100 protein-coding genes, 2 tRNA genes, 1 other RNA gene, 3 pseudogenes and 2 riboswitches (1 of these 108 only partly in view) are annotated in these 113237 nt (G+C 70.1%); of the genes and pseudogenes, 75 read left to right on the top strand and 31 right to left on the bottom strand.

Features of this window, described 5'->3' with window-relative positions; genetic code table 11:
• Both QMK30_RS05960 and QMK30_RS05955 read right to left on the bottom strand, forming a co-directional pair.
• Positions 1-986, bottom strand: the 5' portion of a protein-coding gene (locus tag QMK30_RS05960; RefSeq protein WP_283516078.1) for an ABC transporter substrate-binding protein. 397 nt of this gene lie to the left of the window's left edge; only the first 986 of its 1383 coding nucleotides appear in the window; the start codon lies at positions 984-986; its stop codon lies off the left edge, out of view.
• A gap of 166 nt (positions 987-1152) precedes the next feature.
• Positions 1153-5097, bottom strand: coding sequence for an FtsK/SpoIIIE domain-containing protein (locus QMK30_RS05955; RefSeq protein WP_283516077.1), 3945 nt, complete (start codon positions 5095-5097; stop codon positions 1153-1155).
• A gap of 434 nt (positions 5098-5531) precedes the next feature.
• Here QMK30_RS05955 and QMK30_RS05950 point away from each other — a divergent pair, with 434 nt between their 5' ends.
• The 4 genes from QMK30_RS05950 (at position 5532) to QMK30_RS05935 (ending at position 10975) form a co-directional block, all read left to right on the top strand.
• Positions 5532-7160 (top strand): serine/threonine-protein kinase, encoded by a 1629-nt coding sequence (locus QMK30_RS05950; protein WP_283516076.1) that lies wholly within the window; start codon positions 5532-5534, stop codon positions 7158-7160.
• Positions 7161-7293: 133 nt separating this feature from the next.
• Positions 7294-8532: a serine/threonine-protein kinase gene (locus tag QMK30_RS05945; protein WP_283516075.1), complete on the top strand. Its 1239-nt coding sequence runs from the start codon at positions 7294-7296 to the stop codon at positions 8530-8532.
• Positions 8533-8658: 126 nt separating this feature from the next.
• Complete coding sequence (gene prfB, locus QMK30_RS05940; RefSeq protein WP_283516074.1) at positions 8659-9765, top strand: peptide chain release factor 2; 1107 nt, start codon at positions 8659-8661, stop codon at positions 9763-9765.
• A 268-nt stretch (positions 9766-10033) separates the two neighbouring features.
• A complete protein-coding gene (locus tag QMK30_RS05935; protein ID WP_283516073.1) occupies positions 10034-10975 on the top strand; it encodes a hypothetical protein in 942 nt (313 codons plus the stop codon).
• A 194-nt stretch (positions 10976-11169) separates the two neighbouring features.
• Here the strand turns inward: QMK30_RS05935 and QMK30_RS05930 are convergent, their stop codons facing one another.
• Positions 11170-11361: a hypothetical protein gene (locus QMK30_RS05930; protein ID WP_283516072.1), complete on the bottom strand. Its 192-nt coding sequence runs from the start codon at positions 11359-11361 to the stop codon at positions 11170-11172.
• A gap of 306 nt (positions 11362-11667) precedes the next feature.
• On the opposite strand from QMK30_RS05930, the gene ftsE reads away from it, so the two are divergent.
• The 16 genes from ftsE to QMK30_RS05850 all read left to right on the top strand — a co-directional run bounded on the left by ftsE (position 11668) and on the right by QMK30_RS05850 (position 30291).
• Positions 11668-12357, top strand: coding sequence for a cell division ATP-binding protein FtsE (ftsE, locus tag QMK30_RS05925; RefSeq protein ID WP_283516071.1), 690 nt, complete (start codon positions 11668-11670; stop codon positions 12355-12357).
• A gap of 9 nt (positions 12358-12366) precedes the next feature.
• Positions 12367-13284, top strand: a complete 918-nt coding sequence (ftsX, locus tag QMK30_RS05920) for a permease-like cell division protein FtsX (protein WP_283516070.1) — start codon at positions 12367-12369, stop codon at positions 13282-13284.
• Between the two features lie 68 nt (positions 13285-13352).
• Positions 13353-14528 (top strand): S41 family peptidase, encoded by a 1176-nt coding sequence (locus QMK30_RS05915; RefSeq protein WP_283516069.1) that lies wholly within the window; start codon positions 13353-13355, stop codon positions 14526-14528.
• An 18-nt stretch (positions 14529-14546) separates the two neighbouring features.
• Positions 14547-15026, top strand: coding sequence for an SsrA-binding protein SmpB (smpB, locus tag QMK30_RS05910; RefSeq protein WP_283516068.1), 480 nt, complete (start codon positions 14547-14549; stop codon positions 15024-15026).
• A 129-nt stretch (positions 15027-15155) separates the two neighbouring features.
• Positions 15156-15526, top strand: a transfer-messenger RNA (tmRNA) gene (gene ssrA, locus QMK30_RS05905).
• Between the two features lie 714 nt (positions 15527-16240).
• A complete protein-coding gene (locus QMK30_RS05900; RefSeq protein WP_283516067.1) occupies positions 16241-16975 on the top strand; it encodes a hypothetical protein in 735 nt (244 codons plus the stop codon).
• A gap of 86 nt (positions 16976-17061) precedes the next feature.
• Positions 17062-19185 (top strand): bifunctional polysaccharide deacetylase/glycosyltransferase family 2 protein, encoded by a 2124-nt coding sequence (locus QMK30_RS05895; protein WP_283516124.1) that lies wholly within the window; start codon positions 17062-17064, stop codon positions 19183-19185.
• Positions 19182-20429, top strand: coding sequence for an acyltransferase family protein (locus tag QMK30_RS05890; protein ID WP_283516066.1), 1248 nt, complete (start codon positions 19182-19184; stop codon positions 20427-20429). Before QMK30_RS05895 ends, QMK30_RS05890 begins: the two co-directional genes overlap by 4 nt.
• A 105-nt stretch (positions 20430-20534) precedes the next feature.
• The gene (locus QMK30_RS05885; protein WP_283516065.1) at positions 20535-21866 is read left to right on the top strand and encodes a nitrate/nitrite transporter; all 1332 of its coding nucleotides are present in this window, start codon (positions 20535-20537) and stop codon (positions 21864-21866) included.
• Between the two features lie 138 nt (positions 21867-22004).
• Complete coding sequence (locus QMK30_RS05880) at positions 22005-23183, top strand: uroporphyrinogen-III synthase (protein WP_283516064.1); 1179 nt, start codon at positions 22005-22007, stop codon at positions 23181-23183.
• A gap of 103 nt (positions 23184-23286) precedes the next feature.
• Positions 23287-23871: a CGNR zinc finger domain-containing protein gene (locus tag QMK30_RS05875; RefSeq protein ID WP_283516063.1), complete on the top strand. Its 585-nt coding sequence runs from the start codon at positions 23287-23289 to the stop codon at positions 23869-23871.
• Positions 23872-23932: 61 nt separating this feature from the next.
• Positions 23933-24562 (top strand): sigma-70 family RNA polymerase sigma factor, encoded by a 630-nt coding sequence (locus tag QMK30_RS05870; RefSeq protein WP_283516062.1) that lies wholly within the window; start codon positions 23933-23935, stop codon positions 24560-24562.
• Positions 24559-25314 carry an anti-sigma factor family protein gene (locus QMK30_RS05865; protein WP_283516061.1) on the top strand — a complete coding sequence of 252 codons (756 nt, stop codon included), beginning with the start codon at positions 24559-24561 and terminating at the stop codon, positions 25312-25314. Before QMK30_RS05870 ends, QMK30_RS05865 begins: the two co-directional genes overlap by 4 nt.
• A gap of 96 nt (positions 25315-25410) precedes the next feature.
• On the top strand, positions 25411-27837 hold the full coding sequence (locus tag QMK30_RS05860; protein ID WP_502963071.1) for a HelD family protein: 2427 nt from the start codon (positions 25411-25413) through the stop codon (positions 27835-27837).
• A gap of 427 nt (positions 27838-28264) precedes the next feature.
• A complete protein-coding gene (locus QMK30_RS05855) occupies positions 28265-29698 on the top strand; it encodes an NAD-dependent malic enzyme (RefSeq protein ID WP_283516060.1) in 1434 nt (477 codons plus the stop codon).
• A 311-nt stretch (positions 29699-30009) separates the two neighbouring features.
• Positions 30010-30291 carry an HU family DNA-binding protein gene (locus tag QMK30_RS05850; protein WP_003954777.1) on the top strand — a complete coding sequence of 94 codons (282 nt, stop codon included), beginning with the start codon at positions 30010-30012 and terminating at the stop codon, positions 30289-30291.
• Positions 30292-30443: 152 nt separating this feature from the next.
• On the opposite strand, the gene QMK30_RS05845 is transcribed toward QMK30_RS05850, so the two are convergent.
• The gene (locus QMK30_RS05845; RefSeq protein WP_283516059.1) at positions 30444-31076 is read right to left on the bottom strand and encodes an HAD family hydrolase; all 633 of its coding nucleotides are present in this window, start codon (positions 31074-31076) and stop codon (positions 30444-30446) included.
• Positions 31077-31119: 43 nt separating this feature from the next.
• Positions 31120-31860: a GntR family transcriptional regulator gene (locus QMK30_RS05840; protein WP_283516058.1), complete on the bottom strand. Its 741-nt coding sequence runs from the start codon at positions 31858-31860 to the stop codon at positions 31120-31122.
• Positions 31861-32168: 308 nt separating this feature from the next.
• On the opposite strand from QMK30_RS05840, the gene QMK30_RS05835 reads away from it, so the two are divergent.
• Both QMK30_RS05835 and QMK30_RS05830 read left to right on the top strand, forming a co-directional pair.
• Complete coding sequence (locus QMK30_RS05835) at positions 32169-33278, top strand: ABC transporter substrate-binding protein (RefSeq protein ID WP_283516122.1); 1110 nt, start codon at positions 32169-32171, stop codon at positions 33276-33278.
• Positions 33279-33280: 2 nt separating this feature from the next.
• On the top strand, positions 33281-33739 hold the full coding sequence (locus QMK30_RS05830; protein ID WP_283516057.1) for a hypothetical protein: 459 nt from the start codon (positions 33281-33283) through the stop codon (positions 33737-33739).
• Positions 33740-34031: 292 nt separating this feature from the next.
• Here QMK30_RS05830 and murA read toward each other — a convergent pair whose 3' ends face one another.
• Entirely contained in the window at positions 34032-35372 is a 1341-nt protein-coding gene (gene murA, locus QMK30_RS05825; protein WP_283516056.1) for a UDP-N-acetylglucosamine 1-carboxyvinyltransferase, read from the bottom strand.
• Between the two features lie 255 nt (positions 35373-35627).
• On the opposite strand from murA, the gene QMK30_RS05820 reads away from it, so the two are divergent.
• From QMK30_RS05820 to QMK30_RS05770, 11 genes are all read left to right on the top strand, one after another.
• Positions 35628-36227 (top strand): YqgE/AlgH family protein, encoded by a 600-nt coding sequence (locus QMK30_RS05820; protein WP_283516121.1) that lies wholly within the window; start codon positions 35628-35630, stop codon positions 36225-36227.
• A gap of 67 nt (positions 36228-36294) precedes the next feature.
• On the top strand, positions 36295-36612 hold the full coding sequence (locus tag QMK30_RS05815; RefSeq protein WP_283516055.1) for a DUF3039 domain-containing protein: 318 nt from the start codon (positions 36295-36297) through the stop codon (positions 36610-36612).
• 204 nt (positions 36613-36816) lie between these two features.
• Positions 36817-38121 carry an extracellular solute-binding protein gene (locus QMK30_RS05810; protein WP_283516054.1) on the top strand — a complete coding sequence of 435 codons (1305 nt, stop codon included), beginning with the start codon at positions 36817-36819 and terminating at the stop codon, positions 38119-38121.
• Positions 38122-38126: 5 nt separating this feature from the next.
• Complete coding sequence (locus tag QMK30_RS05805) at positions 38127-39095, top strand: carbohydrate ABC transporter permease (protein ID WP_283516053.1); 969 nt, start codon at positions 38127-38129, stop codon at positions 39093-39095.
• Positions 39092-39946, top strand: a complete 855-nt coding sequence (locus QMK30_RS05800; protein ID WP_283516052.1) for a carbohydrate ABC transporter permease — start codon at positions 39092-39094, stop codon at positions 39944-39946. Before QMK30_RS05805 ends, QMK30_RS05800 begins: the two co-directional genes overlap by 4 nt.
• A 4-nt stretch (positions 39947-39950) precedes the next feature.
• On the top strand, positions 39951-41600 hold the full coding sequence (locus QMK30_RS05795; protein ID WP_283516051.1) for a beta-N-acetylhexosaminidase: 1650 nt from the start codon (positions 39951-39953) through the stop codon (positions 41598-41600).
• Positions 41601-41902: 302 nt separating this feature from the next.
• Positions 41903-42802, top strand: a complete 900-nt coding sequence (locus tag QMK30_RS05790) for an FAD binding domain-containing protein (RefSeq protein WP_283516050.1) — start codon at positions 41903-41905, stop codon at positions 42800-42802.
• A complete protein-coding gene (locus QMK30_RS05785) occupies positions 42799-44322 on the top strand; it encodes a (2Fe-2S)-binding protein (protein ID WP_283516049.1) in 1524 nt (507 codons plus the stop codon). The genes QMK30_RS05790 and QMK30_RS05785 overlap by 4 nt, the downstream gene beginning before the upstream one ends.
• Entirely contained in the window at positions 44319-46634 is a 2316-nt protein-coding gene (locus QMK30_RS05780) for a xanthine dehydrogenase family protein molybdopterin-binding subunit (protein WP_283516048.1), read from the top strand. The genes QMK30_RS05785 and QMK30_RS05780 overlap by 4 nt, the downstream gene beginning before the upstream one ends.
• A gap of 121 nt (positions 46635-46755) precedes the next feature.
• Positions 46756-47934: a lactonase family protein gene (locus tag QMK30_RS05775; protein WP_283516047.1), complete on the top strand. Its 1179-nt coding sequence runs from the start codon at positions 46756-46758 to the stop codon at positions 47932-47934.
• A 101-nt stretch (positions 47935-48035) separates the two neighbouring features.
• A complete protein-coding gene (locus tag QMK30_RS05770) occupies positions 48036-49208 on the top strand; it encodes an SUKH-4 family immunity protein (RefSeq protein ID WP_283516046.1) in 1173 nt (390 codons plus the stop codon).
• A 138-nt stretch (positions 49209-49346) separates the two neighbouring features.
• Here the strand turns inward: QMK30_RS05770 and QMK30_RS05765 are convergent.
• Both QMK30_RS05765 and QMK30_RS05760 read right to left on the bottom strand, forming a co-directional pair.
• Positions 49347-49421: transfer RNA gene (locus tag QMK30_RS05765), tRNA-Cys, on the bottom strand.
• Positions 49422-49588: 167 nt separating this feature from the next.
• On the bottom strand, positions 49589-50455 hold the full coding sequence (locus QMK30_RS05760) for an alpha/beta fold hydrolase (RefSeq protein WP_283516045.1): 867 nt from the start codon (positions 50453-50455) through the stop codon (positions 49589-49591).
• A 103-nt stretch (positions 50456-50558) separates the two neighbouring features.
• Between QMK30_RS05760 and QMK30_RS05755 the strand changes: the two genes are divergently transcribed.
• The 6 genes from QMK30_RS05755 to QMK30_RS05730 all read left to right on the top strand — a co-directional run bounded on the left by QMK30_RS05755 (position 50559) and on the right by QMK30_RS05730 (position 56578).
• On the top strand, positions 50559-52112 hold the full coding sequence (locus QMK30_RS05755) for an MFS transporter (protein ID WP_283516044.1): 1554 nt from the start codon (positions 50559-50561) through the stop codon (positions 52110-52112).
• A 32-nt stretch (positions 52113-52144) separates the two neighbouring features.
• Positions 52145-52342, top strand: coding sequence for an Arc family DNA-binding protein (locus QMK30_RS05750; RefSeq protein WP_283516043.1), 198 nt, complete (start codon positions 52145-52147; stop codon positions 52340-52342).
• Positions 52339-52710, top strand: a complete 372-nt coding sequence (locus QMK30_RS05745; RefSeq protein WP_283516042.1) for a type II toxin-antitoxin system death-on-curing family toxin — start codon at positions 52339-52341, stop codon at positions 52708-52710. The genes QMK30_RS05750 and QMK30_RS05745 overlap by 4 nt, the downstream gene beginning before the upstream one ends.
• A 163-nt stretch (positions 52711-52873) precedes the next feature.
• Positions 52874-54655, top strand: coding sequence for a DEAD/DEAH box helicase (locus QMK30_RS05740; RefSeq protein ID WP_283516041.1), 1782 nt, complete (start codon positions 52874-52876; stop codon positions 54653-54655).
• A 361-nt stretch (positions 54656-55016) separates the two neighbouring features.
• A complete protein-coding gene (locus tag QMK30_RS05735; protein ID WP_283516040.1) occupies positions 55017-55658 on the top strand; it encodes an IclR family transcriptional regulator in 642 nt (213 codons plus the stop codon).
• A 128-nt stretch (positions 55659-55786) separates the two neighbouring features.
• Positions 55787-56578 (top strand): YlbL family protein, encoded by a 792-nt coding sequence (locus QMK30_RS05730; protein ID WP_283516039.1) that lies wholly within the window; start codon positions 55787-55789, stop codon positions 56576-56578.
• Between the two features lie 262 nt (positions 56579-56840).
• Here the strand turns inward: QMK30_RS05730 and QMK30_RS05720 are convergent.
• The 6 genes and pseudogenes from QMK30_RS05720 to QMK30_RS05695 form a co-directional block, all read right to left on the bottom strand.
• Positions 56841-57240: pseudogene (locus QMK30_RS05720) on the bottom strand (ArsR/SmtB family transcription factor); the annotation flags it as partial.
• 107 nt (positions 57241-57347) lie between these two features.
• Positions 57348-58328, bottom strand: coding sequence for a glycine betaine ABC transporter substrate-binding protein (locus QMK30_RS05715; RefSeq protein ID WP_283516038.1), 981 nt, complete (start codon positions 58326-58328; stop codon positions 57348-57350).
• Complete coding sequence (locus QMK30_RS05710) at positions 58325-59206, bottom strand: ABC transporter permease (RefSeq protein ID WP_283516037.1); 882 nt, start codon at positions 59204-59206, stop codon at positions 58325-58327. The genes QMK30_RS05715 and QMK30_RS05710 overlap by 4 nt, the downstream gene beginning before the upstream one ends.
• A complete protein-coding gene (locus QMK30_RS05705) occupies positions 59203-60447 on the bottom strand; it encodes a betaine/proline/choline family ABC transporter ATP-binding protein (protein ID WP_283516036.1) in 1245 nt (414 codons plus the stop codon). The genes QMK30_RS05710 and QMK30_RS05705 overlap by 4 nt, the downstream gene beginning before the upstream one ends.
• Positions 60440-61087 (bottom strand): ABC transporter permease, encoded by a 648-nt coding sequence (locus tag QMK30_RS05700; protein WP_283516035.1) that lies wholly within the window; start codon positions 61085-61087, stop codon positions 60440-60442. Before QMK30_RS05700 ends, QMK30_RS05705 begins: the two co-directional genes overlap by 8 nt.
• A gap of 44 nt (positions 61088-61131) precedes the next feature.
• A complete protein-coding gene (locus tag QMK30_RS05695) occupies positions 61132-61611 on the bottom strand; it encodes an Lrp/AsnC family transcriptional regulator (RefSeq protein WP_283516034.1) in 480 nt (159 codons plus the stop codon).
• A gap of 123 nt (positions 61612-61734) precedes the next feature.
• On the opposite strand from QMK30_RS05695, the gene hppD reads away from it, so the two are divergent.
• Positions 61735-62880 carry a 4-hydroxyphenylpyruvate dioxygenase gene (hppD, locus tag QMK30_RS05690; protein ID WP_283516033.1) on the top strand — a complete coding sequence of 382 codons (1146 nt, stop codon included), beginning with the start codon at positions 61735-61737 and terminating at the stop codon, positions 62878-62880.
• A gap of 87 nt (positions 62881-62967) precedes the next feature.
• A complete protein-coding gene (locus QMK30_RS05685) occupies positions 62968-63909 on the top strand; it encodes a phage baseplate protein (RefSeq protein WP_283516032.1) in 942 nt (313 codons plus the stop codon).
• Positions 63910-64088: 179 nt separating this feature from the next.
• On the opposite strand, the gene QMK30_RS05680 is transcribed toward QMK30_RS05685, so the two are convergent.
• Positions 64089-65630 (bottom strand): tetratricopeptide repeat protein, encoded by a 1542-nt coding sequence (locus tag QMK30_RS05680; protein WP_283516031.1) that lies wholly within the window; start codon positions 65628-65630, stop codon positions 64089-64091.
• Between the two features lie 97 nt (positions 65631-65727).
• On the opposite strand from QMK30_RS05680, the gene QMK30_RS05675 reads away from it, so the two are divergent.
• Positions 65728-67095 (top strand): FAD-binding oxidoreductase, encoded by a 1368-nt coding sequence (locus QMK30_RS05675; protein ID WP_283516030.1) that lies wholly within the window; start codon positions 65728-65730, stop codon positions 67093-67095.
• 4 nt (positions 67096-67099) lie between these two features.
• Here QMK30_RS05675 and QMK30_RS05670 read toward each other — a convergent pair whose 3' ends face one another.
• Complete coding sequence (locus tag QMK30_RS05670; protein WP_283516029.1) at positions 67100-67576, bottom strand: SsgA family sporulation/cell division regulator; 477 nt, start codon at positions 67574-67576, stop codon at positions 67100-67102.
• A 425-nt stretch (positions 67577-68001) separates the two neighbouring features.
• On the opposite strand from QMK30_RS05670, the gene QMK30_RS05665 reads away from it, so the two are divergent.
• Both QMK30_RS05665 and QMK30_RS05660 read left to right on the top strand, forming a co-directional pair.
• Positions 68002-69618: an RDD family protein gene (locus QMK30_RS05665; RefSeq protein WP_283516028.1), complete on the top strand. Its 1617-nt coding sequence runs from the start codon at positions 68002-68004 to the stop codon at positions 69616-69618.
• Between the two features lie 92 nt (positions 69619-69710).
• Positions 69711-70406 carry an RDD family protein gene (locus QMK30_RS05660; protein ID WP_283516027.1) on the top strand — a complete coding sequence of 232 codons (696 nt, stop codon included), beginning with the start codon at positions 69711-69713 and terminating at the stop codon, positions 70404-70406.
• On the opposite strand, the gene QMK30_RS05655 is transcribed toward QMK30_RS05660, so the two are convergent.
• Complete coding sequence (locus tag QMK30_RS05655) at positions 70395-70715, bottom strand: hypothetical protein (RefSeq protein ID WP_283516026.1); 321 nt, start codon at positions 70713-70715, stop codon at positions 70395-70397. The two genes, QMK30_RS05660 and QMK30_RS05655, sit on opposite strands and share 12 nt — an antisense overlap.
• Positions 70716-71205: 490 nt before the next feature.
• Here QMK30_RS05655 and QMK30_RS05650 point away from each other — a divergent pair, with 490 nt between their 5' ends.
• Both QMK30_RS05650 and QMK30_RS05645 read left to right on the top strand, forming a co-directional pair.
• Positions 71206-73563: an immune inhibitor A domain-containing protein gene (locus QMK30_RS05650; RefSeq protein WP_283516119.1), complete on the top strand. Its 2358-nt coding sequence runs from the start codon at positions 71206-71208 to the stop codon at positions 73561-73563.
• Between the two features lie 122 nt (positions 73564-73685).
• Positions 73686-74003 (top strand): hypothetical protein, encoded by a 318-nt coding sequence (locus QMK30_RS05645; protein ID WP_283516025.1) that lies wholly within the window; start codon positions 73686-73688, stop codon positions 74001-74003.
• A 78-nt stretch (positions 74004-74081) separates the two neighbouring features.
• Here the strand turns inward: QMK30_RS05645 and QMK30_RS05640 are convergent, their stop codons facing one another.
• Positions 74082-74675 (bottom strand): nicotinamidase, encoded by a 594-nt coding sequence (locus QMK30_RS05640; protein ID WP_283516024.1) that lies wholly within the window; start codon positions 74673-74675, stop codon positions 74082-74084.
• 235 nt (positions 74676-74910) lie between these two features.
• Positions 74911-76239 carry a nicotinate phosphoribosyltransferase gene (locus tag QMK30_RS05635; RefSeq protein ID WP_283516023.1) on the bottom strand — a complete coding sequence of 443 codons (1329 nt, stop codon included), beginning with the start codon at positions 76237-76239 and terminating at the stop codon, positions 74911-74913.
• 82 nt (positions 76240-76321) lie between these two features.
• Here QMK30_RS05635 and clpS point away from each other — a divergent pair, with 82 nt between their 5' ends.
• The 10 genes from clpS (at position 76322) to QMK30_RS05585 (ending at position 84200) form a co-directional block, all read left to right on the top strand.
• A complete protein-coding gene (gene clpS, locus QMK30_RS05630; protein WP_283516022.1) occupies positions 76322-76636 on the top strand; it encodes an ATP-dependent Clp protease adapter ClpS in 315 nt (104 codons plus the stop codon).
• The gene (locus QMK30_RS05625) at positions 76636-77229 is read left to right on the top strand and encodes a DUF2017 domain-containing protein (RefSeq protein WP_283516021.1); all 594 of its coding nucleotides are present in this window, start codon (positions 76636-76638) and stop codon (positions 77227-77229) included. Before clpS ends, QMK30_RS05625 begins: the two co-directional genes overlap by 1 nt.
• 347 nt (positions 77230-77576) lie before the next feature.
• Positions 77577-79010, top strand: coding sequence for an amino acid permease (locus QMK30_RS05620; RefSeq protein WP_283516020.1), 1434 nt, complete (start codon positions 77577-77579; stop codon positions 79008-79010).
• A gap of 89 nt (positions 79011-79099) precedes the next feature.
• Positions 79100-79516, top strand: coding sequence for a M67 family metallopeptidase (locus QMK30_RS05615; protein ID WP_283516019.1), 417 nt, complete (start codon positions 79100-79102; stop codon positions 79514-79516).
• Positions 79517-79706: 190 nt separating this feature from the next.
• A riboswitch (adenosylcobalamin (AdoCbl) riboswitch) is annotated at positions 79707-79798 on the top strand.
• 53 nt (positions 79799-79851) lie between these two features.
• Entirely contained in the window at positions 79852-80844 is a 993-nt protein-coding gene (locus QMK30_RS05610) for an ABC transporter substrate-binding protein (RefSeq protein ID WP_283516018.1), read from the top strand.
• 5 nt (positions 80845-80849) lie between these two features.
• Positions 80850-81890 carry a FecCD family ABC transporter permease gene (locus tag QMK30_RS05605; RefSeq protein WP_283516017.1) on the top strand — a complete coding sequence of 347 codons (1041 nt, stop codon included), beginning with the start codon at positions 80850-80852 and terminating at the stop codon, positions 81888-81890.
• A complete protein-coding gene (locus tag QMK30_RS05600; protein ID WP_283516016.1) occupies positions 81887-82696 on the top strand; it encodes an ABC transporter ATP-binding protein in 810 nt (269 codons plus the stop codon). The genes QMK30_RS05605 and QMK30_RS05600 overlap by 4 nt, the downstream gene beginning before the upstream one ends.
• A gap of 44 nt (positions 82697-82740) precedes the next feature.
• Positions 82741-82869, top strand: a complete 129-nt coding sequence (locus tag QMK30_RS05595) for a putative leader peptide (protein WP_283516127.1) — start codon at positions 82741-82743, stop codon at positions 82867-82869.
• A gap of 102 nt (positions 82870-82971) precedes the next feature.
• Entirely contained in the window at positions 82972-83250 is a 279-nt protein-coding gene (locus QMK30_RS05590; protein WP_283516015.1) for a MoaD/ThiS family protein, read from the top strand.
• A complete protein-coding gene (locus QMK30_RS05585; protein WP_283516014.1) occupies positions 83250-84200 on the top strand; it encodes a PLP-dependent cysteine synthase family protein in 951 nt (316 codons plus the stop codon). The genes QMK30_RS05590 and QMK30_RS05585 overlap by 1 nt, the downstream gene beginning before the upstream one ends.
• A gap of 327 nt (positions 84201-84527) precedes the next feature.
• Here QMK30_RS05585 and QMK30_RS05580 read toward each other — a convergent pair whose 3' ends face one another.
• A complete protein-coding gene (locus tag QMK30_RS05580) occupies positions 84528-84989 on the bottom strand; it encodes a type II toxin-antitoxin system PemK/MazF family toxin (RefSeq protein WP_283516013.1) in 462 nt (153 codons plus the stop codon).
• Positions 84990-85164: 175 nt separating this feature from the next.
• Between QMK30_RS05580 and QMK30_RS05575 the strand changes: the two genes are divergently transcribed.
• On the top strand, positions 85165-85917 hold the full coding sequence (locus tag QMK30_RS05575) for an MBL fold metallo-hydrolase (protein WP_283516012.1): 753 nt from the start codon (positions 85165-85167) through the stop codon (positions 85915-85917).
• Between the two features lie 86 nt (positions 85918-86003).
• Here the strand turns inward: QMK30_RS05575 and QMK30_RS05570 are convergent, their stop codons facing one another.
• Together QMK30_RS05570 and QMK30_RS05565 are read right to left on the bottom strand one after the other, a co-directional pair.
• Positions 86004-87269 carry a PTS transporter subunit EIIC gene (locus QMK30_RS05570; RefSeq protein WP_283516011.1) on the bottom strand — a complete coding sequence of 422 codons (1266 nt, stop codon included), beginning with the start codon at positions 87267-87269 and terminating at the stop codon, positions 86004-86006.
• 274 nt (positions 87270-87543) lie between these two features.
• Positions 87544-88854 carry a PTS transporter subunit EIIC gene (locus tag QMK30_RS05565; RefSeq protein ID WP_283516010.1) on the bottom strand — a complete coding sequence of 437 codons (1311 nt, stop codon included), beginning with the start codon at positions 88852-88854 and terminating at the stop codon, positions 87544-87546.
• Between the two features lie 222 nt (positions 88855-89076).
• On the opposite strand from QMK30_RS05565, the gene QMK30_RS05560 reads away from it, so the two are divergent.
• From QMK30_RS05560 to rdgB, 4 genes are all read left to right on the top strand, one after another.
• On the top strand, positions 89077-89310 hold the full coding sequence (locus QMK30_RS05560) for a PTS sugar transporter subunit IIB (RefSeq protein WP_283516009.1): 234 nt from the start codon (positions 89077-89079) through the stop codon (positions 89308-89310).
• 79 nt (positions 89311-89389) lie between these two features.
• Positions 89390-90130 (top strand): ribonuclease PH, encoded by a 741-nt coding sequence (rph, locus tag QMK30_RS05555; protein ID WP_283516008.1) that lies wholly within the window; start codon positions 89390-89392, stop codon positions 90128-90130.
• Positions 90131-90250: 120 nt separating this feature from the next.
• The gene (locus QMK30_RS05550; protein WP_283516007.1) at positions 90251-90637 is read left to right on the top strand and encodes a DUF8711 family protein; all 387 of its coding nucleotides are present in this window, start codon (positions 90251-90253) and stop codon (positions 90635-90637) included.
• 37 nt (positions 90638-90674) lie between these two features.
• On the top strand, positions 90675-91277 hold the full coding sequence (rdgB, locus tag QMK30_RS05545; protein WP_283516006.1) for an RdgB/HAM1 family non-canonical purine NTP pyrophosphatase: 603 nt from the start codon (positions 90675-90677) through the stop codon (positions 91275-91277).
• 43 nt (positions 91278-91320) lie between these two features.
• Here the strand turns inward: rdgB and QMK30_RS05540 are convergent.
• The 3 genes and pseudogenes from QMK30_RS05540 to bcp all read right to left on the bottom strand — a co-directional run bounded on the left by QMK30_RS05540 (position 91321) and on the right by bcp (position 92476).
• A tRNA-Leu gene (locus QMK30_RS05540) sits at positions 91321-91407 on the bottom strand.
• A gap of 246 nt (positions 91408-91653) precedes the next feature.
• Positions 91654-91884 (bottom strand): annotated as a pseudogene (locus tag QMK30_RS05530) (MFS transporter); the annotation flags it as partial.
• Positions 91885-92008: 124 nt separating this feature from the next.
• Positions 92009-92476, bottom strand: a complete 468-nt coding sequence (gene bcp / locus QMK30_RS05525; RefSeq protein ID WP_283516005.1) for a thioredoxin-dependent thiol peroxidase — start codon at positions 92474-92476, stop codon at positions 92009-92011.
• Positions 92477-92623: 147 nt separating this feature from the next.
• Here bcp and QMK30_RS05520 point away from each other — a divergent pair, with 147 nt between their 5' ends.
• The 3 genes from QMK30_RS05520 (at position 92624) to QMK30_RS05510 (ending at position 93832) form a co-directional block, all read left to right on the top strand.
• On the top strand, positions 92624-92944 hold the full coding sequence (locus QMK30_RS05520) for a DUF3618 domain-containing protein (protein ID WP_283516004.1): 321 nt from the start codon (positions 92624-92626) through the stop codon (positions 92942-92944).
• 53 nt (positions 92945-92997) lie between these two features.
• A complete protein-coding gene (locus QMK30_RS05515) occupies positions 92998-93333 on the top strand; it encodes a GroES family chaperonin (RefSeq protein ID WP_283516003.1) in 336 nt (111 codons plus the stop codon).
• A gap of 67 nt (positions 93334-93400) precedes the next feature.
• Positions 93401-93468, top strand: a riboswitch (guanidine-III (ykkC-III) riboswitch).
• A 43-nt stretch (positions 93469-93511) separates the two neighbouring features.
• Positions 93512-93832 carry a DMT family transporter gene (locus QMK30_RS05510; RefSeq protein WP_283516002.1) on the top strand — a complete coding sequence of 107 codons (321 nt, stop codon included), beginning with the start codon at positions 93512-93514 and terminating at the stop codon, positions 93830-93832.
• 14 nt (positions 93833-93846) lie between these two features.
• On the opposite strand, the gene QMK30_RS05505 is transcribed toward QMK30_RS05510, so the two are convergent.
• A complete protein-coding gene (locus QMK30_RS05505) occupies positions 93847-96291 on the bottom strand; it encodes a transglycosylase domain-containing protein (RefSeq protein WP_283516001.1) in 2445 nt (814 codons plus the stop codon).
• A gap of 207 nt (positions 96292-96498) precedes the next feature.
• On the opposite strand from QMK30_RS05505, the pseudogene QMK30_RS05500 reads away from it, so the two are divergent.
• Both QMK30_RS05500 and QMK30_RS05495 read left to right on the top strand, forming a co-directional pair.
• Positions 96499-97239: pseudogene (locus QMK30_RS05500) on the top strand (ABC transporter permease); the annotation flags it as partial.
• Between the two features lie 499 nt (positions 97240-97738).
• Complete coding sequence (locus QMK30_RS05495) at positions 97739-98452, top strand: DUF1707 SHOCT-like domain-containing protein (RefSeq protein ID WP_283516000.1); 714 nt, start codon at positions 97739-97741, stop codon at positions 98450-98452.
• A gap of 37 nt (positions 98453-98489) precedes the next feature.
• Here QMK30_RS05495 and QMK30_RS05490 read toward each other — a convergent pair whose 3' ends face one another.
• Positions 98490-99782, bottom strand: a complete 1293-nt coding sequence (locus QMK30_RS05490; protein WP_283515999.1) for an SGNH/GDSL hydrolase family protein — start codon at positions 99780-99782, stop codon at positions 98490-98492.
• Positions 99783-100047: 265 nt separating this feature from the next.
• On the opposite strand from QMK30_RS05490, the gene QMK30_RS05485 reads away from it, so the two are divergent.
• From QMK30_RS05485 to QMK30_RS05460, 6 genes are all read left to right on the top strand, one after another.
• Positions 100048-101352, top strand: coding sequence for a DUF445 domain-containing protein (locus QMK30_RS05485; RefSeq protein ID WP_502963075.1), 1305 nt, complete (start codon positions 100048-100050; stop codon positions 101350-101352).
• Positions 101353-101559: 207 nt separating this feature from the next.
• Positions 101560-101691, top strand: a complete 132-nt coding sequence (locus QMK30_RS05480; RefSeq protein WP_283515998.1) for a hypothetical protein — start codon at positions 101560-101562, stop codon at positions 101689-101691.
• 154 nt (positions 101692-101845) lie between these two features.
• The gene (locus tag QMK30_RS05475; RefSeq protein ID WP_283515997.1) at positions 101846-102274 is read left to right on the top strand and encodes a hypothetical protein; all 429 of its coding nucleotides are present in this window, start codon (positions 101846-101848) and stop codon (positions 102272-102274) included.
• Complete coding sequence (locus tag QMK30_RS05470; protein WP_283515996.1) at positions 102268-102549, top strand: helix-turn-helix transcriptional regulator; 282 nt, start codon at positions 102268-102270, stop codon at positions 102547-102549. Before QMK30_RS05475 ends, QMK30_RS05470 begins: the two co-directional genes overlap by 7 nt.
• Complete coding sequence (locus QMK30_RS05465; protein WP_283515995.1) at positions 102546-103562, top strand: NAD(P)-dependent alcohol dehydrogenase; 1017 nt, start codon at positions 102546-102548, stop codon at positions 103560-103562. The genes QMK30_RS05470 and QMK30_RS05465 overlap by 4 nt, the downstream gene beginning before the upstream one ends.
• Before the next feature lie 495 nt (positions 103563-104057).
• On the top strand, positions 104058-105044 hold the full coding sequence (locus tag QMK30_RS05460; protein ID WP_283515994.1) for a hypothetical protein: 987 nt from the start codon (positions 104058-104060) through the stop codon (positions 105042-105044).
• Here the strand turns inward: QMK30_RS05460 and QMK30_RS05455 are convergent.
• Complete coding sequence (locus QMK30_RS05455) at positions 105031-105231, bottom strand: DUF397 domain-containing protein (protein WP_283515993.1); 201 nt, start codon at positions 105229-105231, stop codon at positions 105031-105033. The two genes, QMK30_RS05460 and QMK30_RS05455, sit on opposite strands and share 14 nt — an antisense overlap.
• Complete coding sequence (locus QMK30_RS05450; RefSeq protein ID WP_283515992.1) at positions 105231-106076, bottom strand: helix-turn-helix domain-containing protein; 846 nt, start codon at positions 106074-106076, stop codon at positions 105231-105233. The genes QMK30_RS05455 and QMK30_RS05450 overlap by 1 nt, the downstream gene beginning before the upstream one ends.
• A 207-nt stretch (positions 106077-106283) precedes the next feature.
• On the opposite strand from QMK30_RS05450, the gene QMK30_RS05445 reads away from it, so the two are divergent.
• Positions 106284-106940: an ATP-binding protein gene (locus QMK30_RS05445; RefSeq protein WP_283515991.1), complete on the top strand. Its 657-nt coding sequence runs from the start codon at positions 106284-106286 to the stop codon at positions 106938-106940.
• A gap of 112 nt (positions 106941-107052) precedes the next feature.
• The gene (locus QMK30_RS05440; protein WP_283515990.1) at positions 107053-107982 is read left to right on the top strand and encodes a YDG/SRA domain-containing protein; all 930 of its coding nucleotides are present in this window, start codon (positions 107053-107055) and stop codon (positions 107980-107982) included.
• On the opposite strand, the gene QMK30_RS05435 is transcribed toward QMK30_RS05440, so the two are convergent.
• Both QMK30_RS05435 and QMK30_RS05430 read right to left on the bottom strand, forming a co-directional pair.
• On the bottom strand, positions 107979-111119 hold the full coding sequence (locus QMK30_RS05435) for a DEAD/DEAH box helicase (protein ID WP_283515989.1): 3141 nt from the start codon (positions 111117-111119) through the stop codon (positions 107979-107981). The genes QMK30_RS05440 and QMK30_RS05435 overlap by 4 nt on opposite strands.
• A 110-nt stretch (positions 111120-111229) precedes the next feature.
• Positions 111230-112255, bottom strand: coding sequence for an SEC-C metal-binding domain-containing protein (locus QMK30_RS05430; RefSeq protein ID WP_283515988.1), 1026 nt, complete (start codon positions 112253-112255; stop codon positions 111230-111232).
• A 132-nt stretch (positions 112256-112387) separates the two neighbouring features.
• On the opposite strand from QMK30_RS05430, the gene QMK30_RS05425 reads away from it, so the two are divergent.
• Positions 112388-113197: a class E sortase gene (locus tag QMK30_RS05425; RefSeq protein WP_502963070.1), complete on the top strand. Its 810-nt coding sequence runs from the start codon at positions 112388-112390 to the stop codon at positions 113195-113197.
• Positions 113198-113237: the final 40 nt, after the last annotated feature.

Raw genomic sequence — 113237 nt, 5'->3', positions numbered from 1 at the left:
AACACCTTCGCGTCCGTACCGAGCTTCGCCTCGGTCTGCGCGATGTTGACCGCGACGAAGTCGCCCTCGAAGACCATGGCGCCCTTGGGCTGGTCACCGCCGGTGAACGTCTGGGTGACGGACGCCGGGAACTCGGTGCCGAGAGCGCCCTCCTGGCCGCCCGCGATGAGCTCCTTCTTGCCGAAGAGCTGGCCGAGTGTGGTGAGCGCGTCCTTGACGGACGGGTCGGTCCACTTGATCTTGTGCTGTGCCAGCTGGTCGTACTTCTCCGGACCCGCCTGGGAGAGGTAGATGTTCTCGAACCAGTCGGTCAGCGTCCAGCCGTCCGCGCCGCCGATCGAGACCGGCGGGACACCGGAGGCGGAGATCGTCTCGGCGGCGGTCAGGAATTCCTTCCAGGTCTTCGGCTCGGCCGCGCCCGCGTTCTCGAAGGCAGCCGTGTTGTACCAGATCAGGGACTTGTTGGCGGCCTTGTAGTACACGCCGTACTGCTTGCCGTCGACGGCGGCGATGTCCTTCCAGCCCTTGGTGTAGTTCTTGTCGAGCTGCGCCTGGGTCGGGGCGTCGACGGGCTTGAGCCACTTGCGCTCGACGGCCTGCTGGAGGGCGCCCGGCTGCTGGAGCAGCGCCACGTCCGGGGGCTGGCCGCCGGAGATCTTCGTACCGAGGTAGTTGAGCATCGCGTCCTGGGTGGGGACGTAACTGACCGTCGCTCCGGTGCGCTTTTCGAACTCCTTGAGGACCTTGGTGAAGTTCTCCTGCTCGGGGCCTGTCCAGACCGCTACGACCTGGACCTTCTCGCCGTTGAGCTTGGGGAGCGTGACGCTGGACGCCGGTGTTTTGCCGGCGTCCGCGCCGTCCCTCTTGTCCCCGTTGCCGCCGTCCCCGTCGCTGCACCCGGAGAGGGCGAGCGCACTCGCGGCGATCACCGCCAGTGCGGCCCTTCGAGCCCTTCGGTCCCTGTGTGTACGAAGAGTTGTGCGCATTTCTGCCCCGTCTCTGCCGTGCGCGTACGGACCGGCGCAGCTCTGACGGTGGCGGCGCCGATGCCGGTGTAGCTGTCCCGTGGGTCAGTCCTACGCCCGGTGGTCGGGGCCCGCAATAGTGCCTTCCGTGTCAACTCGATGATCGTAATGGCCTCGTGACGTTGGATCAGCTGTCGCCGGGGCTTTGTGCGCGTTTTCGCATGTCTGTCGCCGGGGCCCCTGGGGCGCCGGAGGACGTTGCGGTACCTGAGGTCCCTGAGACTCCTGAGGTTTTCAGCGGGGAGAGTGGTGCGAGCGGCGCCGCGTTGACGGTGCGGGCCGCGCGGTCCAGGGCGCTGGCGAGCAGGGCCAGGTCCGTCGGCCCGTTGCCCAGCTCGCGGACCGGGCGCCGGGTCGGCGGATCGCCCATGCGCTCCCACTCCAGGGGGACGACGGTGGGCCGCAGGGTCGCCGTACGGGGGATGCGCCCGGTGACCCGGCCGCCCTGGAACACCGTCACGGGACCGTCCGCGTGGTGCAGCCTGCCCCGGCCCGGCGCCGGTTCCTCGGGGGAGGGGGCGGCCGGCGGGGCGTCGAGCACCACGCGCAGTCGCGCGCCCCGGGCCAGCTCCGTGTCGGCCGTGCGGTCCGGCCTGGCGGAGGTGGCCACCAGATGCACCCCGAGCCGCCCGCCCTCCCGGGCCACCGCCTCCAGTGCCCGCACGACGGAACCGGCCGACGGGCGGCCCGTACTGCCGAGGGCGGGGGCGACCAGCGCGTCGAGGTCGTCGACCAGTACGACGAGGCGGGGGAGCGGTGAGTGCGCGGTGTCCTGGCGGGCCTGCTGCGCCAGGGACGTGGTGGTCCGCAGGCGCAGCGTCCCGCCGCTGGAGGGCGGGTCGAGATCGCCGCTGTGCTGCTCGGCGGAGCTGGGCGGGCGCTGGCCGACGAGCCTGCCCGACACCTCGCGATGCGTGTGCCACTCGGCGAAGCCGAGGCCGCCGAGGAGCTCGTGGCGCCGCTTCAGCTCGGCGCCCAACGCCTGCGCGAACTCCCGCATGCGCAGCGGGTCGGAGGCCACCAGGTGCGTGGAGACGTGCGGCAGCTCGGTGCAGACCCGCAGGCCCTCGCCGCGCTCACCGCCCGCCCCGTCCACCAGGACGAGACCGAGCCGGTCGGGCCGGGCGGCGGCGGCCAGCGAGGCTGCGACGGAACGCAGCAGCTCGGTGCGCCCGCTGCCCGCTGGGCCCTCGATCAGCAGATGCGGTCCCTCGGTGGTCAGGTCGACGCACAGCGGCCCGCGCGGACCCGCACCCAGGACCGCCCACGCGCGGGTGGCGCCCGGCGCCTGCCCGTCGTCCGCTGCGGCGGCCCAGCGGGCCATCAGGGACGCGGGGGTGGCGCGGGCCAGGCCCAGCTCGTCGAGCAGCCGGGCGGACGGCGGCAGCACGGCGGCCCGGCTCGAGCGGCCCGGCGGCGGACCGTCCGTACGCAGCGGGGCCATCGACCGGGCGAAGCGCTCCGCCCAGGCCGCGGACACCGCGTCCAGCGTGGCGAGCGTGCCGTGCCCCACGGGCTGCCCGCCGGCGGTGCGCAGCAGCCGCAGCGCGGTGGCCACGTCGCCGCTGAGCAGGGCGACCGCCCCGCACTCGCGGAACGCGGGAGCTGCGGCGCAGGCCGCCTCGTAGGTCGCGGCGACCGGTGAGACGGGGGAGGCCGCGGCGGTCTCGGCCAGGGTCAGAAGGTGGATGCCGCTCGCGGCGCCGGTCGCGGCCAGCCGGGCGGTGGCCTCGCGCAGCCCGGTGGAACCGGGGTCGCCGTCGACGATCACCACGGTGTACGGCCCGTCCCCGCCCAGCGGTTCCTCGTCGGTCCGCCGCACCAGCTCGGCGACACGGGCCGCGGCCTGGTCCCGGTCGTAGGCCAGCAGCAGCCGACAGTCCTGGCCGTGGGCGGGCCGCAGATGCGGCAGCCAGCCGAGCCAGCCCCACTCGGCCTTGCGTTCCTCCAGTGACCTGGAGCGGTCCGCGCTGATCAGCACGATCTCCAGGTCGACGGGGGAGTGCAGGGCGGCGAGCTGCGCGACGGCGGACCTGGCGAGCCCGGCCAGCCGGGAGCGAGGTCCGGCGAGCCCCAGCGAGCCCACCTCCCGCAGCCCCACGGTCACCGGCACGGCGGGCAACGGGCGGCCGCCTTCGGGCCCGGCGCGGTCGGCGGTGCCCAGCCGGAGCACCAGCGTCTCGGGGTGCCCGGGGCCGCGCTCCCACAGCCGGGGGCCGGGGCCGAGGGCGGTGAGCAGCAGGGACGCCGGGTCGGGCCAGGTCTCCGGGGCGGCGGATGCGGCCGGTGGTACGTCCTCGGGGGCGCCGACGGGCGGCATCCCGACGGGGGTCGACTCGGCCGGTGCGTACTCGGGCACCGTCTCCCCGCGCCCGCCGGTCAGACGCCGGGCCCAGGCTCCTATGCCCCCGCGCCTGCGGGCCTGCTCCTCGCCGAAGACCCCGCGTCGCCCGCCATGGGTCCCGTCGCCGGAACCCGGCCGGCCTGCGGAGCCGTGGCCCGAGCCGGAGCCGCGCCCGCCGTAGACGTCGTCGCCGGTGCCGCCGTCGCCCCCACATCGGATGCGGCCCGGCGCTGTGGCTGCCGGGTCCGCCGGGCTGTAGTACGCCTCGGGGGCGCGTTCTTCGCGGTCGTCCGCGGGCTCCGGCGTGGACCCCGCTGTGCGCCCTGATGCCGCTCGGCCACCGGTCTCGCTCGCGGGGCCCGGATCCGAATACCTGGTGCCGCCCTGTCCCGAGAAGGACTCCGTACCGCTGCGTACGTCATTTCGTGCGTCATGAGGAGCACCACCGGGCGCCCCGGGCGCCGCACCCGCCCGGTCGTCGTAGCGGTCGTCGTACGGTCCGGCGCCCCGGCGCCCTGCGGCTGTCGGCCCGTCCTCGGGGACGTACTGACCGGGCACCGTGGGCGCGGCTCCGGATCCGGGCCGGCCCGCGGGCGGCCGGGACACGGAACGGTCGCCCGGACGGCCGGGCGCAGCCGGGCCTGGCTCGCTTTCGTACGGCCCGCGGACGGCGCCGCCGAACCGCTCCTCGGCGGACCGGGAACGCTCATCGCCGGCCTCGGAAGCCGCTCCGGACCGGGATCTGTACGGGGCGGCGCCCGGCGCTTCATGGGCCGGTCCGCTCCAGGAGTCCTGGGCCGTGGCGCCCGCCGCTCCGGATGTGTCGTACGGCCCGGTGGACCGAACGACGGGCGGGGTCCCTGCGAGACGGCCCGAGACCCGGCGGCCGGCGGCAGGGCCGCTGTCCGCGGCCTCGGTGCCGGTCCGGCCGACGGCCAGGGAGCCCCGGTCCGTGGGCGTCGGGGCGCCGTGCGCGCCCGGCACCGGGCCGCCCCGGGTGCTCCGGGTGGGCCCGTCGGGCGCGCGGGTGACGCGCAGGTGGCCCTCGCCGTCCGGGGCCACCGGGAGCGAGGGGGGCAGGTCGCCGGGGGCCAGCCGCAGCGCGGACTCGCCGACCCGTAGCAGCGCGCCGGGCGCCAGCCGCACCGGGCGTTCGTCGACCGCCGTGCCGTCCAGGGCCGTGCCGTTGGTGGAGCCGAGGTCAGCGACCGAGACGCGGCCGTCCTCCGTCAGCGTCACCGCGCAGTGCAGCCGTGACACGTCCGGGTCGTCCAGCGGGACGTCCGCGTCGGTGGAGCGGCCGATGCTGATCCGGCCGCCGTGCAGCAGATGGACGCCTCCGGCGTCGGGGCCCGCCACGACGTGCAACTGGGCCGGTGCCGGTGCCGGTGCCGCGTCGGGCCGGGTGTCGCCCTCCGGCGCCGGCGCGTGCAGCGACAGCACCGCCCCGTCGACCAGCGGTGGCTCACCCAGCGCGCAGTGCCGCGCGTCGAGCCGCTCGCGCCCCGCGTAGACCACCACCGCGCCCGTGGTCTCCGGGCCGGAGCCCGGACCCGAGACGGCCGCCGCCAGGCCCGAGGCCACGGCGGCCAGCGCCGTCCCCGCGGGGGCGGTGACCAGCACGTCACAGGCGCGCGCGGCCGGCGCTGCGGCCTGCAGGCCCTGGGCCTGCGTGCCGTGTGCGCCCTGGCCGCTGCGCGGCGCGAGAACGGTCAGCCGGATCTGCATCGCCGTCAGCGGTCCCTTCTGCGCGAAGTGCCCGGCAGGGGGACCGCCCTGTGATTCCCCCCACCCGGCACGGACGCGTCGTCCGGTACAGGTCGGCACGCAACAGGGGCCTCCCGGCCCCTTAGTTCCGTGCTGGAGGCATCCTCGCACCTGCCACTGACAACACGCCCGGCAGCCGCCAGCAAGTGATCTTGATTGGTCGGCTGTGGACGTAAAAGTGCAGGCTTGGGATCGCGCGTGACGTATGTGGCACGTGCGTTCGGCAACCATCCGAACAGTGCGGGCGTCCTTCCCGTGAACAGACGCTGTCCGTGCCCCGTTCGGTGGCAGCGGGGCGGCATTACAGTGGGTCGGAATACGGGCCGGAGCGCTCGGGACGAAGCGAGGGCCACGCAGCCACGCCAAGGGAACACGATCAGCAGGGAGCGCATGACGTGCGGCCGGTAGGCAGTAAATACCTGCTCGAGGAGCCGATCGGGCGCGGCGCCACGGGCGTCGTCTGGCGGGCTCGCCAGCGCGAGACCGCCGGAGCCGAAGCAGCGGTGGCCGGTCAGCCCGGCGAGACCGTCGCGATCAAGGTACTCAAGGAGGAGCTCGCCAACGACGCGGACGTCGTGATGCGCTTCCTCCGGGAGCGGTCCGTACTGCTGCGGCTCACCCACCCGAACATCGTCAGGACCCGGGACCTGGTCGTCGAGGGCGATCTGCTCGCCCTCGTCATGGACCTGATCGACGGCCCCGACCTGCACCGCTACATCCGCGAGAACGGCCCGTTCTCGCCCGTCGCCGCGTCCCTCCTGACCGCGCAGATCGCGGACGCGCTGGCGGCCAGCCACGCCGACGGCGTGGTCCACCGCGACCTGAAGCCCGCGAACGTCCTGCTCGACGAGCGCGACGGCCAGATGCACCCGATGCTCACCGACTTCGGCATCGCACGCCTCGCGGACTCCCCGGGCCTGACCCGCACCCACGAATTCGTCGGCACGCCCGCGTACGTCGCGCCGGAGTCCGCCGAGGGCCGTCCGCAGACCTCCGCCGTCGACATCTACGGCGCGGGCATCCTGCTGTACGAGCTGGTCACCGGGCGCCCGCCGTTCGCCGGCGGTACGGCGCTCGAAGTGCTCCACCGCCACCTCAGCGAGGAGCCCCGCCGCCCGACCACCGTCCCCGAACCGCTCTGGACGGTCATCGAGCGCTGCCTGCGCAAGGAGCCCGACGAGCGGCCGAGCGCCGAGAACCTCGCCCGCGCCCTGCGCACCGTCGCGGGCGGCATCGGCGTCCACTCGTCGTCCGCGCAGGTCGAGGCGGCCATGGGGGTGGGCGCGCTGCTCGCCCCCGACCCGGCGCCCGCGCAGGTCCCCGACATGCCCGGCGCCGCGGACCCGACCCAGGTCCTGCCGAGCAACGCCGGGTCGTACGACCCGAGCGCCGCGACCAGCGTCATGCCGTCCACCGGCGGACCGCGGCACGGCGCCGGGGCCGGCGACGCGACCTCGGTCATGCCGCCCGTCCCGCCGGGCCCCGACGGCATGCCGGGCGGCCCCGAGGACCCGCACCCCTGGCAGAACCAGCTGCGCGCGGCCCGCGACCGCAACGAGCAGACGCAGGTCCAGTACCTCGACCCGAGCGAGGACCCGCTGCGCCGCCGCCCCCAGCGCCAGCCGCAGCAGCCCCCGCAGTACCAGCAGCCGCCCCAGCCCCAGCGCCGACAGCAGCAGCAACCGCAGCGGTACGCCCCGCCGCCCCCGCCGCAGTATCAGCAGCCGCAGGCGCCGCCCCCGCAGCAGCGGCACGCGCCTCCGCAGCAGCCCGCCCAGCCGACCCCGCGTCCGCCGCGTGAGCCGCGCCGCAGCAATCCCAACCGGATGCGGATCCCCGGCCTCGGCTGTCTCAAGGGCTGCCTGTTCACCATCATCCTGCTGTTCGCGGCCTCCTGGCTGATCTGGGAGCTGACCCCACTCCAGGACTGGATCGGTTCGACCAAGAGCTTCTTCGAGCAGATCGGTGACACCTACACCTCTGTCAAGAAGTGGTTCGAGGACATCGGAGGCAAGACGAACTGACCGACTCGGTTGACTTGTCGACTTCTGGGAGCGGATTTCGCCCCCAGAAGTGCGGGTTGGCGCCATACGGGGCACGGAGCGCCCCGCCACCCGCGTAGCCTCAGGGCGATCGACAGCCGCTGAGGGAGCAGTCTTGGCACGGAAAATCGGCAGCCGGTACACCGCCCACCAGATCCTGGGCCGCGGCAGCGCCGGCACGGTATGGCTGGGCGACGGACCCGAGGGTCCGGTCGCCATCAAGCTGCTGCGCGAGGACCTCGCCTCCGACCAGGAGCTCGTCGGGCGCTTCGTCCAGGAGCGCACCGCGTTGCTCGGACTCGACAACCCCCGGGTGGTCTCCGTCCGCGACCTCGTCGTCGACGGCAACGACCTCGCCCTCGTCATGGACCTCGTACGCGGTACGGACCTGCGCACCCGGCTCGACCGCGAGCGCCGCATGGCGCCCGAGGCGGCGGTCGCGATCGCCGCGGACGTCGCCGACGGCCTGGCCGCCGCGCACGCGGCCGGAGTGGTGCACCGGGACGTCAAGCCGGAGAACATCCTGCTCGACATGGAGGGCCCGCTCGGCCCCGGCGGAGCGCACCCCGCGCTGCTGACGGACTTCGGCGTCGCCAAGCTGATCGACACCCCCCGCCGCACCCGTGCGACGAAGATCATCGGTACGCCGGACTACCTGGCACCCGAGATCGTCGAGGGCCTGCCGCCCCGCGCCGCGGTCGACATCTACGCGCTGGCCACCGTCCTGTACGAGCTGCTCGCGGGCTTCACCCCCTTCGGCGGCGGCCACCCCGGCGCCGTACTGCGCCGCCATGTCACGGAATCGGTTGTGCCGCTGCCCGGCATCCCCGAGGAGCTGTGGCAGCTCCTTGTGCAGTGCCTGGCGAAGGCGCCCGCGTCCCGCCTGCGCGCATCGGAGCTCTCCGCCCGCCTGCGCGACCAGCTCCCCCTCCTCGCGGGCATCCCGCCGCTGGACGTCGACGAGCCGGACCCCGAGGAGGAGGCGGCGTACGAGGAGCAGTCCCGCCACCCCGAGACGTCCGAGGAGCCGCGCCGCCGCGGCGCCGTCCCGCTGGTGCCGGGGTCGGCCCTCGACTCGAACCGCGACACCCATACGAGCATGCGCGTCCCGGGCCCCGACGAACTGGCCGGGGGCGCCCGCGGCACGGCCCGCGCCCCCCGCGCGAGCGGTCAGCGCCGTCCCGGATCGGCCCGCCACAAGTCCGGCAGCGTCCGCAGGCGCCGCCTGGCCCTGGGCGTCGTGGCGGTCCTGCTCGCGGCGGCCGCCGGGGTCGGCGGCTGGCTGGCGGTCATGGACGACGGCCCGGAAGCGCCACCCCGGGACACGCGCCAGTCCTCCCCCTCCCAGCCTTAGCCCCAGTCCTGGCCCCAGCCCTGCCCCGACCCGGTTCCGGGCCAGGGGCCAGGACCCCGCCCAGCCCCGGAAGGGTGTGCGGCGGGCGAGGGGAACGCCCGCCCGCCCAGCCGTTACGCTGGACCCGTGGCAGTCGTCGATGTATCCGAAGAGCTCAAGTCCCTCTCCTCGACCATGGGGTCGATCGAGGCCGTCCTGGACCTCGACAGCCTGAGGGCCGATATCGCCGTGCTCGAGGAGCAGGCCGCGGCGCCGTCCCTGTGGGACGACCCGGAGGCGGCGCAGAAGATCACGAGCAAGCTGTCGCACCTCCAGGCCGAGGTCCGCAAGACGGAGGCGCTCCGCAGCCGGATCGACGACCTGCCGGTGTTCTTCGAGCTCGCCGAGGCCGAGGACGACGCGGACACCCTCGCGGAGGCGGAGACCGAGCTCATCGCCGTCCGCAAGGCGCTGGAGGAGATGGAAGTACGCACGCTCCTCTCCGGCGAGTACGACGCGCGTGAGGCCCTCGTCAACATCCGCGCCGAGGCCGGTGGCGTCGACGCCTCCGACTTCGCCGAGCGCCTCCAGCGCATGTACCTGCGCTGGGCCGAGCGGCACAACTACTCCACCGAGGTCTACGAGACGTCGTACGCCGAAGAGGCCGGCATCAAGTCGACCACCTTCGTCGTCCGGGCGCCGTACGCCTACGGAACGCTCTCCGTCGAGCAGGGCACGCACCGGCTCGTCCGCATCTCGCCCTTCGACAACCAAGGCCGTCGGCAGACCTCCTTCGCCGGCGTCGAGGTGCTCCCGGTCGTCGAGAAGACCGACCACATCGAGATCGACGAGTCCGAGCTGCGGGTGGACGTCTACCGCGCCTCGGGCCCCGGCGGACAGGGCGTCAACACCACCGACTCCGCGGTGCGACTGACTCACGTCCCCACCGGCATCGTCGTCTCCTGTCAGAACGAGCGCTCGCAGATCCAGAACAAGGCCAGCGCGATGAACGTCCTCCAGGCGAAGCTCCTTGAGCGCCGCCGCCAGGAGGAGAAGGCCGAGATGGACGCCCTCAAGGGCGACGGTGGCAACTCCTGGGGCAACCAGATGCGTTCGTACGTCCTGCACCCGTACCAGATGGTCAAGGACCTGCGTACGGAGTTCGAGGTCGGAAATCCGCAGGGTGTGCTCGACGGCGAGATCGACGGCTTCCTCGAAGCGGGAATTCGCTGGCGCAAGCAGCAGGAGAAGTAAACCTCGCTTTATCGACACGGCAACTGGCGCCCTTGAGGCGCCAGTTGCCGCTTGTGTCACAGTCGCGTCCCTGTACGGTGGGCAAGTGTTCCCATTTCGGGCATTGCTCGCGCAACCTCCTTGACGGGCTTCCTATTTCTGGCGAGGCTGACGCGCGGCATGCGTATCTACTGGGGCGCGTGTGATCCCGGGGAATGTCAACATCCCCAGCGGCTGTCGCCCTAGCGCTGCTCCACTGACGAATTCAGCTACTGGGGGTACCACACAGATGACGAAGAAGACGCGGATCCGTGTTGCACGGATAGCCGCCGGCGCGGTGATTGCCGCCGGTGCGTCGCTGACCGCCGCGGGCGCCGCTCAGGCCGTCGGCTTCGGTGCCGACAACAGCGTGGACACGGGCGTTGTCGACATCGGCCTCGGCCTCGATGTGAACACCATCGAGGGTGGTGACAACGCCGGCACCGTGGCGGGTGGTGTCGACGCCGGTCCTACGGGTGGCGGCGAGACGGGTACGACCGGTACGACGGGTACGACCGGTACGACGGGTACGACCGGTACCACGGGTACGACCGGTACCACGGGCACGACCGGTACCACGGGCACGACCGGTACCACGGGCACGACCGGTACCACGGGCACGACCGGTACCACGGGCACGACCGGTACCACGGGCACGACCGGTACCACGGGCACCACCGGTACCACGGGCACCACCGGTACGACGGGTACGACCGGTACGACCGGTACCACGGGCACGACCGGTACCACGGGCACGACCGGCAACACCGGAACGACCGGAACCACGGGCAACACCGGAACGACCGGCAACACCGGTACCACGGGCACGACTGGCAGCAATGGCGGCAACACCAGCACTACCGGTGGTGACAGCGACGGCGGCGACACCGGTACCACGGGCACGACCGGCAGCACGGGCGGTGACACGACCGGCGGTGGCGACACCGGCGGTGGCGACGGCGGTACCAGCACCGGCGGTGACACCGCGGGTGGCGCGACCGGCGGCAACGACGGCACCGACACCGACAGCGTCGGCTCGCAGCCGGTCCAGCAGGGCGAGGCCAAGGAGGAGCTCGCCGAGACGGGCGCCGCCGAGACCTCGTTCCTGCTCATCGGTGCCGCGACGATGATCGCCGGTGGCATCGGCTTCCGTATGCTGCCGCGCCTGGTCAGCGGCCGTACCGCCGCCTGAACCACGTAGACGTGGACGTCGCCCGGACGCCGGCCAGGCGCCCGTAGGACGACCGGACGCACGGAAAGGGCCCGAAGCGCTCAGCGCCTCGGGCCCTTTCCTGTGCCGCTTCTCCGCTTCTTCATGTCTTGCGCCCCGTCCGGCCCGCGCCGCGCAGCGCCCTCAGGAGGCCCGTGGGGCGACGAGGGCGGCTGTTACGCGGTCTGGTGCGCCAGCAGGACCAGCGCGGCCACCAGCACCGCGAGCAGCGCCATCAGCGCGGCAGGGCTGAGCCCCGCCAGGGGCCCCTCCTGCTGGAGCCGTTGCCTGCTGGCCCGGCACACCTGGCAGCGGCCCTCGTTCACGGGCGCCGCGCAGTTCGCGCACACCAATCGGTCGTAGGTCATGCGCAGTCCTCCTCCCGCGCGGCGGAGCCGCAGCCGTGCGCCCTCAGCCGTGTAGCCGCACCGATCAACGGTCTACTCCGCTCAACGCTCCGGGAAACTCCACCGTTCCCCCTTCCACTCCACTGTGCCAGCTCCCACACGTTCCGGCGCGTCCCACCGGGGTAAGACCGCTCGCTTGTGCCCGGTAAGTAGCCGGGACCGTGCGTAGATCCGTGATAAAACGCCCATCCCGGGACGCCGACTGCGCGGGCCCGTCCGGGTCGCGTATGGTCACGCTCACCTACTCCCGGCGACCGTGGTGCACCCGTGATCCGATTCGACAATGTCTCCAAGACTTACCCGAAGCAGAACCGCCCCGCCCTCAGGGATGTTTCCCTGGAGGTCGCGAAGGGCGAATTCGTCTTCCTCGTGGGCTCCTCAGGCTCGGGTAAGTCCACTTTCCTGCGGCTGTTGCTGCGCGAGGAGCGCGCCAGCCACGGCATGGTGCACGTCCTGGGCAAGGACCTCGCGCGCCTGTCCAACTGGAAGGTGCCGAGCATGCGCCGCCAGCTGGGCACCGTCTTCCAGGACTTCCGCCTGCTCCCCAACAAGACCGTCGGGGAGAACGTCGCGTTCGCGCAGGAAGTCATCGGCAAGTCGCGCGGAGAGATCCGCAAGTCCGTACCGCAGGTCCTCGATCTCGTCGGTCTCGGCGGCAAGGAGGACCGGATGCCCGGTCAGCTCTCGGGTGGTGAGCAGCAACGGGTGGCGATCGCCAGGGCCTTCGTCAACCGGCCGATGCTGCTGATCGCGGACGAGCCGACCGGAAATCTCGACCCGCAGACCTCCGTCGGCATCATGAAGCTGCTGGACCGCATCAACCGCACCGGCACCACTGTGGTGATGGCGACCCACGACCAGCAGATCGTCGACCAGATGCGCAAGCGCGTCATCGAACTCGAGAAGGGCCGCCTCGTGCGCGACCAGTCTCGGGGCGTCTACGGATACCAGCACTGAAAGGACGCCATGCGCGCCCAGTTCGTCCTGTCGGAGATTGGCGTCGGTCTCCGTCGTAACCTCACGATGACCTTCGCAGTAGTCATCTCTGTCGCTCTCTCCCTCGCCCTCTTCGGGGGCGCGCTGCTCATGCGCGAGCAGGTGAGCACGATGAAGGGCTTCTGGTACGACAAGGTCAATGTCTCGATCTTCTTCTGCAACAAGAACGACGCGGAGACCATCCCCAAGTGCGCCAAGGGAGCGGTCACCACCGAGCAGAAGGCGCAGGTCAAGTCTGACCTCGACAAGATGGACATCGTCAAGAAGGTCGACTACGAGTCGGCCGACCAGGCGTTCAAGCACTACAAGGAGCAGTTCGGGGACTCCTCGATGGCCGACACCATCACCCCGGACCAGATGCAGGAGTCCTTCCGCGTCAAGCTGGAGGACCCGGAGAAGTACAAGGTGGTCGCGACCGCGTTCGCGGGCCGGGACGGCGTGCAGTCCGTCCAGGATCAACGCGGCATCCTCGACAACCTCTTCGAACTGATGAACGGCATGAATGTGGCCGCGCTCTGCGTGATGGCCCTCATGCTTGTCATCGCGCTGATGCTGATCGTCAACACCGTGCGCGTTTCGGCCTTCAGCCGACGGCGTGAAACAGGGATCATGCGGCTCGTCGGCGCGTCCAGCTTCTACATCCAGATGCCGTTCATCATGGAGGCCGCGTTCGCCGGCCTGATCGGCGGCGTATTCGCCTGCGGCATGCTGCTCGCGGGGCGGTACTTCCTGATCGACCACGGTCTCGCGCTGGCCGACAAGCTGACTCTCGTCAACTTCATCGGCTGGGACGCGGTCCTCGCGAAGCTGCCGCTGGTGCTCGCCATCGCCCTGCTGATGCCCGCACTCGCGGGCTTTGTGGCGCTGCGCAAGTACCTGAAGGTGTGACATGAGCCCCGGGCGCCGTCCGAGCATCAGCTCGTACGGCGCCCTCCGCTTGTCCTAGACTCGTCGGCATGCAGGGCCCGGAAGACAGCCTCCAACCCCGTGGGATCCGCCGCGGGGCGGCCCTGACATTGGTCTTTGCCACCGTCCTCGCCACCGCGGTCGCCACTGGCTCCTGGGAGCGCGTCGACGAAAAGCAGCCCCCTGACCGGCACCCCGCCTCCCGCTCGGTCGCCGCGACAGCGGACCGCGAAGCGGTCGCCGACGCCGCGGCCGAGGCGATGGCCGACGGAAAGTCCGGCAAGGAGGCGGCCCAGGAGGTCGTCAGCCGCAGCGGGGACCGCTGGGGCGCGGTGTACGACTCCGGCGAGTACGAGGAGTTCGAGCAGGCCCTCGACGGCGAGTACACGGGCGTGGGGCTGTGGGTCAAGCGCACCCGCGAAGGCCGTATCGAGGTGTCCCGGGTGCAGCCCGGCGGACCCGCCGAGCGGGCCGGGGTCAGGGCGGGCGACCAACTCCGCACGATCGACGGCCACCGGGTCGAGAAGCGCCCCGTCACCGAGGTCGTGAAGCTGCTGCGCGGGAAGAAGGCGGCGAAGCCGGGCACCTGGGTCGCGCTCGGCCTCCAGCGCTCCACGCGCGCGTGGAGCGAGACCGTGCAGCGGGCCCGGCTGGACACCGAGGCCGTCACGGTCGAGCGGCTCGCGCACGGCGCGACGCTCATCAAGGTGGCGTCCTTCACCAAGGGCTCGGGCGAGCAGGTGCGCGAGGCGGTGAAGAAGGCTCCGCGGGACCATGGCCTCCTCCTGGACCTGCGCGGCAACGGCGGCGGACTGGTCACCGAGGCCGTCACCGCGGCCTCCGCCTTCCTCGACGGTGGCCTGGTCGCCACCTACGACGTGCACGGTGAGCAGCGCGCCCTGTACGCGGAGCCGGGCGGGGACACCGAAAGGCCCGTTGTCGCGCTCGTCGACGGCGGCACGATGAGCGCCGCGGAGCTCGTCACGGGAGCGCTCCAGGACCGGGGTCGCGCGGTCACCGTGGGATCACGCACCTTCGGCAAGGGCTCGGTCCAGATGCCGAGCCGGCTGCCCGACGGTTCGGTCGCCGAGCTGACCGTGGGCCATTACCGCACTCCGGCGGGCCGCAGCGTCGACGGCCGGGGCATCAGCCCGGACCTTTCGGTGAGCGAGAAGGCCCAGCAGAGGGCCCAGACAGTATTGAGTGGCCTCGGGGGAGGGTCTTAGTGCGAAAATGGTCGCACTATGGCTAAGGAACAAGGGCGCAAGATGATCGCGCAGAACAAGAAGGCGCGACACGACTACCTCATCATCGACACCTACGAGGCCGGCATGGTCTTGACCGGCACCGAGGTGAAGTCCCTGCGGCAGGGGCGCGCCTCGCTGGTGGACGGCTTCGTGCAGCTGGAGGGCAACGAGGCGTGGCTGCACAACATCCACGTACCCGAGTACACCCAGGGGACCTGGACCAACCACTCCGCGCGCCGCAAGCGCAAGCTCCTGCTGAACCGGATCGAGATCGACAAGCTCGCGGCGAAGTCGCAGGAGACCGGCCACACGATCGTGCCGCTCGCGATGTATTTCAAGGACGGCCGGGCCAAGATCGAGATCGCGCTGGCCAAGGGCAAGAAGGAGTACGACAAGCGTCAGACGCTGCGCGAGAAGCAGGATCTGCGTGAGACGAACCGCGCGATCTCGGCGGTGAAGCGCAAGGAGCGGAGCTGACCGACCGAGCCCACGCCGGGCCGGTCAGGAATGCGCTGGCCCCGTCGTGCGTTGGTCACGTACGATGGGCACTGCACACCACCACTGGTGGGGTGCGGCACCACAAGCACCACCTTGAAAAATCAACATGGGGATGATCGGTTTCGACAGCGGATGTCGAGGCAGGGGAAGCGAGTCGAGGAAGCGGCAATGATCTCGTTAACCATATGTCGCAAACTATAATCGCCGATTCCAAGCGCGATTCCTTCGCCCTCGCTGCCTAAGTAGCGACTGCGTGAAGTGTCAGCCCAGGGGTGTTCCCGACCTGGATCCTGGCATCATCAAGGGAACTAAACCACTCGGTCCGGTCACGGGATCGGGTGGGAAATCAAACAGTGACTGAGCCCGTCGGAGACTTGTCCGTGTGATCTCCGGGGCCGAGAAAAGCGAAGCGGACTGCACTCGGAGAAGCCCTGGTTCTGCACCGTTGGACGCGGGTTCGATTCCCGCCATCTCCACAATTCCCATGTGAGGCTCAGGCCCCGCTGCCGTCAAGGCAGCGGGGCCTTTGTCTTGTCCGGGTGCGTACCGGGTCCACCTGCGCACCGGTCCGCGTTCGCGCCCGGCCGGGGGAGGTGTCCTGCGTGTGGGGGAGTTATCCAGCCAAGCGAATGATGCCCAGGTGACCGCCTCTCCTTCGCGCGGCGAGGCGTCGAACCGGTGCCGCCGTGTCCGGGGTCCCGAGGTGTCCAGGGGGTCGGGCCGAGTGATACGAAACCGGTAACGACCGGTCGCGGGGAGCGTCGAACCGGTCGCCGCGAAGGGCGACGCGTCGGTCGGTGATCGATCCCGGGCCGCTGTAGCCGATATCACCCGGGTGGCGAAAAGGGCGGCGGTATATCGCCTTTTATGCATCAGAAGGTGCGATATCCGGGCCACTGGAGGGGCTCAAGTGGCGTGAAGTGGCTACCTCCAGGTGACGGCCCGATGTTGTTTGTCACTGAACCTCAACAACAAGTGACACGGCAGTCCGCCTGTTCCCGGGGGTGCGCTACATTCATGGCCCGGGTGTGGTGGCGGAGGGCGCTCGGAGTGGGTGGGGGCCTGGTCCGACGGCAGATTCTCGGGCAGTCGTGTGCGCACCCCGCATCATTTTTTCCTGTGGGGGCGTGTGTATAGCTATGGAATTTTGGCGTGAAAGTGCCCTGGACGGGCGTACTCATGATCCGAACGAGATGACTGTCCAGCTGGACGGCCTCGGGCGGATGGCGGCGGATCCGAAGGTGGACCCGACGACAGTGTCAGGAGCCCAAGAGGGCTCCGACGGGCCGGTGTTCGTCGACGAGAGCGGCCGCAGGAGCAAGAAGTTCCGGCGGGTCGGCTGGGTGCTCGCGACCGCCTGCGCCTGCTACGCGATCACCCTCGTCGCCGCCCTGATGGGCGGCACCTCAAAGGCGCCCTGGCTTCCGATACCCGGGCTCGCCGACGAGAAGCAGAAGGCGGACACCGCCGAGACAGCTCCGGTTCCCGAAGCCGACCCGCTGCCCTCGGGGGCGGCCCCGGGTGCGACGACCGGCGTGAGCCCCACGGGCCCGGCCGGCACCGATCCGCTGCCGCCCCCGGGCAAGGGCGCGAGCGGTGCGCCCGCCGCGTCCCGGCCGGGCGCCGGGGCCTCGGGGAACACAGGGCCCCCGAACCGCGACGCCCCGCCGCCGGCCGTCGATCCGGGTGCCGACCCGGGCACCGCCACCGGTGGCACCGCCCCCGGGCCCGGCACCGGCACCGGTGGTACCGACCCGGGTACGGACCCCGCTCCCGACCCGGATCCCGCTCCCGACCCGGACCCCGGCACCGACCCGGGCACCGCCACCGGCGGTACGGGCGGCACCGGCGGCACGGACCCCGGCACCGCGGACCCGGACCCCGCCGCGGGCGGCACCAGCGCTCAACTCGCCCTGAAAGGCCCGTAACAGAAATGGCAACCCAGGGCGCTCCCCAGGGCAGGCGCGCCACCCGCGCCCGTCGCACCCGGCGCACCGTACGGCGCCCCATCCCCATGCGGTATCTGCTGCCCTCGCTCCTCCTGGTCGCGTTGCTCGCGATGCTGATGCTGCGCGGCTACGTACACAGCGAGATCCTCGCCGACCACCGGGTCCGCCCCCCGGCGCCCGTCGGCCAGGTCCCCGAGAACATCCTCGCGGGCGGCCCGGTCATCGACGCGCGCAACGCGAAGGCGCCCAAGGCGCTGAGCATCCCCGCGCGCCAGCTCGTGCTGACCTTCGATGACGGGCCCGACCCGAAGTGGACGCCCAAGGTCCTCGACAAGCTCAAGCAGTACAAGGCGCACGGCGTCTTCTTCGTCACCGGCACCATGGCCTCGCGCCACCCCGGCCTGGTCGAGCGCATGGTGCGGGAGGGCCACGAGGTCGGGCTGCACACCTTCAACCACCCCGATCTCTCCTACCAGTCGAAGTCCCGCATCGACTGGGAGCTCACCCAGAACCAGCTGGCCATCGCGGGCGCCGCCGACATCCGCACCTCCCTCTTCCGGCCGCCCTACTCCTCGTTCTCAGACGCCCTCGACGACAAGTCCTGGCCGGTCACCCAGTACATCGGCAGCCGCGGCTACATCACGGCGTTCAACAACACCGACAGCGAGGACTGGAAGCGCCCCGGCGTCGAGGCGATCATCGAGCGCGCCACACCCAAGGGCACCGAGGGCTCGATCGTGCTCATGCACGACTCCGGCGGCGACCGCTCGCAGACCGTCGCGGCCCTCGACCGCTTCCTGCCCGCGATGCAGGAGCGCGGCTACACCTTCACCCACCTGACGGGGGCACTCGGCGCCCGCTCGGCGCACACCCCGGTCACCGGCCCCGAGCTGTGGAAGGGCAAGGCGTGGGTCTACGCCGTGGGCGTCTCCGAGACGACCACCGGCGTGCTCGTCATCGGCCTGGCCGTCATCGGCGTGCTGGTCATGGCCCGCTTCGGCATGATGCTCCTGCTGTCCTTCCTGCACGCCCGCAAGGTCCGCAGGCGCGACTTCAGCTGGGGTCCGCCGGTCACCCGGCCGGTTTCGGTGCTGGTCCCGGCGTACAACGAGCGCGAATGCATCGCCAACACGGTGCGCTCACTGATGGCCGGCGAGCACCCCATCGAGGTCATCGTCATCGATGACGGCTCCTCGGACGGCACCGCCGACATCGTCGAGGGGCTGGGCCTGCCGAACGTACGCGTCGTACGCCAGCCGAACTCCGGCAAACCCGCCGCACTCAACAACGGTCTCGCGCACGCCCGTTACGACATCGTCGTGATGATGGACGGCGACACCGTCTTCGAGCCGGCCACCGTCCGCGAGCTGGTCCAGCCGTTCGGCGACCCACGGGTCGGCGCGGTCGCGGGCAACGCCAAGGTCGGCAACCGCGACTCCCTGATCGGCGCCTGGCAGCACATCGAGTACGTGATGGGCTTCAACCTCGACCGCCGCATGTACGACCTGCTCGGCTGCATGCCGACGATCCCCGGCGCGGTCGGCGCGTTCCGGGCCGACGCCCTGCAGCGCTTCGGCGGCATGAGCGAGGACACCCTCGCCGAGGACACCGACGTCACCATGGCCCTGCACCGCGACGGCTGGCGCGTCGTCTACGCGGAGAAGGCCCGCGCCTGGACCGAGGCACCGGAGACCGTGCAGCAGTTGTGGTCCCAGCGCTACCGCTGGAGCTACGGCACCATGCAGGCGCTCTGGAAGCACCGCCGCGCCGTCGTCGAACGCGGCCCGTCGGGACGCTTCGGACGGGTCGGCCTGCCGCTGGTCTCGCTCTTCATGGTGCTCTTCCCGCTGCTGGCCCCGCTCATCGACGTATTCCTGCTGTACGGACTGGTCTTCGGCCCCACCCAGCAGACCGTCGTGGCCTGGCTCGGCGTCCTCGCCGTGCAGGCCGTCTGCGCCGCTTACGCCTTCAGGCTCGACCGCGAGCGCATGATCCACCTGATCTCGCTGCCGCTCCAGCAGATCCTCTACCGCCAGTTGATGTACGTCGTCCTGCTCCAGTCCTGGATCACCGCGCTGACCGGCGGCCGGCTGCGCTGGCAGAAGCTGCGCCGTACCGGTGTGGTCGAGGCACCCGGCTCCATTCCGAGCCAGCGGCAGCGCAGGACCGAGAAGAGGCCCGTCGCATGACCCCCGGCTTTTCCCCTGCCTCCACGCAGCCACCCGGTACGACCGGCACGCTCGCCGCGCCGCCCGGGGCCGTCGGCGCCCCGGCGGCCCCGGCCCGTCCCGGCCGGGACCGCTACCTCGACGTGCTGCGCGCCGTCGCGCTGCTGCGCGTCGTCGTCTACCACGTCTTCGGCTGGGCCTGGCTGACGCTGCTCTTCCCGTCCATGGGCGTGATGTTCGCGCTCGCCGGCTCACTGATGGCGCGCTCGCTCAAGCGGCCCGCCGCCGGCGTCATCCGCGGCCGGATCCGGCGGCTGCTGCCGCCCATGTGGGCCTTCGGCGTCGTCGTGCTGCCGATGATGTTCTACCTCGGCTGGGAGCCGGTGAAGGAGGAGGGGGTCTGGTGGTTCCTGAAGCTGGCCAACTTCATCTTCCCGGTCGGCGCCCCGCCGTACCCCTGGCACAGCGGCGACCAGGCCGGCGTGTTCGAATCCACCTGGGCGGGTCAGGCCGTCGGGCCGCTCTGGTACATCCGCACCTATCTGTGGTTCGTCATCGCCTCGCCCGTGCTGCTGTGGGCGTTCCGCAGGCTGCCGTGGGTGACGCTGCTCGCCCCGCTCGGGGCCACCGCGGTCATCGGCACCGGACTGGTGACGATCCCCGGTGAAGCCGGCAATGCCATCGGTGACTTCGCGGTCTACGGCTCCTGCTGGATCCTCGGCTTCGCCCACCACGACGGCATGTTCCAGAAGGTCCCGCGCTACCTCACGGTGTCGGTGTCCGCGATGGTGATGGCCTTCGGCCTGTGGTGGGCCTCGGGGCATCTCACCGTGGACGGCTGGGACCTCAACGACATCCCGCTCGCCCAGGCCGCCTGGTCGTTCGGATTCTGCGTGATCCTCCTCCAGTACTCCCCGTCCTGGCAGGAACTCCCGCGCAGGCTCGCCAGGTTCGACCCGCTGATCACCCTCGCCAACAACCGCGCGGTGACGATCTACCTCTGGCACAACCTGCTGATACTGGCGACGATCTCCGTCATAGATCTCCTCTTCGAGATCCCGGGCGTCGACCCGACGTACTCCCCCCTGATCGAGGACTGGTACACGGTGCTGATGGTGATCACCGTCTGGCCGCTGATCGCCCTGATGATCGTCGCGGTGGGGTGGCTGGAAGACGTCGCGGCCCAACGCGGGCCGCGGCTGTGGCCGGACGGCCGCAAGCGCGGCCGGACGGACCGCGCGCGTGCGCGCTCACACCGGCGCTGACCGCCGGGTGAGAGCAAGGTTTCGCCCCGGTCACCTGCGGCCACGGGCCTGAAATCCGCCGTCCCTAGCGTCACTCCCACGACCCGATACCCGTGGAGGCGCGTCATGGCAGGCCGGTGGATCGAAGAGTGGGATCCGGAGGACGACACCTTCTGGCGGAACACGGGAGAGCGGATCGCCCGGCGCAATCTGCTCTACTCCGTGCTCTCCGAGCACATCGGGTTCTCCATCTGGACCCTGTGGTCGGTGATGGTGCTCTTCATGGGGCCCGAGTACGGCGTCGACCCGGCCGGGAAGTTCTTCCTGATCGGCACGGCCACCCTGGTCGGCGCCGTCGTCCGGGTCCCGTACACCTTCGCCGTCGCCCGCTTCGGCGGACGCAACTGGACCGTCTTCAGCGCCCTGTTGCTGCTGCTGCCGACCGGGGCGGCGTACGCGGTGATGGAGCCGGGAACCTCGTACAGCACCTTCCTGCTGGTCGCGGCCCTCACCGGGGTCGGCGGCGGCAACTTCGCGTCCTCCATGACCAACATCAACTCCTTCTTCCCGCTGCGCAAGAAGGGCTGGGCGCTCGGCCTCAACGCGGGCGGCGGCAACATCGGCGTACCCGTCGTGCAGCTCGTCGGGCTGCTGGTCATCGGCGTGGCCGGGGCAGGCCATCCCCGGATCCTGCTCGGTCTCTATCTGCCGCTGATCCTGGTCGCGGCCGGGTGCGCCGCGCTGCGGATGGACAATCTGGCGCCCGTACGCAACGACGCCGGGGCCGCGAAGGCCGCCGCCCGCGATCCGCACACCTGGATCATGGCGTTCCTGTACGTCGGTACCTTCGGCTCCTTCATCGGCTACAGCTTCGCCTTCGGCCTGGTCCTCCAGACCCAGTTCGGCCGCACCCCGCTCCAGGCCGCCTCGCTCACCTTCGTCGGGCCGCTGCTCGGCTCACTGATCAGGCCCGTCGGCGGCATGCTCGCCGACCGCTACGGCGGCGCCCGCATCACCCTGTGGAACTTCGCCGCGATGGCGGGCGCGACCTCCGTCGTCGTCTACGCGTCCATGACGGAGTCGCTGCCGGTGTTCCTGGCCGGCTTCACCGCGCTGTTCGTCCTGACCGGGCTCGGCAACGGCTCGACGTACAAGATGATCCCCGCGATCTTCCAGGCCAAGGCGCTCGCGCAGGGCATGACGGGCGAGGCGGCCGCGGCGTACGGGCGGCGGCTCTCCGGGGCCTCCATGGGGCTCATCGGGGCCGTGGGCGCGCTCGGCGGGCTCGGCATCAACCTCGCCTTCCGGCAGTCCTTCCAGAGCGCGGGGACCGGCACAGCGGCCTTCGGCTGCTTCCTCGCCTTCTACGCCGCGTGCTTCGCCGTCACCTGGGCGGTATACCTTCGCCGGCCCGCCGACGTGCCGGCGAAGCCGCAGCTCACCTATGCGGAGGTGTGATGGACAAGGGGGTGTCCGGCGGACACCCCCTTGGTCCGTAACGGGTGGGAAATACTGGGGAACCGAGCCCGTCACGTGTTGTTGGCAGGCTCGGTTGTCCGCACCACCAGCAGAGCGGGACGAGAGTCGGGTACCCCAATGTCCGCCACACCCGAAGAACACGAAGCCCACGGGCCCCTCGCCGGCTTCACCGTCGGCGTCACGGCGGCGAGGCGCGCCGAGGAACTGGGCGCGCTGCTGACCCGGCGCGGCGCGGCCGTCCTGCACGCCCCGGCGCTGCGGATCGTCCCGGTCGAGGACGACAGCGAGCTGCTCGCCGCGACGAAGGAGCTGATCGACGCCGCGCCCGACGTGGTGATCGCCACGACCGGGATCGGCTTTCGCGGGTGGATGGCGGCGGCCGAGGGCTGGGGCGTCGGCGAGGCCCTCCTCGGCCGGCTGCGCGACAGCGAACTCCTGGCCCGCGGGCCCAAGGTCAAGGGCGCCGTCCGCGCGGCGGGCCTCACCGAGGAGTGGTCCCCGGCCTCGGAGTCCATGGCCGAGGTGCTCGACCGGCTGCTGACCCAGGGGGTCGAGGGCCGCCGGATCGCTATCCAGCTGCACGGCGAACCCCTGCCGGGCTTCATCGAGGCGCTGCGCGACGCGGGCGCCGAGGTCGTCGGCGTTCCCGTGTACCGCTGGATGCCGCCGCAGGACATCGCGCCGCTCGACCGCCTCATCGATGTGACCGTCGCGCGCGGCCTGGACGCCCTGACCTTCACCAGCGCCCCGGCCGCCGCATCCCTGCTGTCGCGGTCCGAGGACCGGGGCCTGCTGGACGAGGTGCTCGCCGCCCTCCGGCACGACGTCCTGGTGGTCTGCGTGGGGCCGGTCACCGCGCTGCCGCTCCAGGCGCACTCCATCGACACGGTCCAGCCCGAGCGCTTCAGGCTCGGCCCGCTCGTCCAGGCCCTCTGCCGCGAACTGCCCGCCCGCGCCCGTGCGTTGCCCGTCGCCGGCCACAGCTTCGAGATCCGCGGCCACGCCGTGGTGCTCGACGGTGAGCTGCGCCCCGTGCCGCCCGCGGGCATGGCCCTGCTGCGGGCCCTGGCCCGTCGCCCCGGCTGGGTCGTCTCCCGCGCGGACCTGCTGCGCGCCCTGCCGGGATCCGGCAAGGACGAGCACGCCGTCGAGACGGCGATGGCCAGGCTGCGTGTCTCCCTCGGTGTCCCCAAACTCATCCACACCGTCGTCAAGCGCGGCTACCGGCTGGCGCTCGACCCGGCGGCGGACACCCAGGCCGACACGCGGGCCAGCACGAAGTACTCAGCCGGCTGAGGGGCCGAAAGCGGAGCGGTGGGAGGGGTTCCGGCTTGTGGCGCGGCCGGGCACTCTGGGTGGGACGACACCCACCGGTAACCCCCGAGGCGGTGACACGCGCATGACGGCGGCCACGGGCTCCTGCGCATTGCGGTTCGACTCCGGACGGCTCTGTCTGGACCTGGTGGCGACCGCGGCGCCCCAGGACGAGCAACTCGACGGCAGCGGGCGGCTCGGGGAATGGCTCGTCGGCGCCGGCCTCGTGCCCCCCGGCTCCGCGCTCGGCGCCGTGGACGCCCAGTGGGTGCGCCGGTTCACCGAAGCGCGCGCCTGCGTCGCGGAGTTGGTACGCGCCGAACTCGGCGGACGCACCGCCCCGCGCGCCCTCGACCACGTCAACGCGCTCGCCGCCGAACCGCCGCCCGGCATCCGGGCCGTGCGCGCGGCGGACGGCTCCCTCGTCCGGGTGCTCAGTGGCGCCCCCGAGTGCGCGGCGCTGCTGGCCGCCGTCGCCCGGGACACCGTGGATCTGCTGACCGACCCCGGGGCACGTGCCAGGCTGCGCCAGTGCGAGGGCGACAACTGCCACCGCCTGTACCTGGACACCTCCCGCGGGCGGCGCAGGCGCTGGTGCTCCAGCGAGGTGTGCGGCAACCGGGAGCGGGTCGCGCGCCACCGCCGTCGGGCCGTCGCGGCACGGGCCTGACCACCGCTTCGTAAAAGATCTTGAAATTGTTTTGAGTGGATCGACGCACGGGCCCGTAGTGATGGGAGAGGGAGCCAGCCAGGGTCTCGACCAGGAGGTTCGTGTGCGCAAGGATGCGGCCGTGGCCGATGACCGCCCGCCCAGGGCACGACATCGAAGTGTGGGACCGCGCGCCGAAGGGCCGACTCCCGACGAGGAGCTGATGCGTGCCCTTTATCGCGAACATGCCGGACCGTTGCTCGCCTACGTACTGCGCCTGGTGGCCGGCGACCGCCAGCGTGCCGAGGACGTGGTGCAGGAGACGCTCATCCGCGCGTGGAAGAACGCCGGACAGCTCAACCGGGCCACCGGCTCCGTACGACCCTGGCTGGTGACGGTCGCCCGGCGCATCGTCATCGACGCCCACCGCAGCAGGCAGGCCCGGCCGCAGGAGGTCGATCCGTCGCCACTGGAAGTCATGCCCGCGGAGGACGAGATCGACAAAGCGCTGTGGCTGATGACCCTCTCCGACGCTCTCGATGATTTGACCCCCGCTCACCGGGAAGCACTTGTCGAGACGTACTTCCGAGGACGTACGGTGAATGAGGCGGCCGAGGTCCTCGGCATACCCAGCGGGACGGTCAGATCCCGAGTCTTCTACGCATTGCGCTCGATGAAGCTGGCGCTTGAGGAACGAGGGGTGACGGCATGACCACGCAGGACCGGCACTCCGAGCATGATGCCGTCGGCGCATATGTGCTGGGCATCCTGGACGACGCGGACGCCACCGCCTTCGAGAGGCATCTGGCGGGCTGCGAGTTCTGCGCCTCTCAGCTGGACGAGTTCGCGGGCATGGAGCCGATGTTCGCCGCGCTCGCCGAATACCCGGGCCCACCCGCACGTGTCACCCCGCCGAGCCCGCAGCTCCTCGACCGGCTCACCGGTGAGGTCGCGGCGGGACGCGCCCGGCGGAAACGACGCGGGATGTATCTGGTGGCGGCCGCGGCCGTGCTGGTCGTCGGCGGTCCCACGGTCGCGATCGTGACGACGTCGGGCGACGACGTCGGGCGCGACAACGTCGCGGGACCGCACCCCACCAGCCCCGCCGAGGACGCCTTCTTCAACCACATGGAGGAGAAGGTCGACGCGACCGACGCCACCACGAAGGTCAGCGCGACCGTCGGTCTGGAGAAGAAGGGCTGGGGCACTCACACGGTCCTTGAGCTCAAAAATGTGAAGGGCCCGCTGAAGTGCAGCCTCATCGCCGTCTCGAAGAGCGGCGAGGAGGAGACGGTGACCACCTGGGCCGTCCCCAAGTGGGGCTACGGCATCCCGGACAGCACCAACGAGGCCGCGAAGAGCCCGCTGTATGTCCACGGCGGCGCGGCCATGGACCGTAACGACATCGACCACTTCGAGGTGCGCACGTTCGACGGGAAGCGGCTCGTCGAGGTCGAAGCCTGACATAACCATCCATTGCGCCGGTTCTGACAGGTGCAGACCGGGGCTCCCTTCGCGTACGGTTGACGGCTGCTCGCAGCACGTCAGAAGGGGGCCTCGGTGGCCGTACAGGATGCCGCTGTCGATTCCGTTGATTCCGTAGCCGATTCCGCTGTGGAACCGGTACGCGAACGCGAGATCGGTGTCGAACAAGCACATCTGAACCAGGTGTACCGCCGTCTTGAGGAGAAGATCCACGAGGCGGAGTTCCTCATGAACGACGCCGCCCAGCGCGGCCAGGTCGGCACGCCCGGCGCACTCGCGGAACGCGACGCGCAGGTCTTCCGCGCCGGAATTCACCTCAACCGGCTCAATAACGAGTTCGAGGATTTCCTCTTCGGACGCATCGACCTGCTGCGCGGGAAGGACGGGCAGAAGGGCCCGGACGGTGCGTTCACGTCGGTCGACACGGCCGACGACGCGGTACGCCCCGACAACACGGCAGACATCGCCGAGACGCTGCACATCGGGCGCATCGGCGTACTCGACTCGGACTACAGCCCGCTGGTCATCGACTGGCGCGCGCCGGCCGCCGCGCCCTTCTACCGGTCCACGCCCAAGAGCCCGGGGCGGGTCGTACGGCGCCGGGTCATCCGCTCCAAGGGCCGCAAGGTGCTCGGGGTCGAGGACGACCTGATGCGCCCCGAGCTGACCGCGACGCTGGACGGCGCCGCGCTGCCCGTCATCGGCGACGGCGCCCTGATGGCCGCACTGGGACAGGCCCGCAGCCACACCATGCGCGACATCGTCTCGTCCATCCAGGCCGAGCAGGACATGGTGATCCGGGCCCCGGCCGCCTCGGTCACCGAGGTCTCCGGCGGCCCCGGCACCGGCAAGACCGCCGTGGCACTGCACCGCGCCGCGTACCTCCTCTACCAGGACAGGCGGCGCTACGCGGGCGGCATCCTCGTCGTCTCGCCCACGCCGCTGCTCGTCGCGTACACCGAGGGCGTGCTGCCCTCGCTGGGCGAGGAGGGCCAGGTCGCGATCCGCGCGGTGGGCTCGCTGGTCGACGGGGCCGAGGCCACGACGTACGACGAACCGAACATCGCCCGCGTCAAGGGCTCGTCGCGGATGCTGAAGGTGCTCCGGAAGGCCGCCAGGGGCGCCCTGGAGCTCCCCGCGACGGCCGTCACCGGGCAGGAGGGGCAGCTTCCCTTCGGCGACGAGGAGGAGCAGGAGCCCGGCGCCGTCACGCCCACCCTGCTGCGGGTCGTCGCCTTCGGCGCCCGCGTCGAGCTGGACGCCGGTGACCTGGACCGCATCCGGCAGTCCGTGCTCGGCGCCACCACGCCCGTCAACCTGCTGCGCCCACGGGCGCGCAAGCTGCTCCTCGACGGGCTGTGGTCCAAGTCCAGCGGGCGCCACCGCGCCGCCGAGTACCAGCGGTCCGACCACGAGCTGGCCGCGGAGCTGCGCTCGGGCTTCGACGAGGACGTCTCCACGGAGACCGCGTTCATCGACTTCCTGAACGCCTGGTGGCCCGAGCTCACCCCGCGCCGGGTGCTCGCCGCGATGGGCGACGAGCGGCAGCTGGGCCGCTGGGCCCGCCGCATCCTGTCCACGCGCGAGATCCGGCAGCTGGCCCGTTCGCTGGGTCGGCTGGACGCCGACGGCAAGGGTCCCCTGTCGGTCCACGACGTGGCGATGCTCGACGAGCTGGAGCTGCTGCTCGGCACTCCGGCCCGGCCCAGGCGCAAGCGCGAGTACGACCCGCTGGACCAGCTCACCGGCCTTGAGGAGCTGATGCCGCAGCGCGAGGAGACCCAGCGGGAGCGGGCCGAACGCCTGGCCCTGGAGCGCACGGAGTACGCGCACGTCATCGTCGACGAGGCGCAGGACCTCACGCCCATGCAGTGGCGGATGGTCGGCCGCCGCGGCCGGACCGCCACCTGGACGATCGTCGGCGACGCGGCGCAGTCCTCGTGGTCCGACCCGGAGGAGGCGGCCGAGGCCCGCGACGAGGCGCTCGGCTCGCGCCCCCGCCGCGGGTTCACGCTCACCGTGAACTACCGCAACCCGGCGGAGATCGCCGCGCTGGCGGCCAAGGTCCTGGCGCGCGCGATGCCGGGCATGGAGTCGCCGTCCGCGGTGCGCTCCACGGGCGTGGAGCCCCGCTTCGCGGTCGTACGGGACAAGGACCTGGCCCGGACGGTCCGTGAGGAGGCCCAGCGGCTCCTGGACCGGGTGGACGGCACCGTGGGTGTCGTCGTCGCCATGAACCGGCGCGCGCAGGCACGCAAGTGGCTGGCGCCGCTCGGCGGCCGGGTCGTGGCGCTCGGCAGCCTGGAGGCCAAGGGCCTGGAGTACGACGCCACGGTCGTGGTATCGCCCGCCGAGATCGGGGACGAGTCCCCGGCGGGTCTGCGGGTGCTCTACGTGGCGCTGACGCGCGCGACGCAGCAGCTCACGGTGGTGTCGCAGGAGCGCGACCGGCCCGACGCGGACGGGGTGCCGGACCTGCTGCGGGACCGGCCGGGAGATTGATTCGGAGCCGATCCGCGATGCGGGAATCACTTCCCGGGGTGGTTTGTTAGTCTGGGTGTGGCGCCGATTCGATCCAAGCCCCCGGGCCCAACCTTCGTCGCTTCGAGCGACCACTTGCCGCGAGGCGAGCATGGCGGGTCGGTGCCACTCACCACTTCATAGAAAGGCCCGCGTCACCCCAGGGTGGCGCGGGCCTTTTGCGTGCCCGGGGCGAGGCGGTGCGTGCCCGCCGAGTGCCTCTGAGTGACCGGTGCACGTCCGGGGTTCCGCTGGACGGATCATCTCTCGTATGGTGGAAAACAATTTCCGAAAGCAGAATGAGCATTACCTGCTACCGGCAGGTAGGTGCGACCATCGGAAAGCGTTGCCGGGCAAACAGCCGTGGCCGCGTAGCAATGAAGCTGAGTGAAAGCAGAGGAAGTCGGCCATGGCAACGGCGCCCAGCGTCTCGTACTCGATGACGGTCCGACTGGAGGTCCCCGCGAGCGGGACCGCGGTCAGTCAGCTCACCACGGCCGTCGAAGCCTCCGGCGGCTCCGTGACCGGCCTCGACGTCACCGCGTCCGGCCACGAGAAGCTGCGGATCGACGTCACGATCGCGGCCTCCTCCACGTCGCACGCCGACGAGATCGTCGAGGAACTGCGCCGCATCGTCGGCGTGGTGGTGGGCAAGGTCTCCGACCGTACGTTCCTGATGCACCTCGGCGGCAAGATCGAGATGTCGTCCAAGCACCCCATCCGCAACCGTGACGACCTCTCGATGATCTACACCCCGGGTGTGGCGAGGGTCTGCATGGCGATCGCCGAGAACCCCGAGGACGCCCGTCGCCTCACCATCAAGCGCAACTCCGTCGCGGTCGTGACGGACGGCTCGGCGGTGCTCGGCCTCGGCAACATCGGCCCGATGGCAGCCCTGCCGGTGATGGAGGGCAAGGCGGCGCTCTTCAAGCGCTTCGCCGGCATCGACGCCTGGCCGATCTGCCTGGACACCCAGGACACCGACGAGATCGTCGCCGTCGTCAAGGCCATCGCCCCCGGCTTCGCGGGCATCAACCTGGAGGACATCTCGGCGCCCCGCTGCTTCGAGATCGAGGCACGGCTGCGCGAGGCCCTCGACATCCCGGTCTTCCACGACGACCAGCACGGCACGGCCATTGTGGTGCTCGCCTCACTGACCAACGCGCTGCGGGTGGTCGGCAAGTCCATCGGTGACGTACGGGTCGTCATGTCCGGGGCCGGTGCCGCGGGCACGGCCATCCTGAAGCTGCTGATCGCCGCGGGTGTCAAGCATGCCGTCGTCGCCGACATCCACGGTGTCGTGCACGCGGACCGCGAGGACCTGGTCGCCGCCGCGCCCGAGTCGCCGCTGCGCTGGATCGCCGACAACACCAACCCGGAGGGCGTACGCGGCACCCTCAAGGAGGCCGTGGTCGACTCCGACGTCTTCATCGGCGTCTCGGCCCCCAATGTCCTCAACGGGGACGACGTCGCGGCGATGGCGGACGGTGCGATCGTGTTCGCGCTCGCGAACCCCGACCCCGAGGTCGACCCGGCGATCGCCCGTCAGACGGCGGCTGTTGTGGCCACCGGGCGCTCGGACTTCCCGAACCAGATCAATAATGTGCTGGTCTTCCCGGGCGTCTTCCGCGGTCTCCTCGACGCCCATTCCCGCACCGTCAACACGGAGATGATGCTGGCGGCGGCCACCGCCCTCGCCGATGTCGTCTCCGAGGACGAGCTCAACCCGAACTACATCATTCCGTCCGTCTTCAACGACAAGGTGGCGGGCGCGGTCGCCGGAGCGGTCCGTACGGCCGCAAAGGCTGTGACGGGTCCCACGTCCGCGCAGCCTTCCGTCTGACGCCCGGCGCGTCGCGGAACGCGGGGCCCCGTGGGCCCCTCTAGGGTGGCGGGCAAAGAGCCCGCCGGCCCCCGCAGAAGCCTGCGGTCCGCTTCCGGAAGCAGACGGAGCGTCACCACGTCGAGGCAGTGGCGCTTTTCGTGTGACTCCGGAGGGTGCCGGATTGGCTTTCCCGCCGCTGGTGGGGGCAGGATGCATATTCGGGCGCGAGGGTCTGACGACAGACCCGGGTCCGGGGACTGTCCGAGGGCCCTGGCAGCATCGGCTTCGATCTCACGCCTCACAGGCAAGAAGAACACGGGAGTAACAACATGAACCGCAGTGAGCTGGTGGCCGCCCTGGCCGACCGTGCCGAGGTAACCCGCAAGGACGCCGACGCCGTTCTGGCCGCTCTCGCCGAGACCGTTGGCGAGATCGTCGCCAAGGGTGACGAGAAGGTCACCATCCCCGGCTTCCTGACCTTCGAGCGCACCCACCGTGCCGCTCGCACCGCTCGTAACCCGCAGACCGGCGACCCGATCCAGATCCCGGCCGGCTACAGCGTGAAGGTCTCCGCGGGCTCCAAGCTCAAGGAAGCCGCCAAGGGCAAGTAATCCCCTAGGCACATCCGAAGGGGGCGTCCACCCGGAACACGCCGGGAGGACGCCCCCTTCGGCATGCCCGCCCCCTTCGGCGTACTCGCGCCGCTAGGACCTGTGTTCGTACGACCCGGACGCGGCACGCCGGAGCGACCCGCGTCCGGGTTTCAGACGGTGGCCAGATCCACGTCCGTCAGGGACGCCACCAGGACCGTGCGGGGGCCCGAGGCGATGCCGGGCACCGAAGGGACCGCCAACAGCCTGCAACCCGCCGCCAGGGCGGCTGTGGCGCCGGTCGGGGTGTCCTCCACGGCCAGGCAGAGCGCCGGATCCACCCCCAGGGCCGCCGCGGCGGCCAGATACGGGTCCGGGTGGGGCTTGCCGCGCGGCGTCTCGCCTGAGGCCACCGAGGCGGCGAAGCGGTGCGCGCCCAGCGCGGCCAGCACCAGATCGGCCACCGGCCGCTCCGACGCGGTCACCAGGGCCGCCGGTATGCCCAGCTCCCCCGCCCGGTCCAGGAGGCGCAGGGCGCCGGGCTGAATGGTGATGCCGGCGGCGACCCGGGCCGTGAAGTCCCGGTCCAGCCGCTCGGCCGTCCCGGTCACGCCGTGCTCGCGGGCCAGCAGCCCGGCCGCGCTGCCGACGGCGGCGCCCGCGAAGGGCGCCAGCTCCGCGGGGCCCGCGGGCAGGCCGTGCTCGCGCAGCAGGGCGGCCACGACGTCGAGCCACTGGTGCTCGGTGTCGACGAGGGTGCCGTCCATGTCGCACAGCAGGGCGGCGGGCAGAGCGGGGGATGGCATGTGCGGCTCACGTTCGCTAGGGGGTCTTGACGTGCGGGAAGGGTTAGTCGGCGGTGGTGCGGGCCAGCGGGTTGGCCCGGGTGGAGTTGCGTACGGTGAAGACCACCGCGCCCGGCCGGTAGCGGTCGTCCGAGGTCTCCACGGGGCGGCCTTCGCCGCTGGTGGTGGTGCGGCGCACCCGCAGCAGCGGGCTGCCGCGCCGGACGCCGAGCTCCTTGGCGTCCACGGTGCCCGCGGCCACCGCGTCCAGGTGGTGCTCGCCGTGCGCGAAGACCAGGCCGGTGGAGTCCCGCAGGGCCGTCGTCACGGACTCGCAGTCGGCGGGCAGCCGCTCCACCGCGTCGGCGACCCAGCCGGCGTACACGGTGCGCTCAAGCAGCACCGGGTCCCCGTCGAGGGTTCGCTGTCGCCGTACGCGCAGCACCGGATCGCCGGGCGCGAGCCGCAGCAGGGCCGCCTCCTCGCCGTCCGCGGCGCCGCGCGCCGAGTCCAGGACCAGGCCGCCGGGGACGTGCCCGCCCGCCCTGGCCCACTGCGCGAAGCTGCGCAGCTCGCTGAAGCTCTGGCTCGGCGCGGTGGACATGACGACGTGCCTGGCGCCCTGCCGGGAGCCGATCAGCCCGGCGTCGAGCAGGGTGCCGATGGCGTGCCGGACCGTACCGCGCGAGACGTCGTACAGCGCGGCCAGTTCGGACTCCGACGGCAGGGCGCCGCCCACCGGGTACCGGCCGTCGGCGATGGCGTGGCGCAGGGCCTCGGTGATCTGCTGGTGCCGTCGGGTCACTGTGCTCCTCATGCTCCCCGCCGCTGGTGGGGCGGGGTGCTGCATCATGACATCTGTGCGCAGCATCATGCATCTCCCCAGGGCGGGAGGTCTGCTTCTTGCCACTTCCCCCAGCCTTAAACCTCCCTCTCTATAACGCTTTTGACCTGGGGTTTTATTGATGCGAATGCTTGGTCGAAGCAGTGGGGTGCTGCTAGTTTGCGCTGGCTTAGTGCTGTCGGCTTGTACATACAGGTGGCCGGCCGAGGACCCAGGAGTACAACGTGCACCCATCCCGTTCGCCCCGCCCCAGCCGCTCGCTCCTCCTTGTGGGGGCCGCACTCGCGACCGCCACTCTGGCCACCAGTTGTGGCTCGGCCCCCGACGCCGTCGGCGGCGGCAGCAAGGCCGCGACGGCGAGCTCGGCCGCGGACCTCGGCGGGATGGACAAGCTCGCCCTCGCGGCCGAGAAGGAGGGCGAGCTGAACGTCTACGCGCTCTCGCCCGACTGGGCCAACTACGGCGAGATGATCGAGACCTTCGAGAAGAAGTACAAGATCAAGGTCAACAACGAGAACCCCGGCGGCAGCAGCCAGCAGGCGCTGAACGCTGCCGCCAAGCGCAAGGGCCAGGACCGCGCCGTCGACGCGCTGGACCTCGGCACCGCGTACATGCAGAACGCCAAGGCGCAGAAGCTCCTCGCCCCGTACAAGGTCGAGGGCTGGGACAAGATACCCGCCGCGCAGAAGCAGCCCGACGGTTCGTACCTGAACAACTACGGCGGCTACGTCTCCATCGGCTGTGACGCCAAGGCCGTCAAGAAGTGCCCCGAGACCTTCGCGGAACTGCTCGACCCGGCGTACAAGAACAAGGTCGCCCTCAACGGCAACCCGACCGAGTCCAGCTCCGCGCTCGCCACGGTCTTCGCCGCCTCGCTCTCCAACGGCGGCTCGCTCGACGACATCCAGCCCGGCCTCGACTTCTTCAAGAAGCTCAAGGAGAAGGGCAACTACGTCCCCGCCGAGTCGACCCTCGCCACCATCCGGAAGGGCGAGACACCGATCTCGATCGACTGGGACTACCTGAACCTCGGGTACGGCGAGAAGCTCAAGGCCAAGGGCGTCGACTGGAAGGTCACCGTCCCCTCGGACGGTCAGTACTCCAACTACTACAACCAGGGCGTCAACAAGCACGCCCCGCACCCGGCCGCCACGCGCCTGTGGCTGGAGTTCATCTACAGCAACGAAGGCCAGAACATCTGGCTCAAGGGCTTCTCCCGCCCCGCCCTGTTCGAGGTCATGGACAAGGACGGCAGCGCCGACAAGGCCGCCGCCGCCAAGATCCCCGAGGTCAAAGGCACCCCCAAGACCGTGACGCCGCAGCAGGAGGCGAAGGCCAAGGAGGCCGTCGTCCAGGGCTGGGGCAAGGCGGTCAGCTGAGCATGACCGACCAAGTCGCCCCCACGGCCCCGGTGGCCGAGGCCGACGCGGTGAAGGGCGGCGCCGTCCCCACCCTCGGCGCCGCCCGCCCCCGCGGCCGGTCCGTGCGCCGCGGGCGCCGGCACCGCTGGCCCGCAGTCGTCCCGTACTTCCTCTTCCTCGCGCTCTGCTTCGGCCTGCCCGCCGGGACCATGGCGTACAACGCGTTCGTCGTCACCGACCCGGTGACCGGCGCGAGTGTGTACAGCCTCGCCAACCTGGAGGGCTCGCTCTCCGGCGCGTACGCGACCGGGGTACGCGTCGCGACGTTCCTCGGGGCGACGACCCGGCTGCACCTGGTCACCGACTCGGGGGTCGCCTTCAAGGCGGATCTGCCGAGCTGGGAGGCGGGGGAGCTGGGCGTGGGGGCGCGGTGCACGGTGACGCCGCACGAGAATCCGGTACTGGTGGCGCTGCGCTAAGGGCTGTCCCGCAATCCCTGGCAGGCGCACGACGACAGCTACGGCACCTCGCCGCGTTGTCGGAACGCCCGAATACGTCCAGTATGCGAACGCCCCTCCGCCTTGCGATGCACCGCATCTGACGCCGTGCGCTGATCCACCAGGGATTACGGGACAGCCCTTAGGCGTTTCCCTCACCCGCCCCTGCTCGCTGTGACCTTTCGCGGCTGCCGCCGGGTGTCCTGGAACGCCGGACGGGCCGAAAGAAATCCTTTCGGCCCGTCCGGCGTTCCAGCGTGTGCGGCAGGTGTCGCTAGACCAGCGCCCCGCCCGGCAGTTCCACCTTCGCGCCGAGCTCCACCAGCTTGGCCATGAAGTTCTCGTAGCCGCGGTTGATCAGGTCGATGCCGTGCACCCGCGACGTGCCCTGCGCGGCGAGTGCCGCGATCAGGTACGAGAAGCCGCCTCGCAGGTCGGGGATGACCAGGTCCGCGCCCTGCAGCTTCGTCGGGCCGCTGACGACCGCCGAGTGCAGGAAGTTGCGCTGGCCGAAACGGCAGTTGGAGCCGCCCAGGCACTCGCGGTACAGCTGGATGTGCGCGCCCATCTGGTTCAGCGCGGACGTGAAGCCGAGGCGCGACTCGTACACCGTCTCGTGGACGATCGACAGGCCCGAGGCCTGCGTCAGCGCCACGACCAGCGGCTGCTGCCAGTCCGTCTGGAAGCCGGGGTGCACGTCCGTCTCCAGCGCGATCGCGTTGAGCGGGCCGCCCGGGTGCCAGAAGCGGATGCCCTCGTCGTCGACCTCGAACGCGCCGCCGACCCGGCGGAACGTGTTCAGGAACGTCATCATCGAGCGCTGCTGCGCGCCGCGCACATAGATGTTGCCCTCGGTGGCGAGCGCCGCGGACGCCCAGGAGGCCGCCTCCAAGCGGTCCGAGAGCGCGCGGTGCGTGTAGCCGTCGAGCTTGTCGACACCGGTGATCCGGATGGTCCGGTCGGTGTCCATGGAGATGATCGCGCCCATCTTCTGCAGTACGCAGATGAGGTCCTCGATCTCCGGCTCCACGGCGGCGTTCGACAGCTCGGTGACGCCCTCGGCCAGCACGGCCGTCAGGAGCACCTGCTCGGTCGAGCCGACGGACGGGTACGGCAGCCGGATCTTGCAGCCGCGCAGGCGCTGCGGGGCCTCCAGGTACTGGCCGCCCTCGCGCTTCTCGATCGTCGCGCCGAACTGGCGCAGCACCTCGAAGTGGAAGTCGATCGGCCGACCGCCGATGTCGCAGCCGCCCAGGCCCGGAATGAAGGCATGGCCGAGGCGGTGCAGCAGCGGGCCGCAGAACAGGATCGGGATGCGCGAGGAGCCCGCGTGCGCGTCGATGTCGGCGACATTGGCGCTCTCGACGTGCGACGGGTCGAGGATCAGCTCACCCGGCTCGTCACCGGGACGTACCGTCACACCGTGCAGCTGCAGCAGCCCACGTACGACGCGCACATCGCGGATGTCGGGCACGTTGCGCAGCCGGCTGGGGCCGCTGCCGAGCAGCGCGGCGACCATCGCCTTCGGCACCAGGTTCTTCGCGCCGCGGACACGGATCTCGCCCTCGAGCGGGGTGCCGCCGTGGACAAGCAGTACATCGTCAGTGCCGGTCATGAATCTCGCGTTCCGGTGTCGTCGGACAGGTGGCCAAGGGGTAAGGGTAATGGCGTTACCCCCTGGTCCCGTAAGGCAAAGGGCCGCTCCGGCACGTCATGGGTTCGCCACAACACGCTGCGCTCCGGGTCGTCGGCGCAGGGTCACCGCCCGCGGCCGGTGCGCTCCTCCTGCTCCGGTGCGCCCTGAGCTGCGCGTGCCTGCTCATCGCAGTCCGCTCCCCCGGGAGGGCGAAGATGCGGGATCATGTCTGCCATGACGGAGGTGTCCTCGCTCACAGGACGGCTGCTGGTGGCCACGCCGGCGCTCGCGGACCCGAATTTCGAACGTGCGGTGGTGCTCCTCATCGACCATGACGATGAGGGTTCCCTCGGCGTGGTTCTCAACCGCCCGACCCCGGTGAGGGTCGGCGACATCCTGCTGCCCTGGGCCGCCCTCGCCGGTTCTCCCGGCGTCGTGTTCCAGGGCGGCCCGGTCTCACTCGACTCCGCGCTCGGCGTGGCGGTGGTCCCCGGTGACGAAGGCGCCACCCCGGGCTCCCGGACGCACCGGGGCGGGCGTGACCCCCTCGGCTGGCGCCGCGTCCACGGCGCCATCGGTCTGGTCGACCTGGAGGCCCCGCCGGAGCTGCTCGCCGCGGCGCTGGGCTCGCTGCGGATCTTCGCCGGGTACGCGGGCTGGGGCCCCGGACAGCTGGAGGAGGAGCTGGGCGACGGGGCGTGGTACGTCGTCGAGTCCGAGCCCGGCGACGTGTCGTCACCGGAGCCGGAGAGCCTGTGGCGCGCCGTACTGCGCAGGCAGCGCAACAAGCTCGCGGTCATCGCGACCTACCCGGACGACGCCTCGCTCAACTAGGGCGTGTCCGAGGGGTCGGCGGCTTGGCGCTCCCGTCGCCGCGCGAGCGTGGGTACCCTTGGATGCCATGAGCACTCTTGAGCCCGAGCCCCAGCCCCAGCCCGACCGAGGCACGGGTACGGGGACCCTCGTCGAGCCGGCGCCGCAGACGTCCCACGGGGATGGCGACCACGAGCGCTACGCCCATTACGTCCAGAAGGACAAGATCATGGCGAGTGCCCTGGAGGGCACCCCCGTCGTGGCGCTGTGCGGCAAGGTCTGGGTCCCGGGACGCGACCCGAAGAAGTACCCGGTCTGCCCGATGTGCAAGGAGATCTTCGAGGATCTCGGCGCGGGCGGTGGCAAGGACAAGGGCGGCAAGGACGGCAAGGGCGACAAGAAGTAGCGGCAGGACCACCACGTACGAACGGCCCCCGCGGAGCGCTGAACACGCTCCGTGGGGGCCTTTCGCGTTGCACGGGATGCTCCCCCTGGTCACAAGGTGGTTGAGACCTCTTGTTCGGGGGTGAGGGTGGCTTTAGCCTCCTGCTGTTGTGCAGCGCGAAACCGCCGTTGCGTATCCTGCAACGCCGACTCACAGGAGTCCCGGATGAAGCTCTCTGCTCGAATCACCGCGCCCGCCGCCGCACTTGTCCTGGCCGGACTCACCGCCACCGCCTGTGCCCCGCAGACCTCCGACAACAGTGCGAAGAAGGACGAGAAGAGCGGCACCCTGCGCGTCTGGCTCTTCCAGGAGGTCAGCAACAAGCCCAAGGAGAAGGTGGTCGACCGTGCGGTCGACGCCTTCCGGGCGAAGAACAAGGACGCCAGGGTCGAGATCGAGTACATACCGGTGGAGACCCGCGCCCAGCGGATCAAGGCCGCGTTCAACGACCCCAAGAGCGCACCGGACCTGATCGAGTACGGCAACACCGATACCGCGGGCTACGTCAAGGACGGCGGACTCGCCGACGTCACCGAGGAGTTCGGCGCCTGGGACGAGGCCAAGGACACCGACCCGACCGCCAAGGAGTCGGTGACGGTCGACGACAAGGTCTACGGCGCCCCGCTCTTCGTCGGCGTACGCGCCCTCTACTACCGCACCGACGTCTTCACGGACCTGGGCATCGAGCCACCCAAGTCGCAGGCCGAGCTGGTCTCCACCGCCAAGAAGATCCACAAGGAGAAGCCGGAGCTGTACGGGATCGCGGTCGGCGGCGCCTACACCTACGGCGCGATGCCTTTCATCTGGGCCAACGGCGGCGAGATCGCCGAGGAGGACGGCGGCACCTACAAGGCCGCCATCAACAGCCCGGCCGCCCAGAAGGGCATCAGGTCGTACACCTCGCTCTTCGGCGGCGACAACTGCCCGGCCGCCAAGTGTGCGGAGATGGGCGGCAACGACACCGTCACCGCCTTCGCCTCCGGCAAGGCGGCCATGGCGATCGGCGGCGACTTCAGCCACGCGGCCGTCGAGGCAGGCAGCGTGAAGGGCAAGTACGCGGTCGTGCCGCTGCCCAGCACCAAGGCGGGCGAGATCGCCCCGGCCTTCGCGGGCGGCAACAACCTCGGCGTACTCAAGAGCAGCTCGCACCGCACGCTCGCCGTCGACCTGATGAAGTCCCTGGCCGGCAAGAAGGCGCAGGCCGACCTGTTCGGCGCGATGGGCTTCCTGCCGACGTACACCGACGTCCGCAAGGAGGCCGCGCTCAAGGAGCCGTTCATCGAGCCCTTCATCGCGACGCTCGACGCGGGTGCCAAGGCCGCCCCGGCCTCGCCCGGCTGGGCGCAGATCGACTCCTCGCTGGTCCTGCCGACGATGTTCCAGGAGGTCGTCAGCGGCCGCAAGGACGTCGCCGCCGCATCCGGCGACGCCGCGAAGAAGATGAACGACGCCTTCGGATCAGCAGGTTGAGCCCGATGACACAGAACGCGACGGCGGACCCGGCCCCGGTACCCGCCGCGGTCCGCGAGAGCGCCGAGCCGCCCGCACCGCGCAAGCGGTCCGGGCGGCACGGCAGCCGCTGGACCCCCTGGCTCTACCTCGCGCCCGCCCTCGTCGTACTCGGCGGGCTGCTCATCTACCCCGTCTACCAGCTCGGCCTGATCTCCTTCCTGGAGTACACCCAGGCCCAGGTCAGCGGCGGCGAACCGACCACCTTCAAAGGTCTTGGGAACTACCAGGAGCTGTTCAACGACCCGCAGTTCTGGCAGGTCCTGCTCGCCACCGTGCTCTTCGCCGCGGCCTGCGTGCTCACCACCCTGGCGGTGGGCTGCACCCTCGCGGTCCTGCTGACCCGCATCAGGGCCCTGCCCCGGCTCATCCTGATGATGGCCGCCCTCGGCGCCTGGGCCACCCCGGCCATCACCGGGTCGACGGTCTGGGTCTTCCTCTTCGACCCGGACTTCGGCCCGGTCAACAAGGTCCTGGGCCTGGGCGACTTCTCCTGGACGTACGAGCGCTACAGCGCCTTCGCGCTCGTACTCCTCGAAGTCGTCTGGTGCTCGTTCCCGTTCGTGATGGTGACCGTCTACGCGGGCATCAAGGCGATCCCCGGCGAGGTCCTGGAGGCTGCCTCCCTCGACGGGGCCTCGCAGTGGCGGATCTGGCGGTCGGTCATGGCGCCGATGCTGCGGCCGATCCTGGTGGTCGTCACCATCCAGTCGATCATCTGGGACTTCAAGGTCTTCACCCAGATCTACGTCATGACCAACGGCGGAGGCATCGCCGGCCAGAACCTCGTACTCAATGTCTACGCCTACCAAAAGGCCTTCGCGTCCTCGCAGTACAGCCTGGGCTCGGCGATCGGGGTGGTGATGCTGGTGATCCTGCTGGCGGTCACCCTCGTGTACTTGCGGCTGCTGCGACGCCAGGGGGAAGAGCTGTGAGCTCGTCAATTTTTGTACGTGCCCGGGTACGCCGACCCTGGCGGCTGGCGGCGGAGGTCTCGGCGCTGCTGATCGCGGTGGCCGTGGCCTTCCCGCTCTACTGGATGGTCCTCTCCGCCTTCAAGCCGGCCGGTGAGATCCAGTCGAAGGACGCCAGGCCCTGGACGCTTTCGCCGTCCCTGGACTCCTTCCGGCGCGTCTTCGAGCAGGAGGAATTCGGCCGCTACTTCCTCAACAGCCTGCTGGTGGCGGGCACCGTGGTCATCGCGTCCGCGCTCATCGCGTTCCTGGCGGCGACGGCCGTGACCCGGTTCCGCTTCAAGTTCCGCACGACGCTGCTCATCATGTTCCTGGTGGCGCAGATGGTGCCGATCGAGGCGCTGACGATCCCGCTGTTCTTCCAGATGCGCGACTTCGGCATGCTCAACACGCTCGGCTCGCTGATCCTCCCGCACATCGCCTTCTCGCTGCCGTTCGCGGTGTGGATGCTGCGGGGCTTCGTCAAGGCGGTCCCCGAGGCGCTGGAGGAAGCGGCGTACATCGACGGCGCCAGCCGCACCCGCTTCCTGTGGCAGATCCTCTTCCCGCTGGTCTTCCCCGGCCTGGTCGCCACGAGCGTCTTCTCGTTCATCTCGACGTGGAACGACTTCCTCTTCGCCAAGTCCTTCATCATCAGCGACACCTCCCAGTCGACCCTGCCGATGGCGCTCCTGGTCTTTTTCAAGCCCGAGGAGAACGACTGGGGAGGGATCATGGCAGCCTCGACGGTGATGACCATCCCGGTACTGGTCTTCTTCGTACTCGTACAGCGACGCCTGGTCTCCGGACTGGGCGGAGCGGTTAAGGACTGACGTCATGCTCGATCTGGTCCCGGCACCCCCCGCCGCCGCCTGGGCGCCCCCCGCCCAGGGTCACTACCCCCTCGGCCGCGACACCGTTCTGGTCGCGCACCCCGGCACCGAGGGCGTCGCCCGCTGGCTGCGCGCCACGGTCGGCGCCGCGACCGGGCTGCCGCTGCCGGAAGGCGACGACAGCAGCCGCATCGAGCTGCGGATCGACCCCGAGGTCGAGGACGAGCTGGGCCCGGAGGGCTACCGCCTCGTCGTGGACGGCTATCTGGTGCTCCTGGTGGGCGGCAGCGCGGCGGGCGTCTTCTGGGGCGCGCAGACCCTGCGCCAGCTCCTCGGCCCGGACGCCTACCGGCGCGCGCCCCTCGACCCGGCGCGCGAGTGGTCGGTGCCGATGGTGGCCATCGAGGACAAGCCGCGCTTCGGCTGGCGCGGCCTGATGCTCGACGTGTCACGTCACTTCATGCCCAAGGACGGCGTCCTGCGCTACCTGGACCTGCTCGCCGCGCACAAGCTCAACGTCTTCCACTTCCACCTCACCGACGACCAGGGCTGGCGCGTCGAGATCAAGCGCCACCCGAAGCTCACCGAGATCGGCGGGTGGCGCGCGCGCACCAAATGGGGCCACCGGGCGTCCGGGCTGTGGACCGACACGCCACACGGCGGCTACTACACCCAGGACGACATCCGCGAGATCGTCGCGTACGCCGCCGAGCGGCACATCACCGTCGTCCCCGAGATCGACATCCCGGGCCACTCACAGGCCGCGATCACCGCGTACCCGGAGCTCGGCAACTCCGACGTCGTCGACACGGCGGCCATCGAGGTCTGGGACACCTGGGGCATCAACGCGAACGTCCTGGCGCCCACCGACGAAACCCTGCGCTTCTACGAGGGCGTCTTCGAGGAACTCCTCGCACTCTTCCCCTCCACCTTCATCCACGTCGGCGGCGACGAGGCGATGAAGGACCAGTGGAAGGCGTCCCCGGCCGCCCAGGCCCGGATGAAGGAACTGGGCCTGGCCGACGAGGACGAGCTGCAGTCCTGGTTCATCCGGCACTTCGACACCTGGCTGTCCGAGCGCGGGCGCCGGCTCATCGGCTGGGACGAGATCCTCGAAGGCGGCCTCGCGCCCGGCGCCGCGGTGTCGTCCTGGCGCGGGTACGCGGGCGGCATCGCCGCGGCCAAGGCCGGACACGACGTCGTCATGTGCCCCGAGCAGCAGGTGTACTTGGACCACCGGCAGGACGGCGGTCCGGACGAGCCGATGCCCATCGGATACGTACGCACCCTGGAGGACGTCTACCGCTTCGAGCCCGTACCGCCGCAGCTCACCGAGGAGGAGGCGCGTCACGTCATCGGCACCCAGGCCAACGTATGGACCGAGGTGATGGAGAACCAGGGCCGCGTCGACTACCAGACGTTCCCGCGCCTCGCAGCCTTCGCCGAGGTCGCCTGGTCGGCGCTGCCCGCCCCCGCGGACCGCGACTTCGCCGGCTTCGAGACGCGGATGGCCGGGCACTACGCCCGACTTGACGCGATGGGCGTCGGCTACCGCCCGCCGGGCGGCCCGTTGCCGTGGCAGAAGCGGCCCGCTCCCGAAGGGATGACGGCCAGTCTCGGACGCCCGATCGAGGGTGCGCCCCCGAACGTGTGAGAGGCCCGCGAGCCGGCTGCCCCGCCGTCCGGGGCCTGGGACCGTGGAGGCGCCGGCCCGGTACAACTCGAAGCCCCGGACGGCATAAGTCGTACAACGGTCACGGAAGAGTGGCATTTCGCACGCACCGCCAATGACGTGCGAAAGCGGACCAATGCCCTGGTCGGGGACGAGAGTCCCCTGGTGGACCCTCGCGTCGGACGGTTCGCGAGATGTGCCAGAGTTGCCACGTCCGGGCTGTGAGCACGTACCGTACGGCGCAACAGACGGCACAGCCGGGACACCGGGAAGGGGCAGCTGGGTTGACCACGCACGCACCGCAGGCAGCGCAGTCCGTGACGCTCCCGGCCTCGCTCGACGAGGCCGTGGCGGCGCTCACCGCCATGCCTGCCGCCGTGCCCGTCGCAGGCGGCACGGACCTGATGGCATCGGTGAACTCCGGGCAGCTGAGGCCCGCCGCCCTGGTCGGGCTCGGCCGGATCAGCGAGATCCGCGGCTGGCAGTACCAGGACGGCCACGCGCTGCTCGGCGCGGGCCTCACCCACGCCCGGATGGGACGGCCCGACTTCGCGGCCCTCATCCCGGCGCTGGCCGCCGCGGCGCGCGCCGCCGGCCCACCGCAGATCCGCAACGCCGGAACGCTGGGCGGCAACATCGTCACCGGCGCCCCGACCGGCGACGCGCTGCCCGTCCTGGCCGCGCTGGAAGCCACCCTGGTGGTCGCGGGACCGGGCGGCGCGCGCCGCACGATCCCCGTGTCCCATCTGCTGGCCGGCCGCGAAATGCTCGGCGCCGGCGAACTCATCGGCTTCGTACGGGTGCCACTGCTGCACGCCCCGCAGGTGTTCTTCAAGGCCACCGGGCGCACCGGGCCCGGCCGCGCCACCGCCTCCGTCGCCCTGGTCCTCGATCCGGCGCGGCGCGAGGTGCGCTGCGCGGTCGGCGCGATCGCGCCGATGCCGCTGCGCCCCATGGAGGCGGAGCGCTGGATCGCCTCGCTCATCGAGTGGGACGCGGACCGCAAGCTGGCGCCCGAGGCGTGCGCCGCGTTCGGCGAGTACGTCGCCGCCGCGTGCATCCCTGACCCGGCGCCGGCGGTGGACGGGGGAGAGGCACCCCCCGCGCTGCTGCCCGCCGTACTGCACCTGCGGCGCACGGTCGCCACGCTGGCCCGACGGGCGCTGGGGAGGGCACTGTCATGAACGAGCACGACCCCGAGAACGGGCACGAGAACGGGCACGAGAACGGGCACGGGGCCCCCGGAGCCCCGCGGGCCCCCGGCGGCTGGCAGCCGATCCCGCAGGGCGGCGAGTACGACGCGGACGCCACGGCGTTCGTGCAGCTGCCCGAGGGCATGACGGGCATCGGTGAGCCCCTGGCCGCGCCGGGCCACGACTACGTACCGCCGCCGCACATCACGCCGCAGGGCGCCCCGCACGACGCTCCGCACGGCCCGGTGGCGCCGGGCACGGACGCCGGTCCGGGCGCGACCGGGACCTGGAGCCTGCCGCCGCTGCCCGGCGAGCTGCGCTGGCCGGAGCCGGGAGCCGCACCCGCCCAGGCTCCGCTTCCCCCGCACGAGTCGGGCGCCACGGGCCAGTGGGACTTCGGCGACAACAGGAGCGACGCGGGGAGCGACACCGGGGCCGGTGGCGGCGCACCCGACCCGGGCGTTTCCGCGTCCGAGCTCACGGGCCAGTGGACCATCCCGGTGGCCAACGGTGATCTCCCGGACGAATCGGGCGAGTTCACCACCTCGGCCCTCGCCTCCCAGTGGTCCGGCGGCCGGCCCCCGGTGACCTTGCCGGGCGGTGCCAGCGCACCCTGGGCGAACACGGACGACGCGGGCATGACGCTGCCGGGCGGCGCGCCCGCCCCCTGGGCCGCGGCGCTCGCCCAGGAACACGCGCCGGCCCCGGAGACAGCTCAGGAGCACGCGCCGGCCCCGGAAACCGCACAGGAATCGGCGTCGTCCGCGATCCCGATGCCGCCGCTGTCCTCGCAGGAGCCGCAGCCGCAGCCGGACGAGGCCGCCCCACAGCCGTCGGACGCGGTCGCGCACGCCGCACCCGAGGCGGACATCCCCCCCGAGCCGGAAGCTGAGGCCGCGCCCGAACAGGTCGCCCCCCTCGCCGAACCGGTCCCCAGCGAGCACCCCCACGCCTCCTACGTCCTGCGGGTGAACGGCGCCGACCGGCCCGTCACCGAGGCCTGGATCGGCGAGTCCCTCCTGTACGTCCTGCGCGAGCGCCTCGGCCTCGCCGGCGCCAAGGACGGCTGCTCCCAGGGCGAGTGCGGCGCCTGCGCCGTGCAGGTCGACGGCCGTCTCGTCGCCTCCTGCCTGGTGCCGGCCGCCACCACCGCCGGCAGTGAGGTGCGTACCGTCGAGGGCCTGGCCACCGACGGCGAGCCCTCCGACGTACAGCGCGCGCTGGCCACCTGCGGCGCCGTCCAGTGCGGCTTCTGCGTGCCCGGCATGGCCATGACCGTGCACGACCTCCTTGAGGGCAACCACGCCCCCAGCGAGTTGGAGACCCGCCAGGCCCTGTGCGGCAACCTCTGCCGCTGCTCGGGCTACCGCGGTGTCCTCGAAGCGGTACGCGAAGTGGTCGCCGAGCGAGGCGCGAGCACCGCCGACGAAGCGCGCATCCCGCACCAGGCACCGCCGGGCGCCGGCAGTGTCCAGCAGCAGCCCCACCCGCACGACGGAGGCATGGCGTGACCAACGACGCGGCCACCGCGACCGGCAGCCCGGCGGTCGGGGGCGCTCCGCAGGAGCCGCCCGCCCACGGGCTCGGCGCCTCGCTCCCGCCGGCCGACGCCCGCGCGAAGACCGAGGGCACCTTCCCCTACGCGGCCGACCTGTGGGCCGAAGGCCTGCTGTGGGCCGCCGTGCTGCGCTCCCCGCACGCACACGCCCGCATCGTCTCGATCGACACCACCGCCGCTTCCGAGATGCCCGGTGTCCGCGTCGTGGTCACCCACGAGGACGTGCCGGGCGACCCCGCGCACGGCCGGACCGTCGCCGACCGCCCCGTCTTCGCCTCCGTGCTGGTCCGCCACCACGGCGAGGCCATCGCCGCGGTGGCCGCCGACCACCCCGACACCGCGCGCCTCGCCGCCGCCGCCATCGCCGTCGAGTACGAGATCCTGGACCCGGTCACCGACCCGGAGCAGGCGTTCGCCGCCGAACCCCTGCACCCCGACGGCAACCTGATCCGGCACATCCCGCTGAGCTTCGGCGACCCCGAGGTCGCCGGCGAGGTGATCGTCGAGGGCCTCTACCGCATCGGCCGCCAGGACCCGGCCCCCATCGGCGCGGAAGCGGGCCTCGCGGTCCCCCGCCCCGACGGCGGCGTCGAGATCTACACCGCCTCCACCGACCCGCACACCGACCGCGACCGTGCGGCGGCCTGCTTCGGCCTGGAGCAGGAGCGCGTGAAGGTCGTGGTGACGGGGGTCCCCGGAGCCACCGGCGACCGCGAGGACGGCAGCTTCCAGATCCCGCTGGGCCTGCTGGCGCTGCGCACCGGCTGCCCGGTCAAGCTCGCCGCGACCCGCGAGGAGTCCTTCCTCGGCCACGCCCACCGCCACCCGACCCTGCTGCGCTACCGCCACCACGCGGACGCCGAGGGCCGTCTGGTGAAGGTGGAGGCGCAGATCCTCCTCGACGCGGGCGCCTACGCCGACTCCTCGTCCGAGTCGCTGGCCGCCGCTGTCGCCTTCGCCTGCGGCCCGTACGTCGTCCCGCACGCCTTCATCGAGGGCTGGGCCGTACGCACCAACAATCCCCCGTCCGGCCATGTCCGCGGCGAGGGCGCCCTCCAGGTCTGCGCGGCCTACGAGGGCCAGATGGACAAGCTCGCGACGAAGCTGGGCCTGGACCCGGCCGAGCTGCGCCTGCGCAACGTCCTGGCCACCGGCGACCTGCTGCCCACCGGACAGACGGTCACCTGCCCGGCCCCCGTCGCCGAACTCCTGCGCGCGGTACGGGACTTCCGCCTCCCCACCCTGCCCAAGGACTCCCCGGAGGACGACTGGCTGCTGCCTGGCGGCCCGGAGGGCGCGGGCGAGCCCGGCGCCGTACGCCGCGGAGTCGGCTACGCCCTAGGCATGGTCCACATGCTCGGCGCGGAGGGCACCGACGAGGTCTCGACCGCGACGGTGAAGGTCCACGACGGCGTCGCGACGGTCATCTGCGCGGCGGTCGAGACCGGCCAGGGTTTCTCCACGCTCGCCCGCCAGATCGTCCAGGAGACCTTGGGCATCGACGAGGTGCGCGTGGCCTCGGTCGACACGGACCAGCCCCCGGCGGGACCTGCGACGCACGGCCGCCACACCTGGGTGTCGGGCGGCGCGGTGGAACGCGCGGCGAAGATGGTCCGCACCCAGCTGCTCCAGCCCCTCGCCCACAAGTTCGGCATGTCCACGGAGCTGCTCCAGATCGCCGACGGCAAGATCACCTCGTACGACGGAGTCCTCTCCACCACCGTCACCGAGGCGATGGACGGCAAGGAACTGTGGGCAACCGCCCAGTGCAGACCCCACCCGACCGAGCCCCTCGACGACATGGGCCAGGGCGACGCCTTCGTCGGGCTCGCCTTCTGCGCGATCCGCGCGATCGTCGACGTGGACATCGAACTGGGCTCCATCCGGGTGGTCGAAATGGCCGTGGCCCAGGACGTGGGCCGCGTCCTCAACCCGGCGCAACTGGTCTCCCGGATCGAGGCGGGCGTAACCCAGGGCGTGGGCGCGGCGCTGACCGAGAACCTCCGCACCCCCCGCGGCCTGGTCCGCCACCCCGACCTGACGTACTACGCGCTGCCGACGTCCCTGGACGCCCCGGACATCCGCATCGTGAAACTCGTCGAGGAACGCGACGTGGTGGCCCCCTTCGGCGCGAAGGCGGCCAGCGCGATCCCGGTGGTCACCTCCCCGGCGGCGGTCGCCTCGGCGGTCCGGGCCGCGACCGGCCGCCCTATCAACCGCCTCCCGATCAGGCCCCAGGCGGCCGTGGGCGTGGCCAACGCGTAACGGGTCGTCGCTGTTGCCTCGCGCGGACCCTTGTCCTGACGCGGTGGTCCAGGCCACCATCGATCATGATCGCGACTGACGGGCCGGCTCGAAAGACGTGAGGGGCTTCATGAGCAGCGACATGAGCACAACCGTTACGGACTCCGGGGCGGACGGCGGTACGGGCCTGAGCCGGCGGCGGTTCGCGGTGCTGGCCGGCGTGGGTGTCGCCGCCGCCGCGCTCCCCGGGACCGCCGCGCGTGCGGCCCCGGCCGTACGCCCCGCCTATCTCGGTACGTACACCTCGCAGCCGGGCGGCGGCACCGGCATCGGGCTGGCCGCCTACCGGCCCGGCAGCGGGCGGCTCACCCCGACCGGGGTGCTCGGCGGCGTCGCCAACCCCTCGTTCCTCGCGCTCTCGCCCGACGGCAGGACGCTGTTCGCCGTCGACGAGCGGGCCGAGGGTGCGGTCACCGCCGTGCGGGTGGGGCGCGGCGCGCCCGAGGTGCTCGGCAGCCGGGGCACCGGCGGGGCCGACCCCTGCCACCTTTCCGTGCACCCCGGCGGGCGCTTCCTGTTCAGCGCGAACTACACGGGCGGCAGCGTCTGCGTGCACCCCGTCGGGCGCGACGGGACACTGGGCGAAGCCAGTGACGTCCTACAGCACAAGGGGTCGGGGCCCGACCCGGAGCGGCAGGAGGGCCCGCACGCGCACATGGTGGTCATGGACCCGGCCGGCCGGTACGTCCTCGCGGTCGACCTGGGCACCGACACCGTCCACACCTACCGCCTGGACACCGGCAGCGGGCGCCTCCAGGAGCGAAGCCGCGCCGCGCTGAGGCCCGGGGCCGGGCCGCGTCATCTGGCCTTCCACCCGTCCGGCACGCAGGCGTACATCGTGAACGAGCTCGACAGTACGGTCGTGGTCTGCGACTACGACCGCCGAACGGGGGCGCTGACCCCGGGTATCCCGCAGCCCGCCCTGCCGCCCGGCACCGAGCTCCCGGAGCGCAACTACCCGGCCGGGGTACTGGTTTCGCCGGACGGGCGGTACCTCTACGTCTCCAACCGCGGCCACGACAGCCTGGCCGTCTTCGCCGTCGAGTGCGGCGGCGCGGCCCTGCGACCGGTGTCCGTCACACCGTCGGGCGGCTCGTACCCACGGCACATCGCACTCGACCCGTCCGGCACGCTGCTGTTCGCCGCCAACCAGAAGTCCGGCACGGTGACGACCTTCCGGGTGGACCGCGCCACGGGCCGGCTGTCCTCGGCGGGCGCGCCGCTGAAGGCTCCGATCCCGGTGTGCGTGCTGCCCGGCTAGGGAGCCCGGGGAGCCGTCCGGGTGTTGCCGTCCGTCGCGTTGTCAGTGGTGGCGATTAACCTTCTGGGTACGTGGTGACATCGGCTCGGGGGAGGAACGCCATGCAGGTCGTGAGGGTTGTCCAGGAGGAACTGCACCCGCTGGTGGTGCACGGGCCCACCCGGGCGCGGCTGTCCGGCGAAGGGCTGCCGAGGCAGACCGCGCTGCTGGGGTTCGGGCCGGTTGCCGAGGGGCGCATGACGACGGTCGCGGAGCAGTACGAGCACGCGGTGAAGCTGCCGGACGGGGTGGGGGAGATGCTCGTGATCGGGCACCTCATCGACGCGGACGGCGAGGAGCTGGAGGAGATCGTCCTCGACGGGCGGACCGGACGGGTCGCGCTGGCCGACATCGAAAGCCGCTTCCTCGAAGCACGGCCGCTCGCCACCGACCTGGACACGCTGCTGCGCATGGCCGGTGCGGTCGAGGAACTGGCCTCCGGGGCCGGGGAGTTCGGGGGACGGTTCGCCGGGCAATACGGCCCGGAGGCGGTCACACGGCTCACTGAGGCCCTGCGGGAGGTCGCGGACGAGGACTGCGACTACTGGACGATCGCGACCCGGATACGGCCGCTGGCGTGCATCGCGGGACCTGGTGACGGGCTGCGGCTCCAGCTGCCCGAGGGGCTGCTCGACGCGGAGTTCGGGGCGGAGTCCGGGGCTGGGCCCGGCGCGAGGTCCGAGGCGGACTCCGGAGTGGGCGAGGTGGCGCGGTTCGCGGACGCCGACCTGCCGACCGCGCTCACACACGAACCGACGCGGCGGTTCCTGCGGGACGTGGGGCTGCCGGTGGACGGCGGGATGTTCACCCTCGACGAGGACCGGCCCGCACGGACTCTCGCGGAGGTGTACGCGCATCAGGGCAAGGACCTGCTGCCGGAGCGTGCGGACCGCCTGATCTGCCTCGGCTATCTCGTCGAGGACATCGACCTCGTGGTCGACGGGGCCACCGGCCTGGTCCTGGGCCGGCACGTCGAGGACGCCGGGCTGCGGCCGGTCAACGCGGATGTGTCGACGCTGGCCTTTACTCTCTGGCTGCTGCGCCGGACGCGGGCGGTGGACGCCGAGCACAAGGTCACCGACGAGTCGTACGCCGTCCTGGCGGCCACGCTGCGGGAGATCCTGGCCGAGGTCGACCCGGTCGCGTGCGACCACGCGGCGGGCGGCATACGGGGCGACGACGGCTGGCGGTACTGGCCGGAGGCGCTCGACGAGGAGGCGGGCGGCGCTCTCTGACGCCGAGGTCCGGTGCGGGGCGGTGGGCGCGATCCGGGCGGCGGCGCTCCGGTCGGCCGGGCCGGGAGTGCGCCGGACGCCAGTAGGGCGGTACCCCGTGGGGGATACCGCCCTATCCGTAGCCCCTGGTCGGGGAGCTGGAGGCCGTGATCGGGATCGAACCGACGTAACTCGCTTTGCAGGCGAGCCCCTGAGCCACTCGGGCACACGGCCGTGTGTGGGAACTCCTCGACCGTAAGCCGGTCGAGGAGTTCGCTCAAGGGATCGGGGCGCTGTGCAACGCGACTGCCATGCCGCGTTCACACAGTGCCGCATGTGCACAGCGGGTTCACGTGGTGTGCTGCCGCGCTGCTCCCGCGTCAGGTGCGCTCACGGTGCGCTCACAGTGCGGCCAGGAAGTCCGTCACCGCTGTGCGGAACGCCGTGGGGTCGTCCACCCACGGGTAGTGCCCGACGCCAGCCAGGCGGCGGCACTCGGCGTTCGGGAAGGACTCGGAGACCGCTTCCCCCGCCCGTTCGCCCGACACCGCGTCCAGTTCGCCCGTCAGCGTCAGCACCGGGCACCGCACCCCGGCGAGGCCCTTGAGCAGCGCCAGCCGGGCCGGTTCGTCCACGCCCTGCCAGAAGCCGGCCCGCGGCACCGGGTTCAGCTGGGACATCTCCGCCGCGGCGTGGGTCTGCTGCGGGGAGTCCCAGTGGGCGTACGCCATGGGGGCCGCGCGGATCAGCAGTTCGCGGACCTCGGCCCAGTCCGAGGCCGTGGCCAGCCGCCGGACCGCTGCGGAAGCCTCCGGCCACCAGGGCTCGGCGCTGCGGGACTCGAAGATCTCCAGGGCGTCCGCGGGCAGCTCGCCCTGGAGTTGGGCGCCGGGCGTGACCAGCACCAGACCCGCCAGCCGTTCCGGGTGCGAGGCGGCGTATGCCTGGGCGGTGGTCGCGCCCGCGTCGTGCGCGAGCAGCGTGAAGCGCTCCAGGCCCAGGTGGTCGCGGAGCGCGTCGATGTCGTGGGTCAGGGAAGGGAAGGCGTAGCGGTCGGGGTCGTCGGACACGGGGGATTCGCCGGTGCCGCGAGTGTCGGGGATCACCAGCCGGTGCGTGCCGGAGGGGCCGCCGAGGCCGCCCAGGTCCCCGAGGTACGCGGCGTCGCGCCCCGGCCCGCCGGCCAGGCAGACGAGCGGTGGGGTGCCCTCGGGGCCCGTCGTGCGGTAGGCGAGTTCGGCTTCGTCGTACGTGCGGAAGTGCGGCATGTCCGTACGCCTTCCCCGTCGAGCCGGTCGTACGACCAAAGACCGACTCCCGCCCCTCCCTGAGACAGGGTTCACCCGGCAGCACGCCCCTTACGCTGAACGCATGACCGCCCTGGAACCGCGCGACGCCGAGGTCGCGCCCGAACCCGCCGGAATATCCGGCACACCACCTGACCCACCACTGCCCGCGACGGGTACCGCGGCGCTGACGGATCAGCTGACCGATCAGCTCGCGGAACAACTCACGGATCAGCTCGCGGAACAGGGCGGCATCCTCGGCCGGACACACCGCGCACTGAGCATCGGCATCGTCTCCGTCGTGCTGCTGATCGCCTTCGAGGCGACGGCCGTCGGCACTGCGATGCCGGTGGCGGCACGTGAGCTGAACGGGATCTCGCTGTACGCCTTCGCGTTCTCCTCGTTCTTCACCACCAGCCTGTTCGCGATGGTGCTGTCCGGGCAGTGGGCCGACCGCAGGGGCCCGCTGGGCCCGCTCGCCACCGGTATCAGTGCCTTCGGCGCGGGGCTGCTGCTCTCCGGCACGGCGGACGCGATGTGGCTGTTCATCGCAGGCAGGGCCGTCCAGGGGCTCGGCGGCGGCCTGGTGATCGTCGCGCTGTACGTGGTCGTCAGTCGCGCCTACCCGGGGCGGCTGCAGCCCTCGATCCTGGCGGCCTTCGCGGCGAGCTGGGTCGTCCCTTCCGTCGTCGGGCCGCTGGTGTCCGGGACGGTCACCGAGCACCTCGGCTGGCGCTGGGTGTTCATCGGCATCCCGGTCCTGGTCGTCTTCCCGCTCGCCCTCGCGCTGCCCGCGATCCGCCGTATGGCGGCCGGGCCCGCCGACCCGGACGCGCCGGCCGGGCCCTTCGACCGCCGCCGGATCCGGTTCGCCCTGGGCATCTCGCTGGGTGCGGGACTCCTCCAGTACGCCGGTCAGGACCTTCGCTGGCTCTCGCTGATCCCGGCGGCGGCGGGCGCGGCCCTGCTGGTGCCCGCAGTCCTGGCGCTGCTGCCGCGCGGCACCTACCGGGCGGCGCGCGGGCTGCCCTCGGTCGTGCTGCTGCGTGGCATCGCGGCCGGTTCGTTCATCGCCGCCGAGTCCTTCGTGCCGCTGATGCTGGTCACCCAGCGCGGGCTCTCCCCGACCATGGCGGGGCTCTCGCTGGCGGTTGGCGGCGCGACATGGGCGCTCGGCTCGTTCGTCCAGTCGCGGCCCCGTATGGCCCCGTACCGGGAGCGGATGGCGTCCGTCGGCATGGTGCTGGTCGCCGCGGCCATCGCGACCGCGCCCAGCGTGCTCATCGCGGCCGTCCCGGTGTGGGTGGTGGCGGTCGCCTGGGCCGTCGGTTGCTTCGGGATGGGCACGGTCATCGCCTCGACCAGCGTGTTGCTGCTCAAGCTCTCCGCACCGGACGAGGCGGGCGCCAACTCCGCCGCCCTCCAGATCTCCGACGGCCTGTCGAACGTCATGCTCCTGGCGATCGGCGGCGCGGTGTTCGCGGCGCTCGGCGGGGGCGCGGTGGGCGCGGCCCACACGGCGGCCTCCGGCGCGTCGGCCTCCCACCCGGCGGCGTTCGCGGCGGTGTTCCTGCCGATGGCGGCGGTGGCGCTGGTGGGGGCGTGGGTGGCGACCCGGCTGCGCACCCAGCAGTTTTAGCACCGCATGGTACTACGCGGTACCGTTACCTCATGGCTGGTCTGAATCTGCGGTTCACCGAGGAAGAGCTGGACGCACTGCGTGAGCGCGCGGAGGCGGAAGGCCGGAGTATGCAGTCGTTTGCTCATGATGCGGTGATCAGTGCCATAAACGAACACTCTCGGCTCTTCAACGAGGCGGCCGATCATGTGCTGAACGTCAGCGCGGAACTGAACCGACGACTCGCTTGACGCAGTACCTGACGTTGCCCGAGGTCTTGAATCTCGCAGAGCGTCTCGGAGTCGGCGAAGTGCGTGACTATGGGCTGCTCGATTCGGCCTTGGCCCGCCCGCAGGCGAGCGTGTTCGGCCAGGACGCCTACCCTGACGTATGGCAGAAGGCAGCAGCGCTGATGGAATCGTTGGCGCGCAACCACGCCCTCGTTGATGGCAACAAGCGCGTCGCCTGGTACGCCACCTGGGTCTTCCTGCAGATGAACGGACACAAGCTGCGCGCAGGGTTCGATGTGGATGCGGCAGAGCGGTTCGTCCTGAATGTGCGCCAGGGAGAGCTGGACATGCCGCAGATTGGCAGGGATCTTCTGCGTTTCGCGGAGTGAGGCACCGGCCGCTGTCGCGGACGGACCGCGCGCCGTGATGTGAGGTGGATCCCAACGGGGCGTGGCCCGGAGGCGTTCAGCGGGATCGCAACCGGGCCACCGGTAGGGTGGCCCGGTTGTCGTACGTATCCCTCTTGCCCTCGAGAGCACCGAACCGGAGACCGTGACTACTACCGCCTCCCACCACCTCTCACCCGCGTTCCCCGGCCGCGCCCCCTGGGGCACCGCCAGCAAGCTGCGTGCCTGGCAGGAGGGTGCCCTGGAGAGGTACCTCCAGGAGCAGCCCCGTGACTTCCTCGCCGTCGCGACGCCCGGCGCGGGCAAGACCACCTTCGCCCTGACGCTCGCGTCCTGGCTGCTGCACCACCACGTCGTGCAGCAGATCACGGTCGTCGCGCCGACCGAGCACCTCAAGAAGCAGTGGGCGGAGGCGGCGGCCAAGATAGGGATCAAGCTCGATCCGGACTACAGCGCCGGCCCGCTGAGCAAGGACTACCACGGCATCGCGGTGACCTACGCGGGCGTCGGCGTGCGGCCGATGCTGCACCGCAACCGCTGCGAGCAGCGCAAGACGCTGGTCATCCTCGACGAGATCCACCACGCCGGTGACTCCAAGTCCTGGGGTGAGGCCTGCCAGGAGGCGTTCGACCCGGCGACCCGCCGGCTCGCGCTCACAGGCACTCCGTTCAGGTCGGACACCAACCCGATCCCCTTCGTCGCGTACGAAGAGGGCCGCGACGGCATCCGGCGCTCCTCCGCCGACTACACCTACGGCTACGGCAACGCGCTGGCCGACGGCGTCGTCCGGCCCGTGATCTTCCTCAGCTACAGCGGCAACATGCGCTGGCGCACCAAGGCGGGCGACGAGATCGCGGCCCGCCTCGGCGAGCCGATGACCAGGGACGCCATCGGCCAGGCCTGGCGCACCGCGCTCGCGCCCACCGGCGACTGGATCCCCAATGTGCTGGCCGCCGCCGACAAGCGGCTCACCGAGGTCCGCAAGGGCATTCCGGACGCGGGCGGCCTGGTCATCGCCACCGACCAGGACACGGCCCGCGAGTACGCCAAGATCCTGAAGAAGATCACCGGGGATCGGCCCACCGTCGTACTGTCCGACGAGAAGGCCGCGTCGAAGAAGATCGACCAGTTCACCGACGACGGCTCCCGCTGGATGGTGGCCGTCCGGATGGTGTCGGAGGGCGTCGACGTGCCGCGCCTCGCGGTCGGCGTGTACGCCACCACGATCTCCACTCCGCTGTTCTTCGCACAGGCCGTCGGGCGCTTCGTGCGCTCCCGCAGGCGCGGTGAGACGGCGTCGGTGTTCGTGCCGACGATCCCGATGCTGCTGGAGTTCGCGAACGAGATGGAGGTCGAGCGCGATCACGTGCTCGACAAGCCGAAGAAGGCCGACGAGAACGAGAACCCGTTCTCCGAGGAGGACAAGCTTCTCGCCGACGCCGAGAAGGCGGAGGACGAGGAGACCGAGGAGCAGCTGCCCTTCGAGGCCCTCGAATCCGACGCCGTCTTCGACCGGGTGCTCTACGACGGCGCCGAGTTCGGCATGCAGGCGCACCCCGGCAGCGAGGAGGAGCAGGACTACCTGGGGATCCCCGGGCTCCTGGAGCCCGACCAGGTGCAGCTGCTGCTCCAGAAGCGGCAGACCCGGCAGATCGCGCACAGCCGCCAGAAGCCGGCAGAGCAGGCCGACCTCCTGGAGAAGCCCGCCGAGGCGCGGCCGGTCGTCACGCACAAGCAGCTGCTCGGGCTGCGCAAATCGCTGAACACGATGGTCGGGGCGTACTCCCACCAGAGCGGCAAGCCGCACGGCGTGCTCCACACCGAGCTGCGGCGGGTGTGCGGCGGGCCGCCGAGCGCGGAGGCGACGGCGGGACAGCTCCAGGACCGGATCAAGAAGGTCCAGGAGTGGGCCACCCGGATGCGGTGACGTCCGCCCCCGAACGGCATGGACGTGAGAAGGCGGGGCCCGGAGATTGCGACTCCGGGCCCCGCCCACTGGGTCACCATAATATCCCGGTAAGGCGTGTATGGCGCCGAAAGTCCCCGGTGAAGGTGACTTAAGTCCCGAACGCGGATCAATTGCCCTTCCGCGCCCGGATTCTGGACGGGGCCTTCCGCTGAGCGGTGCCGATCGCTACCTTTCCGGCAACGCATACGCCCCGTGGCAGCGCCGCCGCGGAGCGCAGCCGGTGCCATGGCCTGCCGGCGGCCTCTGCGAGCGACGCCGGTGGGACCGGCGCCGCACCCCGTGAGAGAGACCGCCGCACCACCACAGAGGAGTGGGCGTCGTGACCGCGGAGACTTCCCAGACGCTCGACCGGGGACTACGAGTCCTCAAGCTGCTCGCCGACACCGACCACGGGCTGACCGTCACCGAGTTGTCCAACAAACTCGGCGTCAACCGCACCGTCGTCTACCGGCTGCTCGCCACACTCGAACAGCACGCCCTGGTACGTCGTGACCTCGGCGGCCGCGCCAGGGTCGGCCTGGGTGTGCTGCGCCTGGGCCGCCAGGTTCATCCGCTGGTACGCGAAGCGGCGCTGCCCGCGCTGCGCTCGCTCGCGGAGGACATCGGCGCGACGGCGCATCTGACGCTGGTCGACGGCGCGGAGGCGCTCGCCGTCGCGGTCGTCGAACCGACCTGGACGGACTATCACGTGGCCTACCGCACGGGCTTCCGCCACCCCCTGGACCGGGGCGCGGCGGGCCGGGCCATCCTCGCCGCACGCCGGGGCGACCTGTCGGACCCCGGCTTCACCCTCACCCACGGTGAGCTGGAGGCGGGCGCGAGCGGGGCTGCGGCTCCGCTGGTGGGAGTGACGGGCCTGGAGGGCAGCGTGGGGGTCGTCATGCTGTCCGACTCCGTCCCGGAGCGGGTGGGCCCCCGCGTGGTCGACGCGGCCAATGAGGTCGCGGAGGCACTGCGCTGACAGGGGCGCGGACGCGGGGGGTGAGTACGGGCGCGGGTCCGGGGTCGTTCGGCGTACGCGCCCAACGCATCCCTCGGGCGTACGCGCCCGGCAGATCGGCGGACGTACCTGCCCACTAGATTGGGGGCGTGCTCTCACGCCATTCCCGTACCCGCGTCCTCGCCGTCTGCGCCGCCCCCGTGCTCGCGCTCTTCGCCGTGGCCGTCTTCGCGCCGTTGCCCTACGTTCTGGCGCAGCCCGGATCGACCGCGAACGTCCTGGGCGACGACAAGGGCAGGCCGGTGATCACCGTGACCGGGGCGCCGACCCGCGAGACGACCGGGCAGCTGCGGATGACGACGATCGTGGCGACCGGCCCCTCCGTCGACATCGACCTGGGGCAGATCGTCGACGCGTGGTTCAGGACCGACCGGGCCGTGATGCCCAAGGAGGCGGTCTACCCGACCGGGGACACCGACGAGCAGATCGAGGAACACAACGCCGCCGAGATGCGGAAGTCGCAGAACGTCGCGGCCCGTGCGGCGCTCAACTACCTCGACGAGGACGAGGACGAGGTGAAGGTCGACCTCAGCCTCGCCGACATCGGCGGACCCAGCGCCGGGCTGTTCTTCGCGCTGGGCATCGTCGACAAGCTGGACGGCGACGGCGCGGGCGGCGACCTCACCGGTGGCCGCAACATCGCCGGTACGGGCACGATCAGCCCCGACGGCACGGTCGGCGCGGTCGGCGGCGTACCGCTCAAGACCCAGGCCGCCAGGCGCGACGGGGCGAGTGTCTTCCTCGTACCGCGCGACGAGTGCTCGATGGCCCAGGCCGAACTGCCCGACGGGCTGCGGCTGGTCCCGGTCACGACACTCAAGGACGCGGTGGGCGCGCTGCGGGAGCTGGCGAAGAAGGACGGCAAGGTCCCGAGCTGCTGACCGGGTGACGCGCCCGTGACGCGCCCGTGACGCGCCCCCTGCCCCGCCGGTCAGGCGGTGCGGGCGGCGCCCAGAGTCGGCTGGTGGGCGAGGCGCAGTCCCAGCTCGACCATGGTCCAGCCGAGGTGGGTGCGGATGGGATGCTGCGTGCTGCGGGGGAGCAGCGCGTACTCGGCTGCCTCGCACCGCAGTTCGGCGGCGCGCAGGGCGTGCAGTTGAAGATACGTGTCGGGGTGCGTGGCAGAGGTTCCTCTCAGTCCGTGGTGCCGAGCTCCTGGGTGTGGATGGTCGCGATCTCGTGCAGGAACAGGTCCGCGGCTCCGCGCACTTCCGGGTCGGTGCTGTTGTGCAGCTCCTCGGCGAAGTGGTCCCCTCCTGCGCCGCCTTCCACCATCGCTCGCGGCCCTTGCCGCGCTCCGGGTCGTCCTCGACGAACCCGTGCGTGGCCAGCTGGCGCGGGTGGTAGCTGGTGGCGCCGCTGGACTCGCCGAGGCGCTCCGCCAGCTGGGAGGCGGTGGCAGGGCCGTCGTGCCGGAGGGTCTTCAGCAGGCGGATCCCCAGGGGTGGGCGAGGCCGCGCAGGGAGCGGGCGTCCAGGGTGAGGGACGTCTCGGGCTTCGGGGCCTGCTGGGCCTGCGGGATTTCGGGCTCTGGCTGGGGCATGCCCCCACTCCGGAGTTGCAAAGAACTCGTTGCAAGCACTTCTTTGCAACGAGTTCTTTGCGGCGATTTCTTTGTGTGCGGTGAAGCGGGTCAGCGGTGAGGGTTCGCTAGCGCTCCTTGATGAAGCCCTCCTTCACCATCCAGTTCTTCGCCACCGCGTGCGGGTCCTCGCCGTCCACGTCCACCTTGGCGTTCAGCTCCCGCGCCATCGTGTTGTTCAGCTTCTTGGTGATCGGTTCGAGGACGTCCGCCATCGCCGGGTACTTCTTCAGCGCCTTGGTGTTGATCTCGGGTGCCACGTTGTAGTTCGGGAAGAAGTGCCGGTCGTCGGCCATCACCGACAGGTTCATCGCCTTGATGCGGCCGTCGGTGGTGAAGACCTCACCGAAGGTGCAGGACGAGCCGTTCGACACCTCGGTGTAGATGATTCCGCCGTCCATCTTCGAGACGCTGGACGACGGAATGTTCATCCCGTACGCCTTCTTCATGCCGTTGAGCCCGTCGTCGCGCGAAGCGAACTCGCTCTCCACGCACACCGTCGCCGCCGACGGGTCCTTCTTCGACAGCGCGGCCACGTCCGAGAGCGTCTTCGTCCCGTACTTCTTCTCGTTGGCCCGGTTCATCGCCAGCGCGTACGTGTTGTTCAGCTCGGCCGGCGGCAGCCAGGTGATGCCGTTCTTCGCGTCCGCGTCGCGCACCGCCTCCCACTGCTGCCGCGGATCGGCGATCGGCTTGTCGTTGCCGAGGTAGGTGATCCAGGCGGTGCCCGTGTACTCGTACATCACATCCGCGTCGCCGCTCCTGACGGCCTCGCGCCCGCCGATGGACCCCTGGATCCCGGTCCGGTCGAGGACGTTCGCGCCCGCCGCCTTGAACGCCAGGCCCAGGATCTGCCCGAGGACCAGCTGCTCGGTGAACTCCTTCGACGTCACCGTCAGATCGGCGCCCTTCAGCGGAAGACCCTTGCCGATCGTGCCCGGCTGTACGTCGTCGACCAGCGGACTGCCGCTCGTCAGGCCGCAACCGGCCATCAGCACGCCGGCGCCCAGAACGGCCACCACGGCCGAACCCACTCGCGTACGCCTCATGCGCCTGCCTCCAGACCGCGCGGCCGCAACAGCAGTTCCACGATCGACGCCAGCCAGTCCACGAACAGCGCCAGTGCCACCGTCAGTACGGAGCCGAGGACCAGCACCGGCATGCGCTGATTGGTGATCCCGGTGGTGATCAGGTCGCCGAGACCGCCGCCGCCGCCGAAGGTGGCGAGCGTGGCCGTGCCGACGTTCAGGACCAGCGCCGTCCGCACACCCGCGAGGATCAGCGGGACGGCCAGCGGCAGTTCGACCTTCGCCAGCACTCCCGCGGTCGACATCCCGATGCCGCGCGCGGCCTCCAGGAGCGTCGGATCGTTCGCCTTGAGGCCCGCGATGGTGTTGGAGAGCACCGGCAGCACGGCGTACGCGATGATGCCGATCAACGCCGCCTTCATCCCGATACCCAGCCAGATCACCAGCAGCGCCAGCAGGCCGATCGCCGGGGTCGCCTGCCCGATGTTGGCCAGCGCGGTCGCGAGCGGCGCCGCCCGGCGCAGGCCGGGGCGGGTGAGCGCGATGCCCAGCGGGATCGCGATGATCAGCACGAAGAACGTGGAGATCACCGTGAGTTCGACGTGCTGCTTGAAGCGCAGCCACACATTGCCGTCACCCAGCGCGTTGCGCGAGATCGAGTCCAGATCCGCGTCGTTGTACCAGAGCCAGGTCGCAAGCAGCACCACCGCGAGCACGGCCGGCAGGACCACCATCTTCTGCCAGCTCACCCGGCGCGGCAGCAACTCGACGGTCGCGGCAGCCGGTTCCTCCACGACCTCGCCCTCGTCGCGGAAGGTCACGCCCTGCACCTCGTGCTCGCCGCGCGGCCGGTCCGGCCTCTCGCGCCGCTCGTCGCGCTCGCGTCGTGCCGGGCTCATGCGGGGTCCTCCTGGGCCCCGGTCACGCCCTCCTGGGCGAGCTGGGTCTGGCGGGCGCGCTGCTCCTCCAGCTGGTGTTGGTGCTCCGACGCGTCGAGCCGGTCCGCCTCCAGCATTTCCTGCACGGAGTTCATCAGCGTCGCCATGTCCACGACGCCGGTGTACTCGCCGCGCCGCCCGGTGACGGCGACCCGGCCCGCGTTGTCGGTCAGCACCGCCTCCAGCGCGTCGCGCAGCGTCGCGTCCCTGGTCACGGTGTCGTGCACCAGGGTGCCCGCCCGCGCCAGCGACCCCTTGGCGCGCATCAGATCCCCGCGACGCAGCCACTTGTAGGGGCGGCCCCGCTTGTCGAGCAGCAGCAGCTCGTTGGTCTGCGCGTCCCGCAGCTTGTTGAAGATGTCCTGGAGCGGGTCGTCGACGGTCACCGTCGGGAACTCCGCGATCTCCACGTCCCGTACCCGGGTCAGATTGAGCCGCTTCAGCGCGGCGCCCGCGCCCACGAACCCGGACACGAAGTCGTCCGCCGGGTTGGTCAGGATCGCCTCGGGGGTGTCGAACTGCGCGATGTGCGACCGGTCGCGCAGCACCGCGATGCGGTCGCCCAGCTTGATGGCCTCGTCGAAGTCGTGGGTGACGAAGACGATCGTCTTGTGCAGCTCGTGCTGGAGACGGATCAGCTCGTCCTGGAGGTGGTCGCGGGTGATCGGGTCCACGGCGCCGAACGGCTCGTCCATCAGCAGGACGGGCGGGTCCGCGGCCAGCGCCCGCGCGACCCCGACGCGCTGCTGCTGTCCGCCGGAGAGCTGGCGGGGATAGCGCCCGCGGAACTCGCCCGGGTCGAGCCCCACCAGGTCGAGCATCTCCTCGACCCGGTCCTTGATCTTCGTCTTCGGCCAGCCGACCATCTTGGGTACGAGCGCGATGTTCTGCGCGACGGTCATGTGCGGGAACAGGCCGGAGGACTGGATCGCGTATCCGACCTTGCGGCGCAGCTTCACGGGGTCCATGTCGGTGACGTCCTCGCCGCCGATCCTGATCCGCCCCGACGTCGGCTCGATCAGCCGGTTGATCATCTTGAGCAGGGTCGTCTTGCCGCCGCCCGACGGGCCGACGAAGATCACGATCTCGCCCGCCTTGATCTCCAGACTGACGTTGTCCACCGCGGGATACGGGCTTCCCGGATAGCGCTTCGTCAGATTCTCCAGCTCGATGGCGGCGCCACCGACGGCGGTGTCAGACACGGATCCCCCTCGGGATGGTCAGGCGTCCGATGAGGACGTACACGGCGTCGAAGATCAGAGCCAGGACGATGATGCCGAAGGTGCCGGCGAGCACCTGGTTGATCGCGTTCTTGCTGCCCAGGGACGAGATGCCGCGGAAGATCTCATTGCCGAGGCCGGGCCCGGAGGCGTACGCGGCGATGGCGGCGATGCCCATCAGCATCTGGGTGGAGACCCGGATGCCGGTGAGGATCGGCGGCCAGGCCAGCGGCAGTTCGATCCGGAACATGCGGGCCGTGCGGGACATCCCGATGCCCTTCGCCGCGTCGACGAGGGTCGGGTCCACCCCGCGCAGCCCCACGATCGCGTTGCGCACGATGGGCAGCAGCCCGTACAGCACCAGCGAGATGACGGTGGGGGCGACGCCGAGGCCGACCAGCGGGATGAGCAGGCCGATCATCGCGAGGGACGGGATCGTGAGGATGGTGGAGGTGACGGTGGTGGCGAGATTGCCCGCCCACTCGCTGCGGTACGTGACCACGCCGATCAGCACGCCCAGCAGTGTGGCGACGACCATGCACTGGAAGACGGCGCTGGCGTGCTGGTAGGCGTCCGCCAGCAATTGCTGGTGGCGACTGCCGAGGTATTCCCAGAAATTCAACGGGCCCACTCCTCGGTGAGGGACGCGGCGGGCCCCGCGTGGCGTCAGGAGGTGCCCGACGCCTGCTCCACCAGCGGAATGATCCGCAGTGGAACGGGATTCTCCATCACGATCGCCGTGGAAGCCCGCACGATGCCATCAAAACCTACAACCCGGTCGATCACCCGTTGAAGATCCGCGTTGGACCTGGCCACCAGCCGGCACAGCATGTCGCCGTGCCCGGTCGTCGTATGCAGCTCAAGGACCTCCGGCACACCCCCCAGATGTGCCCGTACGTCGGCCCCCTGCCCCTGCTTGATCTCCAGCGTCGCGAAGGCCGTCACCGGGTAGCCGAGCGCCGCCGGATCGACGTCCGGACCGAAGCCGCGGATGACTCCATTGGACTGAAGACGGTCCATCCTGGCCTGCGCCGTCCCGCGCGCCACACCGAGCCGTCGGGACGCCTCCAGCATCCCGATCCTCGGCTCGCGCGCCAGCAGCACGATCAGCCGGCCGTCCAGTTCGTCGATTCCTTCGGTGGGCATGCACCGGCCTCCTGATGGTCATCCTGTACACATCGCCCGGCCATAATCCCAGCCAGCTGTACAGATTGCCCAACAGTTCAGCGAACTATTGCGCAGCTTGCGATACAGAGGGACTCTGCGGCCATGACTGAGACCCTCCAGAACACCCCCAGCACCGCGCGCAAGGCCGACCCCTTCCCGGTCAAGGGAATGGACGCGGTCGTCTTCGCCGTCGGCAACGCCAAGCAGGCCGCGCACTACTACTCCACTGCCTTCGGCATGAAGCTCGTCGCCTACTCCGGACCGGAGAACGGTAGCCGCGAGACCGCCAGTTATGTCCTGACGAGCGGCGCCGCGCGCTTCGTCCTCACCTCCGTCATCAAGGCCTCCACCGACCACGGCCGCTTCCTCGAAGGCCATGTCGCCGAGCACGGCGACGGCGTTGTCGACCTCGCGATCGAGGTGCCGGACGCGCGAGCCGCGTACGCCTACGCCACCGCGCACGGCGCCACCGGCCTCACCGAGCCGCACGAGATCAAGGACGAGCACGGCACGGTCGTGCTGGCCGCCATCGCGACGTACGGCCAGACCCGCCACACGCTCGTCGAGCGCACCGGATACGACGGCCCGTACCTGCCCGGATACGTCGCCGCCGAGCCGATCGTCGCGCCCCCGGCCAAGCGCGCCTTCCAGGCCATCGACCACTGTGTGGGCAACGTCGAGCTCGGCAAGATGAACGAGTGGTGTGCCTTCTACAACGAGGTCATGGGCTTCACCAACATGAAGGAGTTCGTGGGCGACGACATCGCGACCGAGTACTCGGCGCTGATGTCCAAGGTCGTCGCGGACGGCACCAAGAAGGTGAAGTTCCCGATCAACGAGCCGGCGATCGCGAAGAAGAAGTCGCAGATCGACGAGTACCTGGAGTTCTACGGCGGCCCCGGCGTCCAGCACATGGCGCTCGCCACGAACGACATCGTCGCCACGGTGCAGGCCATGCGGGCCGCGGGCGTTCTGTTCCTGGACGTGCCCGACTCGTACTACGACACCCTCGGCGAGTGGGCCGGCGAGACACGCGTCCCCGTCGACATCCTGCGCCAGGAGAAGATCCTCGTCGACCGCGACGAGGACGGCTACCTGCTCCAGATCTTCACCAAGCCGGTCCAGGACCGTCCGACCGTCTTCTTCGAAATGATCGAGCGCCACGGCTCGATGGGCTTCGGCAAGGGCAACTTCAAGGCCCTGTTCGAGGCGATCGAGCGCGAGCAGGACAAGCGCGGCAACCTCTAGGGTTGCCGTTCCACCGCGGCCCCACGGACCTGCCCCGTGGGGCCGCGGTGCCGCGCCCGCCCGTTTATCCGTGGGTAAACCACAGACATGGCGAACACGGCGAACACGACGGACCTGACGAGCGACGAGCGCATCAACCTGGCGGTGGGATCGACCCGTTGGCAGTTCAAGAAGCAGCTGCGACACACGACGGTCCTGCAGTCCTTCGCCTTCGACGACGTACGGCTGAGGCTGTACGTCGCGCAGGTGATGCAGGGCGGCATCAGACTGGCGGGTGAGCCCCGCGCGTACACCGCGGACGAGCGCCGCCGCCGCGGCGACCTGTGTCTCAACCAGCTCGACTACACCGGCACTTGGCTCAACCACATGTACCTCCTCGGCTTCGGGCACGGGGTCGGCTTCGGGGTGGAGACGGGACCGCCGGGCTCGGCCTGGATCTGGACCGAGGCGGACGCCAGAGCGGGCGGGACGGCCGCGTTCGGCCGGGGCGTATCGCGCTTCGCCTTCGTCAAGGGCCAGACCCGCAGAAGCACGGCGGCGGCCACCAGCTATCCGGTCGCGGGCTCCACCGCCAACCAGCCTTCTGTGGACATGGAGTTCAAGAGGCTCGCGGTACGCCACCGCATCGGCAGCAGGCTCCGCTACCGCGTGTACCCCCTGGCGGACGCGGTCGAGGGCGACTTCACGGCCCCGCTCCACGACTTCGCACAGACCGCCACGCACCCGGACCCGAACATCGAATTGCAGGGCTTCGCCCTGCACGGCAACTACCTGTACCAGCTGGCGGGTACGGCGTACGGACCCGGCAATCCGCCCTCGGAACACGGCAACACGCACGTCTCCTGCACGGACATCCGCACCGGCCGCCAGGTCCAGCGGACGAGAACGGAGGCGGGCCACTCCCTCGACTACCGCGAACCGGAGGGCCTGGCCGTACAACGCACGGCGAATCCGAGGCTGTGCATGGGCCTGGCGTCGGGCGCGGTGGGGGCGAGGCGGTACTCGATCTACTACAAGGAGCGGGGTTGACCCACCCCGCCCATCTCAGCCTGTCCGGCGTTCGAGGACCTGGGGCCAGGAGGTGAAGCCGCCCTCCGTCCTTCCCACCCATCCACTCAGCCTGTCCGGCGTTCGAGGACCGGGGTCTGGGGCGGAGCCCCAGTTACGGGAAGGGGCGGGTGGGGGACAGCCCCGCGCGGCGGCCCCCGTCACCGCCCACCCCCAGGCTTCGCAGCCCCCGGCACCTTCCGCGCCACAGCCCCCGGCACCGGCCGCGCCCCCGTAGCCCGGTCCCCGTACACATCCCGCGGCCCACCCGACGGCGGCTCTCCCAGCGCGTTCAGCGCCTCCCGCGCCCGAGCGGCCAGCAGCGGCGAGAACCCGGGGTTGACCCGCAACGCCTCCTCCAGATGCCGCCGAGCCGCCCCGTACTCGCCGAGCCCCCGCTCGATCGCCCCCAGGTGATAGAGGTACAGCGCGCTCCGCACCCCCTGATCCGTCGCCTTGCGCGCCCACTTCAAGGCCGTCTTCCCGTCCCCGTCCCGGTGCAGCGCCCACCCCAGCGCGTCCGCGACCTCCGCGCCGGGATGCCGCTTCCACTCCGCCGACAGCCGCCGCACCGCCGCCTCCGGGTCACCGTGATCCGCGTCCAGGAGGCCGAGCAGCAGCTCGTCGGGGCCGACCCCACGGCGCTGCTCCAGGGCGACATGGGCCCGCACCAGCACGTACTGCTCCCGCGCCTCGGCGACCCGGCCCAGCGATTCGAGCAACTCCCCGTACTCCAGCGCGTACCCGGCCCCCGGCGCCGCAGCGAGCACCGCCCGGTACTCCCGCTCCGCGTCCCCCGGCCGCCCGAGCGCCGCCAGCGCCCGCGCCTGCCCCGCCCGCGCCCCCGCGTGCCCGCGGTCGGTGTGCAGCGCCGACTCGTAGTAGCGCAGGGCCACTTCCGGCTCGCCGCGCTCCCACGCCAGCTCGCCCAGCCGGTGCAGCCCGGCCACCCGCTCGGCCGGAGCACCGGCCCGCGCGGTCGCGTCGGACAGGGTCGCCGCCGCGTCCTCCCGCCATCCCCGGTCGCGGTACACCTGCGCGGCGAGCTGCTGCACCCGCGCACCCGACCGCAGTCCCCGCAGCTTCTCGACGGCCGCGGTCGCCGCCTTCTGGTCGCCGAGGCGGCCGTACGCGTCGATCAGCACGGGGTACGCGGTCCAGCGTCGGGGAGACTTCGCCCGTACCGTCTCGCCCCATTTCTTCGCGCCCCGGTAGTCGCCCCGCGCCTGGGCGAGCGCGGCGAGCCCCACCAGCGCGTCCAGATTCCCGCTCGCCCCGGGCCGCGCGGCCAGCGAGCGGCGCAGCGCGCGCTCCGCCCGCGGATAGTCCGCCGAGTCGGCCCGGGAGCGACCCCGCTCCAGATACGCGGAGCCGAGCACCGCCCAGGAGCTGTCGTCGCCCGGATTCTTCCGCAGCCACCTCTCACGGTCGCCGATCAGCGCGGTCAGGTCCCCGGCCGACGCGGGCACCCCGGCGCCCACCGCGCCCACCGCGGCCATGGCCCGACCGACCGGGCCCGGCGTGGGCGGTGGCCCCTCGGCGCCGCCTCCGGCCACGAACGTGAGGGCCCCCGCCACCCCCGCGACGAGCACCGCCGCGCCCGCGAGGACGGCCACCGCGGGCCGCCGTAGCCCGGTCCGCCGCTTCGTCTCCGCGCCCTTCGGCGGCGCTTGCGCTTCCGCTGCCCCTGCATCCGTCTCCATGGCGCTCACTGTGCGCCAGTACGAAGAGCCCATCGGGACCCGCGATGTGGATCGCAGACGGGTTCACACCGATGGCCCCGAGTGCCAGGCTGGGACCATGGACGATCTTCTCGAGCAGCTGCGCGCGGGCCTCCCGGCCGAGGCCCTGATCACCGACCCGGACATCACGGCTTCGTACGCCCACGACATGGCGAGCTTCTGCGACGCGGGCGTCCCGGCCGTGATCGTCCTGCCCCGCACCGTCGAGCAGGTCCAGCACGTCATGCGGACGGCGACGGCCCTGCGCGTCCCAGTGGTCCCACAGGGCGCCCGCACCGGCCTGTCCGGCGCCGCCAATGCCACCGAGGGGTGCATCGTCCTGTCGCTGGTCCGGATGGACCGCATCCTGGAGATCAGCCCGGTGGACCGGATCGCCGTGGTGGAGCCGGGCGTCATCAACGCCGTCGTCTCCCGCGCGGTCGCCGAACAGGGGCTGTACTACCCGCCGGACCCGTCCAGCTGGGAGACCTGCACCATCGGTGGGAACATCGGCACCGCGTCGGGCGGCCTGTGCTGCGTGAAGTACGGCGTCACCGCCGAGTACGTCCTGGGCCTGGACGTCGTCCTCGCCGACGGCCGCCTCCTGACCACCGGTCGCCGCACCGCCAAGGGCGTCGCGGGCTACGACCTGACCCGCTTGTTCGTCGGTTCCGAGGGCAGCCTGGGCATCGTCGTCAAGGCGGTCCTGGCGCTCAAGCCCGCCCCGCCGAGGCAGCTCGCGCTCGCCGCCGAATTCCCCTCCGCTGCCGCCGCCTGCGAGGCGGTCTGCGAGATCATGGCGCGCGGCCACGGCCCGTCCCTGCTCGAACTCATGGACCGCACGACCCTGCGCGCCGTCAACAAAATGGCCAACATGGGCCTCCCGGAATCCACCGAGGCACTCCTGCTCGCCGCCTTCGACACCCCGGACCCGGCCGCGGACCTGGCCGCCGTGGCCAAGCTGTGCCGGGCGGCAGGCGCCACCGAGGTCGTGCCCGCGGAGAGCGCCGCCGAGTCCGAACTGCTGCTCCAGGCCCGGCGGATGTCGCTCACGGCACTCGAAGCGGTCAAGAGCGCGACGATGATCGACGACGTCTGTGTGCCGCGCTCCAGGCTCGGCGCCATGATGGCGGGGACCGCGGCCATCGCCGAGAAGTACGACCTGACCATCGGCGTGTGCGCCCACGCGGGCGACGGCAACACCCACCCCGTCGTCTGCTTCGACCACGCCGACGCCGACGAGTCGCGGCGCGCCCGCGAGTCCTTCGACGAGATCATGGCGCTCGGCCTGGAACTGGGTGGCACGATCACCGGCGAGCACGGAGTCGGCGTACTCAAGAAGGACTGGCTGGCCCGCGAACTCGGCCCGGTGGGGCTTGACCTGCAACGCTCCGTCAAGGCGGCCTTCGACCCGCTGGGCCTCCTCAACCCGGGCAAGCTCTTCTGACCCCTCACCCCTCCCCGTCCTGGGACTCGTCCGACGGCCAGGGGTCCCGCAGCCACAGGTCGTCGGCGGGGGTCGGGGTGAGCAGCTCGGCGAGTCCGGCGTCGATGCCCAGCCGCTCGGACTCGGTGCCGGGCGGAACCATCCGCAGCGTGCGCTCCAGCCAGGCGGACACGGCCACCGCGGGCGCTTCGAGCAGGGCGTCGCCGTCGGGGGAGCTGAGCGCCACGCAGATCACGCTGCGCGAGTCGACCTTGGTCGGCCAGATCCGCACATCACCGTGCCCGCACGGCCTGAAGATCCCCTCGACGAGCAGCTCACGGGCGAAGGTCCAGTAGACGGGGGATTCGGACTTGATGTGAAAGGTGACGTGCACGGCGTACGGATCGCCGGTGCGGTAGGTCAGCCGGGCCGGTACGGGGATGCTGCGCTCGGGCGACAGCACCAGATTGAGTTCCAGCTCGCGTTCCACCACGGTGTTCATGGGGTGTCCTTCCTCTCCTGTACGAGACCCTGGTGCGGGCTGTACTGGGGAGAGGGGCCTGCCCGCCGTTCATTACGCGACTCTCGCGCATTATTTTCGCGGCCGGACTTCCGCCGGGACATGCGGCCGCACATGCGAACGGGCGTATGTTCGTTTTCTCGTACGTGCTGGCGAGCCGACTGCGCCCAAAGCCTTGCACTCAGTGTCGAAAGCTGTGCTCCGTCACCCGAACCTGGTCTTTCTCCTGGTCTCCCTCTTCGGGGTCCCGCGTTCTTCGTTAATGTCCTCCTTGGACAGGCGGGGACGCGCGCCCGGTCGCCGGGGGCGTACGCCGTACAGCCGGCAGCCGGACCCAGCTTCCGAGAGCGTCGACGCTGGATGCCGCGGACAGGTCAAATGTGTTGGTCATGAACGGAGTTGGGGACATGGTGGCCTCTCCTGGCGACGGTACGGACGTAGCCCGGGAAGGGTATTACCCGGATCCTTCCATCCCCGGATATGTCCGGTACTGGAACGGCGCGACCTGGGTGCCCGGCACCAGCCGCCCCGCCCCGGCGACCGGCGACGCGATGCCCACCGGGCGCGGCGGAGGAGCCGCCGCGCCCGCTCCGGCTCCCGTTCGGCGCCCGACCGTCGAGGAGACCGGGCCGGTCTTCTTCGACGAGGAGCCCGAGGGCGCGCATCTGCACGGCAGCGCCCCGGAACCCGCCTCCGCCTGGCAGGCCGACACCTCGCGCCAGACGGGCTTCGGCGGTGAGCGCGACCGGCGGGTCTCGTGGGGATCTCCGCCGCGGGATCCGCGCACGGCGGGCGACAGCGACAGTGGTTCGGGCCGGATCCCGCGGAGCGGCGAGGGGTCCCCGGCCGCGCGCGACCCGCGCCCGGCGGGCGCCGGTGCCGGGCAGGCCGCCCCGGGCGCCGGGAGCCAGGCCGGCCCCACCGCCGACCCCAGCCGGGGCGCGTTGCCTGGGGTCCGTTCCCCCGGTCAATCTCAGGGGCAGGCTCAGGGGCCGGGCCAGGTTCACGGCCAGGGCCAGCAGGGGCAGGGGGCGGGGCAGGGGCGTGCGGACAGTGGTCCGGCCGTCCCCGCCGACAGCACCATGGCCATCCGCGCCCTGCGCGCCGGTGCCACGGGGGCCGCAGTCGCCGCGGAGTCCTCCCGTACCGCCAGGGCCGACGGCACGATGGCGATCCGGACCATGACCCCCGGCGCCCGGAACCCCCAGGTCCCCGCCCAGGCGCAGCCTCAACAGCCGCAGGCCCAGCAGCCCCAACATCAGCAGCCCCAACATCAGCAGCCCCAACAGTCCCAGCCGCAGCAACAGGCACCGCAGCCCCAGCCTCAGCCCGCTCCCGCGGCCCCCGCCCCTGTCAGCTCCGCGTCCGGCGGTGGCGCCGCCTCCTGGGCGCAGCAGGTGCACCGGCTCGCCCAGCCGGAGCACGGCGGGGTTCAGGCGCACCAGCAGCAGGAGCGGCAGGACCCGCAGCAGCCCGTCGTGCCGTGGAAGCCGCCGGTCAGCGATCCCTTTTTGCGGGCCGCCCAGGCCCAGGCAGCCGCCAGGCCCGCAGGGCTCGGCAGGCGGCTGGCCGCGCGGCTGGTCGACACCGTCGTCCTGGGTGCCGTCGTCGGCGCGGTCGGCGTGCCGCTCGTATCGAAGGCGCTCACGCACATCGACGACAAGGTCGAAGCGGCGAAGCTGTCCGGCGAGACCGTCACCGTCTGGCTGATCGACGGCACCACCGCCGGCTACCTCGGCATCGTCCTGGGCGCCTTCCTCCTCTTCGGAGTGGTCTACGAGGCGTTCCCGACCTCGAAGTGGGGCCGGACGCTCGGCAAGAAGCTGTTCCGGCTGCACGTGCGGGACATCGAGGAGCATGAGCCCCCGGCCTTCGGCGCCGCACTGCGCCGCTGGCTGCTCTACGGCGTGCTGGGGGTGCTGGTCATCGGGATCGTCAACGTCGCGTGGTGCCTGTTCGACCGTCCGTGGCGCCAGTGCTGGCACGACAAGGCGGCCCGCACGTTCGTGGCTGGAAACAGCTGAGTCGAGCCCCGAGGCACCCATAGAGGGCGCCGCGTCCCCCGAACGGCACCCGACCGGATGCGGACCACGGGCGGGCGCGGTCGACTGCGGGTATGAGCACCGACCAGCCGCCGCCGGGCGGCCAGCCGCCGGAGGACGATCCGTTCTTCAAGAAGCCGCAGGACGGCCCGACACCGCCCCCTCCGCCTCCACCGCCGGGCGGCTCCCCGTACGGCGCCCCCGCCGGGGGCTCCCCGTACGGTGACCCCCCGCAAGGGAGTTCCCCGTACGGTGGGAACGCGCCGCCACCGCCCTACAGCGGTGGCGCGGCCGACCCGCTCGCGGGGATGCCGCCGCTCGCCCCCACCGGCAAACGCCTCGTGGCCCGCATCGTCGACGCGCTGATCGTCGGCATCCCGATGAGCCTGCTCGGCTGGCTCATCGGCAGCTTCGAGGGCTACAACGGCAACTGGGACGACATCTCGGACCAGGGCAACGGCAAGTCCCTGCTCTGGCAGCTGATCACGATGATCGTGTACGTCGGCTACGACACGTACATGACGTCCAGGAAGAACGGCCAGACCGTCGGCAAGCGCCTGATGGGGCTGCGCGTCGCGATGCTCAACAGTGGCACGGTCCCGGAGACCAGGGCCTCACTGATGAGGGCCGTTGTGCTGTGGGTGCCGGCGTTGATCTGCTGCTTCTGCATCTGGTGGCTGATCAACCTGGTCATGATCCTGGTCGACAAGCCCTACAAGCAGGGCCTGCACGACAAGGCGGCCAAGACCGTGGTGGTGTCAGCCACGTAGCGAATGCTCGCCGACGGCCGAGCGGGTCCGCGGGGCAGGCACCCGGGACTCGTAGCTCTCGGCCTCGGAGAGGGCCACGGCGGCCGCACGGTCCGGCGCACGAGTCGCATCACTCGTGCGCCGGGCCGTGCGCGCCGTCTTCGGCATGGGCACGGTCAGTGCCACGAGCAGGCCGAGCGCCAGCGCGGCGAAGGCGATGACAGCGATTCCGATGCCGGTCGCCGTCTGCGAGAGCAGGAGCATGGCGAGGGTCGAGAAGACGACCGTGGCTGAACCGTAGGCGAACTGTGCGGCAGTGGGACGCGGCATGGCGATATCCGTCCTCGGAGCAGCGATCGGGGGGGGGCAGCGATCGGAGGTGTCTCTCAACGCGGGTCGCACTGCAGGCGACCCTACGACGGTGAGTGCCCGCGTGGAACAGGTAGTAAGCGTGACCTAACCCACGGTACCGAGGCATGGGGGGCGCACGGAGTCATTCCGTATTCCAACAGGTGAGATCGACGCGCCCGCCGACGGCGCTGGTCCCCGTCGGCCGAGGCCCGCTCAGGACCCGTTTCGGGCGTCATCCGCATCCGCCAAGTGTTCGGATAACGGAACTGAGCGTCTGCATAGTGCACTTGGCTCGTTTAAGTCAAGATCTGTCTTTTCTTCTGAGACTCCGGTCAAATGTCGTCACTTGAGACGCGTGTCGCGCCCGGAACCCCTCACCTTCGGTCCGTGCTGGTGCGGCCGCAGGGGAGGACATCGTCAAGTGACCACCAACAGAGGGCGGATCAGAGCCGCCGCCATGGTCGTTGCCATGGCAACAGCCGCCGCGACCGCATCCGCGTTCGCCACCGCGCAGGCCGACGAGAAGACGTCGGCCGCAGCGGGATCGGCGGAGGCCGAGCGCCGTGACCCGGCGCCCGCCAAGGGCCATGTCGAGCACGATCTCGAAGGCCCGTTCAGCAAGCAGCAGGACGCCGCGCGTCAGGCCGCGCTCGAAAAGGTCATATCCGGCGACGCCACGGTGCGGCAGCGTGGCGGCTCCAAGGTCGTGAAGCTCGACGACCGCAAGTACGTCGAGCTGGGCCGGGAGAAGACCGACAAGATCTTCACGATCCTGGTGGAGTTCGGCGACAAGGTCGACAACACCACGATGCACGACCCGGACGGTGACGGCCCCAGGCCGCCCGTCAAGAAGTACGGCGGCGATCCCGGCCCCGCGCACAACGCGATAGCCGAGCCGGACCGTAAGGAGGACAACTCCACGGCCTGGCAGAAGGACTACAACCAGAAGCACTTCAAGGACCTGTACTTCGGCAAGGCCAAGGGCCAGGAGTCGCTGAAGACCTACTACGAGAAGACCTCGTCGGGCCGTTACTCGGTCGACGGCGACGTCTCCGACTGGGTCAAGGTCGACTACAACGAGGCCCGTTACGGCTCGAACTACTGCGGCGACACCAACTGCTCCAACGTCTGGGACACGGTCCGCGACGGTGTGACCGCCTGGACCGCCGATCAGAAGGCCAAGGGGAAGACCCCGGCCGAGATCAAGGCGCAGCTCGCCAAGTACGACCTGTGGGACCGCTACGACTTCGACGCCGACGGCAACTTCAACGAGTCCGACGGCTACATCGACCACTTCCAGATGGTGCACGCCGGCGAGGACGAGTCGGCGGGCGGCGGCGCCCAGGGCGAGAACGCCCTGTGGGCGCACCGCTGGTACGCGTACGGCACCGACCAGGGCAAGACCGGCCCCGCGGGCAACCAGGCGGGCGGCGCCCAGATCGGCGACACCGGCATCTGGGTCGGCGACTACACGATGCAGCCGGAGAACGGCGGGCTCGGCGTCTTCGCCCACGAGTACGGCCACGACCTCGGCCTGCCCGACCTGTACGACACCTCGGGCGGCGGCGAGAACGGCGTCGGCTTCTGGTCCCTGATGTCGGCCGGCTCCTGGCTCGGCACCGCGAAGAACGAAATCGGCGACCTGCCGGGCGACATGACCGCCTGGGACAAGCTCCAGCTGGGCTGGCTCGACTACGACAAGGCCAAGGCCGCGAAGAAGTCGACGCACAAGCTGGGTGTCGCCGCGTACAACACCAAGAACCCGCAGGCGCTCGTCGTCGAGCTGCCGAAGAAGGCCGTCACCACGACTGTCGTGAAGCCCTCCGAGGGCTCCAAGCAGTGGTGGAGCGGCATGGGTGACGACCTCAAGAACACCCTCACCCGGTCCGTCGACCTGGCGGGCAAGGCGAAGGCGTCCCTGGACCTGCAGGGCTGGTGGGACATCGAGGCCAACTACGACTGGCTGTACGCCGAGGCGTCCACCGACGCGGGCAAGACCTGGAACGCGCTCGACGGCACGGCCGACGGCAAGGCGCTGGAGCGCGACGCCGCCGACAAGCCCGGCCTGACAGGAACGGGTGGCGCGTACAAGAAGCTGGCCTTCCCGCTCGACGCGTACGCAGGCAAGAAGGTCGACGTCCGCTTCCGCTACCAGACCGACGGCGGCGCCGGCGGCAAGGGCTTCGCGGCCGACGCGATCACCGTGACCGCCGACGGCAAGCCGCTGTTCACGGACGGCGCCGAGGGCGACGACAACGGCTGGACCGCCAAGGGCTTCTCGCGCATCGGCGAGTCCTTCACCAAGGACTACGAGCAGTACTACCTGGCCGAGAACCGCCAGTACGTGTCGTACGACAAGACTCTGAGGAACGGCCCGTACAACTTCGGCTTCTCGAAGACCCGGCCGAGCTGGGTTGAGCACTACCCGTACCAGAACGGCCTGATGGTCTGGTTCTGGGACACCTCGCAGAAGGACAACAACACCAGCCAGCACCACGGCCAGGGCCTGATCCTGCCCGTGGACGCGCACGCCAAGGCCCTGAAGTGGGCGGACGGCACGCTGCTGCGCAACAAGATCCAGACCTTCGACTCGTCGTTCAGCCGGTACCGGACGGACACCTTCACGCTGCACAACGCGGACGTTCCGCTGCGGCTGAAGTCGCAGAAGGGCGTCTCGGTCTTCGACGACCGCAAGGGGACGTACTGGGACAAGGCGAACCCGACCGGTGGAGTGAAGGTTCCTGACACCAACACCAAGATCTCGATCGTCAGCGAGCCCAAGAGTGGCCAGACCATGACCGTGAAGGTCGGCCCCTCCACCAAGTAATCCGCTTTATCGCAGGTCAGAGCATGATCGGCCGTCGCCCTCTAGCGGGCGGCGGCCGTTCGCGTTTAGATGCCTCTTAGCGAGCTCTTATTGACACGGCGTCTTACGGGGGAGTGGTCGGCATGTCCGGTGGAGGTTTCGTCAGGCTCCCGGGAGGCAGCGTGGTGGTCGCCCTCACGCTGCCCAGCCCCGCGGCCGACGGCCACAAGGTCCGCGTCCTGGTGCACTCGGTGAACCGGGCCCGCGCCCTGACCCGGCTGCGCAATCTCGGTCTGCGCGCGGTCTACCTGCGCGGCAACGCGGCGCCGCCCACCCTGGACGAGATCACGGCCGTCCTGCACCACCCCGACGGCCTGCTGTGGCGCTCGGCCCCGGAGGAGGTCGAGGAGCTCTGGCACCCGATACGGGCGCTGCTCAGGTCATCCCTGCGGTCCGCCTGAGGGCCCAGCCGCGGGCCGCGCCCGAGAGCGCTCCCACGGGGTCGGTGGCGGCCTCCCGCCACCGGCCGGACCGCCCTCTCACACCACCGGTTTGCCCGACAGCTCCACACCGGCCTCGCGGAGCTCCTCCAGGGCCCGCTCGGTGGTGGCCTCGGAGACACCGGCCGTCAGGTCGAGCAGGACGTGGGTGGAGAAGCCCGCGCGCACCGCGTCCAGGGCCGTGGCGCGCACGCAGTGGTCGGTCGCGATGCCGACCACGTCCACCTCGGTGACCCCGCGGCCCCGCAGCCAGTCGCCCAGCAGGACGTCGTTCTCGTCGGAGCCCTCGAAGCCGCTGTACGCCGCCGAGTACGCGCCCTTGTCGAAGACCGCGCCGATCGCGCCCGACGCGACGGCCGGCGCGAAGTTCGGATGGAAGCCCACGCCCTCCGTGCCGGCGACGCAGTGCACCGGCCAGGAGTGGACATGGTCGGGGAGCGCCGGGGGCGTGGCGAAGTGACTGCCCGGGTCGATGTGATGGTCGCGGGTGGCGACGACATGGCGGTAGCCGGCCGGGGCCGCGCCGATCAGATCCGTGATGGCGGCGGCGACGTCGGAGCCCCCCGGCACCGCGAGGCTCCCGCCCTCACAGAAGTCGTTCTGAACGTCGACGACGATCAAGGCGCGGTGCATGGCAGGTGCCCTTCGGTGGGGACGAGAGGGTGGCCGGTCGGTCTCCGTCGGAGAGGGAGCGGGCCCCCCGGCGGCGACGGTGTCTGACAGGCGCGGGCGGTGTGATTCGAGCGTAGAGACTTCAACGGCCTTGCGGGAGAGGGCATTTGGCTGATAAAAGCCGCAATGGTTCCGGGGGGCACATGCCCGCTCACCCCGCTTTCATGCATACGTACGACCGCGTCTACGCCTGTGCCTACACATATTCGGTGGGCAGCACCGGCTCGCCCCTGGAGAGCTGCATCGCCGACATCGGCAGCGCGCCGCGCGCCGTGATGTGCCGCTCGCGCACCGCGTCCAGCGGCTCGCGCGCCACCACATCGCCGCCCTTGACGAGTTCCACGAGCAACTGCCGGTCGGCCAGCTCGGGCGGCACGGCCCCGGTCCCGACGACCTCCGCCTCCGCGACGCCGTGCTCGTCCGCCCGGCGCGCGGCCCACTTGCGGCCACCGATCGAGGTCTTGCCGCCCATCGCCTTCTTCGCCACCGGCTGCAACGGCGCCTTCGGGTCCGCGCTGCGGGCCCTGGCGACCAGCTTGTAGACCATCGAGCAGGTCGGGTGCCCGCTGCCGGTCACCAGCTGGGTGCCCACGCCGTACGCGTCCACCGGCGCCGCCGCCAGCGAGGCGATGGCGTACTCGTCCAGGTCGCTCGTCACCACGATCCTCGTCCCGGTGGCACCCAGCTCGTCCAGCTGCTGGCGCACCCGGTGCGCGACGAGCAGCAGGTCGCCCGAGTCGATACGGACGGCGCCGAGGCCGGTCCCGGCGACCTCGACGGCGGTGCGGACCGCCCGGGTGACGTCGTACGTGTCGACCAGCAGCGTCGTGCCGCTGCCCAGCGAGGCGACCTGCGCCTCGAACGCGTCGCGCTCGCTGTCGTGCAGCAGGGTGAAGGCGTGCGCGCTGGTGCCGACGGTGGGGATGCCGTAGCGGAAGCCGGCCGCGAGGTCCGAGGTCGAGGTGAACCCGCCGACGTAGGCGGCGCGCGAGGAGGCGACGGCGGCCAGCTCGTGCGTGCGCCGGGCGCCCATCTCGATGAGCGGGCGCCCGCCCGCCGCGGCGGCCATCCGGGAGGCCGCGGCGGCGATGGCCGAATCATGGTTGAGGATCGACAGGATCACCGTCTCCAGGAGCACACACTCCGCGAAGCTGCCCTCGACCCGCAGGATAGGTGAGCCGGGGAAGTAGACCTCACCCTCCGGGTAGCCCCAGATGTCACCCGTGAAGCGGTACGTGGAGAGCCAGCGCAGGGTCGGCTCGTCGACGATGTCGTGCTCGCGCAGAAAGCCCAGCACGTCCGCGTCGAAGCGGAAGTTCTCCACGGCGTCCAGGACCCGCCCGGTACCCGCCACCACTCCGTAGCGCCGCCCCTCGGGCAGCCGCCGGGTGAAGACCTCGAAGACCGAATGCCGATCGGCGGTGCCGGCCCTGAGCGCGGCCTGCAGCATCGTGAACTCGTACTGATCGGTGAAGAGAGCTGTCGACGGCACATCCACCGGCAGCCCGAGGTCCGCAGTGTTCATGGCAGGGATGCTACCCCTGATCTCGTCAGAGTGACGAGATCAAAGGGGGCCGTTTGTGCGATGGGCCCTTCCCAGTGGCAGCATGGGACAAGTGAGTGTTGCTCCCGCAGAGATCGAACAGACCGAGTCGGCCGAACAGACCTTCGCCGTACCCGAGCCCGACACCCCTTGGGTGACGCTGGTCCACAACGACCCGGTCAATCTCATGAGCTATGTGTCCTACGTCTTCCAGACGTACTTCGGCTACTCCAAGGACAAGGCGCACAAGCTGATGCTCGACGTCCACCACAAGGGCCGCGCCGTCGTCTCCAGCGGCAGCCGCGAGGAGATGGAGCGCGACGTGCAGGCGATGCACGGATACGGGCTGTGGGCGACGCTGTCGCAGGACCGCAACTGATGGCCGGGCTCTTCGAGAAGAAGAAGCACGGCGGCTCGGCCGTCGCCCTCGACGAGGTCGAGGTCTCCATCCTGCGCAGCCTGGCCGTGCAGCTGCTGGAGCTGGTCGGCCCCGGCGAGGAGCCGGTCGAGGGCGAGGACCCGCTGGCCGCCCTCTTCGCCGAGGGCCCGAGCGAGCCGCCCTCCGACGTGGCCCTGGCGCGGCTGTTCCCCGAGGCGTACACCGGGCCCGGCACGGATCCGGACGACAAGGATCTGCGGGAAGCCTCCGCCGAGTTCCGCCGCTTCACCGAGAACGACCTGCGCGGCCGCAAGCGTGAGGACGCCCTGGCCGTCGTACGCACCCTGGACTCGCTCGGCGCCAAGGGCGACGGCGGGACCGTGCTGGAGCTGGCCGCCGCCGACGCGCGGCACTGGCTGGGCACGCTCAACGACCTGCGGCTGACCATCGGGACCCGGCTTGAGGTCACCGACGAGGACGAGAGCGGCGAGCTCTACCGGCTGCTCGACGACGACCCGCGCAAGCCGATGGTGATGGCCTACCTCTGGCTCGGCGCGCTCCAGGAAAGCCTCATCGAGACGCTCATGCCGTAGGTGTGGCCGGGCGGGCGGGGAGCTGCCCTGATCTGTCGGGACATGTCGATCAAGGTGTTCGCTCAACGGACACTCAAATCCGGATAACGATCGAGTGAACGTACCCGGATCCTTTGCCGCCCCAAGGGACTTTTGTGCCGGTTTGCACGTGCCGTGCGCCACATTTGGGCTCATCGATCACCCTTCTCACCGTGATAGATCTTCACGACCCCCGGGGACGCCACCCATGTCCACGGGGGCGCTGCGACCGGCTGACCGCCGGACGCACTCCATCCATATCCGGGGGGATCAGGATCTGATCCGCTGCCTGCGACAGGCGCGGATCGCATGGAGAAAGGCGCAACACCATGACCTCAGTGCAGGTCGACAAGCCACACGACGACGGCAATGAGGCCGCGGACGCGCCCGGCGCGCCGGGCGAGGGCTACCAGCGAGCGCTGGGGGCCCGCCAGATCCAGATGATCGCGATCGGCGGCGCCATCGGCACCGGCCTCTTCCTCGGCGCGGGCAAGGCCATCGACAGGGCCGGGCCCAGCCTGATCCTGGCGTACGCCATAGCCGGCCTGGTGATCTTCTTCATCATGCGGGCGCTCGGCGAGCTGCTCATGTACCGCCCCGTCGCCGGCTCCTTCTCGGAGTACGCCCGCGAGTTCCTCGGCCCCTTCTTCGGCTTCGTGACCGGCTGGACGTACTGGCTCTTCTGGGTCGTCACCGGCATCACCGAGGTCACCGCGGCCGCCACCTACATGACGTACTGGTGGGACATCCCGCAGTGGCTCTCCGCACTGGTCTTCACCGTCATCCTGTACGCCGCGAACCTGATCTCCGTGAAGCTCTTCGGCGAGCTGGAGTTCTGGTTCTCGATGGTCAAGGTCACCGCGATCATCGGCATGATCCTGATCTGCGCCGGTGTCCTCACGATCGGCTTCTCCGACGCCGGTGACACCGCGACCGTGGCGAACCTGTGGAACGACGGCGGGTTCTTCCCCGAAGGCATCACCGGCACGCTGATGACCCTGCAGATCGTCATGTTCGCCTTCCTCGCCGTCGAACTCGTCGGCGTCACCGCGGGCGAGTCCAAGGACCCCAAGACCGTCCTGCCCAAGGCCATCAACACCGTGCCGTGGCGCATCGCCGTCTTCTACGTCGGCGCGCTCATCATGATCCTTTCGGTGGTCCCGTGGAGCACCTTCAAGCCGGGCGTCTCCCCGTTCGTCAAGGCCTTCGAGGAGATGGGCCTCGGCGTCGGCGCGGCGATCGTGAACTTCGTGGTGCTGACCGCGGCCCTGTCGTCCTGCAACTCCGGCATGTATTCCACCGGCCGCATGCTGCGTGACCTCGCGCTCAACGGGCAGGGCCCGAAGGCCTTCAGGAAGCTGACCAAGAACGGCCTGCCGCTGGTCGGCACCACCTTCTCGGCCGCGCTGATGCTCGTCGGTGTCTGGATCAACTACCAGTGGCCCGGCGAGGCGTTCAACTACGTCGTCTCCTTCGCGACCATCTCCGGCATGTGGGCCTGGATCATGATCCTGTGCGCCCAGCTCCGCTACCGGGCCAAGGCCGACCGCGGCGAGCTGCCGCAGTCCACGTTCAAGGCCCCCGGAGCGCCGTACACCAGCTGGTTCGCCCTCGGCTTCATCGGCTTGGTCATCACCATGATGGCCATCGACGAGGACGCGCGGATCTCGCTCTACTGCGCGCCGGTCTGGGCGCTGCTGCTCGGCGTCTCGTACCTGGTGATAAAGAAGCGCAACCCGGAGAACTTCGCCCGCAAGGGCTGACCGGGGCCCCGCGGCTCCGACTGTCCGGCATAGGGTCCCGCCCGTACCACTCCTCGGTACGGGCGGGACCCTTTGCTTATCCTGGGCCCATGCTGACCCTTTCCCAGGCCCTGCACGACCAGATCGTCGCGCACGCCCGCGCCGACCACCCCGACGAGGCCTGCGGCGTGGTCGCAGGCCCCGAGGGCGCGGGCCGCCCCGAGCGGTTCGTTCCGATGCTGAACGCCGCGCGCTCGCCCACGTTCTACGAGTTCGACTCGGGTGACCTGCTGAAGCTGTACCGCGAGATGGACGACCGGGACGAGGAGCCCGTGATCATCTACCACTCGCACACCGCGACCGAGGCCTACCCGTCCCGTACGGACATCTCGTACGCCAACGAGCCCGGCGCCCACTACGTCCTGGTCTCCACCGCCGACACCGACGACGAGGGTCCCTTCCAGTTCCGCTCGTTCCGCATCGTGGACGGCGTGATCACGGAGGAAGACGTCACGATCGAGAGCTGAACAGGGAACCGGCCCCCGGGTCCGTGCTGCGGAAGCGCGCGGCGTACGCCGACGGGGTCACCGCGCCCCGCCCACGCGCCCGCACCCACCAGGACCGGGCAGCCGCGGGCCGGACAGGGCTCGGCCGCACAGACCCGGGCCGGGTCCGTGCGGCCGAGCCCCAACCGGGTGAGACACTGTGCCCGACCCGGGCGGCAGGCCCAGGAAGCCGGTGCGAATCCGGCACGGTCCCGCCACTGTGACCAGGCGAAACGCCTGGAAGCCAGGAACTGAGCTGCCGCCTTCCGCACCACCGACCAGGGGACGAGGAAATCCCCCGGAGGAGGCACACCGTCATGTCCTGGCCCCCGCGTACCCGCAACATCGCCGCGCTCATAACCGCCGCCGCAGCCCTGCTCCCGCTCACCGCCTGCAGTTCCACCCCGGAGGCGAAGCCCGCGGCCAAGGCGGGTGCGGGCTTCCCGTACACCGTTACCAACTGCGGCGTGAAGACCACCTTCCAGGCGCCCCCCAAGCGCGCCGTCACCATGAACCAGCACGTCACCGAGGTGATGCTGGAGCTCGGTCTCGCGAAGTCCCTCGCCGGGACCGCGTACCTCGACGACGAGGTGCTCCCCGAGTACGAGCAGGCGTACGAGGCCACCCCGGTGGTGGCCAAGGAGTACCCCTCGTACGAGAAGCTGCTCGCCGCCGACCCCGACTTCGTCTACGGCGGCTACGCGTCCGCGTTCACGGCGAGCGACGGCCGCAGTCGCGAGGCCCTCAAGAAGTCCGGCATCGAGTCGCGCCTCAACGTGGAGAACTGCGACAAGGGCAAAGCCACCCTGGACGATCTCTACACCGAGGTCCGCGAGACCGGCCGCACCTTCGGCGTCGGCGACCGTGCCGAGCGCTGGATCACCGAGGCCAAGGCCACCGACGCCGCCACCGCCAAGAAGCTCAAGGACCTCGACCCGGTCTCCGTCTTCATCTACGACAGCGGCGACAAGACCGCCTTCACCGCAGGCGGCAAGGGCATCGGCAACGAGATCATCAGCAGGTCCGGCGGCGCCAACGTCTTCGGCGACCTCAACAAGTCCTTCGGTGACGCCTCCTGGGAGAACGTCGTCGACCGCAAGCCCCAGGCCATCGTCATCTACGACTACGGCGCCACCACCGTCGCCCAGAAGAAGAAGCGGCTCCTGGAGGATCCGGCGCTCGCCGACGTCCCCGCCATCAGGAACAAGCGCTTCGCCGTGGTGCCGCTCTCCGACATGGTCCTCGGCGTCCGCGTCCCCGCCGCCATCGAGAAACTGGCCCAACAGCTGCACCCGGACCTGAAGAAGTAGCGCCCGTGCCCTGCAAGACCCCCGCCGCGCGCGGGCGGCTGCGCTACGGCCTGGTACTCGCCGGCCTCGCCGCGGCCCTCGCCCTGGCGACGGTCGCGGGCCTCGCGCTGGGCTCGGTACGGATCCCCGCCGACCGAGTCCTGGAGATCGTCACCGGCGGCGCGGACCCCGGCCCGTACCGCACGATCGTCCTCGACGTCCGGCTGCCGCGCGTCCTGCTCGGCGCGGTCGTCGGCGCAGGGCTCGCCGTCATCGGCACCGTGCTGCAGGCCCTCGTACGCAACCAGCTCGCCGACCCGTTCCTCCTCGGCGTCTCCTCCGGGGCCTCCGTGGGCGCGGTCGCCGTCATCGTGCTCGGCATCGGCGCGGGCGTCGCCACCACCGTCACCATCCCGCTGGCGGCCTTCGCCGGGGCGCTCGCCTCACTCGTCGTTGTGTACGCGCTGGCCCGCACCGGCGGCACCCTGACGACCGGCAGGCTCGTCCTCGCCGGGGTCGCCGTCTCCTACATCCTGTCCGCGCTGACCAGCCTCCTCATGGTCACCTCGGCCCGCGCCGACCACCTCAAGGAAATCCTCTACTGGACCCTCGGTGGCCTCGGCAGCGCCCGCTGGGACCAGCTCGCACTGCCCACGATCGTCCTCATCGCGGGTATGGCCCTGCTCCTCGGCGTCGCCCGCCCGCTCGACCTGCTCCTGGTGGGGGAGGAGGGTGCCACCGTCCTGGGCCTGGACACCGGCCGCTTCCGCGCCGCGGTCTTCGTCCTTGCCTCGCTGCTCACCGGCGTACTCGTCGCCTTCAGCGGCGCGATCGGCTTCGTCGGCCTGATGGTCCCGCACGCCGCCCGCATGGTCGTCGGCGCCGGACACCGCAGACTGCTGCCCGTCACCGCACTCGCCGGGGCCGTCTTCCTGGTCGTGGCCGACCTGGCCGCCCGTACCGTCGCGGCGCCCCAGGACATCCCCGTCGGCGTACTGACCGCGCTGACCGGCGGCCCGTTCTTCCTGTGGATGCTGCGCCGCCGCCCCGAAGGAGCCCCCGCATGACCGAGCTGCGCACTGAGGGGCTCAGTTACGGAATCGGGGGCCACCACCTCGTCGACGACGTGGACCTGACGGCCGCGCACGGCGAGACCGTCGGCCTGGTCGGCCCCAACGGCAGCGGCAAGACGACCCTGCTGCGCTGCGTGTACGGGTCGCTGGCCCCCACCCACGGCCGGGTCCTGCTGGACGGCGACGACCTGCACACCATGGGGGTGAAGGCCCGCGCCCGGCGTATCGCGACGGTCCCGCAGGACGGCCAGGCGGGCTTCGAGCTGACCACCCGCGAGGTCGTCGCCATGGGCCGCTCCCCGCACAAACGCTTCTGGGAGGCGGACACCGAGACCGACGCGGAGCTCGTACGGTCCTCTCTCGCCCGGGTCGGCATCGCGGACCTCGCCGAACGGGGCTTCGCCTCCCTGTCGGGCGGCGAACGCCAGCGGGCCCTGATGGCGCGGGCCCTCGTCCAGCAGCCGTCGCTCGTTGTCCTCGACGAGCCGACCAACCACCTCGACATCCGCTACCAGCTGGAAATCCTCAGCCTGGTCCGGGAATTGGGCACCACCAACCTCCTGGCCCTGCACGACCTGAACCTCGCGGCGTACTACTGCGACCGCATCTACGTCCTCGCGGCCGGCCGGATCGTCGCATCGGGCACGCCCAAAGAGGTCCTCACCGCCGACCTCCTGCACACCGTTTACGGCGTATCGGCCGAGGTCAGCATCCACCCCGCGACCGGCGCCCCGACGGTCGTCTACCTGCCGTCGACCCAGGCCCATCCACCTGTCGAACACCATTCGACCACGATGTGAGACCACATTCCAGAACCCGGACCGGGAATCGATACGATGACCGCATGGTTCCCCTCGACGTGAGCGAAAAGACGCCGGGCACGCTGCTCGTCGCGCGCCTGCACGTCGACCTGTGCAGGCTCTCCAGCGCGATGTGTACGGGCCGCAGCCTGCCCTCCCGCCGCACGGCCTGAGCCGCGGCCCGGAGCGCCTGCCCGCCCCCGTCCCAGCGCGGGACACCGCCGCGCGCATCGCACGCCACTCGTCCACGCCACTTCCGACAGGAGCCCAACGCCATGGCCATCGAGGTCCGTATCCCGACCATCCTCCGCCCCTACACCGACGGCGCCAAGGCCGTCGAAGGCAGCGGGGACACGCTCGCCGACCTCCTCACCGACCTGGAGAGCCGGCACAACGGCATCCTGGAGCGGATCGTCGACGGCGGCGAGCTGCGCCGCTTCGTGAACGTCTACCTCAACGACGAGGACGTCCGCTTCCTCGACGGCATCTCCACCAAGCTCGCCGACGGCGACAGCGTCACGATCCTCCCGGCCGTGGCCGGCGGCATGGTCTGATGCGGTACGACTCCCCCCTCGCTGCGGTCGGCAACACGCCGCTCGTCCGCCTCCCGCGGCTCTCCCCGTCGGACGACGTCCGGATCTGGGCCAAGCTGGAGGACCGTAATCCGACCGGCTCCATCAAGGACCGGCCCGCGCTCCACATGGTCGAACAGGCCGAGAAGGACGGCCGGTTGACCCCCGGCTGCACCATCCTGGAGCCGACCAGCGGCAACACCGGAATCTCGCTGGCCATGGCGGCCAAGCTCAAGGGCTACCGCATCGTCTGCGTCATGCCGGAGAACACCTCGTCGGAGCGGCGCGAGCTGCTCGCCATGTGGGGCGCGGAGATCATCCCGTCCCCGGCGGCGGGCGGCTCCAACACGGCGGTACGCGTAGCCAAGGAGCTCGCAGCCGAGCACCCGGACTGGGTGATGCTCTACCAGTACGGCAACCCGGACAACGCGGGCGCGCACTACGCCACCACCGGCCCCGAGGTCCTGGCCGACCTCCCCTCGATCACCCACTTCGTGGCGGGCCTCGGCACCACGGGCACGCTCATGGGCGTCGGCCGCTACCTGCGCGAGAACGTCCCCGGCATCAAGATCGTCGCAGCCGAGCCGCGCTACGACGACCTGGTCTACGGCCTGCGCAACCTCGACGAGGGCTTCGTCCCCGAGCTCTACGACGCGTCCGTCCTGACCACCCGCTTCTCGGTCGGCTCCGCGGACGCGGTGACCCGCACCCGCGAGCTGCTCCAGCAGGAGGGCATCTTCGCGGGCGTCTCCACGGGTGCGGCGCTGCACGCGGCGATCGGCGTGGGCAACAAGGCGGTGAAGGCGGGGGAGAGCGCGGACATCGTGTTCGTGGTCGCGGACGGCGGCTGGAAGTACCTGTCGACGGGCGTCTACACGGCGCCGACGACGGAGGCAGCCATCGAAACGCTGCAGGGCCAGCTCTGGGCGTGACACGGGTCCGGGCCGGGGCCGCCTGCGGCGCTGTTCCCCACCCCGCCCCTTCCCGGCTGTGACACTTCGCGGCTGCCGCCGCGTGGGGGCTCCGCCCCAGACCCCGGTCCTCAATCGCCGGACGGGCTGAAAGTTTCCCGGACACGGCGCATAGTCAGCCCGTCCGGCGTTTGAGGACACGCCCGCAGGGCGTCCGGGGGTCTGGTGGCTTGCCCCCAGTTTCGGGAAGGGGCGGGCAGGGGACAGCTCCGCGCAGCGGCACCCCCGTTCAGCCCGGCACCTCGTTCAGCCGCGCACCGCCGCGCACCCGCTCAGCCGCGCACCCGCTCAGCGAGCCAGATGCCGGACCCGCGCCCACACCACCGGGTCCGCCACGCCCACCCGCCGCCGGAACTCCCGCACGGCGACATCCCGCAGCTCATCCGTCTCCAGGAAGCTGCGTCGCCCGTTCGCATCACCCACCGCACCCTGCGGCAACGCGATCACCCCGGGCCGCTCCTCATGGTGCTTGCTGGTGATCTTCGCGACGAGCGCGTTCCCGCCCCGCAGGGAGAGCACGAGACAGGGCCGGTCCTTCGAGCCGGGACCGTCCTCGAAGGGCACATCGGCCCACCAGATCTCCCCGGGTTGCGGACTGCGCCCGCCCGTCTTCCGGCGTGGTCCCCGGGGGCGCGCAGGGGGCCGCGTGCGCCCGCCGGGACGACGCCCGCGTTTCCAGCCGTCGGCCAGCGCCGCGACCAGCGCGATCACCACGACGGCGACCAGCGCCAGCCACCAGGACGTGTTCATACCCCCGACCGTACCGGCGCGCGGCCCGAATCGCGCGCCTCGCCCGAACCGGTGACAGCGCAGGTGAGTTCCCCCACAACGGACGGTCATCGAGGAGCGACCAGGTCTTTCGCGCCTTACGCTCGACGAACCCGCACGAACCCTCCCCGTCTCTTGTCACGGAGGTTCACGCTCCATGAAGCTCACCGTCGTCGGCTGCTCGGGGTCGTTCCCGTCCGCGGAATCGGCCTGCTCGAGCTACCTCGTCGAGGCCGACGGCTTCCGGCTGCTTCTCGACCTGGGCAACGGCGCCCTCGGCGAGCTGCAGCGCCACGTCGGTCTCTACGACATCGACGCCGTCTTCCTCAGCCATCTCCACGCGGACCACTGCATCGACATGTGCGGCTATTTCGTCGCGCGCTACTACCGGCACGAGGGCGGTCGCCCTCCGTCGATCCCGGTGTACGGACCGGAGGGCACCGAGCAGCGCCTGACCACGGCGTACGCCGACACCCCCAGCGAGAAGTCGATGAGCGAGGTCTTCGACTTCCACACGCTGAAGTCCGGCTCCTTCGACGTCGGCCCCTTCTCGGTGCGTACGGAGAAGGTCTGCCACCCGGTCGAGACGTACGGCATCCGTATCGAGCACGGCGGCAGGACCCTCACGTACTCCGGCGACACGGGCGTCTGCACGGCCCTGGACGAACTCGCCGGGGGCGCCGACCTGTTCCTCTGCGAGGCGTCCTTCACGTACGGCAAGGAGGACATCGCCGACCTGCACCTCAACGGCAGGGAGGCGGGCGCGCACGCGGCCCGCGCGGGCGCGGGCCGACTTGTCCTCACACACATCCCGCCGTGGACGAACGCCGAGGTCAACCTCGCGGACGCCCGCGCGGTGTACGACGGCCCGGTGGAACTCGCCGCCGCGGGCGCGGAGTACGAGGTCTGACGCAAGCCGAGCACGCGAAAAGCCGAAGCCCTTGAGCCTCCGGACGGAGGCTCAAGGGCTTCGGCTTTGACAGCTGAGCCGGAGGCCTACTTGGCCTCGGCCTTGGCGAGCTCGGCGAGCTCTTCGTCGCTCTCGCGACCGGGCGTCGGGAGGTTCCACTTGGTGATCGCGAAGCGGAAGACCACGTAGTAGACGACTGCGAAGCAGAGGCCGACCAGGGCCAGACCCCACGGGTTGGACGCGATGCCCAGGTTGATGACGAAGTCGCTCAGACCCGCGGAGAATCCGAAGCCGTCCTTCATCCCCAGTGCCCAGGTCAGCGCCATGGAGACACCGGTCAGTACCGCGTGGACGGCGTAGAGCACCGGCGCGATGAACATGAAGGTGAACTCGATGGGCTCGGTCACACCGGTCACGAAGGAGGTGAGGGCGAGCGAGAACATCATGCCGCCGACGACCTTGCGACGCTCGGGGCGTGCGCAGTGGACGATCGCGAGACAGGCCGCCGGGAGGGCGAACATCATGATCGGGAAGAAGCCGGTCATGAACTGTCCGGCGCTCGGGTCGCCTTCGAGGAAGCGGGCGATGTCGCCGTGCTTGCCGTTGTACTCGCCGGCCTGGAACCACGGGAAGGAGTTCAGCAGGTGGTGCATTCCGACGGGGATCAGTGCGCGGTTGGCGATACCGAATATGCCCGCGCCGACCGCGCCGGAGTTGACGAGCATCTCGCCGAAGTTGTGCAGACCAGCGCCGAGGATCGGCCAGATGAGACCGAAGATGATGCCGATGAGCAGACCCGCGAAGGACGCGAGGATCGGAACGAGGCGGCGACCGCCGAAGAAGCCGGCCCAGTCGGGCAGCTTGGTGCGGTGGAAGCGCTGGTAGAGCAGGGCGACGACGATGCCCATGACCACACCGCCGAGGACACCGGCGTTGACCGGCGCCTCGTTCATGACGATCTTGCCGTCGGCGACCGCGGCGACCTTCGGCAGGTTGCCGTCGGTGAAGGTGGCGAGCACCTTCTGGAACACCAGGTAACCGGCGACGGCCGCGAGAGCCGTCGAGCCGTCGGACTTCTTGGCGAAGCCGATCGCGATACCAACGGCGAACAGCAGTGGCATGTTGTCCAGAATCGCGCCGCCGCCGGCCGCCATGTAGCTGGCGATCTTGGTGATGACGGTCGGGAACGATTCCTTGCCGAGCATGTCGCCCTGGCCGAGGCGCAGCATGAGCGCGGCGGCAGGCAGCACGGCGACCGGCAGCATGAGGCTGCGGCCGATGCGCTGCATGACGGCCATCGCGCCAGAGCCCTTTTTCTTGACGGCCGCGGGGGCGGCGCTGTCCGTGGACATCAGTTCCTCCATGGGGCAAGGCGCCGCCAGGGGACATGGAAAAGGGGGACGGCGGCGTCTTCGGGGGTACGTGGCCGAAGGCCACGTGGTCTACACCACTCAGTGGTGTAGACCTGTTTTAGCACGGTGAAGGACAGATAAGGAACCCTCGATTTCCGTGCTCAGGGACACATCCGCACACGTACGCCCAAGGCCCCCGGACCGTGAGGTCCGGGGGCCTTGGGCGTTGCGGACGGGAAGGCCCGTTGTCGTCGGTCGGGCGGCTGTCGTGCCGTTATGCCTTTGTGTTCTCCCGTTCGATTTCCTCTTCCAGCTCCTCGGGCTCCCGGCCCGGAGTCGGCAGGTTGAACTTCGTGATCGCGAACCGGAAGAGCGCGTAATAGATCACCGCGAAGCCGAGGCCGATCGGAATGATCAGCCATGGTTTGGTCGCCAGGCCCCAGTTGATGACGTAGTCGATCAACCCGGCCGAGAAGCTGAAGCCGTCCTTCACGCCCAGCTCCCACGTCACGAACATCGAGACACCCGTCAGCAGTGCGTGGATCGCGTACAGGAGCGGCGCGATGAAGAGGAACGAGTACTCGATCGGCTCGGTGATGCCCGTGACGAACGACGTCAGACCGACCGACAGCATCAGACCGCCCACCGCCTTCCGGCGATGCGGCTTCGCGCAGTGCGTGATGGCCAGCGCGGCGGCCGGCAGCGCGAACATCATGATCGGGAAGAAGCCCGTGGTGAACTGGCCCGCCGTCGGGTCACCCGCCAGGAACCGGTTGATGTCACCGTGCACGACGGTGCCGTCGGCCTTCGTGAAGTCGCCGAACTGGAACCACACGAAGACGTTCAGGAACTGGTGCAGACCGATCACCAGCAGCGCACGGTTCGCGACACCGAAGATGCCCGAACCACTCGCACCCAGATCCACCAGCCACTTGCTGAAGCTCGTGAGCCCGTCACCGATCGGCGGCCACACCCACAGGCAGATCGCCGCGAACGCGATCGCCACGAACGCCATGATGATCGGGACGAGGCGGCGGCCGTTGAAGAAGCCCAGCCAGTCCACCAGCTTCACGCGGTGATAGCGCTGCCAGAACCACGCCGACAGCAGGCCCATGACAATGCCGCCGAAGACGCCCGGATTCTGGTACGTCGCCGCTGTGAAGGCCTCCCCGGCCAGGCAGCCACCCGTGACCGTCGTCGAACCCGACGGGCAGGCCACCGGGAACTGGTGCAGTACCGAGTAGTAGACGAGGAAACCGGCCACCGCCGCGAGCGCGGTCGAGCCGTCCGACTTCTTGGCCATGCCGATCGCCACACCCACCGCGAACAGCAGCGGCAGCCCCAGCGACGAGTCGAGCAGCGCACTGCCCGCACCCGCCATGACCTTGGCGATGTTCGTCCAGCCCAGGCCCTCGTCACCGAACACGTCCGGCTGACCGAGCCGGTTGAGGATGCCCGCCGCCGGGAGGACGGCGATGGGGAGCTGAAGACTGCGCCCCATCTTCTGCAGGCCCTGGAAGAGACCGTTCCACCACTTCTTCTCCGGCACGTTCTTGTGTGGAACGGCCGCACTGTTCGAACTCATCGGCGTCCTCCCGGAACGAGCCAGGTTTGGCGGGCGTTGGAAACTGGTGTAGACCAGTCGCGATACGGTCCGGAGCTCGGCCGGAAGACAGGGCGCCGGTGATCGCCATCATTCGGTACGAGGCGTCTGCACGCCCGCGAAGTTGGGCCAACCGTGAGTTACCGTGTCAGAGCGGACCACGATGGGCCGAGACTTCGTGCTTTGGGAAACAGGGAGAAAGACATGGCCAGCAAGGCTGAGAAGATCGTCGCCGGTCTCGGCGGTATCGAGAACATCGAAGAGATCGAAGGCTGCATCACTCGCCTCCGCACCGAGGTCCGCGACCCCAGCAAGGTCGACGAAGTCGCCCTCAAGGCCGCGGGCGCCCACGGCGTCGTCAAGATGGGCACCGCGATCCAGGTCGTCATCGGCACCGACGCGGACCCCATCGCAGCCGACATCGAAGACATGATGTGAGCAACTGATCCGCCGGTGTTTCGAGGGCCCGTTCCGTATCCGGAACGGGCCCTCACCCATCTGCCGATAGGCTCGTCCCATGTCTCGTATCGACGGCCGCACGCCCGAACAGCTCCGCCCTGTCACCATCGAACGCGGATGGAGCAAGCACGCAGAAGGCTCCGTCCTCATCTCCTTCGGCGACACCAAAGTCTTCTGCACCGCCTCCGTCACCGAAGGCGTCCCGCGCTGGCGCAAGGGCAGCGGCGAAGGCTGGGTCACCGGCGAGTACTCGATGCTGCCGCGCGCCACCAACACCCGCGGCGACCGCGAATCCGTCCGCGGCAAGATCGGTGGCCGCACGCACGAGATCAGCCGCCTCATCGGCCGGTCCCTGCGCGCCGTCATCGACTACAAGGCCCTCGGCGAGAACACCATCGTCCTGGACTGCGACGTACTCCAGGCCGACGGCGGCACCCGCACCGCGGCCATCACCGGCGCGTATGTCGCCCTCGCCGACGCCATCACCTGGGCCCAGGGCAAGAAGATCATCAAGGCCAACCGCCAGCCCCTCACCGGCACCGTCTCCGCCGTCAGCGTCGGCATCGTCGACGGCGCCCCCCTCCTCGACCTCTGTTACGAGGAGGACGTCCGCGCCGACACCGACATGAACGTCGTCTGCACCGGCGACGGCCGCTTCGTCGAGGTCCAGGGCACCGCCGAGGCCGAGCCCTTCGACCGCAAGGAGCTCAACGCCCTCCTCGACCTCGCCGCCGGCGGCTGCGCCGACCTCACCGCGCTCCAGGCCCGCGCCCTGCAGACCGAGCCCATCCAGGGCTGAGCAACCGCCGACGCCCCACCGGCGTCGTAACGGATAGGGGCGCACGGCTAGAGCCGTGCGCCCGTCCGCGCAACCAGCCAGCCAGCCCGCTCGTCCGTATTACTTGGGGAGGACCGTTCCATGGCCGCCAGTCGTCGCCGTATAGCCGTCGCGATCGCCGCGACAGCCCTGGTTGTACCCATCACCCTCGGCTGCAGCGCCGTGAACAAGGCAATGGACTGCGTCCAGGCCGCAGACTCCATAGCGCAGAGCGTCGACAAGCTCCAGCAGGCCGTCTCCAACGCCTCGGAGAACCCGCTCCAGGCCGAACAGGCCCTCAACGACATCGACAAGGAACTGGCCGACCTCGGCGACAAGACCGACAACGCCGACCTCAGCAAGGCCGTCGACGACCTCAACACCGGCGTGGGCAACGTCCGTCAGTCCATCAAGGACGGCGACGCCACCCCCGACATCAGCCCGGTCACGAGCGCGGCCACCGAAATCGGCAAGGTCTGCACGCCGTAGTCCCGAGCCACTCCCGGGGCCCTGGGACAATCGGCCCATGACCCGCCTGATCCTCGCCACCCGCAACGCCGGGAAAGTAACCGAACTCCACGCGATCCTCGCCGACGCGGGCCTGCCACACGACCTGGTCGGCGCGGACGCGTACCCCGAGATCCCCGACGTCAAGGAAACCGGCGTCACCTTCGCCGAGAACGCCCTCCTCAAGGCCCACGCCATGGCCAGGGCCACCGGCCTTCCCGCCATCGCCGACGACTCGGGCCTCGCCGTCGACGTCCTGGGCGGCGCCCCCGGCATCTTCTCGGCCCGGTGGTCCGGCATCCACGGCAACGACCGCGCCAACCTCGACCTGCTCCTGGCCCAGCTCGCGGACATCGCACCCGAGCACCGCACGGCCCACTTCGCCTGCGCGGCAGCCCTGGCCCTCCCGGACGGCACGGAACGCGTGGTCGAGGGCCGCATGCCGGGCACCCTGCGCCACGCCCCTTCCGGAACGGGCGGTTTCGGCTACGACCCGATCCTCCAGCCGGACGGCTACGACATCACCTGCGCGGAGCTGACCCCGGCGGAGAAGAACGCGATCAGCCACCGGGGGAAGGCGTTCCGGGCGCTGGTGCCTGTGGTGCGGGAGCTGGTGGGCTGAGCAATGGTGAAGGGCCACCCCGGTGGGGTGGCCCTTCGCTCTGTGCGGCCGATGGGATTCGAACCCACCTAGTCCAAGAAGGACAAATCGGACCTAAACCGATCGCGTCAACCAGCTGCGCCACGGCCGCCAGCCGCCAGCCATCGTACCGGGCCGGCGGCTCTTGGGGGCATGGGGCGGCGTTTGCGCGAGTGGGTGCGACTCCTTCTTCCCATTGCGGCACCACGTCTCGGTGAGCGCATGGCAATTCGGGCACAGGTGGCGGAGGTTCTCGGGCCGGTTGTCGAGCCGGCTCCCGCTGATGTGGTCAATCTGAAGCGTGATCGCCTGGCCTCGCCATTCACCCGTGTCCCGCCCCCGCACCACCGCACCGCGTATGTCCGAGCGTTACGGCCAGGCAGCTGTAGATGCCGAAGTCGAACCACTCCATGGCATTGCCGAGCGACGCCGCCCCGACCGCCCGCTTGACTGCCGCCTCGTCGGTGATGGTGATGTCCGACCGGCGCAGCGCGGGATTCTGCCGTCTTCTGGCAGCTCGGAAGAGGTTGCGGTGGCGCTTGATCGCTTCGGGATCGGCAGCCTGGTCGTCGGGGCCTATGGCCGCCATGACAGGGTCCTTTCAATGGACATAAATCCAAGGTGAACACCTGCCTTGTAGTCAAGGTTGCAAACCAAGGCCCGGTGTTTCCGGAGCCCTGGTCACAGAAAATCCGTGTGCGGGGCCCGTGGGGTCAGATGTCGAGGTCCTTGATGATCTTCGCCACGTGACCGGTCGCCTTGACGTTGTAGAAGGCGTGCTCGACCTTGCCGTCCTCGTCGACGACGATCGTCGAGCGGATCACACCCGTCACCGTTTTGCCGTAGAGCTTCTTCTCGCCGTAGGCGCCGTACGCGGCGAGGGTCTCCTTGGACGGGTCGCCGACCAGCGTGACCTTGAGGTTCTCCTGGTCGCGGAACTTCGCGAGCTTCTCCGGCTTGTCCGGGGATACGCCGATGACGTCGTAACCGGCGCCGGCCAGCAGCTGGAGGTTGTCGGTGAAGTCGCAGGCCTGCTTGGTGCATCCGGGGGTGAGGGCGGCCGGGTAGAAGTAGACGATGACCTTGCGGCCCTTGTGGGCGGCGAGGGAGACCTCGGTGCCGTCCGCGTCGGGCAGGGTGAAGGCGGGGGCGGTGTCGCCGGTCTCGAGTCGCTCGCTCATCAAGGTCTCCAGGTGCGGGATGGTGCGGGGATAAGGGGGATACGCCTCTGAGCGTAATGGGGGTGCCGTGGGGTGCGGGGCGGCCTGAGCTGACAGACTGTCGACGAAGGACTACCGGATTCGGCCCACGACCACGGAGGCAGCGCAGTGTCGGATGCCAGGAACCCTGCGCAGATCGAGGCGGACATCAAGAGTCGGCGCGACCAGCTGGCCGTAACGCTCGACGAGATCGGGGTGCGTATGCACCCGAAGACGATCATCGGTGACGCGAAGGCCAAGGTCGCTTCGGCCGTGGACCAGAGCGCCGGCCGGGCGTTCGTCGCGGTGAACCGGACGGTGTCCGACGTGAAGGCACAGTTCGTGTCGGAGGACGGCGCCCCGCGTCTGGAGCGGCTCGTTCCGGTGGCGCTGGTGGCCGTGGGCCTGGTGGGCCTGCTCGCCGTGTCGGTGCGGCGCCGGCGGGGCTGACCGGGGCTTCCCCTCCTGCGTGCACCTGTTGTGCGGGCGGGTAGGTTCGTTGCGTGAGCGAGAACCCCACGCACGAGAAGTTGCCCATCCGGATGCTGCACGACCGGGTGCTTGTCCGGTCCGATTCTCCCGAGGGCGAGCGGCGTTCGGGCGGCGGCATTCTGATCCCGGCGACCGCCGCGGTCGGTAAGCGGCTCGCCTGGGCCGAGGTTGTCGCGGTCGGGCAGAACGTGCGGTCCGTGGTGCCGGGCGACCGGGTGCTGTACGACCCGGAGGACCGCGCCGAGGTCGAGGTGCGCGGCGTCCAGTACGTGCTGATGCGGGAGCGCGATCTGCACGCGGTCGCGTCCGAGCGGGTCTCGGACGACTCGACCGGTCTGTACCTCTAGCTCTCGTCAGCAGTCGCGAGTAGTCGTGTGAGGCCCGGTGACCGAGGTCACCGGGCCTTTCGGCTGCCCTTTGCTATCGTGGAAGCACCCCCGACGAGACGCGCCGTACCGGGTTGTACGCAAAGACGACGCACCCCGATGTATCGCCGTTTTCGCGTTTCGCTCCGGAGGTGCCGTCATGGCATGGGTCCTGCTTGTTGTCGCCGGTCTGCTCGAAGTGGGCTGGTCGATCGGTATGAAGTACACCGAAGGTTTTACGAGGCTCTGGCCCAGTATGTTCACGGGCGCGGGGATCGTGGTGAGCATGCTGTTGCTGTCGCATGCCGCCAAGACGCTGCCGATCGGTACGGCGTACGGCGTCTGGGTCGGTATCGGTGCGGCCGGTGCGGCGGTGGTCGGCATGATGGTGCTGGGTGAGCCCGCCACCGCCGCCCGGATCTTCTTCGTGTGTCTGCTGCTGGTCGCCGTCGTGGGGCTGAAGGCGACCTCCGGGCACTGAGTGCCCGGCCGGGGTCAGTCGCCCCGGCCGCCGTCCAGCAGGCCTCCGGCGGGTCCGCCGTCGCCACCGTCCCCGCCCCCGGTGTCGGTGGCGCCGCCGGTGTCCGTCGTACCGCCTCCCGTGTCGGTGGTGCCCCCGGTGTCGGTGGTGCCACCGGTGGCGGGTGTGGTGCCTCCGGTGTCGGTGGTCCCGCCCGTGGTGGTCGTGGTGCCTCCGGTGTCCGTGGTGGCGCCTCCGGTGTCGGTGGTCCCGCCGTTCGTCGGGCCGCCCTGGGTCTGGCCGCCCTGGGCCTGATCCCCGGTCCCGGTGCTGGGGTCGGGCTTCTCGCTCGCCGGGGGCTCGGGCGTATCGGTGTCCGCCTCCTCGGGCGGCGCCACCGGCTCCTCGGAGCCTTCCTCCGTCTCCAGGTCGAACTCCTGGATCTCCTTGCCCTTGAGCGCGGCGGCCGTGAACTGCCCCCAGATCTCGGCGGGCGCGCCACCGCCGTTGATGCGGGGCAGGCCGAGCGCTCCGTACAGCGGCTTCTGCACACCGGTTTCCGGGTCCTGGCCCATCACCGCGACGACGGTCGCCAGGTCGGGCGTGTAGCCCGCGAACCAGGCGGCCTTGTCCTCCTCGGCGGTGCCGGTCTTGCCGGCGGCGGGGCGCCCCGCGGACAGGGCGGCGGTGCCGGTGCCGCTCTCGACGACGCTCCGCAGGACGGAGGTGGTGGTGTCGGCGGACTCGCGGCTCACGGTCTGCTTGGCGTCCTGCTTGGGCAGGCCGATGTTCTGCCCGTCCTTGGTGATCTTCTGGACCATCGTGTACGTGCCGTGCTTGCCGTGGTTGGCGAGGGTCGCGTAGGCCTCGGTCATGTCGAGGACGCCGGCGGTGGCGACACCGAGCGCGATGGAGGGGTACGGGCTGAGGCCCGGGGTCTTGTCGGAGAGCCCGAGGTCGACGGCGGTCTCCTTGACCTTGGCGGGGCCGACGTCCTGGGCCATCTGCGCGTACACCGAGTTGATGGACTTGTCGGTGGCGGTGCGCACGGTGACGGGGCCGTACGAGCCGTCGTCCTCGTTCTCGGGGGCGTAGCCGGTCGGCCCGTCGGGGCCCTGCACCATCCGCTTGTTGGAGCCGTCGTAGATGGTGTTGGGGGTGATCGGGCGGCCGTCCTGGGTGGTGGAGTCGTTCTCGACGGCCGAGGTGAAGACGAACGGCTTGAAGGTGGAGCCGACCTGGTAGTCGCGGCGGGTGGCGTTGTTGACGTACTGCTTGGTGTAGTCGATACCGCCGTACATCGCGACGACCTTGCCGGTGGCGGGGTCGATGGAGGCGCCGCCGACGCGCACATTGCGGTCGGCCTTGCGGTCCTTGCTGGTCTGGGACATCACCTTGTCGTCGACGGCCTCGGCGAAGGAGGCCTGGTTCTTCCTGTCGAGGGTGGTGGTGATGCGGTAGCCGCCACGGGCCAGCGTCTCCTCGTCGATGATCTTGCTGTTGGCGAGGTAGTCCTCGACGGCCTGGACGATGTAGCCGCGCTGCCCGGAGAGACCGGAGGACCCCTTGGCTTTCTGCGGCGCGGGGAACTTCGTCGCGGCGCGGGCGGCGGGGCTGAGCCACTTTTCCTTGACCATGCCGTCGAGTACGTAGTTCCAGCGAGCCAGTGCCTGGGGCTTGTTCTCGGGGTGGGTCGCCACGTCGTAGGCGCTGGGGGCGTTGAGCAGGGACGCGAGGTAGGCGCCTTCCCCGGTGCTGATCTCGTCGATGTCCTTGCCGTAGTACGCCTGGGCGGCGGCCTGGATGCCGTAGGCGTTGCGGCCGAAGTAGCTGGTGTTCAGATAGCCCTCAAGGATCTGCCCCTTGCTCTCCTCGCGGTTGAGCTTGATCGCGATGAAGAACTCCTTCACCTTGCGGGTGACGGTCTGCTCCTGGCCGAGGTAGTAGTTCTTGACGTACTGCTGGGTGATGGTGGAGCCGGACTGCTTGCCCTTGCCGGTGAGGGTGTTCCAGGCGGCGCGGACCATGGCCTTGGGATCGACGGCCCGCTCCGAGTAGAACGCGCGGTCCTCGGCGGCCAGTACGGTCCGCTGGACCGTCTTGGGGATCTGGGCGAGCTTGACGTTCTCCCGGTTGACCTCGCCGTCGCGGGCGAGCTGGCTGCCGTCGGCGTAGAGGTAGACGTTGCTCTGGGCGACGGCGGCGCTGTTGGCGGGCGGGATGTCGACGAGCGTGTAGCCGGCCACGAAGCCGCCGCACAGGATCAGGCCGAGCAGCACGAAGGCGCCCAGGAGAAAGCGCCAGGTGGGCACGAGCCGGCGCAGGCCGGTGCGCTTGGGGCGCTTCTTCTTGCCCTTCTTCCCCTCCGTCGGCTGTTCCTGCTGTTCCTGCTGTGCGTCGGGGCCGGGGGTCGGCCCGGTGGCGGGGGCGGAGGGGTCCCGGGGTGCCCAGCCCTCGGGCTGCTGCGGCTTGTCACTCATGTCTCTGGAGACTCCCTGGCCCCGGCCAGAGGTTCACTCTCCGGCATAACGGTGTCGTATCGGGCGATTCGCGTGGTACGCCCATAAAACACTGTCGCACCACAGCTCCCGGACGCGACCGCAATCCGGTCGCGGCGGCCGACCCCCTTGGGCTAGGGTCGTGCGCTTTGGTGCCTGGCGGGGCTGACAAAAAGAGAGGGGGCTGACGTGCGTTTGTACGCGGTCGTCGCGGCGGGTGGATTCCGACGCTATGCGACGTACCGGGTGGCGACGGCGGCGGGGGGGTTCACCAACACCGTATTCGGCTTCATTATGGCCTACACCTACACGGCCCTGTGGGACCAGCGCCCGCAGCTCGGCGGATACGACCTCTCGCAGGCCCTCACCTATGTGTGGCTGGGGCAGGCGCTGCTGATGACGGCCGCGATGATGGGCGGCGGGTTCGAGGACGAGCTGATCGAGCGGATCCGTACGGGTGACATCGCCATCGACCTCTACCGGCCCGCGGACCTTCAACTCTTCTGGCTGGCAGGCGACTTGGGCCGGTCAGCCTTCCACCTACTGGGGCGCGGTGTCGTGCCGATGGCGCTCGGCGCCCTCGCCTTCGACCTGTCGCTGCCCGCGAACCCGCTCGTGTGGGTTGCCTTCCTGCTCGCGGTGCTGTTCGGCGTCGTCGTCAGCTTCGCCATCCGCTTCCTGGTGGCGCTCTCCGTGTTCTGGCTGCTCGACGGCGCGGGTGTGGCGCGGATGACGTTCATCGCGGGGCTCTTCTTCTCCGGCATGGTGCTGCCGCTCAATGTCTTCCCCGGCGTGCTGGGCGAGGTGGCGCGGGCCCTGCCGTGGTCCTCGCTGCTCCAGGTGCCCGCGGACATTTTCCTCGGCAAGTACGCCGGGTGGGGTCTGGCGGGGGCGTACGCCTTCCAGATCGGCTGGGCGGCGGCGCTGCTGCACGACCCCGAGGTGCTGTATCTCGACGAGCCGACCATCGGCCTCGATGTCATCTCCAAGGCCAAAGTCCGTGATTTCCTGCGGGACTTGAACACCGAGCGCGGCACCACGGTCCTGCTGACGACACGCGATCTGACCGACATCGAGCAGCTGTGCAAGCGCGTGATGGTCATCGACCACGGGCGGCTCGTGTACGACGGCGCGCTCGCCGGGCTGCACGAGGTGGGGCAGAGCGAGCGCACCCTGGTGGTCGACCTGGAGCGCGAACTGCCGCCGGTCTCGGTGGACGGCGCCCGGGTGACCAGAGTGGAGGGGCCGCGCCAGTGGCTGGCGTTCCCCGCGTCGGTGTCGGCGGCCCCGCTGGTCGCCGCGGTGGCGGCGAGGTACCCGCTGGCGGACCTGTCGGTGCGGGAGCCCGACATCGAAGCGGTGATCGCGAAGATGTACGCGGACCGCTCGGCGCTGTGACTGCGGCCACGCGGTGGCTACTGTGAACCGTATGACGAGTGGACTGCCTGAGATGCGCGCTTCCGACGCGGAGCGCGAACGATTCGCCGAGGTGCTGCGCGACGCCGTCGCCGAAGGGCGCCTCGACATGGAGGAGTTCGATCAGCGTCTCGGCGCGGTGTACAAGGCGCGCACCCAGGGCGAGTTGATCCCCCTGGTCCGCGACCTGCCCGCCGCCGGCACGGCCCCCGTGGCGCCGCTCGCCACCACATCGGCGGACACGCGGCGTTCCTGGCCCGCCCGGATCGGCGGAACGCGCACCTCCAAGGGCGCCGCCGCCATTTGGGGCGGCTTCGGCCGCCGCGGCACCTGGACGGTGGGCCGCACCTTCACCGCGGTCACGCTGATGGGCGGCGGCGAGATCGACTTGCGCGAGGCGAACTTCGAGGACCGCGACGTCGTGATCCGCTGCTTCGTCCTGATGGGCGGCGTCAGTATCGTCGTGCCCCCGGGCATCGAGGTGGACGTCAGGGGCTTCGGCTTCATGGGCGGCTTCGGCGACGCGACGACGGGCTCGGACGACCCGGTGGCCCCCGGCGCCCCGCGCGTGCGGGTCACGGGCTTCGCGATGATGGGCGGCGTCGGCGTCGAACGCAGGCGCACGAAGGCGGAGCGCCAGCGACTCAAGGAAGAGCGCAAGCAGCAGAAGCTCGAAAAGAAGACCGACCGTGAGATCGGGGAGGGCGAGCGCAAGGAGCTCGGCTGAGCGGCCCGGCGGGGACGGGCCCTCCCCGCCGGTCGGATCACAGCTCCGCCGGGGCGGTGCTCCTGCTGAGGGTCGCGGGGTCGAAGGCCATGCCCATCCGGCGGTAGCCCGCGTCGCTCGGGTGCAGGTGGTCGCCCGAGTCGTAGGCCGGGAGCAGCCGGTCGGGGGCGTACGGGTCGCGCAGGGCGCGGTCGAAGTCCACCACCGCGTCGAAGATGCCGCCCGCGCGGATCCGGTCGTTGACGGCGTCCCGCACCGCTTCGAGCTGGGGCGTGTGCACGCGGGTGCCCTCGAAGGGCATCAGGGTCGAGCCGACGACGCGCAGCCCGCGGGCGCGTGCCTGGCGTGCCAGCTGCTCCAGGCCCGCGGTGATCCGGGCGGGGTCCGCCTCGTGCGGCGGGCGGAGTATGTCGTTGATGCCGAGGACGATGACGACGGCCTTGGCGCCGGAGCGGGACAGGACATCGCGGTCGAAGCGGGAGAGCGCGCTGGGGCCCGTACCGTCCATCAGCAGGCGGTTGCCGCTGATGCCCTGGTTGAGGACGCTGTAGCGGCCGTCGAGGCGGTCGGCGAGCACGTCCGTCCAGCGGCGGTTGGCGCCCGCGGTGGAGGTGACGCCGTCGGTGATCGAGTCGCCGATGACGACGACCGCGCCCTGGGCCTTGCCGCTGAGGACATCGACGGCGGTGAGGTAGCGCCAGTACGGCGTCTGCCCGGCGTACAGGTCGCCGAGGACGTCCTGGGTGCGGTCGCCCTCCGCGATGTACGACGTCTGGCGGGCCCGCGGGTGGTGCGTGGCCGGGCCGCTGGGCGTGGGGGAGTAGGTGGTGACCAGCAGGTCGCCGTCCGCGGGGACCCTCAGCGGTGCCGCGTCGCTCAGTGCCTGCCCGCCCGCCGGGATGATCACGGTGGGGGAGCCGCCGAAGAGGAGCCGGCGCATGGTGCCGTTCGCCGCGGTCGGGGCGCCGGGGGTGGCCGCGACGGCGATCGAGGCGTGCGTGATGCGCAGCGGGCGGGTGCCGTAGAGGTTGGAGAGGGTGATGCGGGCGCTGCTGCCGCCGATGCTGGTGTGTACGACGTTACGGATGGAGCGCCCGGGGAAGCCGTTCTCCGTACCGGGTTCTGCGCCGGCGGGCGCGGTGGCCCAGGTGCCGGTCCAGGTGCCCGAGTTGGCGGGCGCCGCGGAACGCAGCGGCGTACGGGGGTGGGGGTCCGCTTGGGTGTCCTTGCCTGCATCACTCAGCGTCGCCCCGGCGAATATGGCCCCCGATACGAGGACCACCACCGCGGCGAGCGCGGCGAGCAAGGCATAACCGGTGCGCTTGGTCATGCTCGGTCTGTCTCCTCGGGCGCAGGGAGCCCGAGGCTCCATTTGATCTCACTCCATGATGCGCCATTGCACCTTCTGTACAGACGCCGGGAACTTGAAGTGCGTTCCATGAGTAGGGCAGGTAGGAAAAATATGTACGAGTGGGTGCGCGCACGGCGGACGGGTGGAGCGGATGGATCGCAGTAAAACGGAAGTTGCGGATATATCAGGCATGGAAGGTGCGAAGAACATCAACGACATGGCTGATATGGACGAAATGGCCGACATGAAGAATGCTTCCCGCCCCGCCGCTCCCTCACCCCTGCCCCCCTTCGCCTACAGCGCGGCGGACGAGGAGAAGCGCCAGGGCGTACGCCGCATGAAGGCGATGGCCACCGGGCTGCTGCTGCTGGTCGCGGTGATCTACGTACTCGCGACCTGGGCGAAGAATGAGGGCGTCACGGGCTGGCCCGCCTATGTCGCCGCGGCCGCCGAGGCGGGCATGGTGGGCGCGCTCGCCGACTGGTTCGCCGTCACGGCGCTCTTCAAGCGGCCGATGGGCCTGCCCATCCCGCACACCGCGATCATCCCGAACAAGAAGGACCAGCTCGGCGCCACCCTGGGCTCCTTCGTCGGGGAGAACTTCCTCTCCGCGGACGTCGTACGCGCCCGCCTGCGCGGCATCGGAATCGGCGGCAGGGTCGGGGTCTGGCTCGCCGAGCCCGCCCACGCCGACCGCGTCACGGCCGAACTCTCCACCGCCCTGCGGGGCGCCCTGACGGTCCTGCGGGACTCCGACGTCCAGGCGGTCGTCGGCGAGGCGATCACGCGCCGCGCGGACTCCGCGGAGATCGCCCCGGGCATCGGAAAGGCCCTGGGCAAGGTCGTATCCGACGGGGCGCACCACCGCGCCGTCGACCTGATCTGCAACCGCGCCCACAGCTGGCTGGTGCTGCACGGCGACTCGGTGATGGACGCCGTGCAGGGCGGGGCGCCGGGCTGGACGCCGCGCTTCGTGGACAAGAAGATCGGCGACCGCGTCTACAAGGAACTGCTGCGCTTCATCGGCGAGATGCGCGACATGCCGGCGCACCCGGCGCGCGGCGCGATCGACCGCTTCCTGACGGATTTCGCCGCCGACCTCCAGTCGGACACGGAAACCCGCGCGAAGGTGGAGCGCCTGAAGTCGGAGATCCTGGGCCGCGGCGAGGTCCAGGATGTCATCGCCTCGGCCTGGTCCTCCGTACGCACCATGATCATCTCGGCGGCGGAGGACGAGCAGAGCGAACTGCGCCTGCGCGTCCGCGCCTCGCTGATCTCGCTGGGCGCGCGCCTGGCGACGGACGGCCGTCTCCAGGCGAAGCTGGAGGGCTGGGTCGAGGACGCGGCGGTGTATGTGGTGACGACGTACCGCGGTGAGATCACCTCCCTGATCAGCGACACGGTCGCGGGCTGGGACGCGGAGCAGACGTCGAAGAAGATCGAGGCGAACATCGGCCGGGACCTGCAGTTCATCCGGATCAACGGCACGGTGGTGGGTGCGCTGGCGGGCCTGCTGATCTACGCGATCTCGCACGCCCTGGGCGGCTGACCCGCCCCGCCCCGCCCCACGCATAGGCTGGGCGCGCGACCGCTGTCTTCCTGTTACAGCGGTCGCACGCCCAGCCAGGGGGGGGAGTTGCACCCCTTAGTACGTACGGGGTGTGGCGGGTGTTCAACTGCCTTTGCCCGCAACGGGATCCGGTACCGACGATCTCGTACGGCAACCCGGTACCGACGATCCCGTACCGTGATCCGGGTGCCGACGATCCCGCTCTGGCTGTTCGCGGCCGTCGGTTCAGCCGCGGCGTACTTCGGATACCGCCGCACCATCGCCCGCTCGGGCCGGGTGCTGGCCCGGCTGGGCGAGGACGCCGCTCCCGGCCACTGACCAGCCCTGAATGCCCCCATGCCGCGCCGTGTCGAGCACCTCCCAAAGTCAAGCATCCTTTACATCATGTCGGCGATCCCATACATTCATGATGTCAAGGTTGCTTGACACGGGAATCGCGGGATCACCGGAAACGCGGAGCAGGGGAGCAAAGATGGCCCTCGAAGAGAAACGGGCCTGGATCATGGCCGTGGTCGCGGTCGCCGGCTATGCCGCGTACCTCGCCGTCGTCCTCGGCCGAACGGGAAGCGCGCCACTCGCCGAAGTGTCGTACGTCGCACCGCTGTTGTGGTCCGTGGGCGCCGCGATCGTGGCGGCGATCGTGCTCAACATCGCGGCCGCGGCGGCCTCGCCCCAGGATGCGGGCAAGAAGGACGTACGCGACCGGGAGATCAACCGGTTCGGCGAGTACGTCGGCCAGGCCTTCGTCGTCATCGGCGGCGTGAGCGCGCTCTGCATGGCGATGGCCGAGCTGAGCTACTTCTGGATCGCCAACGTGATCTACCTGGCGTTCGTCCTGTCGTCGCTCCTCGCGTCCACGGCCAAGATCGTCGCCTACCGACGGGGCTTCCAGCCATGGTGAAGCCGACCAGGGTCACCAACGCGATCCGCGCCCTCCGCTTCGCGCACGGCGAGATGACACAGGCCGAACTCGGCGAGCGCGTCGGCGTATCCCGTCAGACGATCATCGCCATCGAGCAGGGCCGCTACTCGCCGTCCCTGGAGATGGCGTTCCAGATCGCCCGCGTCTTCAGGGTCCCGCTGAACGACGTGTTCCAGTACCCGGCAGGCGACGGGGACGCCGACGGAGTTGCCGACGGAGTTGCCGACGGAGTTGTCGACGGGGGAAGGCCATGAGGGCGATCGCCCAGGACGGGTACGGCTCCCCGGACGTCCTCGAACTCCGGGACGCGCCCACCCCGCTCGCCGGGCCGGACGAGGTCCTGATCGAGGTCCGCGCGGCGGCACTCAACCCGGCCGACTGGCACTTCATGCGGGGCCAGGCCTACGTCGTACGCCTGGTGGGGTACGGAATGGGCTTCGGCCCGCGGGGCCCGAGGGTGAAGATCCGGGGTCTGGACGTGTCCGGCCGGGTCGAGGCGGTCGGCAGGAACGTGACCCGGTTCCGCAAGGGCGACGAGGTCTTCGGCCAAGGGAACGGCGCCTTCGCCGAATACGTAACGGCCCCCGAGAGCGCCCTTGCCCCAAAACCGACGAACCTCACGTTCGAGCAGGCGGCGGCGGTACCGGAGGCGGCGTCCACCGCCCTCCAGGGCCTGCGCGACGCGGGCGGCATCCAGCAGGGCCAACACGTCCTGATCAACGGCGCCTCGGGAGGCGTGGGCACGTACGCCGTACAGCTCGCGGTCGCGTACGGCGCGCACGTGACCGGCGTGTGCAGCACGCGCAACGTGGACCTGGTCGGCTCGCTGGGCGCGCACAAGGTGGTCGACTACACGCGCGAGGACTTCACCCGGGTCGCCGACCACCGCCCGTACGACGTGATCCTCGACCTGATAGGCAACCGCACGCTCTCGGAATGCCGACGCGTGCTCGCGCCCGAGGGGACCCTGGTGCTCTCGAACGGTGACGGGAGCCGCTGGTTCGGCCCGCTGGGAAGCCTCATCGGGGCGCTGGTGGTGTCCCCTTTCGTGGCCCAGAAGCTGCGCCCGCTGGCGGTCAGGTCGAACTTGGAGAACCTGACCACGCTCACGACCCTGATCGAGTCCGGCGAGGTCACCCCGGTCATCGACAGGACGTACCCGCTGAGCGAAACCCCAGCGGCGATGCGGTACTTGGAAGAGGGCCACGCCCGCGGCAAGGTGGTCATCAGCGTCGGGCCGCCGATCGCGCAGCCGCCGTCCACGTGACCGGCGGCTGCGGGCGACAGGGGTGACCGCGGACGGAATCCTCCACCCCAGTGGAAGAACGGGTCCACGACAAACATCTCGGCCGGTCGGAGCCGATAGCTGGGGGATGGGCGGGGGGCAAAGTCTCTGGCTGCGATGGTGCTCTTGTGGCAGCGCGCAGCGTCGTGGCCGACAGCGACAGCGACACCGGAGTGACACCGACAGCATCCGGATCACCCCGCTCGACGAGCGTCCGTGGTTGAGCGGCCGGCTCGGCCATCGGCTTCGGGGCCGGGTACGGGAGCGGACGGGGCGGGGTGATGTAGTGCGATGCGATGCGGTGTGATGTGGGTGGGGTGGGGCTGGGCGGTACGGGAGCGGGTGGGGCGGGGGCCGGGGGCGGGTGCCGGGCTTTGGCGCGTCACGATCGGAGCCGCAACTGTCCCCATCCTTGCCGCGACTGTCCCAAGATCGTAACTGCGGGTGATCGGCGGGGCTTTGGGGCGTTCACCCGGCATGCGTACCCGTACTCTCCCGCACCGCCTCGCGAACCACCCGCTCGTCCTCGCCCAGGACGGCCTCGCGACGACCGGGCAACTCCTGGCCCTGGGCAGCCCGTGGCCCACGATCACCAACCGCTGCCGTCCGGAAGGGCCTTGGCAACGCGTGCTGCCGCGGGTGGTCCTGCTGCGCCCCGGAGCGCCGACCCCGCACCAGCGCATGCGCGCCGCGCTTCTCTACGCGGGCGAGGACGCGCTGCTCACGGGCCCGGCGGCGCTCGCGCTGTACGCGGTACGGGCAACGCCGCCATTGGCGCGGGTGGGCGCGGTGGACGTGCTGGTCCCCAACGCGCAACGCCCGCGGGGCCATTCGTACGTACGTATCCAACGCACCCGCCGCCCCTGCCGCAGGCTCCCGGTGCAGGGCCTGCCGTGCGCCCCGCTGCTGCGCGCGGTCTCGTGCACGGTGCCGCGGCTGGCCGGCCCTGACAAGGTCACGGCGCTGCTGGCCGAGGTGGTGCAGCGGGGCCGTTGCACGGTGGACGAGCTGGTGGCGGAACTGCGCGCGGCGAAGCTGGGGAACACCCCGGGGGTCGCGAACGCGGTGGAGGCGCTGACCGTCGGCGTCCGCTCGATCGCGGAGGCGCGGGCCCGCGAAGCCCTGCGCGCGGGCGGCATCCCGGACGCGCTGTGGAACCCGACGCTGCGCACGCCGACGGGCGAATTCCTGGCTCGCCCGGACGCGTACTGGCCCCGCGAGGGTCTGGCGCTGGAGGTCGACTCGGAGGAGTTCCACCTGGGCCCCGCCGAGTACCGCGCCACGCTACGCCGCCGCCTGCGCATGGAGGCGCACGGAGTGGAGGTGGTCAGCGTGGCCCCGGCCATCGTCCGCGACCACCCGGCGGAGCTGGTGGCAGCGGTCACGGCGAAGCTCCGGCTGGGCGCGGCGCGTTCGAAGCCCCCGGCTGTGGTGGTTTACCCGGCCAACCTCAGCGTGGGCTGAACTCCCCGCGCTGGACGGCCTGTACGAAACCGGCCCAGGCGGCGCGTGGGACGTCGATGCGGGGGCCACCGGGGACTTTCGAGTCGCGGACGGCGGTACGGGTGGCCAGTGCGGCCACCTCGACGCACTCGGTGCCGCTGCCGCCGCTGTACGAGGACTTGATCCAACGCAGGCCTTCGTGACCCATCACAGCTCCTTAGTGACCTGATTCAGGAATGTATTCGTCGACTCGATGCCGAGCGACTGCGCTTGTAGGTACTCGAACGCCAACTTATAGCGTTCGAGTTCCTCAGGCTTCTCCATGAAGAGCCCGCCGCCAATGATGTCGACGTACACCACGTCGAGTTCGACTGTTTGACCTGCGAGGATTACGAAGCTTCCGACGGCTGCCGCGTGGGCTCCGCTCGCGAACGGAAGTATCTGGATGGTGATGTGGGGGCGCTCAGCTAGTGCTAGCAGGTTCCTCAGCTGGTCTCGCATGACACGTTGGCCGCCCACCATGCGGCGGATCACGGCCTCGTCGATGACGGCCCAGATGTGGGGCGGGTCTTGTCGCTCCAAGAGCTCCTGCCGCTTTATGCGGACGTCGACCATGTGTGCAATCTCTTGGTCGGTGCAGCGCATCTCGGAGGCACGGTGCACAGCCTCGGCGTATGCCCGGGTCTGGAGCAGGCCAGGGACGTACATGCAGGAGTAGTGGTCCTCGCGTACGACCTCGTCTTCGAGAGTCAGCATGAGGTTCATCGAGTTGGGGATGGGGTCGGCGAGTGATCGCCACCACCCGCGGATCTTCGCGTCCTTGGCAAGCTCGACGAGCGTGCGGCGCTCCTGCTCCGAGGCGCCGTACTCACGACAAAGGGCTTCGACCGCAGGCCATTTGACTGACCCGTCTTTCGTCTCGTAACGGCTCAGGGTGGCTTTGGAGATGCTGACGAGGGCTCCGGCGTCCTCCAGCGAGAGCCCCTTCCGTTCACGCAGTCTGCGAAGGTCGGCGCCGAGCTGGCGCCTGCGCGTGGTTGGTCCAACTGCCATGTCCGTGCTCCTCCATGTCGATCTACCAGAGCGTGCACGGCGCGTGCCCATGCAGACAAGACGGCGTGCGCCGGGGGCGCGCGCAGTCGTCGCGTGCTCCACCAACTCCACAGTGAGAGTTCCATATTGAGAGTTCCAATGTCACGCTGGGTGCGAGGTTCGCTGCACCATGAAATCGCGATACCAGTGAAGGTGAGGGCTGTCGCCATGGATGTACGTCAGTGCGAGGTTCAGAGGAAGGCTTGGGAACTGCCCTTCCTAGCGGAGGCGAGAGAAGTTGCCGGTCTGAGGCGCGTTATGGCGTTGCAGTTGAGGCTCTGGGGGCTTTCGGAACTGACGGACGTCGCTCAGCTCTGTGTGACTGAACTGGTGACCAACGTGATCACCCACGTCGGTTACGAGACGCCGACGACGCTCGCCGTCTCCATGGCCGGCACGCGCCTCCGGATCGAGGTCCGCGACCCGGATGCGCGTGCGCTGCCCACGTTGCTCGCCGCCATGGACGGTGACGAAACAGGTAGAGGGATGGCGATCATCGATGCGATCACGGATCGCTGGGGTGTCATTCTGCGCGCGGACTCCAAGGTGACGTGGTGCGAACTCCGCACGGACCTGGCTACCCCATCAGGTCACACTGGTGGGAAACGGGTATCCACGGTCGAGGCGTTGCTGGCGCGCTACTGCGAGATGGTGCACCCCCGTGCTTGCTCGACGGGCCCACTGGAGGTGGCTGTTGCGGAGGAAGTGGCAATCAATCTGATCGCCGACCTCCTCCACTGGCTTCGTGCGCACGGGTGCGATCCGGACGAGGCGCTGGACCGTGCGCAGATGAGCTTCGAGGTTGAGGTGGGAGAGGTGGCCTAATCGAGCCTCAGACCCCTGGCGAGGCTCGCTAACAGGCCATATCTCCGACACTTTCGGACACCCGCGACCGGAGTCTGCCTGATGTGATCGAAGTTGATCGCAACATGTTCGGATGACGTCATACCAAGCTGTTTTCGGGCACGTAGATGTGTCCCCCGGTACGGCCTTCGCGTCCCGGAAGGAGGTTAAGGCCGCCAAGCTGCACAAGGAGGGGGAGGCTGGGATTTCTTGGGGGCTTGATGGCGGGGGGAAGCAAGCTGCTGATGCGATAGTGCTCAGCAAAGGGTACCCGGACGATCGGGATCTCTGGGATGAGGTTATTTATACGGGTGTTGGCGGCCAAGATAGAAGCAAACGGCAGGTAGCGAGTCAGTCATGGGAGCATCCGGGAAACGCCGGCCTGCAGCGGAGTCGGATCACGGGAAAAGAGATTCGCGTGATCCGCGGATTTCGCGGCGATTCTACTTACTCACCCGCTGACGGATATCGGTACGACGGGCTGTATGAGATCGTCGAAGAGTGGCAAGAAGTGGGCGTGCACGGGTTTCAAATGTGCAGGTTCAAGCTGCGTCGGCTAGAGCAGGACCTGCAGGAGTTGACTCCGCTTGAGGATCAGTTCCAGGGCCTTCTGAAGGGGGCCGCTCCCCGGCGGGTCGGCACCGTTAACCGGATCATCCGAGACACGGCAGTAGGGCGCCGGGTGAAGCGCTGGTACCAGCACACTTGCCAAATATGTCAGCTTTCGTTGGTCGTCGGGGCGGGAGGAGCGAGCTATGCGGAGGGAGCTCACATCCAGGCCCTGGGCGAGCCCAGCAATGGCCCGGATGTCGATGGAAACGTTCTATGCCTGTGTCCAAACTGCCATATACGGCTGGACCGTGGGGCGATCTATTTGACCGATAATTTTGAGGTCGTTGATCGCTATGCAGAGGGCCCGGTCACAGGGAAGGTCGAGCTCGCTACAGTGAAAGAGCACCGGATACGGCAGAGGTTCGTCCAGGCTCATCGCCGCCACTGGAAAATAGAGGGTTCGACTTCTTAGCTGGCCGCAATCGCCGAATAGGTCCAGACATCAGCTGGGACCTCGTGGCGGAGCTTCCAGATGATTCCCATGGGCTTGCTTCCCTTATGCTCGACGTACTCGGCTGGACCGAGCAGAATCCAGGGCTGCGCTTTACCGACGTCGGTTTCTTTGTAGCGCCGCATGAAGAGCAGGATGTGGCTACCCAGTTGTGCATGCTGCTGGTAGCGCAGCCCCGTCGGAGAGTTCTCCGCCGTGGTGCTCTGCGACTCCCAGTGGAAGAGAGTCGGACTTCTGGCATAGTCCTTGTAGCGAATGGTGGGAGAGAAGTCCTTCTCGTTTTTCTCGAGTGTGATCAGTAGTGCGTCAGTGTTGAGTTCCTTGGCTGAGGCAACTCCCTGCGCGAAGGAGCCGGGCATTTGGCCACCAAGTTGGGCCACTCTCAGGGCGGCAAGGATCTCGGAGCGGTTGTATGAGCTGTGGACGTTCAAGGGGAGGCCATGATGAGGAGCCTCAAGCGGGAGCGGGAAGTGGTCAGCCTGATCGAGTACATGGGCCAGAACCTGCCGGAGCTCGCTACGCACAGCATGTTGATCGCGCAGCGAATCGAGTCCTTGCTCGTAGCTCGAGAAGCCGCCGCCTTTATCCCATAGCGTGAAGAAGAGCATGCGTGCGTAACCCTGCTGGGTCGCGTCCAGATTCTCGTAGCGCGGTGCATTATCTGCAAGGAGTCGGGTGTACGTGTCGGCGCGCTCGGGGTCGTCGACATGCAGAAAGGCGTGGATGCGCTTGAGGAGTTCCTCCTCGCCTGTTGGTGCGGGTTCAGTGCCGAGGCCGGCATAACGTAGTATTTGCGTCCAGGAGCATTTCCCTTTGTAGAGCTCTTTGATCTCCCGTCGATTTTCCCTGAGGTATGACGAGAGGTCGGCCTGGCCGTAGCCCTTCGCTTCTTGCGCGAGGGTCTTGATGTTGGCCTTGAGCTGTGTGCGGATGTTTTCGAGGATCAGGTCCTTGGACTTTCCCTCCAGGATAATTTGGCACCCTGAGGGCAGCTGCGGGAAGTCATGATCAATGTGGTCTATGAGCCGGTTACGAGTGAGGTTTGTAAGAGCGCGGAACTGCGCTTCGAAGCGGAACTCGGCTCGGTGCTGACCGATGAAGTCGAGGACGGTCAGGACAGGCTTGCTCTCCGTGCGGCGTAGCCCTCTCCCCAGTTGCTGTAGGAAGATCGTGGCACTATTCGTGGGGCGTAGAAGGAGGATGGTGTCAACGTCGGGGATGTCGAGTCCCTCGTTGAAGAGGTCCACGGAGAAGATTGCTTGAAGCTTCCCGGCGCGCAGATCTTTCAGGGCTGTATCCCGCTCGCTTGGCGGCGAGTCGCTGTCGAGAGACTTTGCTTGGAACCCGGCCTGACGGAAGAATTCGGCCATGAAATGCGCGTGTGCCTTCGTCACGCAGAACCCTAGAGCGCGCATCGTGCCTGGGTTGGAAATTTTGCTCTGAACTGCTTTGACAACCAAGCGAGCGCGGGCGTCGTTGCCGGTGAAGATGTTCCCCAACTCGGCTTGGTCGTAGGCGCCCTTCTGCCAGCTCAGTGCCGTCAGATCCGTTCCGTCGGGGATCCCGAAGTAGTGGAAGGGGCACAGCAGGTCATTCTCTAGAGCTTCCCAGAGTCGCATCTCTGCGGCAATGCGGCCATCGAAGAACTCGTCCTGCACGTTCTTCCCGTCCATTCGTTCAGGGGTGGCGGTCAGGCCGAGAAGCTGCTCAGGTTTGAAGTGATCGAGGACTCGGCGGTAAGTGCTCGCCGTGGCATGGTGAAACTCATCGATGACGATCACATCGAAGTGGTCATGCGCGAGATGTTCCAGGCGTTGATCCGTCAATGATTGGACACTGGCGAATACGTGCTTCCAGTCCCGCGGAAGCTCGCCGCTGTAAAGAAGCTCCCCGAAGGAGCCGTCATCAAGCACTGCTCGATAGGTGCGACGAGACTGCTTAAGGATCTCCTTGCGGTGGGCCACGAAGAGCAGTCGCAGGTCTCTCCCGTGTTCGCGGACCAGAGCCCGGAAGTCCAGAGCAGCCATAACCGTCTTGCCAGTCCCAGTAGCTGCAACCAGCAGGTTCTGGTCCCAACCGTGGATGTCTCGCTCGACACGAAGACGCTCAAGCATGTCGCGCTGGTGAGCGAACGGCTGCATTTTAAGCGAGGAAAGGCTGATCTTCTTGTCGTCGGGCGCACGTGTCCCACCAGCCTGAGCTAGCGCTTCGTCGAGACGCGCTGCATCACGATCCGGGTCGTACGACTCGAAGGCGCTCTCGCTCCAGTATGCGTCGAAGGTGGCCTCGAACTTGTTGAGCACAGCGGGCGTGGCGACCGCCGACAGACGTACGTTCCACTCCAGCCCATCGAGCAGCGCTGCCTTGGAGAGGTTGGAACTTCCCACGTAGGCCGTGTCGAAGTGAGTGTTGCGGCGGAACAGCCAGGCTTTGGCATGCAACCGTGTCGAACGGATCTCGTAGTTGATCTTTACTTTGGCACCGAAATCACGGACCAGGCGATCGAGCGCATGCCGATCAGTCGCCCCCATGTACGTGGTGGTGATGACTCGGAGAGGCACGCCACGTTCCTTAGCGGCCATCAAGGAGTCCTCGAGCACGCGCAACCCATACCACTTCACGAATGCACACAAGAGGTCAATACGGTCCGCAGTTGCGAGCTCGGCCCGCAACTCACCGCCCAGGCTCAATTCGCCGGGTGAGTTGGTGATGAGTGCCGTTTCGGACAGAGGCGTTAGGGGGCGCAGAGTGTAGACCCCAGGGGCTTCCTGCTCGGCCAGAGACAGTAGCTGACGCGGACCATCCGCGATGCGCGCGTCGGGGCCAGAGTCGTCCTGGCTGGTGGCCAGGGAGGTCATGACCTGGTTCGCAGTGGCGACTTGCTTGTCGTGGGGGAGGTTGCGTAGCGCACGTTGAATCGCGTTGCTGAGGTGTCGGGCGAGGACGTGAGGAGAGGACTCTTCGCTGACCTCCGCGTCGATGACCTTCCATCCCACAGCTTCGAGGTCGTCCAGCTGACCCTGTACGCGGTAAGTGATGAGCTCTTCGTACACCCCTGCAACCGGGTGTGTGAGATCCCCCGAGTCGTCCACGGACACTCCCTTGATCAGTGGTTGCTACACAGCCCAGTTTTAACAGCAACCACTGACAACCGCCGGCTTGTTCAACCGGACAGGGCCGGGAATTCAGACAGCAAGCCGGTCGAGGGCTACGACTTTCGCGCCACCCCATGGCACCCCCGATAAGCCACCCCCGACCCGCACCAGCAAGGTGAGTTGCGGGCCGGGGGCCAAGGTGTCGCTCGGCCCCGTGCCGCCAGGGTTGTGGCGTACTGGGGGAGTAGGGATGCCTCCGCCGGGGACGACGACTCCGAGGCTGCGAAGGCTTCGTACGACGGGACCGTGCCCGTCACGATGCCCAGGTTCAGGGTGCCCGTCGACGCGAGGTCGCGCAGGGACGATTCGACCGCCGTCAGGTGTGCTTCGTGCGAGGGGTACTCCGTTGCGAGCGTGGGGTAGGCCGTGAGGAGTTCGCGCAGCTCCGGGTCCGACCAGTGCAGCATCGCCACCGGGAACGGGCGCGAGAGTGCCGTGCGGTACGTGCCCAGCTCCGCTCGGAGGCGGGCGATCTCCGCCTGGAGCTCCGCCGGGTTGTCCGAGCCCAGCGCCCAGAGTCGCTTCGGGTCGTGCAGCTCGTCCAGGGCGATCGCGCCCGGGTGGACGATGTCGGCCTGGGTGTCCCACTCGTCGTGCGGCAGGCCCAGCAGGCGGCGTACCCGGTGGCGGCCGGCCAGCAGGGACTGGGCCGTGTACGGGACCTCTTCGGCGGGGTCGATCAGCAGGTCCACCGCCGTCGAGAAGCACTCGTGGGACGCCTGGAGTTCGTCGTGGGACTCCAGCGCCTCCGCGATGATCTCCCACGGCGCCGCCTCGCGCGGGGCCGCGGCGCGGATGCCGTCGATGATCGCGCGGGCCTCCGCCTCGTGGCCGAACTCCCAGAGGTTCGCGGCCTTCAGGGCCTTGACCAGGTAAGGGTGCTCGGGGGTGCCCGCGAGCAGGCTGTCGTACAGGGTGGCCGCGCGGGGGCGGTCGCCGGACAGCTCCAGGTGGGCCGCGGCCTGCAGGAGCAACGGCTCCTGGTCCTCCGGGTACTGCGCCGCGGTGCGCAGCAGTCGCTCGGCTTCGGCGGCGTGCTCGGTGTGGTCTGCGTGATCGGCAGGCGTGTCGGGGCGCATGCGTCACACCGTACTGCTGTGCGGCACACCTAGGAGAGGGCGCACAGCGTCACAGCGCGGACGTGATTCGGGCCAGGGAGGAGAGTCCCCGCGGTATGGAGAGTTGGCCGGGATGGGCCTATCGTGCCCGCCGTGCGGAGGCAGAGGCGGATTCCGGTTGTGGTGCGGCGCACCTCCAGAGGGCGCATCGCCGCCGCGCGCGGGCTGTGGGCCGGTGCGGAGATCGCGGTGACCTTCGGAGTCGTCGTACTGCTCCTCGTCGTACATCAACTGTGGTGGACCAACCGCCAGGCCCGGGACGGCGCCGAGCGCGAAGTCCAGGCTCTGGAACGGGAGTGGGTCGCGGGGGAGCGTGCGGAGGGAGCGGGGAGTGGCGAGGACAGGGGGCTCGCGGCGGATCTTCCGGCTGAGGCGGGGGAAGCGTCGGCGGAGCCGAGCGGGGGCGCGCCCGGCGCTCCGCGCGCCGCTCGGAAGCCCCCCGCGCCTCGGTGGGATCAGGCGTACGCCATCCTCCGCGTCCCCCGCCTCGATGTGACCGCTCCCGTCGCTCAGGGCATCAGCAAGGGCGGCGTACTCGACAAGGGGTACGTCGGGCACTATCCGCAGACCGCCCAGCCGGGCCGCCCCGGGAACTTCGCGCTTGCCGGGCACCGCAATACGCACGGGGAGCCCTTCCGGTACATCAACCGGTTGCGCGGCGGCGACGAGATCAGGGTCGAGACCAAGGACGCGGTCTATACGTACGCGGTCGGCAGGACCCTCGCGCAGACCACCGCGCGGGACAGCGGTGTGATCGCGCAAGTGCCGCGCAGCAACCTCCGGAACGGCGTCGGATACAGCGAGCCCGGGTACTACCTCACGCTCACCACCTGCACGCCCGAGTACACCTCCAAGTACCGGCTCGTGGTGTGGGCGACGTTGACGTCGATGCGGCCGCGCTAGCGGGGCATGGGCGCGGCGCATGCGCGCCATGGGTGTCGCG

Source organism: Streptomyces sp. H27-C3, from assembly GCF_030063415.1.
GTDB lineage: Bacteria > Actinomycetota > Actinomycetes > Streptomycetales > Streptomycetaceae > Streptomyces.
This window is presented reverse-complemented; position numbering and strand designations above follow the sequence as displayed.

What these genes read in the sequence shown, in the direction of transcription:
- hppD (WP_283516033.1), top strand. Translation starts at nt 61,735, where the DNA reads ATGACTGAGACCCTCCAGAACACCCCCAGCACCGCGCGCAAGGCCGAC.
- QMK30_RS05805 (WP_283516053.1), top strand. Translation starts at nt 38,127, where the DNA reads ATGACACAGAACGCGACGGCGGACCCGGCCCCGGTACCCGCCGCGGTC.
- QMK30_RS05785 (WP_283516049.1), top strand. Translation starts at nt 42,799, where the DNA reads ATGAACGAGCACGACCCCGAGAACGGGCACGAGAACGGGCACGAGAAC.
- QMK30_RS05930 (WP_283516072.1), bottom strand. Translation starts at nt 11,361, where the DNA reads ATGACCTACGACCGATTGGTGTGCGCGAACTGCGCGGCGCCCGTGAAC.
- QMK30_RS05775 (WP_283516047.1), top strand. Translation starts at nt 46,756, where the DNA reads ATGAGCACAACCGTTACGGACTCCGGGGCGGACGGCGGTACGGGCCTG.
- QMK30_RS05610 (WP_283516018.1), top strand. Translation starts at nt 79,852, where the DNA reads ATGTCCTGGCCCCCGCGTACCCGCAACATCGCCGCGCTCATAACCGCC.
- QMK30_RS05465 (WP_283515995.1), top strand. Translation starts at nt 102,546, where the DNA reads ATGAGGGCGATCGCCCAGGACGGGTACGGCTCCCCGGACGTCCTCGAA.
- QMK30_RS05755 (WP_283516044.1), top strand. Translation starts at nt 50,559, where the DNA reads ATGACCGCCCTGGAACCGCGCGACGCCGAGGTCGCGCCCGAACCCGCC.
- QMK30_RS05670 (WP_283516029.1), bottom strand. Translation starts at nt 67,576, where the DNA reads ATGAACACCGTGGTGGAACGCGAGCTGGAACTCAATCTGGTGCTGTCG.
- QMK30_RS05675 (WP_283516030.1), top strand. Translation starts at nt 65,728, where the DNA reads ATGGACGATCTTCTCGAGCAGCTGCGCGCGGGCCTCCCGGCCGAGGCC.
- QMK30_RS05595 (WP_283516127.1), top strand. Translation starts at nt 82,741, where the DNA reads ATGGTTCCCCTCGACGTGAGCGAAAAGACGCCGGGCACGCTGCTCGTC.
- murA (WP_283516056.1), bottom strand. Translation starts at nt 35,372, where the DNA reads ATGACCGGCACTGACGATGTACTGCTTGTCCACGGCGGCACCCCGCTC.
- QMK30_RS05655 (WP_283516026.1), bottom strand. Translation starts at nt 70,715, where the DNA reads ATGCCGCGTCCCACTGCCGCACAGTTCGCCTACGGTTCAGCCACGGTC.
- QMK30_RS05880 (WP_283516064.1), top strand. Translation starts at nt 22,005, where the DNA reads ATGTCCGCCACACCCGAAGAACACGAAGCCCACGGGCCCCTCGCCGGC.
- QMK30_RS05645 (WP_283516025.1), top strand. Translation starts at nt 73,686, where the DNA reads ATGTCCGGTGGAGGTTTCGTCAGGCTCCCGGGAGGCAGCGTGGTGGTC.
- QMK30_RS05845 (WP_283516059.1), bottom strand. Translation starts at nt 31,076, where the DNA reads ATGCCATCCCCCGCTCTGCCCGCCGCCCTGCTGTGCGACATGGACGGC.
- QMK30_RS05865 (WP_283516061.1), top strand. Translation starts at nt 24,559, where the DNA reads ATGACCACGCAGGACCGGCACTCCGAGCATGATGCCGTCGGCGCATAT.
- QMK30_RS05685 (WP_283516032.1), top strand. Translation starts at nt 62,968, where the DNA reads ATGGCGAACACGGCGAACACGACGGACCTGACGAGCGACGAGCGCATC.
- QMK30_RS05710 (WP_283516037.1), bottom strand. Translation starts at nt 59,206, where the DNA reads ATGAGCCCGGCACGACGCGAGCGCGACGAGCGGCGCGAGAGGCCGGAC.
- QMK30_RS05915 (WP_283516069.1), top strand. Translation starts at nt 13,353, where the DNA reads ATGCAGGGCCCGGAAGACAGCCTCCAACCCCGTGGGATCCGCCGCGGG.
- QMK30_RS05810 (WP_283516054.1), top strand. Translation starts at nt 36,817, where the DNA reads ATGAAGCTCTCTGCTCGAATCACCGCGCCCGCCGCCGCACTTGTCCTG.
- QMK30_RS05650 (WP_283516119.1), top strand. Translation starts at nt 71,206, where the DNA reads ATGGCAACAGCCGCCGCGACCGCATCCGCGTTCGCCACCGCGCAGGCC.
- QMK30_RS05580 (WP_283516013.1), bottom strand. Translation starts at nt 84,989, where the DNA reads ATGAACACGTCCTGGTGGCTGGCGCTGGTCGCCGTCGTGGTGATCGCG.
- QMK30_RS05445 (WP_283515991.1), top strand. Translation starts at nt 106,284, where the DNA reads ATGGATGTACGTCAGTGCGAGGTTCAGAGGAAGGCTTGGGAACTGCCC.
- QMK30_RS05770 (WP_283516046.1), top strand. Translation starts at nt 48,036, where the DNA reads ATGCAGGTCGTGAGGGTTGTCCAGGAGGAACTGCACCCGCTGGTGGTG.
- QMK30_RS05560 (WP_283516009.1), top strand. Translation starts at nt 89,077, where the DNA reads ATGGCCAGCAAGGCTGAGAAGATCGTCGCCGGTCTCGGCGGTATCGAG.
- QMK30_RS05460 (WP_283515994.1), top strand. Translation starts at nt 104,058, where the DNA reads ATGCGTACCCGTACTCTCCCGCACCGCCTCGCGAACCACCCGCTCGTC.
- QMK30_RS05890 (WP_283516066.1), top strand. Translation starts at nt 19,182, where the DNA reads ATGACCCCCGGCTTTTCCCCTGCCTCCACGCAGCCACCCGGTACGACC.
- QMK30_RS05855 (WP_283516060.1), top strand. Translation starts at nt 28,265, where the DNA reads ATGGCAACGGCGCCCAGCGTCTCGTACTCGATGACGGTCCGACTGGAG.
- QMK30_RS05505 (WP_283516001.1), bottom strand. Translation starts at nt 96,291, where the DNA reads ATGAGTGACAAGCCGCAGCAGCCCGAGGGCTGGGCACCCCGGGACCCC.
- QMK30_RS05715 (WP_283516038.1), bottom strand. Translation starts at nt 58,328, where the DNA reads ATGAGGCGTACGCGAGTGGGTTCGGCCGTGGTGGCCGTTCTGGGCGCC.
- QMK30_RS05680 (WP_283516031.1), bottom strand. Translation starts at nt 65,630, where the DNA reads ATGGAGACGGATGCAGGGGCAGCGGAAGCGCAAGCGCCGCCGAAGGGC.
- QMK30_RS05750 (WP_283516043.1), top strand. Translation starts at nt 52,145, where the DNA reads ATGGCTGGTCTGAATCTGCGGTTCACCGAGGAAGAGCTGGACGCACTG.
- QMK30_RS05495 (WP_283516000.1), top strand. Translation starts at nt 97,739, where the DNA reads ATGACGAGTGGACTGCCTGAGATGCGCGCTTCCGACGCGGAGCGCGAA.
- QMK30_RS05900 (WP_283516067.1), top strand. Translation starts at nt 16,241, where the DNA reads ATGACTGTCCAGCTGGACGGCCTCGGGCGGATGGCGGCGGATCCGAAG.
- QMK30_RS05760 (WP_283516045.1), bottom strand. Translation starts at nt 50,455, where the DNA reads ATGCCGCACTTCCGCACGTACGACGAAGCCGAACTCGCCTACCGCACG.
- rph (WP_283516008.1), top strand. Translation starts at nt 89,390, where the DNA reads ATGTCTCGTATCGACGGCCGCACGCCCGAACAGCTCCGCCCTGTCACC.
- QMK30_RS05510 (WP_283516002.1), top strand. Translation starts at nt 93,512, where the DNA reads ATGGCATGGGTCCTGCTTGTTGTCGCCGGTCTGCTCGAAGTGGGCTGG.
- rdgB (WP_283516006.1), top strand. Translation starts at nt 90,675, where the DNA reads ATGACCCGCCTGATCCTCGCCACCCGCAACGCCGGGAAAGTAACCGAA.
- QMK30_RS05820 (WP_283516121.1), top strand. Translation starts at nt 35,628, where the DNA reads ATGACGGAGGTGTCCTCGCTCACAGGACGGCTGCTGGTGGCCACGCCG.
- QMK30_RS05830 (WP_283516057.1), top strand. Translation starts at nt 33,281, where the DNA reads ATGACCGACCAAGTCGCCCCCACGGCCCCGGTGGCCGAGGCCGACGCG.
- smpB (WP_283516068.1), top strand. Translation starts at nt 14,547, where the DNA reads ATGGCTAAGGAACAAGGGCGCAAGATGATCGCGCAGAACAAGAAGGCG.
- QMK30_RS05590 (WP_283516015.1), top strand. Translation starts at nt 82,972, where the DNA reads ATGGCCATCGAGGTCCGTATCCCGACCATCCTCCGCCCCTACACCGAC.
- QMK30_RS05955 (WP_283516077.1), bottom strand. Translation starts at nt 5,097, where the DNA reads ATGCAGATCCGGCTGACCGTTCTCGCGCCGCGCAGCGGCCAGGGCGCA.
- QMK30_RS05870 (WP_283516062.1), top strand. Translation starts at nt 23,933, where the DNA reads ATGGGAGAGGGAGCCAGCCAGGGTCTCGACCAGGAGGTTCGTGTGCGC.
- QMK30_RS05875 (WP_283516063.1), top strand. Translation starts at nt 23,287, where the DNA reads ATGACGGCGGCCACGGGCTCCTGCGCATTGCGGTTCGACTCCGGACGG.
- QMK30_RS05570 (WP_283516011.1), bottom strand. Translation starts at nt 87,269, where the DNA reads ATGTCCACGGACAGCGCCGCCCCCGCGGCCGTCAAGAAAAAGGGCTCT.
- QMK30_RS05470 (WP_283515996.1), top strand. Translation starts at nt 102,268, where the DNA reads ATGGTGAAGCCGACCAGGGTCACCAACGCGATCCGCGCCCTCCGCTTC.
- QMK30_RS05625 (WP_283516021.1), top strand. Translation starts at nt 76,636, where the DNA reads ATGGCCGGGCTCTTCGAGAAGAAGAAGCACGGCGGCTCGGCCGTCGCC.
- QMK30_RS05600 (WP_283516016.1), top strand. Translation starts at nt 81,887, where the DNA reads ATGACCGAGCTGCGCACTGAGGGGCTCAGTTACGGAATCGGGGGCCAC.
- QMK30_RS05440 (WP_283515990.1), top strand. Translation starts at nt 107,053, where the DNA reads ATGACGTCATACCAAGCTGTTTTCGGGCACGTAGATGTGTCCCCCGGT.
- QMK30_RS05585 (WP_283516014.1), top strand. Translation starts at nt 83,250, where the DNA reads ATGCGGTACGACTCCCCCCTCGCTGCGGTCGGCAACACGCCGCTCGTC.
- QMK30_RS05695 (WP_283516034.1), bottom strand. Translation starts at nt 61,611, where the DNA reads ATGCCCACCGAAGGAATCGACGAACTGGACGGCCGGCTGATCGTGCTG.
- QMK30_RS05575 (WP_283516012.1), top strand. Translation starts at nt 85,165, where the DNA reads ATGAAGCTCACCGTCGTCGGCTGCTCGGGGTCGTTCCCGTCCGCGGAA.
- QMK30_RS05815 (WP_283516055.1), top strand. Translation starts at nt 36,295, where the DNA reads ATGAGCACTCTTGAGCCCGAGCCCCAGCCCCAGCCCGACCGAGGCACG.
- QMK30_RS05475 (WP_283515997.1), top strand. Translation starts at nt 101,846, where the DNA reads ATGGCCCTCGAAGAGAAACGGGCCTGGATCATGGCCGTGGTCGCGGTC.
- QMK30_RS05660 (WP_283516027.1), top strand. Translation starts at nt 69,711, where the DNA reads ATGAGCACCGACCAGCCGCCGCCGGGCGGCCAGCCGCCGGAGGACGAT.
- QMK30_RS05455 (WP_283515993.1), bottom strand. Translation starts at nt 105,231, where the DNA reads ATGGGTCACGAAGGCCTGCGTTGGATCAAGTCCTCGTACAGCGGCGGC.
- QMK30_RS05935 (WP_283516073.1), top strand. Translation starts at nt 10,034, where the DNA reads ATGACGAAGAAGACGCGGATCCGTGTTGCACGGATAGCCGCCGGCGCG.
- QMK30_RS05635 (WP_283516023.1), bottom strand. Translation starts at nt 76,239, where the DNA reads ATGAACACTGCGGACCTCGGGCTGCCGGTGGATGTGCCGTCGACAGCT.
- QMK30_RS05665 (WP_283516028.1), top strand. Translation starts at nt 68,002, where the DNA reads ATGGTGGCCTCTCCTGGCGACGGTACGGACGTAGCCCGGGAAGGGTAT.
- QMK30_RS05885 (WP_283516065.1), top strand. Translation starts at nt 20,535, where the DNA reads ATGGCAGGCCGGTGGATCGAAGAGTGGGATCCGGAGGACGACACCTTC.
- QMK30_RS05795 (WP_283516051.1), top strand. Translation starts at nt 39,951, where the DNA reads ATGCTCGATCTGGTCCCGGCACCCCCCGCCGCCGCCTGGGCGCCCCCC.
- QMK30_RS05895 (WP_283516124.1), top strand. Translation starts at nt 17,062, where the DNA reads ATGCGGTATCTGCTGCCCTCGCTCCTCCTGGTCGCGTTGCTCGCGATG.
- QMK30_RS05485 (WP_502963075.1), top strand. Translation starts at nt 100,048, where the DNA reads ATGAAGAATGCTTCCCGCCCCGCCGCTCCCTCACCCCTGCCCCCCTTC.
- QMK30_RS05640 (WP_283516024.1), bottom strand. Translation starts at nt 74,675, where the DNA reads ATGCACCGCGCCTTGATCGTCGTCGACGTTCAGAACGACTTCTGTGAG.
- clpS (WP_283516022.1), top strand. Translation starts at nt 76,322, where the DNA reads ATGGGACAAGTGAGTGTTGCTCCCGCAGAGATCGAACAGACCGAGTCG.
- QMK30_RS05430 (WP_283515988.1), bottom strand. Translation starts at nt 112,255, where the DNA reads ATGCGCCCCGACACGCCTGCCGATCACGCAGACCACACCGAGCACGCC.
- QMK30_RS05850 (WP_003954777.1), top strand. Translation starts at nt 30,010, where the DNA reads ATGAACCGCAGTGAGCTGGTGGCCGCCCTGGCCGACCGTGCCGAGGTA.
- QMK30_RS05490 (WP_283515999.1), bottom strand. Translation starts at nt 99,782, where the DNA reads ATGACCAAGCGCACCGGTTATGCCTTGCTCGCCGCGCTCGCCGCGGTG.
- QMK30_RS05565 (WP_283516010.1), bottom strand. Translation starts at nt 88,854, where the DNA reads ATGAGTTCGAACAGTGCGGCCGTTCCACACAAGAACGTGCCGGAGAAG.
- QMK30_RS05550 (WP_283516007.1), top strand. Translation starts at nt 90,251, where the DNA reads ATGGCCGCCAGTCGTCGCCGTATAGCCGTCGCGATCGCCGCGACAGCC.
- QMK30_RS05450 (WP_283515992.1), bottom strand. Translation starts at nt 106,076, where the DNA reads ATGGCAGTTGGACCAACCACGCGCAGGCGCCAGCTCGGCGCCGACCTT.
- ftsX (WP_283516070.1), top strand. Translation starts at nt 12,367, where the DNA reads ATGCGCGCCCAGTTCGTCCTGTCGGAGATTGGCGTCGGTCTCCGTCGT.
- QMK30_RS05620 (WP_283516020.1), top strand. Translation starts at nt 77,577, where the DNA reads ATGACCTCAGTGCAGGTCGACAAGCCACACGACGACGGCAATGAGGCC.
- QMK30_RS05615 (WP_283516019.1), top strand. Translation starts at nt 79,100, where the DNA reads ATGCTGACCCTTTCCCAGGCCCTGCACGACCAGATCGTCGCGCACGCC.
- bcp (WP_283516005.1), bottom strand. Translation starts at nt 92,476, where the DNA reads ATGAGCGAGCGACTCGAGACCGGCGACACCGCCCCCGCCTTCACCCTG.